This window comes from Streptomyces sp. NPDC031379, assembly GCF_055569615.1.
Map to the genome: position 1 here is coordinate 48,057 of NZ_JBVIIT010000021.1, position 112,496 is coordinate 160,552.

The 112,496-nt window shown below is 71.1% G+C and carries 102 protein-coding genes and 4 tRNA genes (1 of these 106 only partly in view); 52 read left to right on the forward strand and 54 right to left on the reverse strand.

Translation table 11 applies throughout. The annotated features are described in order from the left end of the window. Positions 1-160: 160 nt before the first annotated feature. Both ACZ5CW_RS27920 and ACZ5CW_RS27925 read left to right on the forward strand, forming a co-directional pair. Positions 161-982, forward strand: coding sequence for a YceI family protein (locus ACZ5CW_RS27920; RefSeq protein WP_468606035.1), 822 nt, complete (start codon positions 161-163; stop codon positions 980-982). Positions 983-1,064: 82 nt separating this feature from the next. Continuing rightward, positions 1,065-1,538: a PPOX class F420-dependent oxidoreductase gene (locus ACZ5CW_RS27925; protein WP_468606037.1), complete on the forward strand. Its 474-nt coding sequence runs from the start codon at positions 1,065-1,067 to the stop codon at positions 1,536-1,538. Between the two features lie 31 nt (positions 1,539-1,569). Here ACZ5CW_RS27925 and ACZ5CW_RS27930 read toward each other — a convergent pair whose 3' ends face one another. From ACZ5CW_RS27930 to ACZ5CW_RS27970, 9 genes are all read right to left on the reverse strand, one after another. Then, entirely contained in the window at positions 1,570-2,328 is a 759-nt protein-coding gene (locus ACZ5CW_RS27930) for a TetR/AcrR family transcriptional regulator (RefSeq protein WP_468606039.1), read from the reverse strand. A gap of 117 nt (positions 2,329-2,445) precedes the next feature. Then, the gene (locus ACZ5CW_RS27935) at positions 2,446-3,843 is read right to left on the reverse strand and encodes an MFS transporter (protein ID WP_468606041.1); all 1,398 of its coding nucleotides are present in this window, start codon (positions 3,841-3,843) and stop codon (positions 2,446-2,448) included. Between the two features lie 49 nt (positions 3,844-3,892). Beyond that, entirely contained in the window at positions 3,893-6,079 is a 2,187-nt protein-coding gene (locus ACZ5CW_RS27940; protein WP_468606043.1) for an ArnT family glycosyltransferase, read from the reverse strand. Next, a complete protein-coding gene (locus tag ACZ5CW_RS27945) occupies positions 6,076-7,566 on the reverse strand; it encodes a bifunctional glycosyltransferase family 2/GtrA family protein (protein ID WP_468606045.1) in 1,491 nt (496 codons plus the stop codon). Before ACZ5CW_RS27945 ends, ACZ5CW_RS27940 begins: the two co-directional genes overlap by 4 nt. A 13-nt stretch (positions 7,567-7,579) precedes the next feature. Continuing rightward, positions 7,580-9,241, reverse strand: a complete 1,662-nt coding sequence (locus tag ACZ5CW_RS27950; protein WP_468606047.1) for a sensor histidine kinase — start codon at positions 9,239-9,241, stop codon at positions 7,580-7,582. Further along, on the reverse strand, positions 9,238-9,978 hold the full coding sequence (locus ACZ5CW_RS27955) for a response regulator transcription factor (protein ID WP_351802716.1): 741 nt from the start codon (positions 9,976-9,978) through the stop codon (positions 9,238-9,240). Before ACZ5CW_RS27955 ends, ACZ5CW_RS27950 begins: the two co-directional genes overlap by 4 nt. Positions 9,979-10,079: 101 nt before the next feature. Beyond that, complete coding sequence (locus ACZ5CW_RS27960; RefSeq protein ID WP_468606050.1) at positions 10,080-10,466, reverse strand: antibiotic biosynthesis monooxygenase family protein; 387 nt, start codon at positions 10,464-10,466, stop codon at positions 10,080-10,082. A gap of 89 nt (positions 10,467-10,555) precedes the next feature. Beyond that, on the reverse strand, positions 10,556-11,434 hold the full coding sequence (locus ACZ5CW_RS27965; RefSeq protein ID WP_468606052.1) for a DUF2797 domain-containing protein: 879 nt from the start codon (positions 11,432-11,434) through the stop codon (positions 10,556-10,558). A gap of 129 nt (positions 11,435-11,563) precedes the next feature. After that, complete coding sequence (locus ACZ5CW_RS27970; protein WP_468606054.1) at positions 11,564-11,932, reverse strand: HGxxPAAW family protein; 369 nt, start codon at positions 11,930-11,932, stop codon at positions 11,564-11,566. Positions 11,933-12,016: 84 nt separating this feature from the next. Between ACZ5CW_RS27970 and ACZ5CW_RS27975 the strand changes: the two genes are divergently transcribed. Further along, entirely contained in the window at positions 12,017-12,511 is a 495-nt protein-coding gene (locus tag ACZ5CW_RS27975) for a MarR family transcriptional regulator (protein ID WP_468606057.1), read from the forward strand. 61 nt (positions 12,512-12,572) lie between these two features. Beyond that, positions 12,573-12,791: a hypothetical protein gene (locus ACZ5CW_RS27980; protein ID WP_468606308.1), complete on the forward strand. Its 219-nt coding sequence runs from the start codon at positions 12,573-12,575 to the stop codon at positions 12,789-12,791. A gap of 44 nt (positions 12,792-12,835) precedes the next feature. Here the strand turns inward: ACZ5CW_RS27980 and ACZ5CW_RS27985 are convergent, their stop codons facing one another. From ACZ5CW_RS27985 to ACZ5CW_RS27995, 3 genes are all read right to left on the reverse strand, one after another. Continuing rightward, entirely contained in the window at positions 12,836-13,033 is a 198-nt protein-coding gene (locus ACZ5CW_RS27985) for a hypothetical protein (RefSeq protein ID WP_468606059.1), read from the reverse strand. A gap of 298 nt (positions 13,034-13,331) precedes the next feature. After that, positions 13,332-13,404, reverse strand: a tRNA-Arg gene (locus ACZ5CW_RS27990). A 216-nt stretch (positions 13,405-13,620) separates the two neighbouring features. Further along, a tRNA-Ser gene (locus tag ACZ5CW_RS27995) sits at positions 13,621-13,711 on the reverse strand. Between the two features lie 235 nt (positions 13,712-13,946). Between ACZ5CW_RS27995 and ACZ5CW_RS28000 the strand changes: the two genes are divergently transcribed. Both ACZ5CW_RS28000 and ACZ5CW_RS28005 read left to right on the forward strand, forming a co-directional pair. After that, positions 13,947-14,453 carry an SSI family serine proteinase inhibitor gene (locus ACZ5CW_RS28000; RefSeq protein ID WP_468606061.1) on the forward strand — a complete coding sequence of 169 codons (507 nt, stop codon included), beginning with the start codon at positions 13,947-13,949 and terminating at the stop codon, positions 14,451-14,453. 194 nt (positions 14,454-14,647) lie between these two features. Then, the gene (locus ACZ5CW_RS28005) at positions 14,648-19,360 is read left to right on the forward strand and encodes a PAS domain-containing protein (protein ID WP_468606063.1); all 4,713 of its coding nucleotides are present in this window, start codon (positions 14,648-14,650) and stop codon (positions 19,358-19,360) included. A 115-nt stretch (positions 19,361-19,475) separates the two neighbouring features. On the opposite strand, the gene ACZ5CW_RS28010 is transcribed toward ACZ5CW_RS28005, so the two are convergent. Further along, positions 19,476-20,057 carry a TetR/AcrR family transcriptional regulator gene (locus ACZ5CW_RS28010; protein WP_468606065.1) on the reverse strand — a complete coding sequence of 194 codons (582 nt, stop codon included), beginning with the start codon at positions 20,055-20,057 and terminating at the stop codon, positions 19,476-19,478. 132 nt (positions 20,058-20,189) lie between these two features. Here ACZ5CW_RS28010 and ACZ5CW_RS28015 point away from each other — a divergent pair, with 132 nt between their 5' ends. After that, entirely contained in the window at positions 20,190-21,395 is a 1,206-nt protein-coding gene (locus ACZ5CW_RS28015) for an MFS transporter (protein ID WP_468606067.1), read from the forward strand. 99 nt (positions 21,396-21,494) lie between these two features. On the opposite strand, the gene ACZ5CW_RS28020 is transcribed toward ACZ5CW_RS28015, so the two are convergent. The 6 genes from ACZ5CW_RS28020 to ACZ5CW_RS28045 form a co-directional block, all read right to left on the reverse strand. Then, positions 21,495-23,150, reverse strand: coding sequence for a long-chain fatty acid--CoA ligase (locus tag ACZ5CW_RS28020; RefSeq protein WP_468606069.1), 1,656 nt, complete (start codon positions 23,148-23,150; stop codon positions 21,495-21,497). Positions 23,151-23,251: 101 nt separating this feature from the next. Beyond that, positions 23,252-23,845, reverse strand: a complete 594-nt coding sequence (locus ACZ5CW_RS28025) for a SigE family RNA polymerase sigma factor (RefSeq protein ID WP_468606071.1) — start codon at positions 23,843-23,845, stop codon at positions 23,252-23,254. Between the two features lie 168 nt (positions 23,846-24,013). After that, positions 24,014-25,186: a lipid-transfer protein gene (locus ACZ5CW_RS28030; RefSeq protein ID WP_468606073.1), complete on the reverse strand. Its 1,173-nt coding sequence runs from the start codon at positions 25,184-25,186 to the stop codon at positions 24,014-24,016. Continuing rightward, positions 25,183-25,575, reverse strand: coding sequence for a MaoC family dehydratase (locus ACZ5CW_RS28035; protein ID WP_468606295.1), 393 nt, complete (start codon positions 25,573-25,575; stop codon positions 25,183-25,185). Before ACZ5CW_RS28035 ends, ACZ5CW_RS28030 begins: the two co-directional genes overlap by 4 nt. 60 nt (positions 25,576-25,635) lie before the next feature. Next, positions 25,636-26,580, reverse strand: a complete 945-nt coding sequence (locus ACZ5CW_RS28040) for a bifunctional MaoC family dehydratase N-terminal/OB-fold nucleic acid binding domain-containing protein (RefSeq protein ID WP_468606297.1) — start codon at positions 26,578-26,580, stop codon at positions 25,636-25,638. A gap of 234 nt (positions 26,581-26,814) precedes the next feature. After that, positions 26,815-27,126 (reverse strand): hypothetical protein, encoded by a 312-nt coding sequence (locus ACZ5CW_RS28045; protein ID WP_468606075.1) that lies wholly within the window; start codon positions 27,124-27,126, stop codon positions 26,815-26,817. Between the two features lie 367 nt (positions 27,127-27,493). Here ACZ5CW_RS28045 and ACZ5CW_RS28050 point away from each other — a divergent pair, with 367 nt between their 5' ends. Together ACZ5CW_RS28050 and ACZ5CW_RS28055 are read left to right on the forward strand one after the other, a co-directional pair. Further along, entirely contained in the window at positions 27,494-28,366 is an 873-nt protein-coding gene (locus ACZ5CW_RS28050) for a bifunctional DNA primase/polymerase (protein WP_468606077.1), read from the forward strand. A 562-nt stretch (positions 28,367-28,928) separates the two neighbouring features. Then, positions 28,929-29,459, forward strand: a complete 531-nt coding sequence (locus ACZ5CW_RS28055; protein ID WP_468606079.1) for a hypothetical protein — start codon at positions 28,929-28,931, stop codon at positions 29,457-29,459. Positions 29,460-29,565: 106 nt separating this feature from the next. Here the strand turns inward: ACZ5CW_RS28055 and ACZ5CW_RS28060 are convergent. The 3 genes from ACZ5CW_RS28060 to ACZ5CW_RS28070 all read right to left on the reverse strand — a co-directional run bounded on the left by ACZ5CW_RS28060 (position 29,566) and on the right by ACZ5CW_RS28070 (position 32,146). Beyond that, positions 29,566-29,650, reverse strand: a tRNA-Ser gene (locus ACZ5CW_RS28060). Between the two features lie 235 nt (positions 29,651-29,885). Further along, complete coding sequence (locus ACZ5CW_RS28065; RefSeq protein WP_468606081.1) at positions 29,886-30,515, reverse strand: LysE family transporter; 630 nt, start codon at positions 30,513-30,515, stop codon at positions 29,886-29,888. A gap of 239 nt (positions 30,516-30,754) precedes the next feature. Beyond that, positions 30,755-32,146 carry a S1C family serine protease gene (locus tag ACZ5CW_RS28070; RefSeq protein ID WP_468606083.1) on the reverse strand — a complete coding sequence of 464 codons (1,392 nt, stop codon included), beginning with the start codon at positions 32,144-32,146 and terminating at the stop codon, positions 30,755-30,757. 230 nt (positions 32,147-32,376) lie between these two features. Between ACZ5CW_RS28070 and ACZ5CW_RS28075 the strand changes: the two genes are divergently transcribed. From ACZ5CW_RS28075 to ACZ5CW_RS28085, 3 genes are all read left to right on the forward strand, one after another. Further along, positions 32,377-33,204, forward strand: coding sequence for a glycerophosphodiester phosphodiesterase (locus tag ACZ5CW_RS28075; RefSeq protein ID WP_468606085.1), 828 nt, complete (start codon positions 32,377-32,379; stop codon positions 33,202-33,204). 71 nt (positions 33,205-33,275) lie between these two features. Next, positions 33,276-33,914 (forward strand): ATP-binding protein, encoded by a 639-nt coding sequence (locus tag ACZ5CW_RS28080; RefSeq protein ID WP_468606087.1) that lies wholly within the window; start codon positions 33,276-33,278, stop codon positions 33,912-33,914. 167 nt (positions 33,915-34,081) lie between these two features. Then, complete coding sequence (locus ACZ5CW_RS28085) at positions 34,082-35,071, forward strand: DUF5926 family protein (RefSeq protein WP_468606089.1); 990 nt, start codon at positions 34,082-34,084, stop codon at positions 35,069-35,071. Positions 35,072-35,333: 262 nt separating this feature from the next. On the opposite strand, the gene ACZ5CW_RS28090 is transcribed toward ACZ5CW_RS28085, so the two are convergent. Both ACZ5CW_RS28090 and ACZ5CW_RS28095 read right to left on the reverse strand, forming a co-directional pair. Beyond that, the gene (locus ACZ5CW_RS28090; RefSeq protein ID WP_468606091.1) at positions 35,334-35,930 is read right to left on the reverse strand and encodes a hypothetical protein; all 597 of its coding nucleotides are present in this window, start codon (positions 35,928-35,930) and stop codon (positions 35,334-35,336) included. A 55-nt stretch (positions 35,931-35,985) separates the two neighbouring features. Continuing rightward, positions 35,986-36,651: a bifunctional DNA primase/polymerase gene (locus tag ACZ5CW_RS28095; protein ID WP_468606093.1), complete on the reverse strand. Its 666-nt coding sequence runs from the start codon at positions 36,649-36,651 to the stop codon at positions 35,986-35,988. A gap of 494 nt (positions 36,652-37,145) precedes the next feature. Here ACZ5CW_RS28095 and ACZ5CW_RS28100 point away from each other — a divergent pair, with 494 nt between their 5' ends. The 4 genes from ACZ5CW_RS28100 to ACZ5CW_RS28115 all read left to right on the forward strand — a co-directional run bounded on the left by ACZ5CW_RS28100 (position 37,146) and on the right by ACZ5CW_RS28115 (position 43,084). Continuing rightward, the gene (locus ACZ5CW_RS28100; protein WP_468606299.1) at positions 37,146-38,675 is read left to right on the forward strand and encodes a PP2C family protein-serine/threonine phosphatase; all 1,530 of its coding nucleotides are present in this window, start codon (positions 37,146-37,148) and stop codon (positions 38,673-38,675) included. A 158-nt stretch (positions 38,676-38,833) separates the two neighbouring features. After that, the gene (locus ACZ5CW_RS28105) at positions 38,834-40,318 is read left to right on the forward strand and encodes an aminopeptidase P family protein (protein WP_468606095.1); all 1,485 of its coding nucleotides are present in this window, start codon (positions 38,834-38,836) and stop codon (positions 40,316-40,318) included. A gap of 93 nt (positions 40,319-40,411) precedes the next feature. Then, a complete protein-coding gene (pdxR, locus tag ACZ5CW_RS28110) occupies positions 40,412-41,782 on the forward strand; it encodes a MocR-like pyridoxine biosynthesis transcription factor PdxR (protein WP_468606096.1) in 1,371 nt (456 codons plus the stop codon). Positions 41,783-41,869: 87 nt separating this feature from the next. Continuing rightward, positions 41,870-43,084 carry an MFS transporter gene (locus ACZ5CW_RS28115; RefSeq protein ID WP_468606097.1) on the forward strand — a complete coding sequence of 405 codons (1,215 nt, stop codon included), beginning with the start codon at positions 41,870-41,872 and terminating at the stop codon, positions 43,082-43,084. Positions 43,085-43,153: 69 nt separating this feature from the next. On the opposite strand, the gene ACZ5CW_RS28120 is transcribed toward ACZ5CW_RS28115, so the two are convergent. Together ACZ5CW_RS28120 and ACZ5CW_RS28125 are read right to left on the reverse strand one after the other, a co-directional pair. Continuing rightward, complete coding sequence (locus tag ACZ5CW_RS28120; RefSeq protein ID WP_468606098.1) at positions 43,154-43,717, reverse strand: GNAT family N-acetyltransferase; 564 nt, start codon at positions 43,715-43,717, stop codon at positions 43,154-43,156. Positions 43,718-43,759: 42 nt separating this feature from the next. Next, entirely contained in the window at positions 43,760-44,206 is a 447-nt protein-coding gene (locus ACZ5CW_RS28125) for an ATP-binding protein (protein WP_468606100.1), read from the reverse strand. A 186-nt stretch (positions 44,207-44,392) separates the two neighbouring features. On the opposite strand from ACZ5CW_RS28125, the gene ACZ5CW_RS28130 reads away from it, so the two are divergent. The 10 genes from ACZ5CW_RS28130 (at position 44,393) to ACZ5CW_RS28175 (ending at position 54,727) form a co-directional block, all read left to right on the forward strand. Further along, positions 44,393-45,229 (forward strand): hypothetical protein, encoded by an 837-nt coding sequence (locus tag ACZ5CW_RS28130; RefSeq protein ID WP_468606102.1) that lies wholly within the window; start codon positions 44,393-44,395, stop codon positions 45,227-45,229. Between the two features lie 164 nt (positions 45,230-45,393). Further along, positions 45,394-46,134, forward strand: a complete 741-nt coding sequence (locus ACZ5CW_RS28135) for a YcnI family copper-binding membrane protein (protein ID WP_468606104.1) — start codon at positions 45,394-45,396, stop codon at positions 46,132-46,134. A gap of 90 nt (positions 46,135-46,224) precedes the next feature. After that, entirely contained in the window at positions 46,225-46,878 is a 654-nt protein-coding gene (locus tag ACZ5CW_RS28140) for an SCO family protein (protein ID WP_468606106.1), read from the forward strand. After that, the gene (locus tag ACZ5CW_RS28145) at positions 46,875-47,342 is read left to right on the forward strand and encodes a copper chaperone PCu(A)C (RefSeq protein ID WP_468606108.1); all 468 of its coding nucleotides are present in this window, start codon (positions 46,875-46,877) and stop codon (positions 47,340-47,342) included. Before ACZ5CW_RS28140 ends, ACZ5CW_RS28145 begins: the two co-directional genes overlap by 4 nt. A 13-nt stretch (positions 47,343-47,355) precedes the next feature. Continuing rightward, positions 47,356-49,359: a copper resistance CopC/CopD family protein gene (locus ACZ5CW_RS28150; protein ID WP_468606110.1), complete on the forward strand. Its 2,004-nt coding sequence runs from the start codon at positions 47,356-47,358 to the stop codon at positions 49,357-49,359. 6 nt (positions 49,360-49,365) lie between these two features. Beyond that, complete coding sequence (efeB, locus tag ACZ5CW_RS28155; RefSeq protein ID WP_468606112.1) at positions 49,366-50,649, forward strand: iron uptake transporter deferrochelatase/peroxidase subunit; 1,284 nt, start codon at positions 49,366-49,368, stop codon at positions 50,647-50,649. 79 nt (positions 50,650-50,728) lie between these two features. Further along, positions 50,729-51,661 (forward strand): prephenate dehydratase, encoded by a 933-nt coding sequence (pheA, locus tag ACZ5CW_RS28160; protein ID WP_468606114.1) that lies wholly within the window; start codon positions 50,729-50,731, stop codon positions 51,659-51,661. A 541-nt stretch (positions 51,662-52,202) separates the two neighbouring features. Beyond that, entirely contained in the window at positions 52,203-53,480 is a 1,278-nt protein-coding gene (gene serS / locus ACZ5CW_RS28165) for a serine--tRNA ligase (RefSeq protein WP_468606116.1), read from the forward strand. Next, complete coding sequence (locus tag ACZ5CW_RS28170) at positions 53,477-54,289, forward strand: HAD family hydrolase (RefSeq protein WP_468606118.1); 813 nt, start codon at positions 53,477-53,479, stop codon at positions 54,287-54,289. The genes serS and ACZ5CW_RS28170 overlap by 4 nt, the downstream gene beginning before the upstream one ends. A 24-nt stretch (positions 54,290-54,313) precedes the next feature. Continuing rightward, the gene (locus ACZ5CW_RS28175; protein ID WP_468606120.1) at positions 54,314-54,727 is read left to right on the forward strand and encodes a hypothetical protein; all 414 of its coding nucleotides are present in this window, start codon (positions 54,314-54,316) and stop codon (positions 54,725-54,727) included. Positions 54,728-54,737: 10 nt separating this feature from the next. On the opposite strand, the gene ACZ5CW_RS28180 is transcribed toward ACZ5CW_RS28175, so the two are convergent. From ACZ5CW_RS28180 to ACZ5CW_RS28205, 6 genes are all read right to left on the reverse strand, one after another. Next, a tRNA-OTHER gene (locus ACZ5CW_RS28180) sits at positions 54,738-54,840 on the reverse strand. Positions 54,841-55,099: 259 nt separating this feature from the next. Further along, a complete protein-coding gene (locus tag ACZ5CW_RS28185) occupies positions 55,100-55,342 on the reverse strand; it encodes an SGM_3592 family protein (RefSeq protein WP_468606122.1) in 243 nt (80 codons plus the stop codon). 78 nt (positions 55,343-55,420) lie between these two features. Continuing rightward, positions 55,421-56,140: an ABC transporter permease subunit gene (locus tag ACZ5CW_RS28190; protein ID WP_468606124.1), complete on the reverse strand. Its 720-nt coding sequence runs from the start codon at positions 56,138-56,140 to the stop codon at positions 55,421-55,423. A gap of 10 nt (positions 56,141-56,150) precedes the next feature. Further along, positions 56,151-57,062: an ABC transporter ATP-binding protein gene (locus ACZ5CW_RS28195; RefSeq protein ID WP_468606126.1), complete on the reverse strand. Its 912-nt coding sequence runs from the start codon at positions 57,060-57,062 to the stop codon at positions 56,151-56,153. After that, a complete protein-coding gene (locus ACZ5CW_RS28200) occupies positions 57,059-57,967 on the reverse strand; it encodes an ABC transporter permease (RefSeq protein WP_468606128.1) in 909 nt (302 codons plus the stop codon). The genes ACZ5CW_RS28195 and ACZ5CW_RS28200 overlap by 4 nt, the downstream gene beginning before the upstream one ends. Beyond that, a complete protein-coding gene (locus ACZ5CW_RS28205; protein ID WP_468606301.1) occupies positions 57,957-58,919 on the reverse strand; it encodes an ABC transporter ATP-binding protein in 963 nt (320 codons plus the stop codon). Before ACZ5CW_RS28205 ends, ACZ5CW_RS28200 begins: the two co-directional genes overlap by 11 nt. A 241-nt stretch (positions 58,920-59,160) precedes the next feature. On the opposite strand from ACZ5CW_RS28205, the gene ACZ5CW_RS28210 reads away from it, so the two are divergent. The 6 genes from ACZ5CW_RS28210 (at position 59,161) to ACZ5CW_RS28235 (ending at position 65,517) form a co-directional block, all read left to right on the forward strand. After that, the gene (locus tag ACZ5CW_RS28210) at positions 59,161-60,003 is read left to right on the forward strand and encodes a M24 family metallopeptidase (protein ID WP_468606130.1); all 843 of its coding nucleotides are present in this window, start codon (positions 59,161-59,163) and stop codon (positions 60,001-60,003) included. Beyond that, positions 60,000-61,754, forward strand: coding sequence for an SDR family oxidoreductase (locus ACZ5CW_RS28215; RefSeq protein ID WP_468606132.1), 1,755 nt, complete (start codon positions 60,000-60,002; stop codon positions 61,752-61,754). The genes ACZ5CW_RS28210 and ACZ5CW_RS28215 overlap by 4 nt, the downstream gene beginning before the upstream one ends. A gap of 145 nt (positions 61,755-61,899) precedes the next feature. Continuing rightward, a complete protein-coding gene (locus tag ACZ5CW_RS28220) occupies positions 61,900-62,859 on the forward strand; it encodes a MerR family transcriptional regulator (protein ID WP_468606134.1) in 960 nt (319 codons plus the stop codon). 109 nt (positions 62,860-62,968) lie between these two features. After that, positions 62,969-63,517 carry an RNA 2'-phosphotransferase gene (locus ACZ5CW_RS28225; protein WP_468606136.1) on the forward strand — a complete coding sequence of 183 codons (549 nt, stop codon included), beginning with the start codon at positions 62,969-62,971 and terminating at the stop codon, positions 63,515-63,517. A gap of 113 nt (positions 63,518-63,630) precedes the next feature. Further along, a complete protein-coding gene (locus tag ACZ5CW_RS28230) occupies positions 63,631-64,533 on the forward strand; it encodes an LLM class flavin-dependent oxidoreductase (protein ID WP_468606138.1) in 903 nt (300 codons plus the stop codon). Between the two features lie 96 nt (positions 64,534-64,629). Next, complete coding sequence (locus ACZ5CW_RS28235) at positions 64,630-65,517, forward strand: HAD-IIB family hydrolase (RefSeq protein ID WP_468606140.1); 888 nt, start codon at positions 64,630-64,632, stop codon at positions 65,515-65,517. Positions 65,518-65,605: 88 nt separating this feature from the next. Here ACZ5CW_RS28235 and cydD read toward each other — a convergent pair whose 3' ends face one another. From cydD to ACZ5CW_RS28250, 3 genes are read right to left on the reverse strand one after another with little or no spacing between them, the layout of a single operon-like run. Then, the gene (gene cydD / locus ACZ5CW_RS28240; protein WP_468606142.1) at positions 65,606-69,292 is read right to left on the reverse strand and encodes a thiol reductant ABC exporter subunit CydD; all 3,687 of its coding nucleotides are present in this window, start codon (positions 69,290-69,292) and stop codon (positions 65,606-65,608) included. A gap of 49 nt (positions 69,293-69,341) precedes the next feature. Further along, on the reverse strand, positions 69,342-70,361 hold the full coding sequence (gene cydB / locus ACZ5CW_RS28245; RefSeq protein ID WP_468606144.1) for a cytochrome d ubiquinol oxidase subunit II: 1,020 nt from the start codon (positions 70,359-70,361) through the stop codon (positions 69,342-69,344). A gap of 15 nt (positions 70,362-70,376) precedes the next feature. Next, on the reverse strand, positions 70,377-71,885 hold the full coding sequence (locus ACZ5CW_RS28250; protein WP_468606146.1) for a cytochrome ubiquinol oxidase subunit I: 1,509 nt from the start codon (positions 71,883-71,885) through the stop codon (positions 70,377-70,379). Between the two features lie 209 nt (positions 71,886-72,094). Between ACZ5CW_RS28250 and ACZ5CW_RS28255 the strand changes: the two genes are divergently transcribed. Beyond that, positions 72,095-72,472 carry a cyclophilin-like fold protein gene (locus tag ACZ5CW_RS28255; RefSeq protein WP_468606148.1) on the forward strand — a complete coding sequence of 126 codons (378 nt, stop codon included), beginning with the start codon at positions 72,095-72,097 and terminating at the stop codon, positions 72,470-72,472. Between the two features lie 13 nt (positions 72,473-72,485). On the opposite strand, the gene hisC is transcribed toward ACZ5CW_RS28255, so the two are convergent. After that, entirely contained in the window at positions 72,486-73,565 is a 1,080-nt protein-coding gene (hisC, locus tag ACZ5CW_RS28260) for a histidinol-phosphate transaminase (RefSeq protein WP_468606150.1), read from the reverse strand. Positions 73,566-73,994: 429 nt separating this feature from the next. Here hisC and ACZ5CW_RS28265 point away from each other — a divergent pair, with 429 nt between their 5' ends. The 3 genes from ACZ5CW_RS28265 to ACZ5CW_RS28275 all read left to right on the forward strand — a co-directional run bounded on the left by ACZ5CW_RS28265 (position 73,995) and on the right by ACZ5CW_RS28275 (position 77,573). Further along, on the forward strand, positions 73,995-75,107 hold the full coding sequence (locus tag ACZ5CW_RS28265; RefSeq protein ID WP_468606152.1) for a LacI family DNA-binding transcriptional regulator: 1,113 nt from the start codon (positions 73,995-73,997) through the stop codon (positions 75,105-75,107). Positions 75,108-75,442: 335 nt separating this feature from the next. Then, positions 75,443-76,528: a metallophosphoesterase gene (locus ACZ5CW_RS28270; protein WP_468606154.1), complete on the forward strand. Its 1,086-nt coding sequence runs from the start codon at positions 75,443-75,445 to the stop codon at positions 76,526-76,528. Between the two features lie 181 nt (positions 76,529-76,709). Further along, positions 76,710-77,573, forward strand: coding sequence for a hypothetical protein (locus ACZ5CW_RS28275; RefSeq protein WP_468606156.1), 864 nt, complete (start codon positions 76,710-76,712; stop codon positions 77,571-77,573). A gap of 111 nt (positions 77,574-77,684) precedes the next feature. Here ACZ5CW_RS28275 and thiC read toward each other — a convergent pair whose 3' ends face one another. Further along, positions 77,685-79,469 carry a phosphomethylpyrimidine synthase ThiC gene (gene thiC / locus ACZ5CW_RS28280; protein ID WP_468606158.1) on the reverse strand — a complete coding sequence of 595 codons (1,785 nt, stop codon included), beginning with the start codon at positions 79,467-79,469 and terminating at the stop codon, positions 77,685-77,687. Between the two features lie 250 nt (positions 79,470-79,719). Between thiC and ACZ5CW_RS28285 the strand changes: the two genes are divergently transcribed. Next, positions 79,720-81,129 carry a YibE/F family protein gene (locus ACZ5CW_RS28285; RefSeq protein ID WP_468606303.1) on the forward strand — a complete coding sequence of 470 codons (1,410 nt, stop codon included), beginning with the start codon at positions 79,720-79,722 and terminating at the stop codon, positions 81,127-81,129. 171 nt (positions 81,130-81,300) lie between these two features. Here the strand turns inward: ACZ5CW_RS28285 and ACZ5CW_RS28290 are convergent, their stop codons facing one another. The 4 genes from ACZ5CW_RS28290 to ACZ5CW_RS28305 form a co-directional block, all read right to left on the reverse strand. Beyond that, positions 81,301-81,738, reverse strand: a complete 438-nt coding sequence (locus ACZ5CW_RS28290; protein ID WP_468606160.1) for an SsgA family sporulation/cell division regulator — start codon at positions 81,736-81,738, stop codon at positions 81,301-81,303. Between the two features lie 99 nt (positions 81,739-81,837). Beyond that, the gene (locus ACZ5CW_RS28295; protein ID WP_468606162.1) at positions 81,838-82,563 is read right to left on the reverse strand and encodes an IclR family transcriptional regulator; all 726 of its coding nucleotides are present in this window, start codon (positions 82,561-82,563) and stop codon (positions 81,838-81,840) included. Between the two features lie 408 nt (positions 82,564-82,971). After that, a complete protein-coding gene (locus tag ACZ5CW_RS28300; RefSeq protein ID WP_468606164.1) occupies positions 82,972-83,184 on the reverse strand; it encodes a DUF5326 family protein in 213 nt (70 codons plus the stop codon). A gap of 134 nt (positions 83,185-83,318) precedes the next feature. Continuing rightward, the gene (locus ACZ5CW_RS28305; RefSeq protein WP_031164408.1) at positions 83,319-83,636 is read right to left on the reverse strand and encodes a cupin domain-containing protein; all 318 of its coding nucleotides are present in this window, start codon (positions 83,634-83,636) and stop codon (positions 83,319-83,321) included. 59 nt (positions 83,637-83,695) lie between these two features. Between ACZ5CW_RS28305 and ACZ5CW_RS28310 the strand changes: the two genes are divergently transcribed. From ACZ5CW_RS28310 to ACZ5CW_RS28330, 5 genes are all read left to right on the forward strand, one after another. Further along, complete coding sequence (locus ACZ5CW_RS28310; RefSeq protein WP_468606166.1) at positions 83,696-84,073, forward strand: phage holin family protein; 378 nt, start codon at positions 83,696-83,698, stop codon at positions 84,071-84,073. A 7-nt stretch (positions 84,074-84,080) separates the two neighbouring features. Further along, positions 84,081-84,572, forward strand: coding sequence for a low molecular weight protein-tyrosine-phosphatase (locus ACZ5CW_RS28315; protein WP_468606168.1), 492 nt, complete (start codon positions 84,081-84,083; stop codon positions 84,570-84,572). Continuing rightward, the gene (locus ACZ5CW_RS28320) at positions 84,569-85,717 is read left to right on the forward strand and encodes a cystathionine gamma-lyase (RefSeq protein WP_468606170.1); all 1,149 of its coding nucleotides are present in this window, start codon (positions 84,569-84,571) and stop codon (positions 85,715-85,717) included. The genes ACZ5CW_RS28315 and ACZ5CW_RS28320 overlap by 4 nt, the downstream gene beginning before the upstream one ends. A gap of 242 nt (positions 85,718-85,959) precedes the next feature. Then, positions 85,960-86,865, forward strand: a complete 906-nt coding sequence (locus ACZ5CW_RS28325) for a LysR family transcriptional regulator (RefSeq protein ID WP_468606172.1) — start codon at positions 85,960-85,962, stop codon at positions 86,863-86,865. Between the two features lie 88 nt (positions 86,866-86,953). After that, entirely contained in the window at positions 86,954-87,436 is a 483-nt protein-coding gene (locus tag ACZ5CW_RS28330; protein ID WP_468606174.1) for an NUDIX domain-containing protein, read from the forward strand. A 5-nt stretch (positions 87,437-87,441) separates the two neighbouring features. Here ACZ5CW_RS28330 and ACZ5CW_RS28335 read toward each other — a convergent pair whose 3' ends face one another. Together ACZ5CW_RS28335 and ACZ5CW_RS28340 are read right to left on the reverse strand one after the other, a co-directional pair. After that, the gene (locus ACZ5CW_RS28335; protein WP_468606176.1) at positions 87,442-88,755 is read right to left on the reverse strand and encodes a globin domain-containing protein; all 1,314 of its coding nucleotides are present in this window, start codon (positions 88,753-88,755) and stop codon (positions 87,442-87,444) included. A gap of 321 nt (positions 88,756-89,076) precedes the next feature. Further along, positions 89,077-89,709 carry an HAD family hydrolase gene (locus ACZ5CW_RS28340; RefSeq protein WP_468606178.1) on the reverse strand — a complete coding sequence of 211 codons (633 nt, stop codon included), beginning with the start codon at positions 89,707-89,709 and terminating at the stop codon, positions 89,077-89,079. Between the two features lie 150 nt (positions 89,710-89,859). Here ACZ5CW_RS28340 and ACZ5CW_RS28345 point away from each other — a divergent pair, with 150 nt between their 5' ends. Continuing rightward, positions 89,860-90,726 (forward strand): GNAT family N-acetyltransferase, encoded by an 867-nt coding sequence (locus ACZ5CW_RS28345; protein WP_468606180.1) that lies wholly within the window; start codon positions 89,860-89,862, stop codon positions 90,724-90,726. A 72-nt stretch (positions 90,727-90,798) separates the two neighbouring features. Here the strand turns inward: ACZ5CW_RS28345 and ACZ5CW_RS28350 are convergent, their stop codons facing one another. Both ACZ5CW_RS28350 and ACZ5CW_RS28355 read right to left on the reverse strand, forming a co-directional pair. Then, positions 90,799-91,218, reverse strand: a complete 420-nt coding sequence (locus ACZ5CW_RS28350; protein WP_468606182.1) for a GlcG/HbpS family heme-binding protein — start codon at positions 91,216-91,218, stop codon at positions 90,799-90,801. Between the two features lie 110 nt (positions 91,219-91,328). Continuing rightward, entirely contained in the window at positions 91,329-92,537 is a 1,209-nt protein-coding gene (locus ACZ5CW_RS28355) for an MFS transporter (protein ID WP_468606184.1), read from the reverse strand. Positions 92,538-92,678: 141 nt separating this feature from the next. Here ACZ5CW_RS28355 and ACZ5CW_RS28360 point away from each other — a divergent pair, with 141 nt between their 5' ends. Together ACZ5CW_RS28360 and ACZ5CW_RS28365 are read left to right on the forward strand one after the other, a co-directional pair. Continuing rightward, a complete protein-coding gene (locus ACZ5CW_RS28360; RefSeq protein ID WP_468606186.1) occupies positions 92,679-93,137 on the forward strand; it encodes a MarR family winged helix-turn-helix transcriptional regulator in 459 nt (152 codons plus the stop codon). A 9-nt stretch (positions 93,138-93,146) separates the two neighbouring features. Further along, positions 93,147-93,599, forward strand: coding sequence for a GNAT family N-acetyltransferase (locus tag ACZ5CW_RS28365; protein ID WP_468606188.1), 453 nt, complete (start codon positions 93,147-93,149; stop codon positions 93,597-93,599). 62 nt (positions 93,600-93,661) lie between these two features. On the opposite strand, the gene ACZ5CW_RS28370 is transcribed toward ACZ5CW_RS28365, so the two are convergent. Both ACZ5CW_RS28370 and dnaB read right to left on the reverse strand, forming a co-directional pair. Then, a complete protein-coding gene (locus ACZ5CW_RS28370; RefSeq protein WP_468606190.1) occupies positions 93,662-95,047 on the reverse strand; it encodes a serine hydrolase domain-containing protein in 1,386 nt (461 codons plus the stop codon). A 57-nt stretch (positions 95,048-95,104) separates the two neighbouring features. Then, the gene (gene dnaB / locus ACZ5CW_RS28375) at positions 95,105-96,583 is read right to left on the reverse strand and encodes a replicative DNA helicase (protein WP_468606192.1); all 1,479 of its coding nucleotides are present in this window, start codon (positions 96,581-96,583) and stop codon (positions 95,105-95,107) included. Between the two features lie 481 nt (positions 96,584-97,064). Between dnaB and ACZ5CW_RS28380 the strand changes: the two genes are divergently transcribed. Beyond that, positions 97,065-98,402 carry an MATE family efflux transporter gene (locus ACZ5CW_RS28380; RefSeq protein WP_468606194.1) on the forward strand — a complete coding sequence of 446 codons (1,338 nt, stop codon included), beginning with the start codon at positions 97,065-97,067 and terminating at the stop codon, positions 98,400-98,402. A 126-nt stretch (positions 98,403-98,528) separates the two neighbouring features. On the opposite strand, the gene rplI is transcribed toward ACZ5CW_RS28380, so the two are convergent. The 4 genes from rplI to rpsF all read right to left on the reverse strand — a co-directional run bounded on the left by rplI (position 98,529) and on the right by rpsF (position 100,237). Beyond that, on the reverse strand, positions 98,529-98,975 hold the full coding sequence (gene rplI / locus ACZ5CW_RS28385; RefSeq protein WP_468606196.1) for a 50S ribosomal protein L9: 447 nt from the start codon (positions 98,973-98,975) through the stop codon (positions 98,529-98,531). A gap of 18 nt (positions 98,976-98,993) precedes the next feature. Further along, on the reverse strand, positions 98,994-99,230 hold the full coding sequence (gene rpsR, locus ACZ5CW_RS28390; protein WP_003949403.1) for a 30S ribosomal protein S18: 237 nt from the start codon (positions 99,228-99,230) through the stop codon (positions 98,994-98,996). A gap of 57 nt (positions 99,231-99,287) precedes the next feature. Continuing rightward, positions 99,288-99,866 carry a single-stranded DNA-binding protein gene (locus ACZ5CW_RS28395; RefSeq protein ID WP_468606198.1) on the reverse strand — a complete coding sequence of 193 codons (579 nt, stop codon included), beginning with the start codon at positions 99,864-99,866 and terminating at the stop codon, positions 99,288-99,290. An 80-nt stretch (positions 99,867-99,946) separates the two neighbouring features. Then, positions 99,947-100,237, reverse strand: a complete 291-nt coding sequence (rpsF, locus tag ACZ5CW_RS28400; protein WP_030344396.1) for a 30S ribosomal protein S6 — start codon at positions 100,235-100,237, stop codon at positions 99,947-99,949. A 282-nt stretch (positions 100,238-100,519) separates the two neighbouring features. On the opposite strand from rpsF, the gene ACZ5CW_RS28405 reads away from it, so the two are divergent. The 3 genes from ACZ5CW_RS28405 (at position 100,520) to ACZ5CW_RS28415 (ending at position 103,251) form a co-directional block, all read left to right on the forward strand. Then, complete coding sequence (locus ACZ5CW_RS28405) at positions 100,520-100,837, forward strand: hypothetical protein (RefSeq protein ID WP_468606200.1); 318 nt, start codon at positions 100,520-100,522, stop codon at positions 100,835-100,837. 177 nt (positions 100,838-101,014) lie between these two features. Then, complete coding sequence (gene femX, locus ACZ5CW_RS28410; RefSeq protein WP_468606202.1) at positions 101,015-102,136, forward strand: peptidoglycan bridge formation glycyltransferase FemX; 1,122 nt, start codon at positions 101,015-101,017, stop codon at positions 102,134-102,136. Between the two features lie 83 nt (positions 102,137-102,219). Beyond that, positions 102,220-103,251 carry an alanine racemase gene (locus tag ACZ5CW_RS28415; RefSeq protein ID WP_468606204.1) on the forward strand — a complete coding sequence of 344 codons (1,032 nt, stop codon included), beginning with the start codon at positions 102,220-102,222 and terminating at the stop codon, positions 103,249-103,251. A 126-nt stretch (positions 103,252-103,377) separates the two neighbouring features. Here the strand turns inward: ACZ5CW_RS28415 and ACZ5CW_RS28420 are convergent, their stop codons facing one another. Both ACZ5CW_RS28420 and ACZ5CW_RS28425 read right to left on the reverse strand, forming a co-directional pair. Further along, positions 103,378-104,931 (reverse strand): glycosyltransferase family 87 protein, encoded by a 1,554-nt coding sequence (locus ACZ5CW_RS28420; protein WP_468606206.1) that lies wholly within the window; start codon positions 104,929-104,931, stop codon positions 103,378-103,380. Positions 104,932-105,060: 129 nt separating this feature from the next. Next, on the reverse strand, positions 105,061-107,346 hold the full coding sequence (locus ACZ5CW_RS28425) for a transglycosylase domain-containing protein (RefSeq protein WP_468606208.1): 2,286 nt from the start codon (positions 107,344-107,346) through the stop codon (positions 105,061-105,063). Positions 107,347-108,125: 779 nt separating this feature from the next. Here ACZ5CW_RS28425 and ACZ5CW_RS28430 point away from each other — a divergent pair. The 3 genes from ACZ5CW_RS28430 to ACZ5CW_RS28440 all read left to right on the forward strand — a co-directional run bounded on the left by ACZ5CW_RS28430 (position 108,126) and on the right by ACZ5CW_RS28440 (position 111,299). After that, on the forward strand, positions 108,126-108,809 hold the full coding sequence (locus tag ACZ5CW_RS28430; protein WP_468606210.1) for a PadR family transcriptional regulator: 684 nt from the start codon (positions 108,126-108,128) through the stop codon (positions 108,807-108,809). Positions 108,810-108,852: 43 nt separating this feature from the next. After that, entirely contained in the window at positions 108,853-109,935 is a 1,083-nt protein-coding gene (locus tag ACZ5CW_RS28435; protein WP_468606212.1) for an inositol-3-phosphate synthase, read from the forward strand. 101 nt (positions 109,936-110,036) lie between these two features. Further along, positions 110,037-111,299, forward strand: a complete 1,263-nt coding sequence (locus ACZ5CW_RS28440; RefSeq protein ID WP_468606214.1) for an MFS transporter — start codon at positions 110,037-110,039, stop codon at positions 111,297-111,299. Between the two features lie 103 nt (positions 111,300-111,402). Here ACZ5CW_RS28440 and ACZ5CW_RS28445 read toward each other — a convergent pair whose 3' ends face one another. After that, positions 111,403-112,496 carry the 3' portion of a CCA tRNA nucleotidyltransferase gene (locus tag ACZ5CW_RS28445; protein ID WP_468606216.1) on the reverse strand. Its footprint extends 349 nt past the window's final position, so only the last 1,094 of its 1,443 coding nucleotides appear in the window; its start codon lies off the right edge, out of view — the gene reads right to left on this strand; its stop codon occupies positions 111,403-111,405.

Sequence of the window (112,496 nt, forward strand, 5' to 3'; positions counted from 1 at the left end):
CTCCCCCTCCGCCTTCCCCCCTCCCCCCCCCCCCTTCCCCCCCCCCCCCAACCACCCCCCCCCCCCCCCCCCCCCCCCCCCCCCCCCCCCCCCCCCCCCCCCCCCCCCCCCCCCCCGACTCCATACGACCAATTTGTCATACTTCGCAGGGAGAAACGGGATGGGACTGACCGCGAAGGTCCGCACGCGGGACGGGTGGGCCGTCTCGCACGCGGTCGTCACGGTGACCGACATGACCGGTACGCAGGTGCTGCGGGCCGAGGCGGACGCCGAGGGGGCCGTACGGGACGCCACCGAGCTGGCGCCGGGGGCGTACACCGTGATCGTGACGGCCGTCGGGTACGCGCCCGCCGCGTCCAGCGCGATCGTGACCGCGAGCGGCCGGGCCGAGGTCGGCGCGGTCACACTGGCCCGGCAGGGCGGGACCGAGCTGCCGCCGCCCGGCCCCTGGACCATCGACCCGGCGCACTCCTCCGTCGCCGCGGTCGCCCAGCACCTGGGCATCTCCAGCGTGCACGGCCGGTTCACGGAGTTCGGCGGCACGATCGAGATCGCGCCCGACGACATCACCAAGTCCCGCGTCGAGGCGGTCATCCGGGCCTCCTCCATCGACACGGGCAACGGCATGCGCGACACGCACCTGAAGTCCGCGGACTTCCTCGACGTCGAGCGGCACCCGGAGATCACCTACCGTTCCGCGGGTCTGACGCAGGCCGGTCCGGACCGCTGGACGGTGCACGGCGAGCTGTCGATGCACGGAGTGCTGCGGCCGGTCGACCTGGACCTGGCCTACCTCGGCAGCGGCGCCGACCCCTGGGGCGGCACCCGGGCCGCCTTCCGGGCCACCGCGGAGCTGCACCGCGAGGACTTCGCGATGAACTACAACCAGGTCCTCCAGGCGGGGATCGCCGCCATCGGCACCACCCTGAAGGTCGAACTGGACGTCCAGGCGGTCCAGGGCGACTCCCTGCCCGCCGTCTAGCCGCCGACGGCCCGGACGACGCGCCGAGCCTGAGCCTCGCAGGGGCAGGCTGAGCGCCGGCCCCTGCCCCTAGGCTGCGGCCATGGCACCGAACATCGCGACCAACACCCGTGTATCGCTGGACGAGCTGCTCGACTTCGTACGACCCCGCCACCGCGCCCTGCTGATCACCCGCCGGGCCGACGGCGGCCCGCAGGCCTCGCCACTGACCTGTGGCGTGGACGACTCGGGCCGGATCGTGGTCTCCACGTATCCCGAGCGCGCCAAGACCCGTAACGCCCAGCGGGACCCCAGGGTCACCCTGGTCGTCCTGAGCGACGAGTGGAACGGGCCCTGGGTGCAGATCGACGGCACGGCCGAGGTCATCGACACGCCCGACTCCGTGGAACCGCTGGTGGAGTACTACCGCAACATCGCCGGCGAACACCCCGACTGGGACGAGTACCGGCAGGCGATGGTCAAGCAGGGCAAGTCGATCATCCGGGTGACCCCGGAGCGCTGGGGCCCGGTGGCCACGGGCGGCTTTCCGGCACGGCTCGTGGCCGACGGCCAGTAGCCGGCGGGCGGGGGCCGGCGCGGGCGGCGCGTCAGCCGCGGGCGACCATCGCCTCGATGCCGGCGATCAGCAGGTCCAGGGCGAAGGTGAAGTCGCGGTCCAGCACCTCGGCCACCGTGTCGCCGCCGCGGGCCGCCATGAGGTCCTTGGACTCCTCCATGGCCTCGGCGGCCCCCGGGGTCTCGGCCACCGCGATCATGGCCTGCTCCATGTACTCGTCGGGGCTCAGCCCGGTGTTCTCGATCCGCGCGGAGAAGTGGCCCTCGATCGTGCCGTAGCCGTACACGAACTGGAAGACGGCCGCGATCGCCCCGGTCACCCCCTGCGCGGGCAGACCGGCCCGGCGGACCACCCGCTGGACCACACGGGAGAAGGCGAGCGAGTTCGGGCCGATGTTGAGATAGCGCCCGGCCAGCGGCGACAGCCAGGAGTGGCGCACCAGCAGCGCACGGTACTCGGTGGCCAGCCCCCGCAGCTGCTCCCGCCAGTCCTCGTCCGGGTTCTCCGGATCGGGCAGCCGCAGCTCGCCGAAGGCCGCGTCCAGGGCGAGTTCGAGCAGGTCGTCCTTGGTGTCGACGTACCAGTACAGGGACATCGCGGTGACGTTCAGCTCACCGGCCAGCCGCCGCATGGAGAACTTCGCGAGCCCTTCCGCGTCCAGCAGCCGCACGGACACCTCGGTGATCCGCCCCCGGTCGAGCCCGGAGGGCTGCCCGCTGCGCCCGCCGCGGCGGGCCCTGCCCTCCAGCCAGACACTGCCTCGCGCCGACCGCGCAGCCTGCTTCACCATCGGCGCACCTCTCTGAAGTCTCCGGTCCGGTGTCCCCACTTTAGGGGCGTGGGGCCGCGCCCGATCTGCGGCCCGGACGCGATCGGCCACGGACGCCCCGCGGCCGCCCGCATACGCCTACCCGCCGATCTCCTGGGCGACCACCCGCTCCGCCCGGCGCAGCAGTCCGGCCGCCAGCAACCCGCCGACCAGCACGGCGACGGCCCCCACCAGCTGTCCGGCCCCGAGGCCGGCGGACAACGACTCGCCCGAGGCGACGGAAGAGCTGAGCACAGCCCCCAGCACGGCCACACCGAGGCCGTTGCCGAACTCGGCCAGGGTGCCGTTGATACCCGCACCCACCCCCGCCTTCTCCGGGGGGATCGCGCTCATGATCGCGTGGGCCATGGCGGGGTTGGCGACCGCGCAGCCCGCACCGATCAGCACCAGCCCCAGCAGGGCCCCGCTGTAGCCGCCGTCGAGTTCGGCGATGGCGACCAGCCCCGCCGACATCGCCACCATCCCGAGCGCGATCGACACCGGCGTGCCCAGCCACGCCGACCACTTCGCCGCGATACCGGTGAAGTTGAGCGCCACCACGGTCAGTGCCAGCGGAGCGATCCGCAGCCCGGCCTCCAACGGCCCGTAGCCGAGCACGAACTGGAGGTGCTGGGTCAGCAGGAAGAGCGCGCCGCTCATGCCGAAGGTGATGAGCACGGCCCCGGCGACCGCGCCCGTGAACCGCCGGTCGCGGAAGAAGTGCAGGTCGAGCATCGGCTCGTCGACCCGGCTCTCCCACCAGGCGAAGACGCTCAGCACCACCACCGCGACGGCCGCCGTGCCGAGCACGCGCCCCGAGGTCCAGCCGTGACCGGGGCCGGAGATGATCGCGAAGACGAGCGTGGCCATGCCGATGGTGGACAGCAGCGCGCCGAGCAGGTCCGGGCGGTCGCCCCGCGGGGCCTTGGACTCGGGTACGAGGGTCACCACCGCGACCAGGCACACCGCCGCGATCGGCAGGTTGATCAGGAAGATCGCACCCCACCAGAAGTGGTTGAGCACGAAGCCGCCGATCAGCGGGCCGCCCGCGAAGCCCAGGGCGTTGACCGCGCTCCAGATGCCGATGGCCTTCGGCTGCTCCTCGGGCGCGAAGATCTGCATCGCCACGGCGAGCGTGGTGGTGACCAGCAGGGCACCGCCGATGCCCATGCCGGCCCGGGCGGCGATCAGCTGGCCGGTGGAGCCGGCGAGGCCGGCCACCAGGGAGCCGACGCCGAACAGCGCGAGCCCGGCCATCAGCATCTTCTTGCGGCCGTAGCGGTCGGCGGCGCTCCCCGCGGTGAGCAGCAGGCCGGACTGCACCAGGGAGTAGGCGTTGATCATCCACTGGATGTCGGAGGTGGCCGCGTGCAGCTCGCGCGTCAGCGAGGGGATGGCCACGTTCAGGACGGTGTTGTCGAGCAGCACGGTGAGCTGCGCGAGGCAGATGACACCGAGGATCAACCATCGCTGGGGATGGCCTTGGGAGGTGGACATGCCGTACACCGTATAGCTGTCGCTATACGGTGTACAACTCGGCTCTCCGTCAGCCGCTCGCCTTCTGCGTGAGGTCGTAGAAGGTGGCCGAACCGACCGTCACCTTCTTGAAGTTGCTCTGGACCCACGAACTGATCTGCGAGGACGTGCCGCTGTTGCCGCCGCCCATGCCACCGCCCATGCCGCCGCCCGCGATGAAGTAGTGGATCTCTCCTTCCTCCACGTACTTCTTGAACTGCGTGAGTGTCGGGGAGGGGTCGGTGCCGTTGAAGCCGCCGATGGCCATCACCGGCTCACCCGTGGCGAGCTGGTAGCCGGCCGCGTTCTGGGAACCGATGGACGCGGCGACCCAGGTGTACTCGGACGCGTCCGTCTCCAGCAGCTTCTCGGCCTCGGCGGACACGCTCGCGCCGTTCAGCAGGCCGCCGACGCCACCGGCGCCGCCCATGCCGCCTTCGCCCGTCCGGCCGCCGCCGGGGAAGGCGTTGCCGTTCTGCTGGTTCCCGGTGCTTCCGTTCCCGTTCTGCCGGCCCGGCATGCCGCCGCCGGGACCGCCGCCCGGGAAGCCGTTGCCGTTCGGCCGGCCCTGCTGGCCCTGCTGGCCCGGCATGCCGCCGCCGAAGCCGCCGCGCGTCCCGCCACCGCCGCCGGGAGCGCCGCCCCGGCCGCCCATCATGCTCGCGCCCGCCGGACCGGCCGTGACGATGGAACCGCTGTGGCCCTGCTGAAGCGTGCTGAGGGTGTACGCGGTGGGACCGGCCAGCGCGGCCACCAGGCCCACCGCCGCTGCCCCGAGCGCGAGCCGCCGGGAGATCCGGCCGGCGAAGATCAGGCCGAGCGCGGCGGCCAGACCGCCGATCAGCACCAGCCACTTCAGCCAGGGCAGATAGCCGGAGGTGCGGTTGAGCAGGACGTAGCCCCAGGCCGCCCCCGCGACCACGGACGCGGCGAGGGTGATCGACGCCCACAGCTCCTGCCGCTTCTCCCACAGCAGCCCGGCGCCCATGCCGGTCACGGCCGCGAGGTAGGGGGCGAGGGCCACGGTGTAGTACTGGTGGAAGATGCCCGCCATGTAGCTGAAGACGACCACGGTCATCAGCAGGGAGCCGCCCCAGACCAGGAACGAGGCCCGGGTGACGGACGTCCGCCGGGACCTCCGGGTGGCCACGAGGCCGGCGGCCAGGAGGATCAGCGCGGCGGGCAGCAGCCAGGAGATCTGGCCGCCCACCTCGGAGTTGAACATCCGGTCCCAGCCGGTCTCGCCCCACATGCCGGTACCGCCACCGCCACCGCCGCCGACGCTGCCGGTCTCCTCGCCGTTCAGCCGGCCGAGTCCGTTGTAGCCGAAGGTCAGCTCCAGGAAGCTGTTGTTCTGCGAACCGCCGATGTACGGGCGGGAGGAGGCCGGCCACAGCTCCACGACCGCCACCCACCAGCCGCCGGAGACGACCAGCACGAGTGTCGCCGCGGCCAGCTGCCCGAAGCGCTTCCGCAACGGCACCGGGGCGCAGACCGCGTACACGACCGCGAGCGGCGGAAGGATCAGGAAGGCCTGGAGCGTCTTGGCGAGGAACGCGAAGCCGATCGCCACCCCCGCCCACACCAGCCACTTCGTACGCCCGTCCTCGACGGCCCGGACCACCAGCCAGCAGGCCACGGACATCAGCAGCGCCAGCATGGCGTCCGGGTTGTTGAACCGGAACATCAGCGCCGCGACGGGGGTCAGCGCGAGCACCGCGCCGGCGATCAGGCCCGCCGCGGGGCTGAACCGGCGGCGCACCCCGGCGTACACCACGGCGACGGTCGCCACGCCCATCAGCACCTCGGGGGCCAGGATCGCCCACGAGTGGAGGCCGAAGATCCTGACCGACAGCGCCATCGGCCACAGCGAGGCCGGGGGCTTGTCGACGGTGATGGCGTTGCCCGCGTCCAGCGAGCCGAAGAAGAACGCCTTCCACGAGGTGCTGCCCGCCTGCACGGCCGCCGAGTAGAAGGAGTTGGCGTAACCGGAGGCGCTCAGGTTGTACAGGTAGAGCAGCAGGGTGGCGGCCAGCAGACCGAGGAAGGCCGGGCGCACCCAGCGCGGGTCCTCGGGACGGCCGCGCCACAGTCTGCGTGCCACGGGCTGCCCGGGTTCACCGGCCCCGGGGGCCTCGGCGGCCGGGGGAGCGGTCGGGGGCGGGCCCCAGACGGTCGGGTTGCCCTGGTGCGCCGGCTGGTCGTAATGGGCGGTCATCGGGGGTCCCCCGGGTCGGTGTCGTGAGGGCGCACCGGCTGCAGTCGCATGGTGGCGTCCCTCCAGTTGCCGTCCGCGGCTTCACCGGCGCGGACCTGAGTGGTGGTCTGGTGGGGCTGCGGGTGCTCGTACGCCCGCTGCCGGTACGCCACCGTGCGCTGCGGCAGCGGCGCGTACGGGGCCGTCGTGCCGGGGACCGGCGAGGGCGAGGTGTGGGCCGCGACCACCGTCGAGCCGGTGCCGGACTCGCCCCGGTCCGGGAAGACCCAGGCGCGGAAGAGCAGGAACCGCAGCACGGTCGCCGCGAGGTTGGCGGCGATGAGCACTGCCAGCTCGGTGGAGTGCGCCGGGGTGTCGGTGGCCGCCTCGAGGGCGGCCAGGGAGCCGCTGGTCAGGGCGAGCCCGATCCCGAAGACGACCAGCCCCTGCGCCTGGTGCCGTACGGCCCCGCCCCGGCCGCGCACCCCGAAGGTGAGCCGGCGGTTGGCGGCGGTGTTGGCCACGGCGGAGACCAGCAGCGCGAGCGCGTTGGCGACCTGGGAGCCGGAGAACTGCCGGAAGAGGCTGTAGAGCAGCAGGTAGAACAGGGTCGACAGAACGCCGACGATACAGAACCCGACGAGCTGGCGGGCCAGCCCCTTCGGCACGTCGGACAGTTCACGGTCGCGCGGATCGTCACCGAAGGGCCGGGTCAGCCGGTCCAGCGGCAGCGAACCGGTGGCCAGCGCCTTGCCGACCCGCCACACGCCCTTGAGGTCGTCGGTGGCGGTCCTCACGATGTGCACGGTGGAGTCGGGGTCGTCGACCCAGTCGACCGGCACCTCGTGGATCCTGAGCCCCGCCCGCTCGGCGAGCACGAGCATCTCGGTGTCGAAGAACCAGCCGGTGTCCTCCACCAGCGGCAGCAGCACCTGGGCCACATCCCGCCGGACGGCCTTGAAGCCGCACTGCGCGTCCGAGAAGCGGGCCTGGAGGGAGCTGCGCAGGATCAGGTTGTAGGCCCGGCTGATGAACTCCCGCTTGGGACCGCGGACCACCCGGGAGGTACGGGCGAGCCGGGAGCCGATCGCGAGGTCCGAGTGACCGGAGATCAGCGGCGCCACCAGCGGCAGCAGCGCGTTGAGGTCGGTGGACAGGTCGACGTCCATGTAGGCGAGGATCGGCGCCCCGGACGCGGACCACACGGTCCTCAGGGCGCGACCGCGGCCCTTCTGCTCCAGGCGGAAGTGGGTGACCTCGGCAAGTTCCGCCTCCAGCCGCGCCGCCACCTGCGGAGTGGTGTCCGTGGACGCGTTGTCCGCGATCGTGATGCGGAACGCGTACGGGAAGGTGCGCATGAGGTGCTCGTGCAGCCTGCGCACGCACGGCTGGAGGTCCTTCTCCTCGTTGTAGACGGGGATCACTACGTCCAGGACAGGCGCACCGGCGTCTCCGGCCGGGAGGTGCTCCCGCGCCGGCAGGGTGCCGGGAGAAGAGTCGGTTCGCATGCACCGACTCTCGTCAGGCGCCCTGTCGCACCCATGTGGTGGCACTGTGCTGTGCCTGTGAGTGTGCCTGCCGGCCGGTCTCGGGGGCGGGCCGCGGCACGGCCGGGGCGAGCGCGGGCAGATGCACGGTGAACACCGTCCGCCCCGGGACGCTGTCCACGGTCACGGCACCGCCGTGCGCGGCCGCGACGGCCTGCACGATGGCGAGCCCGAGCCCGGTGGACCCGGTGGCCCGGGAGCGCGCGGAGTCCCCCCGCGCGAACCGCTCGAAGACGTGCGGCAGCAGCTCCGGCGAAATGCCCTGTCCGTTGTCCTCCACGTCGACGCACATCCAGGGCCCGCGCCGCTGCACGCGAGCGGTGACGGTCGTACCGGGCGGGGTGTGGTTGCGGGCGTTGCCGAGCAGATTGACGAGCACCTGCTGCAGGCGGGCGGCGTCCGCGGAGACGAGGGCGGGTTCGTCGGGCAGGTCGAGCCGCCAGTTGTGGTCCATGCCGGCCGCGCGCGCGTCGCTGACCGTGTCCACGACGAGCGGGACGAGGTCGGTCTGCTCGAACTGGAGCGGCCGTCCGGCATCGAGCCGGGCGAGCAGCAGCAGGTCCTCGACCAGCAGGGTCATGCGGCCGGCCTCGGACTCGATCCGTCCGAGGGCGTGCCGGGTGTCGGGCCCGACCTGCTCGCGCCCGCGTCGCGTCAGCTCCGCGTACCCGCGGATGGAGGCGAGGGGTGTGCGCAGTTCATGACTGGCGTCGGCGACGAACTGCCGTACCCGCGTCTCGCTCTGCTGGCGGGCGTGCAGTGCCCCGTGGACGTGGTCCAGCATCCGGTTGAGGGCCGCGCCCACCCGGCCGACCTCGGTGTGCGGGTCGGTCTCGGACTCCGGGACCCGCTCGCTGAGGTTCACCTCGCCGGTGTGCAGCGGGAGTTCGGAGACGCGGGTGGCGGTGGCGGCGACCTTGCGCAGGGGCCGGGTGGCCAGGCCGACGAGCACGTGGCCGGCGATACCGGCGGCCACGAGGCCGGCGGCGGTGACGCTGATCTCGACCAGGATGAGGGTGTCGATGTTGTCGTCGACGTCCTTGGTGGGCAGGGCCACGTAGTAGGCGTCGCTGCCGTCCCGGCTCGCCATGAACTTGACAAGGTAGTTCCCGAGCCCCGGGATCTCCGCGCTGTGCGCGTGGCCGTCCTTCGGCACCTGGGCCAGCGCCTTCCGCTGCGCCGTGGTGAGCGAGTTGGCCCGCATCTTCTTGAAGAGGCCGTAGTCGTCGTTCAGCTGCTCGGAGACGCCGGCGGCGGCGATCGAGCCGTCGCTCACGTACGCGGCGATGGTCCTGGGCTGCGTCGGGCCCTTGGTGAGCAGGTTGTCGACCTTCACGCCCGGCGTCGCGGTGACCGCCGAGGAGGAGCCCCGGGCGCCCGGAGCCGCACCGGGGCTCTCGCCGGCCGGGGGCTGCATGTGACCGACCGCGCGCATGGCGGTCTCCGTCACCTTGTCGTCCAGCTGGTCGTACAGGTGGGTCCGCAGCGCGAGCGTGGTCACGGTGCCGATCACGGCGCAGACCACGGCGATCAGCACCACCGAGGCGACGACGAGCCGGGTCCGCAGGGTGCGCGGCTGCCCCGCCCGTCGCTTCTGCGGACTTCTCTGCGGACGCGGCCGTCGTCGCCCGCTCATGACACGGCGGGCTTGATCAGGTAGCCGGCCCCACGCCGGGTGTGGATCATCGGCTCACGCCCGGCGTCGATCTTCCGCCGCAGGTAGGAGATGTACAGCTCGACCACGTTGGCCTGCCCGCCGAAGTCGTACGACCACACGCGGTCCAGGATCTGTGCCTTGCTGAGCACGCGCCGCGGGTTGCGCATCAGGAATCGCAGCAGTTCGAACTCGGTGGCGGTGAGGTGGATGGAGTCACCGGCCCGCGAGACCTCGTGGCTGTCCTCGTCGAGCGTGAGGTCTCCCACGACGAGCACGGAGTCCGAGCGCCGGTCGGCGGCACCGGACCGGCGGATGAGCCCGCGCAGCCGTGCGACGACCTCCTCCAGGCTGAACGGCTTGGTGACGTAGTCGTCCCCGCCGGCGGTGAGCCCGGCGATACGGTCCTCCACCGCGTCCTTGGCGGTCAGGAACAGGACGGGCACATCCGGCAGTTCGCGGCGCAGCCGCCCGAGGACGGTCAGCCCGTCCATGTCGGGCAGCATCATGTCCAGCACGACGGCGTCGGGCCGGAACTCACGGGCCGTCTGGACGGCCCCCTGCCCGTCCCCCGCGCTCCTGATCTGCCAGCCCTCGTAGCGAAGAGCCATGCTCAGCAGTTCGGTGATCGACAACTCGTCGTCCACCACAAGCACGCGGACGGGGCTCCCGTCCGGCCTCAGCAGTTCGGTGCGCCCCTGGGGCGAGGTCGTGGTCATGGTGGACACCTTGTCGGTGCCCTCTGAGAAGACGCTTTCCAGAATCTGTGATTTCCCTGAGAAACACACAGGCATCTCTCAGGGAATCCCTGGGAAGCACATCAGGAGCGCTGGAAGGCGTGACTGTGCTCGACCCGGGCGATGTGGATCGAGTACCGCTCGTACCAGTGCTCCCGCCCGTGCCGCTTGGCCGCGAGGTGCTCGGGATGCCGCCGCCACCGCTCGATGCCGGCGAGGTCCCGGAAGTAGGCGACGGAGATGGCGAGCCCGCCGGGCGTGTGGGCGAAGTCCTCGCCGAGAAAGCCGGGCACGTCCCGCACGAGACGGGAGAGCCGGGCGGCGGTGCTGTCGTATCCGGCGGGGTCGTCGCCGGTACGGCGGGCGGTGAACACGACGGCGTAGTACGGCGGTTCGGGCGTGGAGGTGGGGGCCGGGTCCGGGGCCGGGGTGGGCATGGGTACGGCCGGGTCTGTTCTCTGATCGTTCATGACGACCACGGTCCGCCGCGGGATCGTCCCGCGTCCATGGACCTTGCCCAAAGGGATCCGTACGGGATCCGATTCTTTGCCTTCCCCCCTCAGAAGAGCCCTTCCTGCTCCCTCCTGAACTGCCTCAGGGGGAAGGTGGATCCGCGGGTGCCGGTGCCCGAAGGCGCGGGCAGCAGCTCCCAGCCGGTCAGCAGCCGGGTGTCGAGGACGACGGCCCCGCGTCCGCCGGCCGCCAGATGCAGATCGGGCCCGGCGGCCGCGACCAGCTCACCGCTCACGGCGCCGCCCGGCACGAGTTCCACGACCTCACCGAGCGCCTCCGAAGTCCCCTCCAGCCCGAAGTCCCGGACATGGTCGATGACTTCGCACGGCTCCGGACGCAGGGACTCCGGCCATCCGGCGAGCGCGACGGCCCGTGCGTGCAGCTCCCGCACCTCGGCGGAGCGCTCCGCCGCCGTCCCCGGCAGCACCGACCGCACCGCCCGCTTCTCGGCGTACGGAATCCGGTCCGGCACCCGCAGCGCGGCCCGCAGCAACTCCTCGGCGCGCCGTGCGGCCATCAGTGGACCGGTGCCGAGCCAGCTGAAGCTGACGGCGCCCTGCTCGAGCAGCCGCGCCGTGCCCCGCTCGACGGCGGTGATGCCGACCTTGACCATGCCGGGCCCGAACCAGGCCAGATAGACGCGGTAGGGCCGGGGGTCGTCGGCGAGGGTGTCGGCGGCCACGGAGTGCGCCCGGTCCAGCCGCGCGCACTCCTCGCACCGGGCCCCCGTGCTCCGCCCCGGCACGGTGGCCCGCACCGGGCAGGCATGCCCCCGCGCCCCCACGCACGTGCGCGCGGCTCCCTCCGGCACCGCGAAGGCGACCCGCTTCCCCCAGGGCAGCGCACTGCGCCGACCGCCGTCCCACACCAGCACGGGACCGTCCGGCGCCCAGCGCAGCCCCGAGCACTTCCACACCTGTGCCATCACCGGCCAGGGTAGGGGCCGGGTCCGACAACGGGTCCGCGGGCGGCGGGAAGCGCTCTCGATCTCGCGGGGACCGGTCGGCCGGTGACCGGGGCCGCGCTCACCGAACCCCGTGCGCCGGAGGCGGGTTCATTCGACAGGGGACAGAGGCACCGGCTCGACGTCGCCGGCCGGCACGGCCGCCACCGGGACGGTGGTCGCCCGCCGTCCCCGCCCGGCCAGCCGGCAGCTCACGCACCCGGCGTGCCCCGCTCGGGCCTGCGCGTCGCGGACCCGCATGCCCCACTGCCCCCGCGGCCGTACCCCCGGCGGCTTGCCCCAGCCGGACAGATGCAGCACCCAGGTGACCAGGACACTCACGGCCACCACGGCCAGCCCGCCCACGACCACCGGCGGCGAGGCCGTGCACACCCCCAGCCCCAGCACACCGCTTCCGGCCGTGGCGATACCGAAGCCGGTCCAGCCGGCGATCGTGTGACCCTCGTCGTACAGACTCATGGAGCCGCCTCCAGGGACAAGATTCCCTCACGTACTAAGAAGTTTACTGACCCGAATATCTCACGAGCTAAGGGATTACGAAAGATGCACGGCACGCCGCCGCGACAGCCCGCCACCCCGGCCCAGGCGCTGCAGGCGATGGACCACCTCATCGCCGCCCACCTGATCGGACAGCAGGAACTGGCCCGGCGGCTGGGACTGAACGTCACCGACCTCACGTGCTTCGCCTTCGTCCTGGAGGCGGGCGACGACCTCCTCACGGCCGGCGACCTCGCGGCCCGCGCCCACGTCACCACGGGCGCGGTGACCGGCATCCTCAACCGCCTGGAGCGCGCCGGTTACGTCACCCGCCGCCCCGACCCCACCGACCGGCGCCGCGTCCGGGTGGCCGCCGTACCGGCCGCCGTCAGCCGCGTGGAGGCGGTGTACGCGGGCCACTACAAGCGCCTGACGGCCCTGTTCTCCGACTACTCCCCGGCGGAGCTGGCGATCATCACCGACTGGTTCACCCGGGCCACGGCCCTGGCCCACGAGTACCTGGAGAAGCTGAACCGGAACGATCCGCAGGAGGAGTGCTGAGAGCAGAACCGCCCGGGCCCGCCGACACCCGCCGCCGGCACGGCGGTTCAGGCGCGGAAGCGTGGAAAACAACGCCGCGGTGAACCGTTGGCCGACGCCGTACCCTCCCCTTGATCACCCAGAGACGTACACCGACGTCAAGACGGTCACGTCGTCCTCGACGGGCTCCCTGAAGACGACCGTGACCGCGTCCGCGGACGGCTACTTCCGCTACGAGTTCGCCGGCACCTCGACCACCCCGGCCGTGACCTCCACCAGCGACTTCGTGGACGTCCGATAGCCACGTGAGCGAAAGGCCCCGGATGGACCTGTGAAGCTCGCCCTTCACCGGGTCAGAGCGATACCGGCCGGGTTGGTGCCGACGGGGATGGTGTCCACCACGGTGCCGGTGGTCGTGTCGATCACCGACACATCGCTCGAGCCGTTGTCGGCGACGTACGCGTCAGGGGACGGGGCGGCCCAGGCAGGGGATGAGGAGACGGCCGGCAGGGCCAGTCCCGCCAGCACGGCCAGCCCCGCCACGCACGCCCGCAGCCACGCCCAGGGCCCGCTCCCTTTCAGCCTCGGACCGCGAAGTGCAGGTGTACCTGCCGGGTCGGTCGGGCGAGACGCTGGATACCTACGCACACGTCATGAGCACGACACTCACCGCCGCCGACCGGATGGACGACGCACTCGGACTGGACGAGTCGGAGAAGGGGGAATCAGGCAGCGAGCAGGAGCCGCACACCGAGGAGTGATCGGCGCCTCGGGCCGCGTTGATGTCAGCCGTTGATGTCAGAAGCCCCTCGGGATGATCCCGAGGGGCTTCTGATCTGTGTGCACTCGGCAGGATTCGAACCTGCAACCTTCTGATCCGTAGTCAGATGCTCTATCCGTTAAGCTACGAGTGCTTGTTTTTTGTTTTCCGTCTCCGTTCCCGGCCCTTTCGGCCCGTTCCCGGCGACAGGAAGAACATTACATGACTGCCGCCGCCATGTGAAATCCGATCCGCGCACCCCTTGTGACCTGCGAAAACGTCGACCGTCGGCGGTGGAGCGCCGCACGGGGGCGGCACGCCGGGAACGCCGAAGCCCCGGTCCTGAGGGACCGGGGCTTCGGGATCGGTGCGGAGGCGGAGGGATTTGAACCCTCGATGGGCTTTAAGGCCCAAACCGCATTAGCAGTGCGGCGCCATAGACCGGACTAGGCGACGCCTCCAGCACATCCGCTCACGCGAGCGCGTGATCGGTGCGTGCAGATGATGACACAGTCGGGTGCGGTGTCACCAATCGCCCCCCACGGTACTAGGCAGTCGGGCCGCAGGGCAAAGGGCTTCCCCCGGCGAGACGCAGTGTCCTTCCGGCGGGGCGGCGCAGCGACGGGGAGCAGGGCCGAGCGGGCGGCGGAACGGGACGCGGCGCAACGTCCGGCGGCCGGCGGCGTTGGACAGGGCATGGTTTCCGATCTGCCGGCCGCCGGGCGGCGCGTCCTCGTGTCGTCCCTCGCCGCCGTCGCCTCCCTCGTCCCGCTCACCGCCGTACCCGCCGTGGCGGCCGGTGCCGTGCCGCCGCCCGTCCGGCCCGAGGACCGGGCCCCGCGGCAGGACGCCGGCCCCGGGGGCGATCACCTCACCGTCGTCGTCCGGAACGCCGGGACCAAGCGGGACACGACCTACGAGGTGTCGTGCCATCCGGGCGCCGGCCGGCACCCGGACGTGGCCGGGGCCTGCCGGATGCTCGACGCGCACACGCAGTGGGGCCGGGACCCCTTCGCCCCGGTGCCCCCCGACAGCATCTGCACCATGGTCTACGGCGGGCCGGCCACCGCCCGTGTGACCGGTACCTGGGCCGGACGCCCGGTCGACGCCGCGTACGACCGCAGCAACGGGTGCGAGATCAGGCGGTGGGACCGCATGGTGCCGCTGCTGCCGAAGCCGGGGGCGGACCCGACGGGGTCGTAAAGGTCCCGCGAAGGTCTCGCGAATCCGAGGCGTCCGGTCACGCGTTCGCCGTCACTTCCCCGTGGGACCTCCCTCTCATCCGGCGTCGCGAGCGCAATCCGTGCGCTTAGACTCCCTCGCGTGACACGTCGCGGGCCGGTTGGCAAGATGGCCCGAGCGGTCGGCAAGGTGCGGTAACAGGGAGGAAGCGTCTCGTGAGCAGCAGGCCATCCCGAGGCGCTGCTCGCCTCGCAGCCATACTCGACGCGCTGCCGGATGCGTTGGTCCTGGTCAACGCCAACGGAACCGTCGTCAACGCCAACACCATCGCCCTGGAGGCCTTCGAGGCACCGGGGACCGCGCTCGTCGGGCGCGGGCTGCTCGATCTGCTGCCGCAGTTCGACTCCAGGCTCATCCCCGGGTCCATGCGGCGCCCCGATCACATGGACCCGCACGGGCGGACCAAGCCGACGCGGATGGTCGCGCGGCGCACCGACGGGACCGAGTTCCCGGTCGAGGTCACGAGCGCGAACCTGGAGAACGGGCAGCAGGCGTACGACGGTTACGGCTACACCGGCGACGAGCTGCTGATGATCGTCGTACGGGACCTGTCCGGAACCGTCGACACCGAGGCGGAGCTGGCCCGGTCGCAGCGGCAGACCGAGATGATCCTGCGGGCCGCGGCGGAAGGGGTCGTGGGGACCGACACGGACGGGCGGATCGTGCTCGTCAACCCGGCCGCCGCCCAGATACTGGGGTACCGGGCGGGTGAGCTGGGCGGCAAGGAGCTGCACGCTCTCGTGCTGCACTCCCGTGCCGACGGCACCCCCTTCCCGTACGAGGAGTCCCCGCTCGCCGACACCCTGCGCTCCGGGCGCAAGCACCGGGTGCGCGGGCAGGTGCTGTGGTCCAAGGGCGACGAGAAGGTCTCGGTCGATCTGACGACCGCGCCGGTGCGGGACGGCGACCTGCTCGTCGGCGCCGTCATGACCTTCACCGACCGCCGGCCCTACGAATCGCTCGCCGAGGAGAAGGCCGCGCTGGAGAAGGCGCATGCCGAGGAGCTGGAGCGGCTCTCCGAGGAGCACGCCTCCGACCTGACCGCGCTGCGCCAGCAGCACGTCACGGAGCTGGAGGAGCTGCGCGAGCAGCACGCGGAGGAGCTGGCGACCGGCGAGGAGCGGTACGCCGCGCTCGGTGAGCGGGAGAAGGACCGGTTCGAGGCCCTCGCCGGACGACACGAGCAGCTGCTCACGCTGCTCGGGCAGTCGCTGCGCGGCCCGCTGGACGAGCTGCGCCGCGAGCTGTCCGCCCTGGCGGCCGATGACGCGGGGCAGCTGTGGCCCGAGGCCAACCAGGTGCTGCACCACCTGTCCGCCGGGTACTCGCGGATCACCGCCCTCATCGACAACGTGCTCGGCTACCAGCGGCTGGACGCGGGCGGTGAGGACATCACCCGTACGAAGGTGATGCTGGACGCCGTCGTCGCCGCCGGTGTGGACGGGGCGGTGGAGCTGATCGGTCCCGGGCGGGTGCAGTTCGCCGTGCACGCGCCGCCCATCGAGGCCGAGGTCGACCCGCAGCGGCTCGCCACCGCGCTCGCGCACCTGGTCGCGGACGTGGCGGGCGTCGACGCGACCGGCAACACGCCCGTCTCCGCGGGCGGTTACCTGGACAACACCGTCGTGGTCGCCGCCGCGCAGCGCGGTGAGGTCGCACGGATCGAGGTGCGCGGGCCGTACGCCGGCGGAGACCCGGTGCACGAGCCGATCGTGCGCGGGATCGTGCGCGCCCACGGCGGGGTGCTCCAGACGCACGAGGTGCCGGGCATGAGCGGCAGCGCGTACGTGCTCGAGGTGCCGCTCGGCGGTGGCGCCGGAGCGGTCGCGGCACGGGTTCCTGACGCCGGTGGAGTGGCGTCGGAGGAGGCCGGTGCGGGCGAGCAGGCCCCAGGCGGTACCGGGGGCGGCCGGCGGCGGGCCCGGCGGGCCTCCACGGACGCCTTCCTGGAGAGCGACGTGCCCGGCGCGGGCGAGGCCGTCGGTGAGACGGAGGCCTCCGCGCCGACCGGTCGGCGTCGCCGGCGTGCCGGTGCGCCCGCCGGGGAGGCCGCCGTGGTGGTTCCGGCCGAGGGCGCGGAGGCCGCGTCCGGCGGGTCCGGGCGGCGCCGTGCCCGGCCCGCCGAGACCGGTGCCGACGCCGCCGGTGACGCCGAGCGCGGGGCCGAGGATGTGGCTGAAGGCGTGGCCGAGGGCGCCGTGGTGACCGCCGCCGAGCATGCGGCGGGTGCCGCCGCGTCGGGTACGGGCCTCGGCGGTGCCGTGCCGCCGCAGGGCGTGCCCGGCTCCACGGGCCGCCGCGCCCGCCGTGACCCCGGTGCCCCGCAGGCAGCCCTGCCGCCCGCCCTGCCCGCGTCCGGCAGCGAGCCGACGCCGGGTGCGGTGGCCGTTGCGGGCGCGGCGTCCCTTCCTGACGCGGAGGGCGCTCCGGGCGCGGGTGTGCCGCCGACCGGGCGGCGCCGGCGTGCGCTGGCCGCCGCGGCGGAGCGTGCCGCGGCCCAGGAGGCGGCCGGTGCCCGTACGGTCTTCGCCCTGCCGCCGGCCGAGGCCGACCGCCGGCCGGAGTCCGCGCACACGAACGCCGGCGCGACCGCGGCGGCGGCGAACGGGATGGCGGCGCCGGGCGTACCGGTCGATCCGGCCGCCGGCGTGCCCGTCGGGCCGCCTGCGGGTGCGCCCGTCGCTCCGGGTGCCGGTGTGCCCCTCGGCCCTGGTACCGGGGACGAAGGGCAGCCGCAGCTTGCCGGGCCGGTTCCGGGCGCCGTTCCCGGTGCCGTCGCCCCTGCCGTTCCTGATTCCGCCGGTGCCGTTCCCGGCCCCGGGGCGGGCGCACTGCCCGGCCAGGTGCAGGTGCCCGCCCAGCTGCCGCTGTCGGGCGCGGGCGGGCCCGGTGACGACGGCCGGCACGACGCCGTACCGCTCGCCCAGGCCGAGGACCACACGCCGCCGCAGCCGCATCCCACCACCGCGCCGACCGGTCGGCGCCGACGGGCCGTGGCCCAGCCGGCCGAGGCCGCCCAGACCGTGGCACCGGGGGCCGCGCCCGGCGAGGCGACGGCTGCCGCGCAGCCCGTACCGGCGCCGGCGGTCCCGGGGCAGACGGCTCCCGCAGCCGCACACCCCGCGCCCGGGCAGCTCCCCCAGGGCGGGGCGATGCCGCCGACTCCCGGCCAGGGGAATCCGGTTCACGGCATTCCGGCGCAGGGCACGGCCGGGCAGGGCATCCCCGTCCAGCCCGGTCCCGCCGCCCCCACGGGCCAGACGCCCGCTCCGGGCCCGGTGCCCCCCCACACGGATCCCGGCGCCCAGCCCGGCGTCGCCGTACCCGGCCGGCAAGTGGCCCTCTCCCACCCCACGGTGCCCGCGCAGGGCACCGCGGGCCCGCCCGCACCGGCGGCTCCCGCCCCGGCACAGGCGCCCGCGGCACAGCCGGCCACCCCGTCCGCCGGTATCCCGGCGGCGGCCCCGGCCGCCCAGCCGTTGCCGGCGGAGTCGGCCACCGGCGCCGTGCCCGCGGCCACCGTCCCCCAGCAGTGGCACGGTGCCGACGACACCTCGGGCGCGGGCACGCCCGTCCCGCGGGCGAACCCGGACGGCACCCCGGCCCCCGGCACCCCGCTGCCCGCGGAGCACACCGGCGCGCGGCCGCAGCGGGTCGCGCAGCCGTTGCCCGCCGAGGCCACGTCAGCCGCGGTCGACCCGAACTCGACGCAGGGGCGGTCGATCAGCGTCCGGACGCTGGGGCAGGGCGTGCCGTTCGCACGGCAGGCCGCGCAGGTCCAGCAGCCGACGGCGACCCCGCCCCCGCACGCGCCGGGCGGTTCCGGCCGCCGGCGCAAGCTGGGCACACCGCCGGACCCGGCCACCCGCGCCGATGCGCAGCCGGAGCAGGCGGCCCGGCCGCATCCGCCGGCCGAAGCGGCGCCCGCGCAGCCCTCGCTCGGCGGGCAGGCGCCCGTGCCGCAGCCGTCGCAGGCCGGGCAGTCCCGGCTCGCCCCGGGCACCGAGGGAGCGGGACGGTCGTACGCCATAGGCGCTCCGGAGCCCGATGCCGCCGAGGGGCCCGAACCGCTGGACGGTCCCGGTGGAGCCGTCGAGGTGGCGGACACCCCGCGGCCGCAGCCGCTGGACGACGAGCTGCCCCCGGAGCCGCTGGACAACCCGCGTCGGCTGCTGGTGTGGCCCGCGCCGGACGTGACGACCCAGCAGGCGCTGAGCGACCGTGGCTACCGGCCCGTGATCGTGCACTCGCGCGAGGAGGTCGACGCCCAGATCGCGGCCTTCCCCGCCGCGCTGTTCGTGGATCCGCTGACCGGGCCCATCACCCGTACGGCCCTGCAGGCGCTGCGCCAGGCCGCCGTGGCCGCCGAGGTGCCGGTGCTGGTCACGGCCGGGCTGGGGCAGGCCACGCGCGAGGCGGCGTACGGCGCCGACCCCGCCGTGCTGCTGAAGGCGCTGGCACCCCGGGACAGCGAGCAGCATCCGCCGCGGGTGCTGCTCATCGAGGAGCACGCGGAGATCGCGCTGGCCCTGACCTCGACGCTCGAGCGGCGCGGGATGCAGGTGGCGCGGGCCGCGAACGACGACGACGCGGTGACGCTGGCGGGGCAGTTCCGGCCGAACCTCGTGGTGATGGACCTGATGCAGGTGCACCGGCGGCAGGCCGGGTTCACCGGGATCATCGACTGGCTGCGGGCGAACGGTCAGCTCAACCGCACCCCGCTCGTCGTGTACACCGCCGCCGTCGACCCGGCCGACCTGCCCCGGCTGGCCTCGGGTGAGACGGTGCTGTTCCTCGCCGAGCGGTCCACCAGCACCGAGGTGCAGACGCGGATCGTGGATCTGCTGGCCCGGATCGGCACGAACTGAGCGGCACGCACTGATCCGGGCGAGCTGACCGGCCGGGGCGAACCGGCCGGGGCGAACCGACCGGAGCGTGGGTCGACCTGACCGGAGCGACGGATCAGGGCGGCGCGTGTCCGCTTCAGCGGGCGACGAGTCTGCGGGCCGCCTCCTTGATGGAGGCCCGCAGGCGGTCGCGGTCGGGGTCCTCCCCGCCCGTGAGGATGCGCCGCATCTGGGGGACGACGGCGGTCCAGTTGGCGATCGCGATCAGCAGGAACAGCAGATCGCCGGGCGGGATCGCGTCGGTGATGACGCCCCGGGCCTGGCCGTCGGCGATGCTGGCGACCTTGCGGGCGTAGTGCTCCTGGCGCTCCGTCTCGTCGGGCAGTTCTGCGGTGCCGTACTCGACGCCCTCCCAGAACAGCAGGCGCAGCAGGTCGGGGTGGGTGGCGTGGTAGTCGAGAAGGCGGTCGATCCAGCCCTCGATGTCGTCGGGGTCGACGGGGACGGCCGCCGCCAGGTCGACCATGCACGTGCCGAGGACCTTCGTGAACAGCTCGGCCTTGTTGCCGAAGTAGGCATAGATCAGCTGCTTGTTGGCCTTGGCCGCGGCGGCGATGCGGTCGATGCGGGCGCCCGCGATGCCGTGCCGGGCGAACTCGGCGACCGCCGCGTCGAAGATACGGCCCTTGGTGGCCTCGGGGTCCCTCACTGCTGCCATGGGGAAAGGGTAGGGCTCCGGACGACAAGCAACCAACTATTTGGTTGACGGGAATGCGAGGACGCGGCAGGCTGTTGGGAGTTCCAACCAACCAGTTAGTTGTGAGTGTCGGTCCAAGGAGCAGCACCGCCCATGCCGTCAGCCATCACCACCCGCCAGGCACCCGGGGTGCGGGTCCCCGCCCGCGAGCAGCCCGCATCCGGCTCCCTCTTCCTCCTCCTCATCGCCGTCTGCACCGCCGTCACGGCCGCCAACATCTACCTCGCGGCCCCGCTGCTCCCCCTCATCGCCCACGATTTCGGCACGGTCCCCTCGGCCGTCACCTGGATCGCCTCGGTCGCCCAGTTCGGCTACGCGGCCGGGCTGCTCTTCTTCGCGCCGCTCGGCGATCGCGTCAACCGCCGCCCGCTCGTCGCCGGCCTCTCCGTGGCCACCACGGCGGCGATGCTCGTCGCGGCGGCCGCCCCCGGCACCGCCGCCCTCGCGGCCGCCGTGTTCGTCGCCGCCGCCGCGACCGTCGTACCGCAGCTGCTCGTCCCGCTGGTCGCCGAGCGCGCACCCGCCGACCGGCGGGCCCGGCACGTGGCGGCCGTCATCGCCGGTCTGTTCACCGGCATCGTGGCCGCCCGTGTCGTCGGCGGTCTGGCCGGACAGGCCTTCGGCTGGCGCTGGGTGTTCGCCGGGTCCGCCGTGCTGACCCTCGCGCTGGGCCTGGCCACCGCCCTGGCCCTGCCGTCGGAGCGGCGCTCGCGGCGGGGCGGCCTGTTCTCGGGCGTCGTCGAGCTGCCGGGGCTGCTGCGCCGCTCGCCCGACCTGTGGCGGGCGTGCGTGCGGCAGGCCGGGATGTTCGGCGCCTGGAGCGCGCTGTGGACCTCCCTGACGCTCCTGCTGACCGGCCCGTCCTACGGCCTGACGACCGCGACCGCCGGACTCTTCGGCCTCTTCGGCCTGACCTCCAGCGCGGTGGCGCCGCTGGCCGGCGGCCTGGTGGACCGCTTCGGCGCGGCGCGGGTCGTGCGCACCGCCTATGCGCTGGCGGTCGTGGCCGTACCGCTGTTCTGGCTCGGCGGGCACATCCTGGCGGCCCTGTTCGCCGCCTCCGTCACGATCCACGCGGCCCTGGTCGCCTCGCACGTGGCCAACCAGACCCTCGCCCTGACCACGACCTCCACCCCGGCCACCGCCAACACCGCCTACGTCGTCTCCGGCTTCGCCGGTGGCGCGCTCGCCTCGGCCGCCGCGGGCCCGGCCTTCGGCCACTGGGGCTGGGCCGGCGTCTGCGCGGTGGCGGGCGCCTGGCTGGTGCTCGGATGGGTGACGACGGCGACCCGAAAGTGACGGCCCGCGGGCGGGGCGGCGGCCGAGCGTGATGGGCGACGGCCGCCACCCGTTCGCCCGCCGCCCCCAACCCGACCCGACCCGGAGCGTAGGCCCCGGTCAGAGCTGGGTGATCGCCAACTGCCCGTCCGCGTACTGCCGGCGCAGCACCTTCTTGTCGAACTTGCCCACGCTCGTCTTCGGCACCGACTCGATCACCGTCCAGCGCTCGGGCAGCTGCCACTTGGCGATGCGGCCCTCCTCGGCGAGGAAGGCGCGCAGGCTCTCGAAGTCGGCGGTGGCGCCCTCCTTGAGGACGACCGTGGCCAGCGGGCGCTCGCCCCACTTCTCGTCGGGTACGGCGACCACGGCGGCCTCGGCCACGTCCGGGTGGGACATCAGCGCGTTCTCCAGCTCGACCGACGAGATCCACTCACCGCCGGACTTGATGACGTCCTTGGCGCGGTCGGTGAGGGTGAGGAAGCCGTCGGCGGAGATGGTGCCGACATCGCCGGTCTTCAGCCAGCCGTCCTCGCTGAACTTGTCGGCGGGGCGCAGCGGTTCGGCGTCGGGGCCGTTGTAGTAGGCGCCCGCGATCCAGTTGCCTCGGACCTCCAGCTCACCGGCCGACTCGCCGTCCCAGGGGAGGCGTTCGCCGCCGGGGCCGGTCAGGCGGGCCTCGACGCCGGCCGGGAAGCGGCCCTGGGTGAGGCGGTAGGCGAACTCCTCGTCGGTGCCGACCGCGTGGGCCGGCGGCCGGGCCACCGTGCCGAGCGGGGAGGTCTCGGTCATGCCCCAGGCGTGGCAGACCCGCATCCCCAGCTTGTCGAAGGCTGCCATCAGGGAGGGCGGACAGGCCGAGCCGCCGATGGTGACCTGGGTGAGGGAGGAGACGTCCCGGGGCCTGTTGGTCAGCTCGCCGAGCAGGCCCTGCCAGATGGTCGGCACGGCGGCCGCGTGGGTGGGCTTCTCCCGTTCGATCATCTCGGCGAGCGGGGCGGGCTGCAGGAAGCGGTCCGGCATCAGCATGTTGACGCCGGTCATGAAGGTGGCGTGCGGCAGGCCCCAGGCGTTGACGTGGAACTGGGGCACCACGACCAGCGAGGTGTCCTGGTCGGTCAGTCCCATCGACTGGGTCATGTTGACCTGCATGGAGTGCAGGTAGATCGAACGGTGGCTGTAGACCACGCCCTTGGGGTCCCCGGTCGTGCCGGAGGTGTAGCACATGGCGGCGGCCTGGCGTTCGTCCAGCTCGGGCCAGTCGTACGTGGTGGGCCGGCCGGCGATCAGCTCCTCGTACTCGTGCAGCCGCGCGGCACCGCCCTCGAGCGGGGAGCGGTCACCGGGGCCGGAGACGACGATGTGCTCCACCGTCGGCAGCTTGGGCAGCAGCGGGGCGAGCAGCGGGATCAGCGATCCGTTGACGATGACGACCTTGTCGGCCGCGTGGTTGACGATCCACACCAGCTGCTCGGCGGGCAGCCGCAGGTTGAGCGTGTGCAGCACCGCGCCCATGGACGGGATCGCGAAGTACGCCTCGACGTGCTCGGCGTTGTTCCACATCAGTGTGGCGACCCGGTCGTCGTCCCGGACGCCGAGTTCGTCGCGCAGGGCGTTCGCCAGCTGTACCGCGCGTCCCCCGGCCTCGGCGAAGCTGCGCCGCTGCGGCTCGGCCTCCCCGGTCCAGGTGGTGATCTGGGACCGTCCGTGTGCCTGCACCCCGTGCTCGAGGATGCGGGTGACAGTCAGCGGTACGTCCTGCATGGTGCTCAGCACGGGGTTCCTCCCGGGGCGACATTGCCTACGCGGCGGTAGAGGCTGCGCTGATTCTGCGCACATACCGCGCGGTATGTCACTAGGGGGAGAGAAATTGTGCTCTAGCGCGCCAGCACCAGCTCGGGATCCTCGCGCAGTTTGCCGAGCGCCCGCGACACCGCCGACTTCACCGTGCCCACGGACACACCGAGCACCTCGGCGGTCTGGGCCTCGCTGAGATCCTCGTAGTACCGCAGGACGACCATCGCCCGCTGCCGCGCCGGCAGCTTCGTCACCGCCCGCCACATGGCGTCGTGCAGCGCCTGCCGCTCGGCCGGGTCGTCGTCGCCGGGCCCGGGCTCCGGCTCGGGCAGCTCCTCGCAGGCGAACTCGTCCACCCGGCGCTTGCGCCACTGCGAGGTCCGCGTGTTGAGCAGCGCCCGGCGCACATAGCCGTCGAGCGCCCGCTGGTCCTCGATCCGCTCCCACGCCACATAGGTCTTGGCGAGCGCGGTCTGCAACAGGTCCTCGGCGTCACTGGGGTTCGCGGTCAGCGAGCGCGCGGTGCGCAGCAGAACCGGCTGGCGGGCTCTCACGTAGGACGCGAACGACGGGTACGTGGAGGTCGCTCCGCTCGGCCGGTGCCGGGCGTGGGGCAGGGTCTGTCCCGCTGGAGCGGCGGCGGCCGAGGCGCTGGTGCAGACGGGTGTGGTCATGGCTCCACGCTAGAAGCGGGCCGCGGTCCGGCGGATCGGCCGCAGGTCCCGAAGCGGAGTCCCCCTCAGGTTGTAGGGGTGGGGCCGTCCCCACCTCCTGAAGGTGGACGGCGGATCCACCCTGTCTGGGGGTCCGACCCTGATGCGTGTGCGGTCCGGACAGCGCACCTAGGGCCTGTCGTCCGCCACCAGGACCAAGCCGGACGTCGGCACCCCGGTGCCGGCCGTCACCAGGGTCCGGGCCGCCCCCGGTATCTGGTTCACCGCCGTGCCGCGCAGCTGGCGCACCGCCTCCGCCACGCCGTTCATCCCGTGCAGATACGCCTCCCCGAGCTGTCCCCCGTGCGTGTTGAGCGGCAGCCGCTCCTCGGCCACGAAGTCCCCCGCCTCGCCCGGTGCGCAGAACCCGAACTCCTCCAGCTGCATCAGCACGAACGGGGTGAAGTGGTCGTACAGGATCCCCACGTCGATGTCGGCGGGCGCGAGGGAGGACGTCCGCCACAGCTGGCGGGCCACCACTCCCATCTCCGGCAGGCCGGTCAGATCGTCCCGGTAGAAGCTGGTCATCTGCTCCTGGGCGCGGCCGGCTCCCTGGGCCGCGGCCGCGATCACGGCGGGGGGACGCGGCAGGTCACGGGCCCGCTCCAGGGAGGTGACGACGATCGCCTGCCCGCCGTCGGTCTCCTGGCAGCAGTCCAGCAGCCGGAGGGGTTCGACGATCCAGCGGGACGCGGCGTGCTCGGCGAGCGTGATCGGGCGTCCGTGGAACCAGGCCGCCGGATTGGTCGCCGCGTACGTGCGGTCCACGACGGCCACGTGCCCGAACGCCTCCGGCGTCAGCCCGTACGTGTGCAGATACCGCTGGGCCGCCATCGCCACCCAGGAGGCCGGTGTGAGCAGACCGAACGGCAGGGCCCAGCCCAGCGCCACGCCCTCCGCCGACGGCTCCCGGTGCTGCACGCCGGCGCCGAACCTGCGTCCCGAGCGCTCGTTGAAGGCCCGGTAGCAGACCACCACCTCCGCGAGGCCCGTCGCCACCGCGAGCGCCGCCTGCTGGACGGTGGCGCAGGCCGCGCCGCCGCCGTAGTGGATCCGGGAGAAGAAGGACAGCTCGCCCATCCCGCAGGCCTGGGCCACCGTGATCTCCGGACTGGTGTCCATCGTGAACGTCACGAGTCCGTCCACATCGGCCGGCGTGAGGCCCGCGTCGTCGAGCGCGGCCCGCACCGCCTCCACCGCCAGCCGCAGCTCGCTGCGCCCGGAGTCCTTGGAGAACTCGGTGGCCCCGATGCCGGCGATCGCCGCCCGGCCGCCGAGGGAGTCCCCGGTCCGCAGGCTCATGGGGTGCCCTCCGGGACCGTGACCGTCACCGTGCCCGTCACATGTCTGCCGATGCCGTTGGTGCCGACGACACGCACGGTGGCGGTGTCGCCGTCGACGGCTTCGACCGTGCCCGTCAGCACCATCGTGTCCCCCGGATGGTTGGGCGCCCCCAGCCTGATGGCGACCTTGCGGAGCACCGCCGTCGGCCCGAAGTGATCCGTGATGTACCGGCCGACCAGGCCGTTCGTCGTCAGGATGTTCATGAAGACGTCCGGCGAGCCCTTCCGCCGGGCCAGCTCCGGGTCATGGTGCACGTCCTGGTAGTCCCGGGACGCGATCGCCCCCGCCACGATCAGCGTGCGCGTGAGGGGGATCTCCAGCGGGGGCAGCTCGGCGCCCGCCCTCAGTTCCGTCGCCATGCCCGGGCCCTCCCTCGTGATCGGCTCCCCCGGTTCCCGGAGCGCATGTCATCCCTCGCCTTCGACGACCCGGAAGACCGGCAGGACCAGCGGGCCGTCCGCGTCCTCGTAGGTCCGGAACTCCACCCGCACCGGCAGCCCGATGCGCACCTTGTCGTACGGCACCCCCACCACGTTGCTCACCATGCGCACCCCCTCGGCGAGTTCGATCAGGCCGACGGCGTAGGGAGGGTCGAAGGCCGGGAAGGGCGGGTGGTGCATCACCACGTACGAGTGGACCGTGCCGGCGCCGCTCGCCTCGAGGGTGTCCCAGTCCAGGCCGCCGCAGGCGTTGCAGCCCGGCAGCCAGGGATGGCGCGGGGTGCCGCAGTCCGTGCAGCGCTGGACGAGGAGTCTGTGTTCGGCCACGCCCTGCCAGAAGCCCGCGTTGTCCCGGTTGACCACGGGGCGGGGGCGCCGCGCCCGGGGTGCGGGGCGCGCGGGGGCGTACTTGAGGATGCGGAAGCGGTGCGTACCCACCAGGGCGCCGCCGACCCGGACGTCCGTGCGGGTCGTGACGAAGTGCCCGGTGCCCAGCTTCGTCGTCTTGCGGTCGGAGACGGACTCGATCACCGAGTCGAACGTGACCTCGTCACCCGGGCGCAGCGGCCGCAGGTACTCCTGCTCGCAGTCGGTGGCCACCACGGACGTGCACCCGGCGGCGTCGAGCAGGCCGAGGAGTTCGTCGTAGGCCCCCGTGCGGCCCTCGTGGCCCGAGAGCCCGCCCATCGTCCAGGCCTGGAGCATGGTGGGCGGGGCGATGGCGTCCGGGCCCGAGTAGGCCGGATGGGTGTCACCCATCGCCTCGCACCAGTGCCGGATCATCGGCGCGTTCACCGGGTCCTTGCCCACGCCGGCGACGGCGGCCGGCAGCCCCTCGTACGCCTTGAGCCGCGCGCCCGGCTCGCCAGGGTCCACCGCCGCGCATGGCCCCGCCGGATCCGCCCCTGCCATGGTCACCTCCGCCCCTCGGCAGCCCGAGCCGCGTCGTCGCGACACCGTTTCTGACTGTCCGTCAGGTCGTGGGAGGGTGTCAAGCCCGGCAGTGGGGTTCCCGCTTCGGCCGCGCCGGAGTCCACGCGCCTCGAAAACGCCTGCGCGGCGGTACCGAAGTACCGCCGCGCGGACGTGTCGCGACCCCGAAGCACACCCCGCGAGGCCCCTCTCAGGAGGGACCCCGCCCGAGGCTCACCACAGGTGGGTGAAGCGGACGGCGACGTTCTCGTTGCCCTGCTGGATGGCCGTGAACGCGGATCCGTTCACCTGCGCGGTGTTGTTCTGGTTCGAGGCGCCCGAGCCGACGGCGCTCTGCTGCGTGGTGGACGAGTTTCCGTCGTTGTCGTGGCCGACACCGCTGCCGATGATGCTCGCCACGCCGGCGTTCGATCCGTTGTCCGCGAAGGCGCCGTTGTCCGCGGCGGCGACACCCGTGAAGAGGGCGGCCGCGAGCGGGAGAGCGGAGACGGCGGCGAGAACGCGGGCGGTACGGATGCTTGCCATGTTGTTCCTCCAGAACCAAGCACTCAGCGGCCCTAGGGCCGGAAGTACGGGAACTACTGCGTACACCGAGGCAGTTGGCCGACCGCCTCGACTGTCGTGGACGACGTCACGCCTCCAAGTTGCCCCCCGCACCCCCGGCGAACCACTCCGGAAGCCGCGATTCGCACGCAAGCGTGATGACAAGTCGATAAACCCCACTCGCCGCCTTTCGCCCATCGACGCCCTGAAACGAACTTCTGGTGATCTGCACCCCTCAAGCCGCACAAAAGGTGAATCGTTCCTGCGCATTTCGGGCCAATCTCCCCCCTTCGGCACGTCGTGGCCGCCACCTCTTTTCTTTTTCGAACATGCGCACGAACATGGAGCCATGGCCACCATCGACCGGCAGGCCACGACGCTGGCCCTTGCACACGCCCTGTCAGCCGCCGAACGCGGCCTGGCCGTCATCCCCCTGTCCCGGACGAAACTCCCGGCCCTGCGCTCACCCCACCGCGCCGACCCCGATCCGCCGGGACCGCGCTGCCACGGCGAGTGCGGCCGCTTCGGCCACGGCGTGTACGACGCCTCGACCGACCCCGTCCGCATCCGCGAACTCTTCGCCGCCGCACCCTGGGCCACCGGCTACGGCATCGCCTGCGGGCTGCCCCCGTACCACCTGATCGGCGTCGACCTGGACACCAAGTCCGGCACGGACTCCTCGGTCGCCCTGCGCGAGCTGGCCCTGCGTCACCTGTTCACGATCCCGGAGACGGTCGTCGTCCTCACCCCGAGCGGCGGCCGGCACCTGTGGCTCACCGGCCCGCCCGACGTCGTCGTACCGAACTCGGCCGGCCGTCTCGCCCCGGGCATCGACATCCGGGGCGCCGGCGGCTACCTCGTGGGCCCCGGCTCCCGCACCGGCCACGGCGTCTACGCCACCGCCCCCGGCACCGCGCACCTGGCTCCCGCCGCCTGCCCGTCGTCCCTGCTCCGCCTGCTCCTGCCCCCGCCCCGCAGCGGCCCCCCGGCCCCGCCCGCGTCCGGCGACCACGGCCGCGGGCTGGTCCACTTCGTCCTCTCCGCCCACGAGGGCCAGCGCAACACCCGCCTGTTCTGGGCGGCCTGCCGCGCCTACGAGAACGGCATCGGTCCCGCTCTGGTGGACCCGCTGACCGAAGCGGCCCTCCACACCGGCCTGACCGAACGCGAGGCCCGCGCGACGATCGCCTCGGCGGCCCGGATGACGGGGCACCGGCCCTGAGGACCGGGCACCGGAAGGCACCCGCCGGGGCAAGGGCCCCGGGCCGGAGCCGGGCCGTTCACGGAACGGGCGGGCGCCGACTCCGCCCAACAGGGCGACATCTGCGGGGTCGTTGCTGCGGGCGCGGAGAATGATCAGCAGCGCCCGCCGGCACTCTCACGGCCGGACACCCGCCCTCAACGGGCTGGAGTTCCCGCATGCGTGTCAGGAACGGGCAGCGTAGGCTGAAAAAGACAGATCCAAGAGGTATCGGGTCGCCAGGTATCGGGTCGCCCCATTGAGTGGACGAAACGTCAGCGGGCTTTCCCGCGGCAGCTGAAGCCGTCTTCGAAGCAGGCCGGCCGTGCCTTCCCTAGCCGCATGTGGATGCCTCGTGGCTCCCACGGAATCTGTTTCCTTCGACCCGACTGGTCATTCTTCCCACCCGGAGATGGTCATAGTGGCATGTTATGAATCGGCCGACTCAGGACCTGCGGCAGAGGACGGTTCGCTCCCCCTGTCGTCGGGCAAGTTCCGCGCTCTGTGGGCCAATCGGCGTCCGAGGAAGCGTGAGACGCCGTTCATGCCCACCCTGCCGGTCGTCCTCTACGGCGAGCTGGTGGAGGACCTTGAACGCATGAACAAGGAGTACCCGGAAGATCTCTACGTCACGCCCGTCGTGTACGACTCCGCACTGGCTCTCGCCGTGTTCACCGAGCCCGAGGAGATGCTGGCCGAGGCCCGCAAGGCGAAAGGCGATGCAGAATTCCACTGGTTGGTGGAGGAGCGTGGAATGGGCTGCCTTCCGGACGGTGTCCCGGCGCCGACGGCGCTGGACAGCTATGACCTTCCCGATCTCAGAGGCGAAAGGCTGCGTCTTCTGCCCGAGCGGTCCATTGCGGACTTGAGCACCAGGTCTCGCCGGGGCTACCTCAACTGGGACAACGCCATCCGCTCCTTCGACGCGTGCGCCTACCCCTTCTCAGCCTCCAGCGAGAAGGACTTTCACGGGACGACACATTTCCAGAACTTCCGCTGCGGGTTCAACCCGGGCGCCTGGGGCCTGCAAGTGTCCTCGCTCATCAACTGGGGAACTCAGCCACCCGACTACTGACTGCCCGCCGCCTTGATCAAAAGAGGTGTGCGGCGAGCCCGACGCGAAAGGGGTGCCCCGAAGACCGAGGCACCCCTTCTGACCAGCACCTACGCCGGCCCGCACGCGGTGGGTGTGGGATTTGAACCCACGGTGACTCGCGCCACGACGGTTTTCAAGACCGTTCCCTTAGGCCGCTCGGGCAACCCACCTCCGACCCGCCCACCAGGGGCGGAGCGGGTACAGCCTACCGGCAGCGGGCGTTTCCTGGTGAGGACATGGTCCACTCGGCGCCCGCCGGCCGCGCTCCGCTCCGGGACCGGCTTCGCTCAGCACCCGTTCCGGACGTGCAGCGCGTCGGCCCACCGAACCAAAGCGGGCCCTCGGGCCGCGAGTTGACCGTGTGGCGGTCTCTTTCCGGAACGCCGGACGGAGCCGGCGGCTGCCTCACCACGCGAAGAGCATGCGGGCGGCGAGGACGGCGATCACCGTGCTGGAGACCATGGCGGTGACGAGCCGCCCGCGGCTGCCGGTCAGCAGCCTGCCGAGCAGTGCGCCCCCGCCGGCGAGCAGCAGTTGCCAGCTGGCGGACGCGGCGAAGGCGGCCAGCACGAACACGGCCTGTGGGAGCGGGTTCGCTTCCGCCGTGGTGTGGCTGCCGAGCACGAGAGCCGCGAAGTAGATCACGGTCACGGGGTTCAGCAGCGTGATGCCCAGCAGTCCGGCGAAGGCCCGCGCCGGGCCGGCGGGGGTCTTCTCGGTCCGGGCCGCCGTCGGCGGTCTGCGGTGGCGGATGATCGCCGTGACCGCGCCGTGGACCGCCAGTGCGACGAGGACCACGGCGGCGGCCCCTCGCATGGGGCGCATGACCGGCTCGACGGCGCCGGCCAGCGCCGAGCCTCCGATCACGGCGATCAGCGCGTACAGGCCGTCCGCGGTCGCGACACCCAGCGCGGCACAGGCGCCGGTCTTCAAGGAGGTGCGAGCGGTGAGCGCCACCAGATACGTCGCGACCGCCCCCACCGGCATGGCGATGCCATAGCCGGCGAGGAGCCCCGCGACCAGGGCCGCGCTCATGCGTGGGCGGGCGTCGGTCTCCGCGGTCGGCCGGTCTGCTGCTGGACGCGCACCGGTCGGACGGCGGCGGTCGGCGGCAGGAAGGCGGGGATCGTGGTCATGGGCAGATCCTGACGGCGGTGCGGCCGGCCGGACAACTCGTTTTCACGAGCGGCGCCTGGGCGGGCGTGGAGTGCCGGGCAGCCGACAGGGGGCCCCTCCACGAGAGACTCCCTGCGCGCGCGTGCCGTCCGCCGGGATCAGCTGTCGCCCTCGCGCGTGCCCAGCGTCAGATCCACCGTGTGCTCCTGGCCGCCGCGCTTGTAGGTGATCGTGACCTTGTCGCCCGGCTCGTGGGTCCAGATCTCGCCGATCAGGGTCGGGCCGCTGTCGATCACGTGGTCGTCGAGCTTGGTGATCACGTCCCCGGGCTTGAGGCCGGCCTTGTCCGCCGGGCCGCCCGACTCCACCGCCGCGGAGCCGCCCGTGCCCTGGTCGGTGATCTTCGCGCCGTCGGTGGACTCCTCCAGGGAGACGGACGCGCCGATCTTGGCGTACACCGGCTTGCCGGTCTTGATCAGCTGCTGGGCGACGTACTTGGCCTGGTTGATCGGGATCGCGAAACCGAGGCCGATGGAGCCGGACTGGCCGGAACCGAAGCTGCCGTTGCTGCTGGACTGGATCGCCGAGTTGATGCCGATGACCGCGCCGGAGGCGTCCAGCAGCGGGCCGCCGGAGTTGCCCGGGTTGATCGACGCGTCGGTCTGCAGGGCGCTCATGTACGACGCCTTGCTGCTGGCACTCCCGTCGCTGGAGGCCACGGGGCGGTCCTTGGCGCTGATGATGCCGGTCGTCACCGTGTTGGAGAGGCCGAAGGGGGCGCCGATGGCGATGGTCTCGTCGCCGACGGCCACCTTGTCGGAGTCGCCGAGGGCGAGGGGGTTGAGGTCCGAGGGGGCGTTCTTGAGCTTGATGACGGCGACGTCGTAGCCCTGCGCGTGGCCGACGACCTCCGCGTCGTACTTCTTGCCGTCGGGGAAGGTGGCCGACAGCTTGCCGCCGTCCACCGCGTCGGCCACCACGTGGTTGTTGGTGACGATGTGGCCCTGCTTGTCGAAGACGAACCCGGTGCCGGTGCCGCCGTCGCCGCTGCTGCTCTCCGCCTCGATGGTGACCGTGCTGGGCAGCGCCCTGGCCGCGACGTTGGCGATCGTGCCGGGCGCGCGCTTGACCTGCGAGGCGCTGTCGGAGGCCGAGACGGTGGTGGAGCCGCTGCTGTCGTTGTCCTTGGCCAGGGTGTAGCCGAGGCCGCCGCCCAGGCCGCCCGCGACCAGCGCGGCCACCAGGACCGCCGCGACCATCCCGCCGCGCCCGCTGCGCGGCTTGGGGGCGGGCTGCTGGTAGGACGCTCCCCAGCCGGCGCCGCCCGCGCCGCCGACACCACCGGCACCGCCGTCGCCGTAGGACGGGGTGGACGGCGGCGGGGGCGGCCAGGAGCCGTCGGGGGCGGCCTGGGGTACCGGCGGAAGCGGAGCCGTCGGCACGTCCCCCTCGGGCGCGGGGCCCTGCGGGGAAGCGGCGGAAGAGGCCACCGGCACGGGAGGTGCGGACGGGGCCGGGGGTACCGCGTTGCCCTCGTTCTCGGTGCTCACAGCTCTTCTCCTCGATCCACGCCTGTTGTCGTCGGTCGCACTTGGTCTGCAATCAGCTTTTCCCACGGGCCGTCAGAGCACCATAAGCGGTGGCTGTGGGTCCGGGAGTCCTCTTTATATAGGATCTTTTAGGCAAAAGTTACATAAACGAGCATGCTGTATGAGCCTGCTCGTCGCACGGCCGTGCCCATGCCGCCACGCGTACCCGGCGGCGGTGGCACCATGACGCGGTGACCCACGCACCACAGCATTCCATCCAGGTCGTCGCCCACCGGGGCGCCTCCGAGGACGCGCCGGAGCACACGCTCGCGGCCTACCGGAAGGCGATCGAGGACGGCGCGGACGCCCTCGAGTGCGACGTACGGCTGACCGCGGACGGCCATCTGGTCTGCGTCCACGACCGGCGGGTGAACCGTACCTCCAACGGCCGCGGCGCCGTCTCCGCACTCGAACTGGCCGATCTCGCCGCGCTCGACTTCGGCTCCTGGAAGACGCGCGAGGCCTGGCGCGGGCGGGACGAGGAGCCCGACTGGGAGAACCGGCCGGAGGACCCGGAGGACACCTCCGTGCTCACCCTGGAGCGGCTGCTCGAGCTGGTCGCGGACGCCGGGCGGCGGGTGGAGCTGGCCATCGAGACCAAGCACCCCACACGCTGGGCGGGCCAGGTCGAGGAGCGGCTGCTGGAGCTGCTGAAGCGGTTCGGCCTGGACGCACCGGCCACCGCCGCCGAGTCCCCGGTCCGGATCATGAGCTTCTCGGCACGTTCGCTGCACCGCGTGCGCGCGTCCGCGCCGACGCTGCCGACGGTCTATCTGATGCAGTTCGTCTCCCCGCGGCTGCGCGACGGGCGGCTGCCCGCGGGCGTGCGGATCGCGGGCCCCTCGATCCGCGTCGTACGCAACCACCCCGCCTACGTGGAGCGGCTGAAACGAGCCGGTCACCAGGTGCACGTGTGGACCGTGAACGAGCCCGAGGACATCGACCTGTGCCTCGACCTCGGTATCGACGCCATCATCACCAACCGCCCGCGCGCGGTGCTGGACCGGCTCGGCCGCTGACCCCGCCGCCTCGGGGCCGCCTCGTCACGGGGAGTGCTCCGGCGCGTTCGCTCCGTGAGGATGTGTTTCGAATGCGTCAGCGGAAGCGGGTTGGCCGGTTTCCGGTTCAGGCCAATGGGGCATCCACACCGTGGCGTGGGGCAAAGGAGGTCTCGGGGGTGGCGTTGGTGGTGGCACAGGAGGTGCCCACGTCGTCGAGCATGGCTGTACCTCATGGCCCTGCGGGCGTGGGGAAGGCACGGCATCGAATGCGTGCGCAACTGCGCAGCGGTGGCGTGGCGGAATCGGTCGTCGACGATGCCGTACTGATCCTTTCCGAACTACTGAGCAATGCCTGCAAACACGGGCGGCCGTTGGGCGACGCGCCGGCGGGCGACGGTGACGTCCGCGCCGCGTGGCGGGTCGACACACGGGGCCGGCTCATCGTCGAGGTGACGGACGGCGGCGGACCCACCCGCCCGGCACCGGCCACCCCGTCGGTGACGGCGCACGGTGGCCGGGGCCTGAACATCATCACGGCCCTCGCCGACGACTGGGGCGTGCGGGACGACGTCCGGGGCGAGGTGACGGTCTGGGTGGTGGTCCACGAGGACGTCCACGATCCCGATGCCGGGTGCCGCCCGGACGGTTTCGCTACGCGCGTCACCACACCCGCGCTTGCGGACATGAGCGGCCTGGACTTCATGGACGCCTTCGAGGACCTGGACTGAACGCGCGGTCCAGCCGGATCCCGCCCGCACCGGGACACGCGGATGGTCCACAGGTTCACACCAGTGGCGTCGAGCGTGCGTGCGTTGTCCACAGGTTCCCGTCCGTCATGGCCTGAACGGCTAGGCTCCCGCCGTACGAGAAGAGCCGTAACCGGGAGACACCCACGATGGCCAAGAAGCGACCCCAGACGAAGGCCAAGCGGCCGCAGCTCAGCGACGGGGCCCGTGCCGCAGGCGCTGATGGACAGGTACCGGTTGTCGGCGCCCGCGAGCCCTGCCCCTGCGGCAGCGGCCGGCGCTACAAGGCGTGCCACGGCCGGGCGGCGGCGCACGCCGCGACCGAGCTGGTGCAGCGCCCGTTCGAGGGACTGCCGGGCGAGTGCGACTGGGTGGCCCTGCGCGAGCTGGTCCCCGCCGCGACGGCCGAGCTGACCCTCAAGGACGGCCTGCCCGAGGGCGTCCCGTCGGTCACCCTCGCCACGGTGCTGCCGATGGCCTGGCCCGCGCTGCGCCGCGACGACGGCTCCGTGCTGATCGGCCTGCAGAACGACACGGCGTCCGGCGACATCAGCCGCGACCTCGCCGACACCCTCCAGCGGGCGCTGGAGGCGGAGCCCGGCACCCCGGTCCAGGGCCGCCGCGCCCCTGCCGGCGGTCCGCGGCTGCAGGATCTGCTCGACGCCGAGGCCCCGTTCGAGCCGGTCGTGCACGACGGCTTCGAGTTCTGGGTGCCGGACGCGGAGAACGCCACCCCGGAGGTGACCGCCTCCCTGGAGCGGGCCAACGCCGCCGCCATCCCCACGGTGAAGCTGGCCGGCGTGGACGCCGCCTACTGGTGCCGGACTCCGGAGAAGAACCACCTGCGCTGGGTGATGCCCCATCCCGAGGAGCAGCTTCTGGACGCTCTCGCGCGACTGCACGCGGCGGGCCGCTCCAGCCTCGGGGAGGGCACCCGGCTCGTGGGTTCCTTCCGTGCTCACGGCCTCACCGTGCCCGTCTGGGACCTGCCGGGCGAGGTCTCGGCGGAGGACGTGGAGAAGCCGGCCGCCGAGTTCGCCGAGCGCCTCGCCGCCGCTCTCGCCGTCCAGGAGCCGCTCACGGCGGACGAGCGCCGGGCGCGCGGCGGGCTGACCAACCGGCAGGTCACGCTCAGCTGACGTCCCGGGCGCGGGGTCTCACGGCTGACCGACCGGTCAGCCGTGACGACGGTCCGCACACCAGGTGACTCCTGTCACAACTCACCCGCGTGACAGGGAAATCGGTGGCCGAATGCCCCGGACCGAATTTGCGAACGGCCGATCTCTTGTTACCGTTCCTGTATCCCGGTTGCTGGTGCATCCCCCGTCGCCAGCAACCGGGTCTTTCCATGTCCGCACCCGGTGTACGCCCGGCCGCCGGGCGTCAACTGCCCTGCCGGACTCAGGAGTTGCTGCCGGAGCGCAGCAGCAGCGTCCCGTCGGCCCCGTGCTCGGCGAACTCGGTGACGGCCGTGTAGGCGTCCGGTCCGCCCCGGCTGTGCTCGCGGGGCGTCTCACAGGTGGCGGGCTCGTCGTCCTTGCCCGTGACGCAGCGCGTCTGCAGGGTCCGGCCGCCCGGCCCCAGCAGGCTCAGCACGGAGTCGAGCGACTCGCCGGTGGCGTTGCGGTAGTAGGTGCGCGCCCAGGTGTCCACGCCCTGGGTGAGCACGCAGGTCTGCGCCTCGATGCCCTCGGGCGAGGTGAGTTCGGGACCGCAGCGGGCGGCGGTGGCGAGACCCAGGCCGAGGAGCAGGGGAGAGCTGCGCGGGGCGACGGAGGGGTCCTTGGGATCGGCGTGGCCCCCGGAGTCCGCACCGGGCGGTGGCGTGCCCATGGAGGCCCGGCCCGGCTCACCCACCTGCCCCGCGGACGCCACGGCCAGCGGCAGCGCGACGGCGGCCGCCACGACGCCCACGAGGGCGAGCAGACGAAGCTTTCGGGGGTCCGGCCCGCCGCGGAGCGGCTGTGGGGCGCGGTGGCCCCCGGAATGACGCGCCATGTGCGGAAGATAACGAGCGCCGGGGCCCATCGGCCCCGTCCGCGCCCGACACCCCCTACAACTCGGGCGCGCTCACACCCGTACGAGTGAGGGCGTCGACCACGGCGTCCACCACGGCCTCCACGTCGGGCACCCAGGGCGCGGCCGAGCCCGGCAGCGGTGCCCGCTCCCAGCGGACGGCGCCCTGGCCGGTCTCGGACGGGGGCAGGGCGAGATAGCCGCCCTCGCCGTGGAAGCGCAGGGAGCCGGGCACGAAGTCCTTGGCGTACAGCAGCTCGCCCAGCTGCTCCATGGTGTACGGCTGCACCAGCAGCGCCCAGCGGGTGGACGAGGCGATCACCGGGCCGAGGCGCATGCCCCGGCGGTCCAGCAGGGCGAGGGCGCGGGACGCGGCGAGCGCCGGCAGGCTGACCGCGCAGGGCGCCTTTCCGCCGGTGGCCATGACGATCGGCGCACTGGGCCGGTTGGTCCACCACCAGCGCACCATGCGCGCGTCGGTGGTGGCCGCGAGCAGGCCGGGTTCGAAGGGGTGGGCACCGGGCACCGTGCACTCCGGGTCGGGGCAGGCGCAGCGGGCCCGCCCGCGCGGGTCCGGGGCCACGCCCGGGAGTACGGGCCACTGCCATTCCGTCGCGAAGCTCAGGGCCGCGCTGATCAGCTCAGGCCGCCCGTCGTTCCGCCTGGACAGGAGCCTGCGTCGCCTTCCGAGGATCTCGCGCATGAGCGCTCGTTCCTTTCCGTTGCACCGCTGGCAACACCGTGGACCACATCACATCATGTGTCGATCACTTCACTGTGCGTACCTGTTGGCGCATCACACCCCTGCTCACGGCAGGGGGAACCCCAAAGGGTCGAGCGTTGGCCGCGTCCGCTTCCATAGTGCGTCCATCAAAAGCACGGCTGCGGCGTGGGGTGGCGAAGTATGGCGTTTTGCCGTCGCGCGTATTTCTCTCCGCCTCCGCCACGGGAGGATGGGGCTCGGCCGTCGGTGGCTATGACGCCCGGGTCCGTCGCCAGGTTCCGGGTGGTCCCCAACCACCCCTGGCCTTCTCCGAGTACGTACCCATCACGACCGCTGTGACGCTCCGTCGAGCAAGGCCAGTCGACCGCAATGAACCGATACCTGAGGCAGTTTTCAGCCAACTTGGCAGTAAGGCAAGGGCTTAGCGGAAATCCTGCGTCCGCCTCATGGACACCAGGAATCCCCGCAGGACAATGCTGGACATCCCCTCACGAGTGCGTGTACATGTGGAGACACCGCTAGCGGCGCAGAATGACATGGGGGTTTGCGATGCTTTTGAGCAATACGCGCCGGTCCGGAAGCCGGACGCCATGAACGCCCCGCACCCTCCGAAAGTGGCCGGAATCGATCCAGCGGTCCCGCCACCCGCACACACTGTCGCGCCCGCCTCCCCCGCCCCGGGCGCCGGCCCCTCCCCGGACACCCCCCTGTCCGTCCGGAACGCCCCCGCCCCGCACGCCCCCGCCCCCGGCACCCTCCTCCAGGACCGGCTGGCCGGCTGGGTCTCCGACCTCACCACGCTCCACGAACTCACCGAGCGGCTCTCCCGCACGCACGCGCTGGACCCCGCCCTGCACGAGCTGCTGCGCGCCGGTGCCGCCCTGGTCGGCGCCCGCCGCGGCCTGGTCGTCCTGGAACCGGGCGACGGGCTCGGCCCCCGCACCACCCTCGGCCTCGGCCTCGGCCGCGCCGACCTCGGCCACCTCGAGACCGTCCCGCGCGGCGCACTGCCGTACGACACCGGCCGGAGCACCGAGATCGTCCACCCCGACCTGCTCGCCGAGGACGGCCTCGACCCCCGCCACCGCGAGGTGGCCGCCCGCCTCGGCTACGCCGCCAGCTACGCCCTGCCCCTCGCCTCCGACTCCGCCGGCCGCCTCGGTGCCGCCGTCTGGTTCTACGACGAGCCGGCCGAGCCGCACGAGCGGCAGCGCCACCTCGCCGGCCTCTACATCCGGCACGCCACCGAGCACCTCGCGCGGCTGCTGGAAGTGGAACGCACGCGCGCGCGTGCGGCGATCATCACCGAGGAGCTGCTTCCCTCCCGGCTGCCCCGGGTGGCCGGGATCCAGCTCGCCGCCCGGCACCGCACCGGCCCGCGCGGTGGCGGCGACTGGTACGACGCGCTGCCGCTGCCGGACGCCGCTCTCGGCCTGTCCGTCGGCTCGGTCACCGGCTCCGGGCCCAGCGCCGTGGCCGCCATGGGCCGGCTGCGCGCGTCCCTGCGGGCGTACGCCGTGATGGAGGGCGAGGACCCGGTCGCCGTCCTGTCCGACCTGGAGCTGCTGCTGCGGCTGACCGAGCCGGCCCGCTCCGCCACCGCCCTGTTCGCCTACTGCGAGCCCGCCCTGCGCAAGGTCACCCTGGCCGGCGCCGGGCACAGCCCGCCGCTGCTGATCGGCGAGCGGCGCACCGAGTTCGCCGAGACCTCCGTCTCCGCTCCGCTCGGCATGCTCGCCTGCTGGGAGGCGCCCAGCGTGGAGATCCAGGCGGAGGCCGGGGAGACGGTCCTGCTCTACACCGACGGCCTGCTGCACCGCACCGGCGACCCCATGGACCGCGCCTTCGCCCGGCTGCACGCGGCCGCCGCGAGCATCCCGCGCGCGCTGCGGCACGACCCCGGTGCCGTCGCCGACCACGTCCTGCGCACCGTCCTGCCGGACGGCCTGGACACGGCCGACAGCGAGGAGGACGTGGTCCTGCTGGCGGCACGCTTCGACTGAGCCCCACGCCCCGACCACCGGTATGACCGGGCATAACAGGTCATCCGACCCTGGGCCGCTCTCGGTACGACCGTACGATGATGGAGGTCCCCGCTCGGCCACAAGCAGGAGCGTCGCGGGCCCCGGGGGAGATCACAAGGCGTATCGAGGAGGATCACGTGTCCGACGAGCTCAACCCGGCTGTGCCCGACTCTGCTACCGCAGAGGGCCCGCAGACCGAGTCCGAGGAGCCCATCGAGCAGCGGAAGAACGGCCTGTACCCGGGCGTCTCCGACGAGCTGGCCGAGAACATGAAGTCCGGCTGGGCCGACACGGAGCTGCGTGACCTGAAGCCGATCGAGCAGGCCGGGCACACCGCGCGCCGCCGTGCCGCGCTCTCCGCCCGCTTCCCGGGCGAGCGGCTGGTGGTCCCGGCGGGCAATCTGAAGACCCGCTCGAACGACACCGAGTACCCCTTCCGCGCCTCCGTCGAGTACGCCTACCTCACCGGCAACCAGACCGAGGACGGCGTCCTCGTGCTGGAGCCCAGGGGCGACGGCCACGAGGCGACGATCTACCTGCTGCCCCGCTCCGACCGCGAGAACGGCGAGTTCTGGCTCTCCGGGCAGGGCGAGCTGTGGGTCGGCCGCCGGTACTCCCTCGCCGAGTCCGAGGCGCTGTACGGCATCCCGGCCGCGGACGTGCGCGAGCTGGCCGAGCGGCTGCGCGAGGCCACCGGTCCGGTGCGGGTCGTGCGCGGCTACGACGCCGGCATCGAGGCGGCCCTGACCGACAAGGTCACCGCCGAGCGCGACGAGGAGCTGCGCGTCTTCCTCTCCGAGGCCCGGCTGGTCAAGGACGAGTTCGAGGTCGGCGAGCTGCAGAAGGCCGTCGACTCCACCGTGCGCGGCTTCGAGGACGTCGTGAAGGTCCTCGACAAGGCCGAGGCGACGAGCGAGCGCTACATCGAGGGCACCTTCTTCCTCCGCGCGCGCGTGGAGGGCAACGACGTCGGCTACGGCTCCATCTGCGCGTCCGGCCCGCACGCCTGCACCCTGCACTGGGTCCGCAACGACGGCCCCGTCCGCTCCGGCGACCTGCTCCTGCTCGACGCGGGTGTGGAGACGCACACGCTGTACACGGCCGACGTCACGCGCACGCTGCCGGTCAACGGCACGTACAGCGAGATCCAGAAGAAGATCTACGACGCCGTGTACGAGTCCCAGGAGGCCGGTATCGCGGCCGTGCAGCCGGGCGGCAAGTACCGCGACTTCCACGACGCCGCCCAGCGCGTGCTCGCCGAGAAGCTCGTCGAGTGGGGCCTGGTCGAGGGGCCGGTCGAGCGCGTCCTGGAGCTGGGTCTGCAGCGCCGCTGGACCCTGCACGGCACCGGCCACATGCTCGGCATGGACGTCCACGACTGCGCGGCCGCGCGGACCGAGACGTACGTCGAGGGCACGCTGGAGCCGGGCATGGTGCTCACCGTCGAGCCGGGCCTGTACTTCCAGGCCGACGACCTGACGGTGCCGGAGGAGTACCGGGGCATCGGCGTCCGCATCGAGGACGACATCCTCGTCACGGAGGACGGCAACCGCAATCTCTCGGCGGGCCTGCCGCGCCGCTCCGACGAGGTCGAGGCGTGGATGGCGTCCCTGAAGGGCTGATAAGACACTGATGGCCGGGCACCCGGGCGGGTGCCCGGCCATCGGCGTGTCCGAACGCGTGCGAAGGCTTCACGTGCCCTGGGGGGAGAGTTCGTGGACGACTTCTGGTCCGGCATGGGTGTGGACCTGCATCTCGAACCCGACGCGGCGGACGGCCGCCGCGTCGGGCTGGAGCGGGCCGTCAGGGACGCCGTGCGCGACGGGCGGCTCGCCCCCGGCACCCGGCTGCCCGCGACCCGGCGCCTCGCGGCCGAACTCGGCATCTCCCGCGGCACCGCGAAGGCGGCCTACGACCAGCTCGTCGCCGAGGGCTATCTGACGGCCCGGCAGGGCTCGGGCACCCGGGTCGCGTCGCTGCCCGCAGTCGGCTCCGAGGCGCCGCGGGCCCACGCGCACGCGGGTGCCCCGCGTGTCGATCTGCGCCCCGGCAGCCCGGACGTCGGCGCGTTCCCGGCGGCGGCCTGGCTGCGCGCGCTGCGCCGCGCCATAGCGACGGCGCCCTCCCTGGCGTACGACTACGGCGACCCGCGCGGGCGGCTCGAACTGCGCGCCGCGCTCTCCGGCTATCTGGGACGGGCGCGCGGGGTGCTCGCGCCTCCGGAGCGGATCGTCATCACCTCCGGGTACGTCCAGGGCCTCGCGCTCCTCACGCGCGTACTGGACGGCGCCACCGTCGCCATGGAGGACCCCGGGCTGCCCTTCCACCGCGAGGTGGTGCGGCGAGGCGGCGGGACCGTGCGGCCCGTGCCCGTCGACGCGCGCGGGGTGCGTCCCGGGGAACTCGGCGAGGCGGCGGCCGTGGTGGTGACCCCGGCCCACCAGTACCCGACCGGGGTGACCCTGCATCCCGAGCGGCGCCGCGGGCTCACCGACTGGGCACGCGCGCGTGACGGGCTGATCATCGAGGACGACTACGACGGCGAGTTCCGCTACGACCGGCAGCCGGTGGGCGCGCTGCAGGGCATGGCACCCGGTCAGGTGGTCTATCTGGGCACCGCGTCCAAGACGCTCGGTCCGGCGCTGCGCCTGGGCTGGATGGTGCTGCCGCCGCACCTGGTCGACGCCGTCGCCGACGCCAAGCTGCACAGCGACCACCACACCGAGACCATCGGCCAGCTGGCGCTCGCGGAACTGATCGAGAGCCATGCCTACGACCGGCACGTGCGCGCGTGCCGGCTGCGGTACCGGCGCCGCCGGGACATGCTCCTGGACCGGTTGGGGACGCGCCTGAGCGTGCGCGGGATCGCGGCGGGGCTGCACGCGCTGATCGACGTGCCCGACGAGGCCGAGGCGCTGGCCCGCGCGGAGGCGGAGGGCCTGGCGCTCGGCGCCCTCGGCGACCACTGGCACACCCCGGGACCCGGCCGGCCGCAGGGCCTGGTCGTCGGCTACGGCACCCCTCGCGAGCGGGCGTACCCGGAGGCGCTGGACGTGCTGGCGAAGGTGCTGGACACGGGGGACTGACGTATCCGGGCCGTTCCGGAATGGGCCAGTGGGACCGGGCTCGATTGGGTCTGCTCAGCGGTCCACCGGGTCCCTACCGTCATCGGTATGACGAACCGACCGCAGCGTCTCCTGGCCCTCGCCCAGCTCGCCAACTCCGTGGGGGACGGCGCCTATTACGTCACCTCGGCGCTGTACTTCACCCAGGTCGTGGGGCTCGCCCCCGTGCGCGTGGGGCTCGGGCTGACCCTCGCCTGGGCGGTCGGGTCGCTGGTCGGGGTGCCGCTCGGGCGGCTGGCGGACCGGCGCGGGCCACGCGGCACGTCGGTGCTGCTGGCGCTGGGAACCTCGGCGGCGGTCGCCTCGTTCCTCCTGGTACGGGGCTTCGTGCCGTTCGTCCTCACCGCCTGCGTCTACGCCTGCGCGCAGTCGGGGCTCGCGGCGGCCCGGCAGGCGCTGCTGGCGGGGCTGGTGCCGGCCGGGGAGCGGACGGGACTGCTGGCGCGGCTGCAGTCGACGCTGAACGGCGGGCTCGCGGTGGGCGCGGCGCTCGGCGGGCTCGCGCTGAACGCCGGCACGGCGGCGGCGTACCGGGGTGTGCTCGTACTGGACGCGGTCTGCTTCCTGGGGTGCGCGCTGCTCCTGCTGCGGCTGCCCGCCGTGGCCGCCGTCGGCGAGACCGTGGACGGCCGGCGGTTCGCGGTGCTGCGCGACCGGCCGTACGCGCTCGTCGCGCTCCTCAACGCCGTTCTGCTGCTGCGACTGCCGCTGCTCAGCCTCGCGCTGCCGCTGTGGATCACCGAGCGGACCGGGGCGCCGGCCTGGCTGGCGTCGGGGCTGTTCGTCCTCAACACGCTGGCGGTGACGCTGTTCCAGGTGCGGGCGGCCAGAGCCGTCACGGGGCTCGGCAGCGCCCTGCGGGTGCTGCGCCGGTCCGGATTCGTGATGCTCGCCTCCTGCGCGGTGTTCGCGCTGTCGGCCGGGCGGCCCGCCTGGCCCGCCGCGGCGATCCTGATCGCCGGTGCCGTGTTGCAGGTGGTGGCGGAGACGCAGCAGTCGGCGGGCTCCTGGCAGCTGTCCTTCGACCTCGCCCCGGCCGACCGGATGGGCGAGTACCAGGGCTTCTTCGGCACCGGCGTGGCGGTCGCCCGCACGCTGGGCCCGCTCGTGGTGACCTCGCTGCTGCTGGGCTGGGGAACGCCCGGCTGGCTGCTGCTGGGCGCGCTCATGCCGGCCGCGGCGTACGCGATGGGGCCGGCCGCGCGCCGGGCGGCCGGCCGCCGTACGCCCCAGGAGGCCGGGAGGCCGGCGCTCGCGAGCTGACCGCCGGCGCGCCGAGGAACAGAGGAACAACAGGGGGCCCTACAGGGGGTCAGGGGCGCCCGCCCGCTCTCACAGCGCGGGATCGCGGTCGTGCAGGATCCGCTGGAAGAGCCGGCAGTCCCGCCAGGCGCCGTTGATGTGCAGGTAGTCGGGGGCCGTCCCGATCGGGGCGAACCCGCACTTCTCCAGCACCCGTTGCGAACCGGTGTTGTCGAGCAGCGTGGACGCCTCGATCCGGTGCAGTCCCACCGTGTCCCGCGCGATCTCGCACACCCGCCGCACGGCGGCGCCGGCCAGCCCGCGGTTCTGCTGGTCGGCGGCCACCCAGTAGCCGACGTAGGCGCTGCAGAACGGGCCCCGGGTGATCCCCGTCAGGGTGATGGCCCCGGCGATCCGGCCGTCCGCCGCCGCCAGGACCAGGGGCAGCGCGGCACCCTCGGCGAACTGGCGCAGCAGCCCGTGCACGCGCTCGGACTGCCCCGCCGCGGTGAAGAAGGACTCCGGTCTGACCGGCTCCCAGGGTTCGAGGTGCTTGCGGTTGGCCACATAGGCGGCGCACAGCGCGTCCACGTCCCCGCGCGCGAGCAGCCGCAGCGTCACACCGGCCGCTATCTCCTCGGTATCGATACGCATGCGCGCACCCTAGGGGGTGCCGGAACCGAGGGGGACCGGGTTTCACACCGCCACGGGCGGTGTGTCCCCCCGCCACTTGAGCATCTTGTCGAAGCTGACCACCGTCCCGCCCCGGCCGGACTTGGCGCCGATGTGCACATGGTCGGCGAGTTCCCGGATGAGACAGAGCCCGCGGCCGTGCTCGGCGTCCGGGCGGGCGGGCCGGATGTCCTGGGTGCGGGTGAATCCGGGCCCCGAATCGGCCACTTCGATCCGGCACTTCTCCCCGTCGAGGTACGCGGTCACCCGGTACGCCTCCGGGGCACCGCCGGCTGCCGGCTCCCCGCCGTGCTCGACGGCGTTGGCACAGGCCTCGCTCAGGGCGACGGACAGGTCGTAGGAGATCTCCGGGTCGACCCCCGCCGTCTCCATCGTGCCGATCAGCAGACGCCGGGCGAGAGGCACGCTCGCGGCCTCGCGGCGCAGATGGAGTGACCACCAGATGCTCATGCTCCAGCCTCCTGGCCGCGGCTCGACATACCGTTACGTATTGCCGCCCATAGGTGGCCGTAAGCACACCGTCGGCGTGACTCCGCCCATACAGTCGATGCGCCTAGGGAGAAATGGGTGTATGAGGGACGCGTCCGGCGACCTGCCGTGTGTCTCCGGTACCGGCAGTGCGATGATGAGGCCGCCATGACTGCCCCCCACCCGCGCACGGCGCGTCCCGGAGCCGGGCTCCGGACCTTGCGGGCCGCGGTGTTCGCCGCGGTCTGCGTCGTGCTGGCCGCGGCCGGGCACACTCTGGTCTCCTGCGCGCGCGTCCCGTTGTGGACGCTCGGCGCGGGCTTCCTCGGCTCGCTGCTGCTCGTGGCACCGCTCGCCGGGCGGACCCGCTCGCTGCCGGGCATCGCCGTACTCCTCGCACTCGGCCAGACCGTCCTGCACACGCTGTTCGGGCTGGGCCAGCACGGGGCCGCGGCCATGGCCACCGCCGGGATGCCGGCGGAGGCGGCGAACGGGTCGCTGAGCAGCACCGTGCTCGTCGAGCGGGCCACCCGGCTCCTGTGCGGATCCACCCCGTCGGCGCTCACCCCCGGGCACGCCTACCGCCTCCTGCTGGACGCGCACCTCATAGACCCCTCGGGGCGGACGGTGGGCGCCATGCCGGACATGCATCACATGGCCGACCCCGCCGGCACCTCGACGGGGCTGCTGCCCTCGCTGCCGATGCTGCTCGGCCACGTCCTCGCGGCCGTCGCCGCGGGCTGGCTGCTGCGCCGGGGCGACCTCGCCGTACTGCGGCTGATCGAACTGTCGGCGCACGGAGTCGCCGAGGGGGCGCTCGTACGGTCCCTGCGCGGGGCGCTCGCGCTGGCGCACGCCCTGTGCGCCGGGCTGCTGCCCGCCGTCGAGCCCGGCCCGCGCGGCCGTCGTACCGCCCGGGACGAGGCACCCGCCCCGCACACCACCGCACTCCAGCACACGGTGATCCGGCGCGGCCCGCCCGCCGCTTGCGCCCTCGCCGCCTGACACGACGCGAGCACCACCGCACCGGAGCCGGAAACGGCGGAACCGGGCGAGAGGGGTCGCCGTCGTGCGGCACGCGCGCGTGCGCGACCCACCGAGTGGCTCGGCCACGCGCGCGCGTATTCCTCTCCATCACCGGATCTCACTCACAGTGGAGTGCTCCTGCCATGCAGGCTTCTCGCATCGCTTCTCGTGTCGCCGCCGCCGCTGCCGTCGCGGGCGCGGCCGTCCTGACGCTGTCGGTCCCCGCCTTCGCACACGTCTCCGTGCAGCCCGAGGGAAGCGCGGCCAAGGGCGGCTACGCGGTCGTCGACTTCAAGGTCCCCAACGAGCGCGACGACGCCTCGACGACCAAGCTCGAGGTCACTCTCCCGACCGAACACCCGATCGCCTCGGTCATGCCCCAGCCGCTCCCCGGCTGGACCGTGAAGGTCACCAAGTCCAAGCTCGACAAGCCGCTGACCATGCACGGCGAGAAGATCGACGAGGCCGTCAGCAAGGTCACCTGGACCGCCGACGGCAAGGGCATCGAGCCCGGCTACTTCCAGAAGTTCCCGCTCTCCCTCGGCGCCCTGCCCGAGAACACCGACCAGCTCGTGTTCAAGGCGATCCAGACGTACGACAACAAGGAGGTCGTGCGCTGGATCGAGGTGCCGCAGGAGGGCCAGGAGGAGCCGGAGAACCCGGCCCCGGTGCTGGAGCTGTCGGCCGCGACCGACGACCACCACGGCGCCGCGGGAGCCAAGGACGCCTCCGACAAGACCGAGAACGCGGCAGCCGCCACGGACTCCGGCTCCGACGGCGGCAGTGACACCACCGCGCGCGTGCTCGGCGTGGCCGGCATCGTCGTCGGTGCCGCGGGCGTGGCCTACGGCGTCCTCGCCGGTCGCCGCCGCACCGCCGCCTGATCCACCGCTCCACCCGCGCACACGGGGTCGTGCGACGCTGTCGTACGACCCCGGTGCGCGCCGGAGTTCTCACATCTGGGACATTTTTCTATGCGCAAGAAGACGTTCGCCGCGGCCGCGCTGCTCGCCGCCGCCACTGTGACCCTCTCCGCCTGCGGCAGCGGGGACGACGGCAAGTCACCGGTCGCCGTGGTCTCGGAGGAGTCCGACTCGGGCAAGGCCGCCACCGTCCTCGACCAGCCCTTCGAGAAGCCGGACCTGGTCCTCACCGACACCCACGGCGAGAAGTACGACCTCCGCAAGGAGACCAAGGGCCACCCGACCCTGCTCTACTTCGGCTACACGCACTGCCCCGACATCTGCCCGACGACGATGAGCAACGTCGCCGTCGCCAAGAAGGCGCTGCCCAAGGCGGAGCAGGACGACCTCAGGGTCGTCTTCGTCACCACCGACCCCGCCCGCGACACCCCCGCCGAGCTGGGCAAGTGGCTCAAGGGCATCGACCCGCAGTTCATCGGCCTGACCGGCGACTTCTCCACCGTCCAGGCCGGTGCCCGCACCGTCGGCATCTCCATCGAGCCGACGAAGAAGGACAAGAACGGCAAGCTCGTCTCGGTGCACGGCACGCAGGTCATCGCGTTCTCCCCGAAGACCGACGGCGGTTACGTCCTCTACGGCGAGGGCGCCACGGTCGACGACTACACCAAGGACCTGCCGAAGCTCGTCGAGGGAGCGAAGCCGTGAGGCGTGCCGTCCTGACCACGGCCGCCCTCACCGGTGCCCTCGCCCTCACGGGCTGCTCGCAGTCCGGCTCCGACTCCGGCTCCGGGAAGCAGGCGGACCTGTCCGTCAGCTCCTCGTACATGCCCCAGCCGGTCTCCGCCGACATGGCCGCCGGTTTCCTGACGATCGCCAACAAGGGCGGGACGAAGGACGAGCTGACCGCGGTCACCAGTGACGTCGCCGGCGCGGTCACCATGCACAGCACCCTCGGCGGCGCCATGGCGGAGAAGACCTCCTTCGCCATACCGGCCCACGGCCGACTCGTGTTCAGAAGCGGTGGCAACCATCTGATGTTCGAGAAGCTGAAGCAGAAGCCGAAGCAGGGCCAGACGGTCACCGTGAAGCTCACCTTCGCCAAGTCCGGGCCGCTCACCGTCGAGATGCCGGTGCGGTCCGCCACGTACAACCCGTCGACCGGCCACTGAGGGAGGGACCCCCTTGACGCGGACCATCACCCCCCGCCTGCGGACCCTGGTGCTGCTGTTCCTCGCCGTCACCGGCGCGCTGCTGGCCGGCACCGGACCGGCCTCCGCGCACGCGGCACTGACCGGCAGCGACCCCGCGCAGGGGACGGTGGTCACCAAGGCGCCCACCCAGGTGTCGCTCACCTTCTCCGAGAAGGTGGCGATGAGCGGCGACTCCCTGCGCGTGCTCGACCCCAAGGGCAAGCCGGTCCAGCAGGGCGAACCCGCCAACGTGAGCGGGACGACGTACGCCGTGCGGCTCAAGAGCGACCTGGGCAAGGGCACCTACACGGTCACCTACCAGGTCGTCTCCGCCGACAGCCACCCCGTCTCCGGCGCCTACACCTTCTCCGTCGGGGCGCCCTCGCAGACCGTCGTCTCCGGTGCCGGGCCGGGCGCGGGCGGCGGAGTCGTGGGCCTGCTCTACGCGTTCGGGCGGTACATGTCCTACGCCGGCTTCATCGTGCTCGCGGGCGGCGCGGCCTTCGTCCTGGCCTGCTGGCAGCGCGGCGCGGGCGTACGGGCCCTGCAGCGGCTGGTCGTCGGCGGCTGGCTGACGCTCACCGCGGGCACCCTGTGGCTGCTGCTCCTGCGCGGTTCCTACACCACCTCGGGCAAGCTCGCCGACGTCTTCGACCTCGATCTGCTCGGCCAGGTGCTGCAGACCAAGACCGGTGCCGCGCTGGTCTCCCGGCTGCTGCTGCTCGCCGCCGCCGCGCTCTTCGTCGCCGTCCTCTTCGGCGCCTACACCCGGCGCGAGGAGGGCGAGGAGAAGCGCGACCTGACCTTCGGGCTCGCCATCGGCGGAGGGGTCGTCGCGGCCGGGCTCGCGTCCAGCTGGGCGATGGCCGAGCACGCCTCGGTCGGACTCCAGGCGGGTATCGCCATGCCGGTCGACATCGTCCACCTGCTCGCGGTCGCCACGTGGCTGGGCGGCCTCACCGCCCTCCTGGTCGCCCTGTACCGGGCGCCCGCCGAGGCCCCGGTCGAGGCGGCCGCCGCGCGCCGCTTCTCCCGGCTGGCCTTCGGCTCGGTCGTCACGCTCGTCGCCACCGGCACCTACCAGTCCTGGCGGCAGCTCGGCTCCTGGTCCGCGTTCACCGAGACCGGGTACGGGCAGCTGCTGCTGATCAAGATCGCCCTGGTGGCCCTGGTGGTCGGCATCGCCTCGGTCTCGCGGCGGTGGACCGGGCGGCTCGCCGGCACGGACCCGACGGCCACGGCCGAACGGGCGCGCATGGAGCCGGTGGCCTCGGCCGCGGCCAGGCAGACGTCCGGCGCGGGCAAGGGGGCGAAGGCGGCCGTCACCGGTGACACCAAGGCCACCCGTACCGGTGACACCGACACCGACTCCGACACCGGCTCCGGTCCCGACTCCGGCTCCGACTCCCGGCGGGCCGCCCAGCTCGCCCGGCAGCGGGCCGCGATCGACACCACCCGGCAGAAGCGGCTCCGGGACGCCGACCCGAACCGCTTCGGACTGCGCCGCTCGGTGTTCGCCGAGGCCGGGGTCGCCATCGTCCTGCTCGCCGTCACCACCGCGCTGACGCAGACCGAGCCCGGCCGCACCGAGCAGGAGGCCAAGGCCGGCACGTCCGCCTCCTCCAGCTCGTCGTCCTCGGCGTCGTCCCCGTCCGGCGCGCTGACCCTGGACATGCCCTTCGACACCGGCGGCACCGACGGCAAGGGCGTCGTCAGCGTCGACCTCGACCCCGCGCGCGTGGGCGGCAACGAGATGCACGTGTACGTCCAGCGGCCCAACGGGCGGGCCTTCGACGTCCCCGAGGTGAAGGTCTCCTTCACCCTCGAGGCGAAGGAGATCGGCCCGCTTCCCGTGAACCCCGACCGCGTCACCACCGGCCACTGGTCGGCGAACGGAGTGCAGATCCCCATGGCCGGCGACTGGAAGATCGCCGTCACCGTGCGCACCTCCGACGTCGACCAGGTGACCGTCTCCAAGAACGCTCAGATCGGCTGAACGACCATGCCTGACCAGTCCATCCCGGAGGCCCGTACGCCCGAGTCCGCGGTGCGGGCGCCCGTCCCCGACAGCGGCCGGGGCGTCTCCCGGCGCGCGCTGCTCGGCACCGCGGGTGCCACCGGGCTCGCGCTCGGCGCGGCCGGCGGAGCGGTGGGCTATGCCGCCGCGCCCGCCCAGGCCGCTCCGCTGACCTCGGTGGGCTCCGGCCGGGCGATGTTTCACGGGAAACACCAGCCCGGCATCACCGAGGGACTGCAGGCGCGCGGCCATCTCGTCGCCTTCGACCTGGCGGCGGGCGCGGGCCGCAAGGAGGCGGCGGCCCTGCTGCGCCGCTGGTCGGCGACGGCCGAGCGGCTGATGGCGGGCGAGGCCGCGCCGCACGACGACACCGGCGTGGCCCGGGACGCGGGTCCCTCCTCCCTGACGGTCACCTTCGGCTTCGGGCACAGCTTCTTCGGCCGGACCGGCCTGGACAAGCAGCGGCCGGCCTCCCTGGACCCGCTGCCGGACTTCTCCTCCGACCACCTCGACAAGGCGCGCAGCGACGGTGATCTGTGGGTGCAGATCGGCGCGGACGACGCTCTGGTCGCCTTCCACGCCCTGCGCGCGATCCAGAAGGACGCCGGGTCGGCCGCCCGGGTGCGCTGGCAGATGAACGGCTTCAACCGCACGCCGGGTGCCACCGCCCACCCCATGACGGCCCGCAACCTCATGGGCCAGCTCGACGGCACCCGCAACCCCAAGCCGGCCGAGGCCGACTTCGGGAAACGGATCTTCGTGCCGGCCTCGGGCGAGCCCGCCTGGATGGCGAACGGCTCCTACGCCGTCGTACGCCGCATCCGGATGCTCCTGGACGACTGGGAGAAGCTGTCGCTCTCCGCGCAGGAGCAGGTCATCGGGCGCCGCAAGGCCGACGGGGCACCGCTGTCCGGGGGTGACGAGACCACCGCGATGGATCTGGACAAGACGGACGCCAAGGGCGCGTACGTCGTCCCGATCAACGCACACGCCCGGATCACCCGGCCCGACCGGAACGGCGGCGCGGCGATGCTGCGGCGCCCCTTCTCCTACCACGACGGCATCGACGCGGACGGCACGCCCGACGCCGGCCTGCTCTTCGTCTGCTGGCAGGCGGACCCGCTGCGCGGCTTCGTACCGGTACAGCGCAAGCTCGACCGGGGCGACGCGCTGTCGCAGTTCATCCGGCACGAGTCGAGCGGGCTGTTCGCCGTGCCCGGCGGGGCGGCGAAGGGTGAATACGTGGGACAGCGGCTGTTGGAGGGCTGATCCGGGTTCAAACCACCCGGTCGGGTGGCAGGCGTGAGACGGAGGCGCCGGGCCGCCGAGCCGCCATTAGGGTGAGGGCATGCCAGCGAGCTATGCGTATCTCGGCCCGGAGGGCACCTTCACCGAAGTCGCCCTGCGGACGCTCCCGGAAACGGCCACCCGGGAGCTGCTCCCGTACGTGTCGGTGCAGTCCGCGCTGGACGCGGTACGGGCCGGCGAGGCGGAGGCGGCCTTCGTGCCGATCGAGAACTCCGTCGAGGGCGGCATCACCACCACCCTCGACGAGCTGGTCGCGGGCGAACCGCTGATGATCTACCGCGAGGTGCTGCTGTCGATCACTTTCGCGCTGCTGGTCCGGCCGGGCACGAAGCTCTCGGACATCAAGACGGTCTCCGCCCACCCGGCGGCCCAGCCGCAGGTGCGCAACTGGCTGCGCAAGCACCTCCCGGACGCCGCCTGGGAGTCCGCCGCCTCCAACGCGGACGCCGCACGCCTGGTCCAGGAGGGCCGGTACGACGCCGCTTTCGCGGGCGAGTTCGCCGCCGCCCGGTACGGCCTCGAGGTCCTGGAGAACGGGATCCACGACGCGGAGAACGCGCAGACCCGGTTCGTCCTGGTCGGCCGGCCGGCCAGGCCCGCCGCTCCGACGGGCGCCGACAAGACCTCGGTGGTGCTGTGGCAGCGCGACGACCACCCCGGTGGCCTGCGCGACCTGCTCGGCGAGTTCGCCTCGCGCGGCATCAACCTCATGCTGCTGCAGTCCCGGCCGACGGGTGCCGGTATCGGCAATTACTGCTTCTGCATCGATGCCGAGGGCCATATCTCGGACCGGCGCATGGCGGAGGCGCTGATGGGGCTGAAGCGGATCTGCCTCCAGGTGCGTTTCCTCGGCTCCTATCCGCGTGCCGAGATCACGCCGGACGAGGTCCGGCGGACGCTGCCGGGGACCTCGGACGAGGAGTTCATGGCGGCCTCGGACTGGGTGGCGCGCTGCCAGGACGGCCGGTTCTAGCCAGTCGTACCTGCGTATCTTCGTTATCCACAGAAGTTATCCACAGGTGCCCTTCTCGACCTGGGGACAAGTCGACAAGGAAGCGCCATTCAGTCGACAAATCGCCCCACAGCCCCCAGAGGGGGTCACGGGCACGCGAGTCACCCTTCGTCCACCCGTTTCCTTTGGTTCATCTTTTGGGGCGACCGTTTTCCACCCGAACGTGGGTGTCGATGGGGTTTGACCGGGGAATTCTTCAGTCCGTTCGGAACTTCCGGAGTGATCAATTCCGAAATCCACAGACCTTCCACACAGCCTGTGGATAACTCTTCAGAGGGTGTGGATTTCTGTGGACAACCGGACCTCCAAGTGCCGTTCCCGGCAAGGAAATCCGGTCAACCGGGCTCCTGGCGCATGCCCCGTCCCAGGGAGTGAGACACTTTTCCCTTGACGCAAGGGAACACACTCGGCAATTAGCGCACAACGGAACGTAAGCCGCGAATCAGAACTCCCCGGAATAGCGATTCGTGAGCCACAACCCCGCACCGGTAGCCTTGGCCCCGTGATTGACCTTCGCCTGCTCCGTGAGGACCCCGACCGTGTGCGCGCGTCCCAGCGTGCCCGTGGAGAGGACGTCGCGCTCGTCGACGCTCTCCTGTCTGCCGACGAGCGGCGCAGGTCCTCCGGCGTCCGTTTCGACGAGCTGCGAGCCGAGCAGAAGCAGCTCGGCAAGCTGATCCCCAGGGCCTCCGCCGACGAGAAGGCCGAGCTGCTGGGGCGTGCCGAGCAGCTGAAGGCCGACGTCAAGGCCGCCGACGCCGAGCGCGACGCGGCCGACGCCGAGACCCAGCAGCTGCTGCTCCGGCTCGGCAACCTCGTCCACCCCGACGTGCCCGTCGGCGGCGAGGAGGACTTCGCCACGCTGGAGACGCACGGCACGATCCGCGACTTCGGCGCCGAGGGCTTCGAACCCAAGGACCACCTGGAGCTGGGCCAGCTGCTCGGCGCGATCGACGTCGAGCGCGGTGCCAAGGTCTCCGGCTCCCGCTTCTACTTCCTCACCGGCGTCGGCGCCCTGCTGGAGCTGGCCCTCGTGAACGCGGCCATCGCCCAGGCGACCGCGGCCGGTTTCACCCCCATGCTCACCCCGGCGCTGGTACGCCCCCAGTCCATGGCGGGCACCGGCTTCCTCGGCCAGGCGGCCCAGGACGTCTACCACCTCGACAAGGACGACCTGTACCTGGTCGGCACCTCCGAGGTCCCGCTGGCGGCCTACCACATGGACGAGATCATCGACGCCGACAGGCTGCCCCTGCGGTACGCGGGCTTCTCGCCCTGCTTCCGCCGCGAGGCCGGCTCGCACGGCAAGGACACCAAGGGCATCTTCCGCGTCCACCAGTTCGACAAGGTCGAGATGTTCTCGTACGTCTCTCCCGAGGACTCGCAGGCCGAGCACCAGCGTCTGCTGGACTGGGAGAAGCAGTGGCTGACCTCGCTGGAGCTGCCGTTCCGCGTGATCGACGTCGCGACCGGTGACCTCGGTGCCTCGGCCGCCCGCAAGTACGACTGCGAGGCGTGGATCCCGACCCAGGGCAAGTACCGCGAGCTGACGTCGACCTCGGACTGCACCGAGTTCCAGTCCCGCCGGCTGTCCATCCGGGTCCGCGAGGGCAAGCAGGTGCGCCCGCTGGCCACGCTCAACGGCACGCTGTGCGCCGTTCCGCGCACGATCGTGGCCATCCTGGAGAACCACCAGCAGGCCGACGGCTCGGTCCGCGTGCCCGAGGTCCTGCGCCCGTACCTCGGCGGCCGGGAGGTCCTGGAGCCGGTGTCCCGGTGAGCTTCCCGTACGGGCTGATCGCCACCGATCTCGACGGCACGCTCCTGCGCTCCGACGAGTCGGTCTCACCGCGTACCCGTGAAGCGCTCGCCGCGGCCACCGCGGCGGGCGCCGCGCACATCGTCGTCACCGGACGCGCGGTGCCCTGGACCCGGCACATCCTGGACGACCTCGGCTACGACGGCCTCGCCGTCTGCGGCCAGGGCGCCCAGGTCTACGACGCCGGGGCGCACCGCCTGCTGACGTCCGTGACCCTGGACCGGCAGCTGGCCGGGGTGGCGCTGGCCAAGATCGAGGCGGAGGTGGGCCCGCTGTACCTGGCGGCCAGCCGCGACGGCCTCGACGGCGCGGTGCTGGTGGGGCCGGGTTACGCGGTCACGGGGGCGCTCCCCGCGACCCCCTTCACGGACGCGTCCGATCTCTGGACCGCGCCGCTGAACAAGATCTACATCCAGCATCCGACGCTGGGCGACGACGAGCTGGCGGAGGCCGCCCGGCAGGCGGCCGGAGGCTTCGTCACGGTGGCCATGGCGGGCGAGGGCATCGTCGAACTGCTGCCCCTCGGCCTGTCCAAGGCCACGGGGCTGTCGTTGGCGGCCCGCCGTCTCGGGCTCCGGGCCGCCGACACGATCGCCTTCGGCGACATGCCCAACGACATCCCGATGTTCGCCTGGGCGTCGCGGGGCGTGGCGATGGCCAACGCCCACGAGGAGCTGAAGGCGGTGTCCGACGAGGTGACGGCCTCCAACGAGGAGGACGGCATCGCGGTGGTGCTGGAACGGTTGTTGGGCCGAGGCCCGGGCGGCTGACGTGCGCTGCTAGATTCGGCCGCCATGCGATCACGCGAGTACGACCTGGACTTCCGCGACCGCTCGACCCGCATACGTACCTGGGGCCTCGGCCTGCTGGCCGTGGCGGGCCTGCTGTGGACCTGGTGCGCCGTTCTGCTGCTCACTCCGTACGAGGTGGACCGGGAGCCCGGGGACCGGTACCCCGCTCAGTGCGAGGCCCGCCTGCTGACGGACCGCGGCACGGCCAACGAGGGCGCCCACAAGGGCGACTACTGCGCGGACGAACGCGACTGGCCCGAGGCGCTCGCCGTGCTCGGTCTTTCGGTCCCGGTGTCGGTCGCGGGCGCCGTCCTGTTCACCACGGGGGCCGTGAGCAGGCGGATGAGCGCACATGCGGAGGCGATGCGCGAGCTGGACAGGATCGCCGACGAACGGGCGTCGTCCCCGTCACCGTGACGACGTGTTGCGGAGGATGCACGGATCGAACGTGCGCGGGGTCGCCCCCGACCGCGACTTGGCTCTGCCGGAACACAGCGCAAGCCGGTGCCTTGCCACTCGGCCAATCCTCCGGGTGGGCGGCCCACGCGAGAGACACATCGCGTGCTCGAAGCGGCCGCCCCGGGCAGCTCCCATGGGCTCTACGAAGGAGCGGTGATCACTCCGGAGCCCGGCTCAGGCTGCCCTGTCGGGAGCTGGGCGTACTGCCGTGCATGGACATCGCCCGGCTCCTCTCCCAGAACGCGGCGCCGGGACACTCCCGGCGGATGGGGCACAACCACTGTCCCTCTCCGCCGAGTCGGGCGCCACCGAATTAGCCGGGGGCCACGACTACCGGCGCCGCCACCTGCGCCTGCGTCCCTTGCTGAAGAACCAGCCCGCCGGTGGCTCGTCGGAGCGCCACGGCCGCGGCTCCGGCTCCTCGGCCCGCCAGCGGGCGGCGAGCATCCGGGCCCGGGCGGACGGCTCGGAGGTCTCGGCGGCCCGCACGAAGTCCTCGTCCAGGACCAGCGCGTCCCAGGCGTCCCCGTCGGCCCGCCCGGGGGCGTCGTACTGCGGTGTCTCCTCAGCCATCTGCGGCCTCCTAGCCGTACGTCCGCCGTGCCCACTCTGCCCGCCCCCGGGTGAAGCCCCCGTCAGGACCGGGACCCGTCACTCCTCGCCGGCGAGCGTCAGCGTCCGCAGCTTCCGGCCGGCGTACCAGGTGGCGAGGACGGTGACCGCGACCAGCAGCACCGTCGCCGTGGTCAGTCCGACGTCCGAGGTCACCAGGTCCCCGCCCGCCATCTCGTGGGCGACCGCGAGCGACCACTGCTGGACGCTCAGGGTGCGTGCGCCGGAGACCAGGGAGCCGAACAAGGCCTCCCAGACGAGGGCGTAGACGAGGCCGAACACCACCGCGTGCCGGGACACCGTGCCGAGCAGCAGGAACATCGAGGCGTAGGCGATCGAGGCGACCAGCGCGGCCACCGTGTAGGCGACGGCGATCTGCTGCCCGTTGCCGTTGAGGATGAAGCCCGCGATCAGCGTCGGCAGGGCCGAGAACACCATCGTCACGGCGATCGCCACGATCAGCTTGGTGAAGATGATCGTCGGCCGCTTCACCGGCTTGGCCAGCAGGTACACCACCGAGCCGTCGTCGATCTCCGGGCCGATCGCGCCCGTGCCCGCGATGACGCCGATGATCGGCACCATCGTGGCGAGCGCGAGCCCGCCCAGCAGGTCGGAGGCCGTCTGGTCGTCGGCGCCGGCGAGGCCGCGGACGACGACGGAGATCGCGATCAGCAGAAGGGGCAGGGCGCCCAGGATGAGGGCCCGGCGGCGGCCGAGCAGGGCCCGGTAGGTGAGCCGGGCGACTGTGGGGTCGTACATCTTCGGCCTCCTACGCCGCGACCAGGTACGAGAAGACGGACTCGAGGGACTCGTCGGACGGCGAGACCGTGAGCAGCCGGATGCCGTGGTCGCGGGCGACCTTCGGCAGCAGGGCCGTGAAGCGTCCGAAGTCGACGGCCTGGATGCGCAGCGCGCCCTCGGCGTGGTCGACCTCGATGCCGGACGTCGACGGGTCGGCGATCAGCGCGGCCGCGAGGGCGCGGTCGTCGCTGGAGCGCACCAGGTAGCGGTGCGGGCGGTCGGTCATCAGGCGGCGGATCTTGCGGAAGTCGCCGCTGGCCGCGTGCCGGCCGGCGACGACGACCTCGATGTGCCAGGCGAGCTGCTCGACCTCTTCGAGGATGTGGGACGAGAAGAGCACGGTGCGGCCCTCGTCTCCCATGCGCCGCAGCAGCTCCATCAGCTGCATGCGCTGGCGCGGGTCCATGCCGTTGAAGGGCTCGTCCAGCAGGAGCAGCGACGGGTCGTGCACCAGGGCGCTCGCCATCTTCACGCGCTGCCGCATGCCCTTGGAGTACGTCTGGATCTTGCGGTCCTGCGCGTACTCCATCTCGACGGTCGCGAGGGCCCGTTGGGCGGCCTTGGCGCCCAGACCGTGCAACTCCGCGTTGGCGACGACGAACTCGCGGCCGGTGAGGAAGTCGTACATCGCCTCCCGCTCGGGGACGACGCCGATGTGCTGGTAGATGGCCTCGTTGCGCCACACCGGCTGCCCGTCGAGGGTGACGGTGCCCGTGGAGGGGGCGAGGAAGCCGCCCATCATGTTGATGAGCGTGGACTTCCCGGCGCCGTTGGGGCCGAGCAGGCCCGTCACGCCGGGGCCGATGGTCATGGTGACGTCGTTGACGGCGACCACGTTGCCGAACCAGCGGGAGACGTGGTCGATGGAGAGTGTGGTCACAGTCCCACCTTTCGGTAGCGGCGCACGAGGAGGCCGTAGCCGGCGGCGATCAGGCCGAGGACGACGAGGACGTAGACCGCGCCCTCCCCGTTCGTGGGGCCGGCCGCGCCGGGGAACGCCGAGGTCGCGCCGAGGAACGCGGACTGGACTCCGTCGATGAGCGTGACCGGCGAGAACAGGCCGATCCAGGGGATGGCGCCGGTGCTGTTCTGCGCCTCGGCGATGGCCTGGAGCGTGGAGACCGCGCCGTAGGAGATCGTCATGACGGCGATGACGGCCGCGATGCCGAAGCCGCGCCGCGGGGTGACCGAGGCGATGACCAGGCCGATACCGGCGAAGAGCAGCGAGAGCAGTGCCACGGAGACGAGTCCCTGTGCGAATCCCTTGGTCTGGTCGGCGAAGTCGAGCTTGGCCAGCAGCGCGCCGACGTAGAGCACGAGCAGCGGGGCCGCGGTGAGGGCGAACAGCGCGGAGGCCAGCGCCGCATACTTCGCGCGCACGTAGTCGGCCGTCTCGATCGGCCGCGAGAAGTACAGCGGCACGGTCTTGAAGCGCAGGTCACGCGAGACGGACTGGGGAGCCTGCGAGGCGACGTACAGGCTGATGACGGCCTGCATGATGATCGCGTAGCGCGTGTAGTCGACGGGCAGGTCCTTCGCCTTCGTGGCGACCGCGACGGCGACCATGATGGCCGCGGGCACGCACATCACCACGAACAGCAGCATCGGCAGCACCTTGGACTTCACCGAGCGGCCGAGGCCGTAGGCGCCGCGCAGGGACTGCGAGTACAGGGACCGGGTGGCGTAGGAGCGGCCCAGGCGGGGGCCGTCGTAGGAGCGGTAGCCGATGTTGTGGATGCGGGTCTGGTCGCCGGAGGGCGTTGCCAGGGGATGCTCAACCGCCATGACCGACGGCCTCCTTGCGCTGCTCGTCGCTTTCGGTGAACACCTCGGAGATGTGGTGCCGGCGCTGTTCCATCCGCACCAGGCCGAGGCCCAGGTCGGCGACGACGTCCCGCACCAGGTCGTACGTCTCCTCGCCCTGCGCGGTGAGCAGCAGGATGTGTCCGGCGCCCGGGAGGCCGCTGCTGTCGTGGGTGTCGACCCCGCGCGCGTGGAGCGCCTCGCGGACCGCGCGGGTGCCGTCGGGGTGGGTGTCGCTGTCGGTGACCTCGATCGCGAGCGTGGTCGTGGTCTGCGTGAAGTCGGTGGTGGAGCTGGAGCGCAGCAGCTTGCCGCCGTCGATGACGACGACGTGGTCGCAGGTGCGTTCCAGCTCGCCGAGCAGATGGGAGGTGACCAGGACCGAGATGCCGAAGTCGGTGTGGACACGGCGGATCAGGCCCAGCATCTCGTCCCGGCCGACCGGGTCGAGGCCGTTGGTCGGCTCGTCCAGGAAGACCAGCTGCGGGTCGTGCACCAGGGCCTGGGCCAGCTTCACCCGCTGCTTCATGCCGGTCGAGTAGCCGCCGATGGGGCGGTAGCGCTCCTCGTACAGGCCGACGTGGCGCAGGGTGTCCGCGGTGCGCTCGCGCGCGGCGGCGGGCGGCAGACCGGACATGCGCGCCATGTGGACGACGAACTCGGTGGCCGAGACGTCCGGCGGCAGGCAGTCGTGCTCCGGCATGTATCCGACGCGCTCACGGATGGCGGCGCCCTCGGTGGCGACGTCGAGGCCGAGCACCTCGGCGCGGCCCTCCGTGGCGGGGGACAGACCCAGCAGGATCTTGATCAGGGTGGACTTGCCGGCGCCGTTGGCTCCGACGAGTCCGGTCACACCGGGCCCGATGTCCACGGACAGCCGGTCGAGCGCGGTCACCCGGGGGAACCGCTTGCTCAGGCTTTCGGTCGCGATCACAGTCACGTCTACGACGGTAGTGATCCGTACCACGCCGGTCGTCAGACCACAGAGCCGTCTTCGCGTCAGACTCGAGGCGTACGGGACCCTGAGGGATCCCCTGCTCGAGCGTTACCGAAAAGCCCGCGCGCAGTGTGTCGTCCACAGCCTTCGGCTCTCCTATTGACGCCGCCTCTAACAACTGTCACATTCGCCAGTGTCAAGTTACGGACGCGTACCGCAGTCGACGGGACGGGGCGGCATGACGACGGCAGTGAGCAGTGAACTCTCCGTGGAGCTGCGGGGGTTCAGGCGGGTGCAGCGCCTCGCCTACGAATGCGCGGAGGCGGTCGCGGCGCGGCTGGAGCCGGGTGTGACCGAGCGCGAGGCGGCGCGGATGCAGCGCGAGTGGCTGCGCGAGCGCGGGGTGCGGGACTGGTTCCACCTGCCCTTCGCCTGGTTCGGGGACCGCACGGCGTTCGTGAACTTCCGCATCCCGCTGCAGTTCTTCCCCACGGACCGCGCGCTGGAGCCCGGGATGCCGTTCATCCTGGACATGGCCCCGGTGTACGAGGGGTACACGGCGGACATCGGCTATTCGGGCTCGCTCGGTGTGAACCCGGTGCAGGACCGGCTGATGGCCGACCTGGAGGCGCACCGGGGGCTGATCCTGCGCGAGGTGCGCGAGCGGCGCCCGCTGCGGGAGATCTACGAGGACGTGGACCGGCTCATGGTCCGCCAGGGCTACGCCAACCGGCACCGGGCCTACCCCTTCGGGGTGATCGCCCACAAGGTGGACCGGGTGAAGCCGCGCCGCTTCTCCCCCCACCTCTTCGGATTCGGCACGCAGTCCCTGAAGGGGCTGGCCGCCGACGCGCTGCACGGCCACCGCGAGGGCTGGTCGCCCCTGTGGTCGCCGTACCGCTTCTCCGACCACCCGCCGCGGCCGGGCCTGTGGGCGGTCGAACCGCACCTCGGTTTCCGGGGTACGGGCGCGAAGTTCGAGGAGATCCTCGTGGTCACCGACTCCCGGGACCCCGAGCAGAGCGCGTTCTGGTTGGACGACGATCTGCCGCACGTGCGGCGCTGGGCGGAGGACAAGTGACCTGGGAAGGCGCGCGGGAGCGCTGGGTGCGGACCGGCGGGGTCGAGCTGTGCGTGGCGGAGCTGGGCGACCCGGAGCAGCCGACGGTGGTGCTGGTGCACGGCTACCCGGACAGCAAGGAAGTCTGGTCGGAGGTCGCCGCCCGCCTGGCGGAGCGCTTCCACGTGGTGCTCTACGACGTCCGGGGTCACGGCCGCTCCACGGCGCCCAAGCCGCTGCGCGGCGGCTTCACGCTGGCCAAGCTCACGGACGACTTCCTGGCGGTCGTGGACGCGGTCAGCCCGGACCGCCCGGTCCACCTGGTCGGGCACGACTGGGGCTCGGTGCAGTCCTGGGAGTTCGTCACAGTCGGCCGCACGGAGGGCCGTATCGCCTCCTTCACCTCGATGTCCGGGCCGTCCCTGGACCACTTCGGGCACTGGATCAACGCGCGCGTGAAGCGTCCGACGCCCCGCCGGGTGGGGCAGCTCCTGGGCCAGGGAGCCAAGTCCTGGTACGTGTACGCGCTGCACACGCCCGTGCTGCCGGAGCTGGCCTGGCGCGGGCCGCTCGGCAAGCGCTGGCCGAAGATCCTGGAGCGGACCGAGAAGGTCCCCGCCGGTGACTACCCGACCCCCTCCCTCCCGTCGGACGCGGCACACGGCGCCTGGCTGTACCGGGACAACGTCCGTGCCCGGCTGCGCAGGCCGCGCCCGGACGCGTACGCGCACGCGCCCGTGCAGCTCATCACGCCCCAGGGGGACGCGTTTCTCTCGGAGCGGCTCTACGACGACCTGGAGCAGTGGGTGCCGCGGCTGACCCGCCGCACGCTTCCGGCGAAGCACTGGATCCCGCGCACCCGCCCCGACCAACTGTCCGCCTGGATCGAGGAATTCGTCATGTCCGTGGAAGGCGGCCGTCCCGCGCCGAAGGCCACCGGCCGCCACGCCGAGCGGTTCGGCGGGCAGTTGGTGCTGGTCACCGGTGCCGGCAGCGGCATCGGCAGGGCGACGGCGTTCGCGTTCGCGGAGGCCGGCGCGCGCGTGGTGGCCGTCGACCGTGACGCCGAGGCCGCGGCCCGCACCGCCGAGCTGTCCCGGCTGGTCGGCGCCCCCGAGGCCTGGGCCGAGACGGCCGACGTCTCCGACGAGCAGGCCATGGAGAAACTCGCGGAGAAGGTCCACCACGAGTACGGCGTGCTGGACGTGCTGGTCAACAACGCGGGCATCGGCCTGTCGGGCTCCTTCTTCGCCACGACGACCGACGACTGGCGCAAGGTCCTGGACGTGAATCTCTGGGGCGTGATCCACGGCTGCCGGCTCTTCGGGGCGCGCATGGCCGAGCGCGGACAGGGCGGTCACATCGTCAACACCGCGTCCGCCGCGGCGTACCAGCCCTCCCGTGCCCTGCCGGCCTACAGCACCTCCAAGGCGGCCGTGCTGATGCTCTCCGAGTGCCTGCGCGCCGAACTCGCCGGCCAGGGCATCGGGGTGAGCGCGATCTGCCCCGGCTTCGTCAACACCAACATCACCGCCACGGCCCGGTTCGCCGGAGTCGACGCGGCCGAGGAACGGCGCCGCCAGAAGAACTCGGCCCGCCTGTACGGCATGCGCAACTACCCTCCGGAGAAGGTGGCCGAGGCGATCCTGGACGCGGTGAGCCGCAACAGGGCGGTGGTCCCGGTCACCCCCGAGGCCCGCGGCGCCCACCTCATGTCCCGTTTCCTGCCGGGGGCGTTGCGGCGGATCGCCCAGGTGGAACCGAGGCTGTGAGAACAGGGTGGGGCCATGCCGCCGCGGAAGGGCGGGCGGCGGGCCCCGCTCGAGCGAAGCCGACCGGGGGGAGGCACCCCGCCGGCGCGGGCGAGCGGCCTCACCAGCCCCACCACCACGCAGGGCACCAGCCAAGGAACCCGACATGAGTGACCCCCTGGCCCGGAACGCCTACCGCATCGAAGACCTGGCCCACCACACCCGCACCACCGTGCGAACCATCCGCGCCTACCAGGACCGCGGCCTCCTCCCCCGCCCCGAACGCCGAGGCCGGGCCAACCTGTACTCACAGGCCCACATCACCCGGCTCCACCAGATCGCCCACCTCCTCGACCGCGGCTACACCCTGGCCTCGATCAAGGAACTCCTGGACGCCTGGGACACCGGCCGCGGCCTGGCCGGCGTCCTCGGCCTGGTCACCGAGGTGGAGGGACCCTGGACGGACGAGCAGCCCGACCGCATCACCCGCGCCGAACTGAACGCCCGCTTCGGCGGCACGCCCGACGAGGACGCGGTGGCCGAGGCAGTCGACCTCGGCGTACTGGAGCGGATCGACGGCGACCCCGACGCCTTCCTCGTCCCCAGCCCCCAAGTACTCGCGGTGGCGGCCGAGTTGCACGCCGCCGGGGTGCCACTGACCGCGATCGCCGGTCACCTGCGGGAGTTGAGGGGTCAGGTGGAGCACATCGCCGCCCGTTTCCTGGAGTTCACCACCGAGCACGTCTTCGCCCGCTACCTGGACGATCCCGGACACCGCACGGACGCGGACGCCGAGGAAGCCGCCTCGCTCGTACGCCGGCTGCGCCCTCTCGCCCAGCAGACCGTGGACGCCGAACTGGCCCGCGCCATGCGCGCGTTCGCCACCCGGCACCTCCGGGCGCACCTGGCTGCCGAGAAACCCGCGCCGGCACGCCTCGACACGCAAAGCGTCTCCCTTCCCACGCACACGATCCACGCCGTGGAAGGGCTTGTCGGCCGCGGGAACACCGCCGAGTTCATCGCACTGGCGGCCGAACGAGAGGTGCTCGCACGGTCCTTGGACGGTCTCGCCTCATTCGACCCCGGTTCCACCGGAGTTCATGAACCACCCGAGCCTGAAGTCTAGTTGTCCACAGCAGCGCCCATTCCCCTGTGGATAACCGCACTTCCTTGTGGATCAAACCTCCCGCCAAAAACAACCTGCGTGATCCACGTCTCTGCCGCACGCTGGACCCATGGACGAAAGACGCACCGTCACGGTGTCGAAGTACCTCTCCCGACACCTGCGCCACCAACCGGAGCGCATCGGGCTCACGCCGGACCCGGGCGGCTGGGTGGAGATCGACACGCTGATCGCCGCGGCCGATGCCCACGGTTTCCGCTTCACCCGCGAGGAACTGGACCACGTGGTGGCCACCAACGACAAACGGCGCTTCGTGATCGAGGGCACCAGAATCCGCGCCAGCCAGGGCCACAGCATCGAAGTCGACCTCGGCCTGCCCCCGGCGACCCCGCCACCGCACCTCTACCACGGGACCGTCGCCCGCAACCTGGACGCGATCCGGGCCGAGGGCCTCAAGCCCATGAACCGGCACGACGTCCACCTCTCGGCCGACCGGGAGACCGCCACCCGGGTCGGCGCCCGCCGCGGCCGGCCCGTGGTGCTCACCGTCGACGCCGACGCCATGCACCGGGACGGCCACGTGTTCCGCGTCAGCGCCAACGGAGTCTGGCTGACGAACGCGGTACCACCCCGCTACCTGCGGTTTCCCGGCCCCCACTGAGCCTGGACGTGCCCCGCGGCACCGGCGCCGACCAGCCCTTCCGCCCCGCTGACGCACAGGCCGCACGGTGACCGTTTCGCCCGCTGCCGGTGGAGCCGCTTACCCTCGGACGCATGAGTCTGCGTCTGAGCACCGTGATCCTGCCGTACCGCCGCTGGAGTGAAGGCGGCCGTTCGGCCTGGGTGCGGGCCGAGCAGCTCGGCTTCCACACCGGGTACAGCTACGACCACCTGTCCTGGCGCAGCTTCCGCGACGGCCCGTGGTTCGGTGCGATCCCGACGCTGACCGCCGCCGCGGCCGTCACCGACCGGCTGCGCCTGGGCACGCTGGTGACCTCGCCGAACTTCCGGCACCCGGTGACGCTCGCCAAGGAGCTGATCTCCCTCGACGACATCTCCGGCGGCCGGCTCACCCTGGGCATCGGCGCCGGCGGCACCGGATTCGACGCCACCGCCCTCGGCCAGGAGCCGTGGAGCCCGCGTGAGCGCGCCGACCGGCTCGCCGAGTTCGTGCCGCTGCTCGACCGGCTGCTCACCGAGGACGCGGTGTCGCACGAGGGCCGGTTCTACTCGGCGCACGAGGCGCGGAACATCCCGGGCTGCGTGCAGCGGCCCCGACTGCCGTTCGCGGTGGCGGCCACCGGCCCGCGCGGCCTCAAGCTGGCCGCGCGGTACGGCCAGGCATGGGTGACCACCGGCGACCCGAAGCTGTACGAGACCGGCACCCCCGAGCAGTCGCTCGAGGCCCTGCGCGGACAGGTCGACAAGCTCTCCGAGGCCTGCGCCGCCGCCGGGCGGGACGGGGCGGATCTGGACAAGATTCTGCTCACCGGCTTCACCCCGGACCGTGCCCGGCCGCTCGAGTCCCTGGACGCCTTCGTGGACTTCGCCGGCCGGCACCGGGAGCTGGGCTTCACCGAGATCGTGATCCACTGGCCCATCCCGGACTCCGACTTCGCCGCGGACCAGAAGGTCTTCGAGCAGATCGCCATGGAGGCCGTCGCCCAACTGGGCTGACCCACAAGGCAGTCGGCCCGCTCTCCCCCGGACCGGCGCACAGGGAGCGTCATCTGTGTCTCATCTGTGCGGAGTCCTGCACGGCCGTGCGGGCATATGCGCGAGAATGACCGGGTGACCTCAGCGACCAGACAGCCCGGGACCCCTGCCGCCGCCACACCCGCGCGGCTGATCGCCACCGACCTCGACGGCACTCTGCTGCGCGACGACAAGTCGGTCTCCCCCAGGACGGTCGCCGCACTGGCCGCCGCGGAGGAGGCGGGCATCGAGGTCTTCTTCGTCACCGGCCGCCCCGCACGCTGGATGGACGTCGTCAGCGATCACGTCCACGGCCACGGCCTGGCGATCTGCGGCAACGGCGCCGCCGTGGTCGATCTGCACGGCGGCCCCGGCGCCCACCGCTTCGTGAAGGTGCGCGAGCTGGCCCGGGAGAACGCCCTGGACGCCGTACGGCTGCTGCGCGAGGCGGCGCCGGGCACGGTGTTCGCGGTCGAGCAGACGTACGGCTTCCACCAGGAGCCGGGCTATCCCAAGCTGCACATGGAGATACCCGACCATCTCCTGCCCGCCGAGACGCTTCTCGCGCCCGACGGCCCGGACGCCGACCAGCCCGTGCTCAAGATCCTCGCCTACCACCCCGACCTCGACCCCGACGCCTTCCTCACCCTCGCCCGCCTGGCGATCGGCGACCACGCCAACGTCACCCGCTCCAGCCCCAGCGCCCTGCTGGAACTCAGCGGGCCCGGCGTCTCCAAGGCCAGCACCCTCGCCCTGTGCTGCGCCGAGCGCGGCATCTCGCACGAGGAGGTCGTGGCCTTCGGGGACATGCCCAACGACGTCGAGATGCTGACCTGGGCCGGCCAGTCGTACGCGATGGGCAACGCCCACCCGGACGTCGTCGCCGCCGCGTCGGGCCGTACGGTCGCGAACAACGACGACGGCGTCGCGGTCGTGATCGAGCAACTCCTCGCGAACCGCGCCTAGGCCACCGATTCCGGTACGGCGCCGGCCACCGCGGCTCTGGCACGGCGCCGACCACGACGTACGCGTGTCCGCACCCCACGCGTAGGTGTCACCCCACCCCCACGAGCGACTCCGCCTCCGCCTCGCGCCGCGCCATCGATCGCAGCGGCCCGTCGACCGCGACCAGCTCGGCGTACGGACCCCGCTGCACCACCCGGCCCGCATCGAGCACGATCACCTCGTCGACCGCGTCCAGACCGGCCAGCCGATGGGTGATGAGGAGCGTCGTACGGCCCTCCGTGGCAGCCAGCAGATCGGCGGTCAGCGCGTCGGCCGTCGCCAGATCCAGGTGCTCGGCGGGCTCGTCGAGCACCAGGACCGGGAAGTCGGCCAGCAGCGCTCGGGCCAACGCCAGCCGCTGCCGCTGACCACCGGACAGCCGGGCACCGTGCTCGCCCACGAAGGTGTCCAGCCCGTCGGGCAGCCCCTCCACCCAGTCCAGCAACCGGGCCCTGGCCAGCGCCCCGCGCAGATCGGCCTCGGTGGCGTCCTTGCGGGCCAGCAGCAGGTTCTCGCGCACCGAGCTGTCGAAGAGGTGCGCGTCCTGCGCACACAGCCCGACAAGCCGCCGTACGTCGTCCCCGGCCACCGCGCACGCGTCCGCACCGGCGAGCGTGTACGAGCCCGCCTGCGGGTCGAGGAAGCGCAGCAGCACCTGGGCCACGGTCGACTTGCCGGCACCGGACGGCCCGACCACGGCGATCCGGCGCCCCTGCTCCAAGGTGAGGTCGAAGCCGGCCAGGGCCGCGTGCCGCTGCCCCTCGTACCGCGCGGTCACCTGCTCGACCACCAGCGGGAACGGCGAGGCGGGCGCCTGCCGGGGCCGCTCGGGCTCACGTACCGGCTCCGGGGCGTCCAGGACCTCGTACACGCGTTCCGCGCTCCGCCGCACCCGCTGCCGGTACCGCACGGCGAGCGGCAGGCCCAGGACGGCCTCGAAGGCCGCCAGCGGGGTGAGGACGACCACCGCCATCGCCACACCGCCGAGCCGGCCGGCCGCCACCGCCTGGGCGCCGAGCAGCGCTCCGGCCGTGACGGTCAGGCCGCAGACCAGCGCCGTGAGGCCGTCACCGAGCGCGGTGACGGCGGCGGCGCGTGAGGCGATACGGGTGAGGGTGCCGTCGGCCCGCCGGGCCGCGGCCGTACGGGCGGGCAGCGCACCGGCGACGGCCAGTTCGGCGGTGCCGGTGAGCAGGTCGGTCACCCGGGTCGCGAGCACCCCCCGGGCAGGCGCCAGGCGCCGCTCGGTCCGCCGGGCCGCGGTGGCGGTCAGCAGCGGGACACCGACGCCGGCCGCCAGCAGGCCGGCCGCCAGGGCGGCACCGGCCTCGGGCAGCAGCCAGGCCGTGAAGCCGACGGAGGCGGCGGAGACGGCCACGGCGACACCGGCGGGCAGCAGCCAGCGCAGCCAGTAGTCCTGCAGCGCGTCCACGTCGGCGACCAGCCGGGTGAGCAGATCCCCGCGGCGGGCGGTACGCAGTCCGGCGGGGGCGAGGCGTTCCAGGCGGCGGTACACCGCGACCCGGGTGTCGGCCAGCATCCGCAGCACCGCGTCGTGCGACACCAGCCGCTCGGCGTACCGGAAGACGGCCCGCCCGATCCCGAAGGCCCGCGTCGCCGTCACCGCCACCATCAGGTACAGCACCGGCGGTTGCTGCGAGGCCCGCGAGATGAGCCAGCCGGAGGTGGCCATCAGCCCGACGGCACTGCCGAGCGCGAGACTGCCGAGCGCCAACGCGACACCGAGCCGCCCACGCCGTCCCCCCGCAACCCCTCGAACCCGCCCCAGCACACTCCCCGGCCGACCACCCCCGAGCCCCCCCGGCCGCCCGCGCCCAACTCCCTCCGGCCCACTCCCCGACCCGCCACTCCCGAGCCCCTCCAGGCCACCTTCCAACCGCCCGACTCGAACCCCCTCGCGCCCACTCCCCGGCAGCCCGGCCCCGAGCCCTTCCGGCCCGCCTTCCAGCCGACCTCGCCCAACTCCCTCCGGGCCGCCTTCCAGCCGACCGAGTCGGGTGGCGGGTGGGCGAGGACGGGGGTCCAGGGGGCGGAGCCCCCTGGCAGGCCGCGCGTCCCCACGGTGCCCCACCCGCTCCGCACCCTCCAGACGCACCACCCGGTCAGCCACCTCCAGCAGGGCAGGCCGGTGCACGACGAGCAGCACCGTACGGCCCACCGCCAGCCGCCGCACCGCCGCCACCACCTCCGCCTCCGTCCCCCCGTCCAACGCGGCCGTCGGCTCATCCAGCAACAGCACCGGCCGGTCCGCGAGAAAGGCCCGCGCCAGGGCGAGCCGCTGCCGCTGCCCGGCCGACAGACCGGCCCCGTCCTCCCCGAGCACCGTGTCGGCGCCGTCCGGCAGCGCGTCCACGAACTCCAGCGCACCCGCATCCCGCAACGCCCCGCGTACAGCGCTCCCGTCCGCGTCCGGCCGGGCCAGCCGCACGTTCTCCGCGATGGTCCCGGCATACAGATGCGGCCGCTGCGGCACCCACGCGATCCGCGACCGCCACTCCTCCAGGTCCAGGCCGGCAAGATCGGCCCCCCCGACCCGCACACGCCCCTCGGTGGGCCGTACGAACCCCAGCAGCACGTTCAGCAGCGTCGACTTGCCCGCACCGCTCGGCCCGACCAGCGCCACGGTCTCACCGGGCTCGACGTTGAAGGACACATCGGCCACCGCGTCCACGGAACGGCCGGGATAGCGCACGCTGACGCCTTCGAAGGCCACCGCACCCGCGGGCACCGTGCCGGTACCGGACACCGGGACCGGCGTCTCCAGCACGGTGAAGATCTCCTCCGCGGCGGCAAGCCCTTCGGCCGCCGCGTGGTACTGCGCGCCCACCTGCCGCAGCGGCAGATAGGCCTCGGGGGCCAGCACCAGGATCACCAAGCCGATGGAGAGGTCCATGTCGCCATGGACGAGCCGCATGCCGATCGTCACGGCGACCAGCGCGACCGACAGCGTGGCGAGCAGTTCCAGCGCGAAGGAGGAGAGAAAGGCGATGCGCAGGGTGCGCAGGGTGGCCTGGCGGTACTCACCGGTGATCCGGCGGATCGACTCGGCCTGCGCCCTGGCCCGGCCGAACACCTTCAGCGTGGGCAGGCCCGCGACGACGTCCAGGAAGTGGCCGGACAGCCGGGACAGCAACCGCCACTGACGGTCCATCCGGGCCTGCGTCGCCCAGCCGATCAGCATCATGAAGAGCGGGATGAGCGGCAGGGTGCCGACGATGATCGCCGCCGACACCCAGTCCTCGGTGACGATTCGCGCCAGCACCGCCACCGGGACGACGACCGCGAGCCCCAACTGGGGGAGATAGCGCGAGAAGTAGTCGTCCAGGGCGTCCACGCCGCGCGTGGCCAGAGTGACCAGCGATCCGGTGCGTTGCCCGCTCAGCCATCCCGGGCCAAGCGCGGCGGCACGGTCGAGGAGCCGTCCCCGCAGCTCCGACTTCACCGCCGCGCTCGCCCGGTGCGCGGCGCGTTCGGTGAGCCACGCGACAACCGCTCGACCCACGGCCACGGCAGCCAGCAGCAGCAGGGGAGTGCCCAGTTCAGCGGCCGACTGCCCCTGCTGGAACGCTCCGACGACAACCTCGGCGATGAGCATCGCCTGGGCGATGACGAGCCCGGCGCCGACGGCACCCAGTCCGACGAGCGCTACGAGGAAGAGGCGGGTGGCACGGGCGTACCGCAGAAGACGTGGATCGATTGGTTTCACGTGAAACATGCCCTTCGGTCCAGAGGGTGTGTTTCACGTGGAACACACCCTCGGCGGACTAGTGCGCGGCGCCGGCAGCAGCGTCAGACGCGATGTGCTGCGTGCCGATCCGCTTGCGGAACACCCAGTAGGTCCAGCCCTGGTAGAGCAGGACGATCGGGGTGGCGACCACCGCCAACCACGTCATGATCTTCAGGGTGTAGGGGCTCGACGAGGCGTTGGTGACCGTCAGGCTCCAGTCCCCGTCGAGCGTGGACGGCATGACGTTCGGGAAGAGCGACAGGAAGAGCATCGCCACGGCCGCCACGATGGTCATGCCGGACAGCGCGAACGACCACCCCTCACGCCCGAGCTGGTTGGCCACGAGAGCGGCCACCAGGGCGGCGACGGCCACGATCAGGGCCACCAGGCTCTTGCCGTCACCGCTGTGGGCCTGCGTCCACAGCAGGAAGGCGAGGGCCACGACGGCCGCGACGAGACCGGCCCACAGGGCCAGCTTCCGTGCCCGGACGCGGATGTCCCCGACGGTCTTGAGCGCGGTGAACACCGCACCGTGGAAGGTGAACAGCGTGAGCGTCGTCAGGCCGCCGAGCAGGGCGTAGGGGTTGAGCAGGTCCCAGACGCCGCCGACGTACTCGAAGTGCTGGTCGATCTTCACCCCCCGCACGATGTTTCCGAAGGCCACGCCCCACAGGAAGGCGGGAAGAAGCGAGGTCCAGAAGATCGCCGTCTCCCAGTTGCGCTGCCAGTTCTCCTCGGGCCGCTTCGCCCGGTACTCGAAGGCGACACCCCGGACGATCAGACAGACCAGGATGAGGAGCAGGGGCAGGTAGAAGCCGGAGAAGAGCGTGGCGTACCACTCGGGGAAGGCGGCGAAGGTCGCGCCGCCCGCCGTGAGCAGCCACACTTCGTTGCCGTCCCAGACGGGCCCGATGGTGTTGATCAGCACCCGTCGCTCGGGCCGGTTGCGGGCCAGCAGCTTGGTGAGGATGCCGACCCCGAAGTCGAAGCCCTCCAGGAAGAAGTAGCCGGTCCACAGGACGGCGATCAGGACGAACCAGACGTCGTGAAGTTCCATGACTGTTCCCTCGGCCTAGTACGAGAAGGCCATCGGCTTGTCGGCGTCACGGGTGTCGCCGCCGATCTTCGTGGGCGGGTTGAGGTCGGCCTCGGTCAGCTCGGGCGGCCCGGCCTTGACGTACTTCACCAGCAGCTTGACCTCGACCACGGCGAGGATCGCGTACAGCGCGGTGAAGACGATCATCGAGGTGAGGACCTCGCCCTGGGAGACACCGGGGGAGACCGCGTCCCGGGTCTGCAGGACTCCGTAGACGACCCATGGCTGGCGGCCCATCTCGGTGAAGATCCAGCCCCAGGAGTTGGCGATCAGCGGGAAGGCCAGCGTCCAGATCGCGATGCGCCAGTACCAGGTGGTGAGCTTCGGGCTGAGCGCCTTGTTCCTGAACAGCACCAGGTGCGGCACCTCGTCGTCACCGACCCTCAGATGCTGCGGCAGCAGGAACTTCTTGCGGGTCAGCCAGAGTCCGGCCATGCCGATCGCGAAGGAGGCCATGCCGAAGCCGATCATCCAGCGGAAGCCCCAGAAGGCGACCGGGATGTTGGGCCGGTAGTCACCGGGCCCGAACTTCTGCTGCTCGGCCTTGTTGACGTCGTTGATGCCGGGCACGTACGAGGTGAAGTTGTCGTCGGCGAGGAAGGACAGCAGGCCCGGAACCTCGATGGCCACGGTGTTGTGGCCCTTCTCCACATCGCCATAGGCGAAGATCGAGAACGGCGCCGGCTTCTGGCCGTCCCACAGCGCCTCGGCGGCCGCCATCTTCATCGGCTGCTGCTTGAACATGACCTTGCCGAGCACGTCACCGCTCACGGCGGTGAGCAGACCGGCGATGACCACGGTGATCAGACCGAGCCGCAGCGAGGTCTTCATCTCGCGGATGTGCTTCCTGCGAGCCAGGTGGTAGGCCGATATACCGACCATGAAGGCGCCGCCGGTCAGGAAGGCCGCGGACAGGGTGTGGAAGGCCTGGCTGAGGGCGGTGTTCTGGGTCAGTACGGCCCAGAAGTCGGTCAGTTCGGCACGCCCCTTCACCTTGTCGATCTTGTAGCCGACGGGGTGCTGCATCCAGGAGTTGGCCGCGAGGATGAAGTAGGCCGACAGGATGGTGCCGATCGACACCATCCATATGCAGGCCAGGTGGATCTTCTTGGGCAGCTTGTCCCAGCCGAAGATCCACAGGCCGATGAACGTGGACTCGAAGAAGAACGCGATCAGGGCCTCGAAGGCGAGCGGGGCACCGAAGATGTCCCCGACGAAGCGCGAGTAGTCGGACCAGTTCATGCCGAACTGGAACTCCTGCACGATGCCGGTGACCACACCCATCGCGATGTTGATCAGGAAGAGCTTGCCCCAGAACTTCGTCGCCCTGAGGTACTTCTCCTTCTCCGTACGCACCCAGGCCGTCTGCAGCCCGGCCGTGAGAGCGGCCAGGGAGATCGTCAGCGGGACGAACAGGAAGTGGTAGACGGTGGTGATGCCGAACTGCCAGCGCGCCAGTGTCTCCGGCGCCAGAGCCAGGTCCACGTCGTCACTCTCCTTACTACGCCGTGGTACAGCGGCGGTTTGCCCCTTTTGTTGCACGCATACGGGAGCAATCGGGACGCGCTTGTGAACGCGTTCACATTCACAAGCCATTATGACGCACTGATTTTCGACAATCCAAGGGGGGTCCCCCCTCTGCCTCCATGTCAGGCTCTTGGCAGCGACTTCAACATCTTGTTGAATTGCCCGCCATGCAGATACGCGTTTCCTGGCCGGCGGGCAACATCACCGCGACCCTCGACGCCGGCACACCGACCACTCAGGCCCTCGCCAAGGCACTGCCGCTCACCTCCACCGCGCACACATGGGGCGAGGAGGTGTATTTCGACACAGGAGTCTGCGTTTCACGTGAAACGGATGCCCGGCAGGTCGTGGAGCCGGGCACGGTGGCCTTCTGGACGGACGGCGACGCGCTGGCACTCCCCTACGGCCCCACACCGATCTCGCAGGGTGAGGAGTGCCGCCTCGCGAGTCCCTGCAACATTCTCGGAAGCCTGGATGGGGACGCCGGCGTTCTGGCGACCGTACGAGACGGCGACCCCATCCGTGTGGAACCGATCGACGACTAGAGCTGCCGCCGGGCTACAACCCCTTGCGGAACGCTTCCGCCACCTTCAGGAAGATGTCGTTCGCCTCGGTCTCCCCGACCGTCACCCGCACACCCTCGCCCGGGAACGGCCGGACCACCACACCGTGCTCCTCACAGGCCTGCGCGAACGCGACCGTACGCTCCCCGAGCCGCAGCCACACGAAGTTGGCCTGCGTCTCCGGCACCGTCCAGCCCTGGCCGCGCAGCGTGTCGACCACGCGCGTGCGCTCGCAGACCAGCGAGCCGACCCGGCCCAACAGCTCGTCCTCGGCGCGGAGCGAGGCGACCGCCGCGTCCTGCGCGAGCTGGCTCACCCCGAACGGCACCGCCGTCTTGCGCAGGGCCGCCGCCACCGGCTCATGGGCGATCGCGAAACCGACGCGCAGCCCGGCGAGCCCGTATGCCTTGGAGAAGGTCCGCAGCACACAGACGTTGGGCCGCTCCCGGTACAGCTCGACGCCGTCGGGCACCTCGAGGTCGCGGATGAACTCCCGGTAGGCCTCGTCCAGCACCACCAGCACATCCTCGGGCACCCGTTCGAGGAACCGCTCCAGCTCGGCCCGCCGCACCACGGTGCCGGTCGGGTTGTTGGGGTTGCAGACGAAGATCAGGCGCGTCCGGTCGGTGATCGCGTCCGCCATCGCGTCCAGGTCGTGCACATCGCCCGGCGTGAGCGGGACCTGCACCGACCGGGCGCCGCTGATCTGCGTGATGATCGGGTACGCCTCGAAGGACCGCCAGGCGTAGATCACCTCGTCACCGGGGCCGCTGGTGGCCTGGATCAGCTGCTGCGCGACGCCCACGGAGCCGGTGCCGGTGGCCAGGTGGGAGAGCGGGACGCCGAAGCGTTCCGACAGCTCTGCCATCAGCTCGCTGCAGGCCATGTCCGGGTAGCGGTTGAAGTTGCAGGCGGTCGCCGTCACGCTCTCCATCACGCCGGGCAGCGGCGGATACGGGTTCTCGTTGGAGGACAGCTTGTAGGCGACCGGCCCGCCGGCCGCGGCGGGCTTGCCCGGCTTGTAGGTGGGGATACCCTCCAGCTCGGTGCGCAGCTTGGGGCTCGTCTCGCTCACCGCAGTCCTCCTCGCGACCACCGGCGGACCGTCGACGCCGCCGGCTTCCAATACTCCTCACCTTATGAGGATTCGGCTCCGCTGCGTACAGGTGCGGGACGACAAGAGAAAAACCTCGCCCCTCCCACCGGCATCAAGGGCATCGCCGTACGAAGGCGTACGTTCCGGGGGGCGCGCCGTACATATATCTACGCGCCGGTGGCTTGCGCCGTGGCGCGCATCCCTCGTGAAGGTGAGTTGAGACCTCTTCGAGACATCGGGCAGTTGGCAGGTCCATACGCGTCGACAAGTCACGTCCTAGCATTGAAGCGTTCAACTACCTTAGTTTCTGAGGCAGTTGGCGCTGAATGACCATGCAGAAACGTGCCTGTCAACGCGTGCATATGCGTCCGCACTACCCCACCGTATGAGCCCTACTATCGGCTCGCCATGACAGCAGCAGGGAAGCACCAGGTGAGCCGCGCGGAAACCTCACGGCGAGGCAGTCGGCCGGGCCGGGCGGGCATCAGAGACGTGGCCGCCGCCGCCGGGGTCTCCATCACGACCGTCTCCGACGCCCTCAACGGCAAGGGCAGGCTCCCGGATGCCACCCGGCGCCACGTCCGCGAGGTCGCCGACCGGCTGGGGTACCGACCCTCGGCCGCCGCCCGCACCCTCCGTACCGGCAAGTCGGGGCTGATCGGCCTGACCGTGACGACGTACGGGGATGAACCTTTCACCTTCACGGAGTTCGCGTACTTCGCCGAGATGGCCCGGGCCGCCACCTCCGCCGCGCTCGCCCGCGGCTACGCCCTCGTCATCCTGCCCGCCACCTCCCGCCACGACGTGTGGTCGAACGTCGCACTGGACGGCACGGTCGTCATCGACCCCTCCGACCAGGACCCGGTCGTCAGCGAGCTGGTCCGGCAGGGTCTGCCGGTCGTCTCGGACGGCCGCCCGGCCGGCGCGCTCCCGGTCACCGCCTGGGTCGACAACGATCACGAGGCCGCCGTACTCGGCATCCTCGACCACCTCGCAGCCGCCGGCGCCCGCCGTATCGGCCTGCTCACCGGCACGACGACGGACACCTACACGCATCTGTCGACCACCGCCTACCTCCACTGGTGCGAGCGGGTCGGGCAGGACCCGGTCTACGAGGCCTACCCGGCGCACGACCCGTGCGCGGGCGCGGTCGCCGCCGACCGGCTGCTCGCCCGCCCCGACCGGCCCGACGCCGTCTACGGCCTGTTCGACCCGAACGGCACCGACCTGCTCGCCGCCGCCCGCCGCTACGGACTCCGCGTCCCGGACGACCTGCTGCTGGTGTGCTGCAGCGAGTCCACGGTGTACGCGAGCACCGAGCCGCCCATCACCACGCTCTCCCTGAAGCCGCGCCGCATCGGCACCGCCGTCGTCCAGCTGCTCATCGACGCCATCGAGGGCGTCGAGTCGGACCAGCCGGTCGAGCAGGTGATACCGACCGAGCTGATCGTGCGCACCTCCTCGCAGCGACGCCACCCGCGCACGACGGTCAGCCCGCCGCGGTCACCCGACGGGAACTGACGCCGGAGGGGAGTGCTCCGTGCGGGGGGACTCCCGTACGGGGTGCTGCCCCACGGGCGTGCCGCGGAGGCGAGCCGGTGTCCGGAAACGGGAACCCGGCCGGACCGAGGGCCGGACCGGGGCCCGGCAAGCGCCTCGCGGTCGGCCGGCAGCCGGCCGAACACCTGCCCAAACGGGGCGAAAGCCGCGGCGAACCGGAGTCTTGTTCCGATTCAGCACCCCTGGGTCATCACACGGCGCGACGCGCATTCCTATGATGGGCCCACGACACCGTGGACCGCTGCGACCAGGCAGTCCGAAGCGGTGCAGATGCGGCGCGATGGTGGAGGGGTCTGATGACTCAGGGGGCCGGTCAGGGACCCGAGGTGGAGCGGACGGCGACACTGCGCGACTTCCGGGTACCCGCGTACGTCCATGAGACCGGACCGTACGTCGGCAGCGTCCACCCGGGCGACACCGTCCCGCCGGTCGACGAGGCGTACCCCGAGGGCTACACGCCCACCCAGCGCGACCTGCCCGTCATCAACCGCGGCGACACCGTCCAGGTGCCCGTCGAGCCGGCTGCGGCCCCCGCCGCCCCGGCACCGCAGGCGGCGAACGGGCCCGGACCGCTGTACGTCGTCGGCGACGTCCACGGATACCTCGACGAACTGGTGACCGCCCTGCAGGAGCAGGAGCTGATCGACGCCTCGGGCCAGTGGTGCGCCGGCACCGCCCGGCTGTGGTTCCTCGGCGACTTCACCGACCGCGGTCCGGACGGTATCGGCGTCATCGACCTGGTGATGCGGCTGTCCGCCGAGGCGGCCGCGGCCGGCGGCTACTGCAAGGCCCTCATGGGCAACCACGAGCTGCTGCTGCTCGGCGCCAAGCGGTTCGGCGACACCCCCGTCAACTCCGGCGCGGGCACCGCCACTTTCCAAGCGGCCTGGCTGCTCAACGGCGGCCAGAAGACCGACATGGACCGCCTCCAGGACCACCACCTGCAGTGGATGGCCCGCCTGGACGCCGTCGAGGAGGTCGACGGCTATCTGCTCGTCCACTCCGACACCACCGCCTACCTCGACTACGGCGACTCGATCGAGGCGGTCAACGACACCGTCCGCGAGACCCTGACCCGCAACGACGCCGACGAGGTCTGGGATCTGTTCCGCAAGTTCACCAAGCGCTTCTCCTTCCGCGACGAGGGCGGTGCCGACGCCGTACGCTCGCTCCTCGATACGTACGGCGGCACCCGGGTCGTTCATGGCCACAGCCCCATCCCCTACCTCCTGGGCGAGGTCGGCTCCGAGGACGGCGAGGAGGACAGCGGCCCGGTCGTCGAGGGTCCGCACGTCTACGCCGACGGGCTCGCCATCGCCATGGACGGAGGAGTGACCATGGCCGGAAAGCTCCTGGTCCAGCAACTGCCGCTGGGCAACTGACCGTTCCAGGGGCAGGCGCGTCCCGCCTGAGTACACGCAGACCGGAACGCAATTTCCGGCAACCCCCTGTCACCGTGTACCGCCACGGCTCTACCATCGGCTTATCCGTAGCAGGCTCCCCTCCGTTTCTGCCCGACGGCTCGCCGGCGTGCGAGCCCCCAGCCCTACGGAGCATCGGGGGATGCACATGAACAGCGTTCCGCAGCACCTGCAGAGCGAGGACCGCCAGGAATTCGCGCGGCTCCTCGATGAGGCGCTGCGCTCTGCACCACACCGACCGGAACTGGCCGCTGTCGGACAGCGGCTCAACCCCGAACAACTGCGCACCATGGCACTCGACGCCACCGCCCTGATCTCCGCGGCCGCGGCGGCCGAGTACCAGCACTACGTGAAGGTCCGCGAGGAACTGCGCCACCCGGCGCTGTCCGCCCCGCCGGCCACCGGCGACTCCGCCGCCGCGGACCCGGCCACGGCCGCGGCCGGTCTCGCCGCCACTCTCGGCGAGGCCGCCGAGACCACCGGCGCGGGTGCCATCGCGGTCATCGCCGTGCTGGCGCCCGTCCTGTCCGGAACCGCGGCGGCCATCTTCCTGCTCGTCGGCTACATCCTGAAGATGCTGAATCCCGGGCAGTCCTTCGCCCGGACCATGCTCACCACCGGCTGGGTGTTCGGCGCCGTGACCGCTGCCGCGATCCTCGTGGCCGGCGTCGGGCTGGTGATCACCGCGCTGCGCAACAGCCAGTCGGCGGAGGCCCAGGCGCGGGACGCGGCGCACGAGGACCTGGCCAGGGCCAGAGAGGCCTGGCGGGACGCCCTCCTGGAGCGAGGCATCCTGCCGTTCCTGCGGGAGGCCCTCGCCGCGCCCGGGCCGCCGGCACTGCAGCGCACGACCCCGCCCACCCCGACCGGCCGCATACCGCGCCTGGGCTACGACCGCCCCGGCTTCAGCAGCCCCGACGACGGTGCCGTCTCCGGCCGCCCGAGCTTCACCAGCCCCGACTACACGAGCCCGGACTTCGGAGGCCCCGAACACCAGCCGGAGTGAGAACGCCTCACAGCCGCCGGACGACCTGCGCTCCGACGTGCTCCACGGACGCCCGGCTGTAGTGACGGCGCCGGAGGGGGACAGATACCTCGGCCTGTCCCCCTCGCCGCGTCAGTCGGCGATCGGCAGATACACCCGGTTGCCCGAGGCCGCGAACTCCTTCGACTTCTGGGCCATGCCTTCCTCGATCTCGGCCTGGCTGCCGCCGTGCTCGCGACGGATGTCCTGCGAGATCTTCATGCTGCAGAACTTCGGTCCGCACATCGAGCAGAAGTGGGCCGTCTTGGCGGGCTCCGCCGGGAGGGTCTCGTCGTGGAACTCCCGTGCCGTGTCCGGGTCCAGAGCGAGGTTGAACTGGTCCTCCCACCGGAACTCGAAGCGGGCGTCGGACAGCGCGTCGTCCCACTCCTGAGCGCCCGGGTGGCCCTTGGCGAGGTCGGCCGCGTGCGCGGCGATCTTGTACGTGATGACGCCCGTCTTGACGTCGTCCCGGTTGGGCAGACCCAGGTGCTCCTTGGGCGTGACGTAGCAGAGCATCGCCGTGCCCCACCAGGCGATCATCGCCGCGCCGATGCCGGAGGTGATGTGGTCGTACGCCGGCGCGATGTCGGTGGTCAGCGGGCCGAGCGTATAGAACGGAGCTTCATCGCAGATCTCCTGCTGAAGGTCGATGTTCTCCTTGATCTTGTGCATCGGGACGTGTCCCGGGCCCTCGATCATCGTCTGTACATGGAAACGCTTGGCGATCCGGTTGAGTTCCCCGAGCGTGCGCAACTCCGCGAACTGGGCCGCGTCGTTGGCGTCCGCGATCGAGCCCGGCCGCAGGCCGTCGCCCAACGAGTACGTGACGTCGTAGGCGGCGAGGATCTCGCACAGCTCCTCGAAGTTCTCGTACAGGAACGATTCCTTGTGGTGCGCCAGGCACCACGCCGCCATGATCGAACCGCCGCGCGAGACGATGCCGGTCTTGCGGTTGGCCGTCAGCGGTACGTAGGCAAGGCGCACGCCGGCGTGCACCGTCATGTAGTCCACGCCCTGCTCGGCCTGCTCGATGACGGTGTCCTTGTAGATCTCCCAGGTCAGGTCCTCGGCCCTGCCGTCGACCTTCTCCAGCGCCTGGTAGAGCGGCACCGTGCCGATGGGCACGGGAGAGTTGCGCAGCACCCACTCGCGGGTGGTGTGGATGTTCCGGCCGGTGGAGAGGTCCATGACCGTGTCGGCGCCCCAGCGGGTCGCCCAGGTCATCTTCTCGACCTCCTCCTCGATGGAGGACGTCACCGCGGAGTTGCCGATGTTGGCGTTCACCTTCACCAGGAACCGCTTGCCGATGATCATCGGCTCGATCTCCGGGTGGTTGACGTTGGCCGGCAGGACCGCCCGGCCCGCCGCGATCTCCTCGCGGACCACTTCGGGCGACACGTTCTCCCGGATGGCCACGTACTCCATCTCGGGCGTGATCTCGCCCCGGCGCGCGTAGGCGAGCTGCGTCACCGCCTCGCCGTTGCGGCCCCGTCGCGGCTGGCGCGGCCGTCCCGGGAAGACCGCGTCCAGGTTCCGCAGCCCCCCGCGCGGTGAGGTGTGCTTGATCCCGTCATCCTCGGGACGGACAGGACGGCCCGCGTACTCCTCGGTGTCGCCGCGGGCGATGATCCAGTTCTCCCGCAGCGGCGACAGGCCCCTGCGGACATCCGTGTCGGCGAGTGGATCGGTGTATGGGCCCGACGTGTCATACAGCGTGACCGACCGCCCATTGGTGAGGTGCACCTGACGGACCGGCACACGAAGGTCGGGGCGCGAGCCCTCGACGTACGCCTTGTGCCAGCCGATGGACTTTCCGGCCTCCTGGGACTTCTCGTCCTGGACGGAGGCAGGCGTGCGTGCGTCCTTGATGGTCATGAGACCTACTCCCTACGCCGGCATTACCCGGTAACAGGTTCGGCGGTCGACGCAGCGGATTCCGTCTGTCGGCGTTCCCTGTGGAACATCGCTCGTTCCACGTGAAACATCGCGTATACGGAGGTCAGCGCCCTCTCAGCCCGGTGCTCCGAGCTCCCGCGTGTGCAAAGGTGCCTCCACGCTAGCGTCATTTGTGGCGCGGTGAACAGTGGGCCCCCGCCCTTCTTGCGATGATCGGGCGGTGACCAGGATGGAGCAGTACCCGTACCAGCCGCCCGAGCCGCGCCGCCAGGACGCCTCCGGACCGGACGGTGGCCAGGGTGCCGAACAGGCCCATGCCGACCACGCGCCCGGCGCGGGGCACGGCCACAGCCACAGCCACGGGCCCGCCGCGCCCGTCTCCCAGCACCTGCGCAAGGTCATCGCGGCGATCCTGATCCCGTTCACCGCGGCGGTCCTGGTCGGTCTGGTGGTGCTCTGGCCCGGGGGAGCCCCCTCGCACAAGCGCACCGGCGTCGGCTTCGACCGGCAGACCCAGCAGGCCACAGTCACCCGGGTCGTCGAGGTGAGCTGCAAGTCGGTGAACGCCTCCGGCGGGGCGCCGACCGGCGACACCTCCACCGCCGAGGGCAACGCGGCGGTGCAGGAGGCGGGCGGCACCTGCAAGAAGGCGACCGTCCGGGTCGACACCGGCAAGGACAAGGGCCGTACGTTCACCGAGATCGTGCAGCCGGACCAGTCACGGCAGTTGCACCAGGACGAGAAGGTCGTGGTCGCCTACGAGCCCTCGGCGCCCAAGGACCTGCAGTACTCGGTGACCGATGTGAACCGCAAGCTCCCCATGGCGCTGCTCGCGGGCATCTTCGCGCTCGCGGTCGTCGTGGTGGGCCGGCTGCGCGGAGTCATGGCACTGGTCGCGCTGGCCGTGAGCTTCCTGGTGCTGACGCTGTTCATCCTGCCCGCGATCCTGCAGGGGTCGAATCCGCTGCTGGTGGCCGTCGTCGGGTCCAGCGCGATCATGCTCATCGCGCTCTACATGTGCCATGGGCTGTCGGCCCGTACATCGGTCGCGGTGCTCGGCACACTGGTCTCCCTCCTGCTGATCGGCGTCCTCGGCTCGGAGTTCATCGACTGGGCCGCGCTCACCGGGAACACCGACGACAACACCGGCCTGATCCACGGCCTGTATCCGTCCATCGACATGAGCGGTCTGCTGCTGGCCGGTGTCATCATCGGTTCGCTCGGTGTCCTGGACGACGTGACGGTGACGCAGACGTCGGCCGTCTGGGAGCTGCACGAGGCCAATCCGTCGATGGGCTGGCGCGGGCTGTACCGGGCGGGCATCCGCATCGGCCGCGACCACATCGCGTCCGTCGTCAACACGCTCGTCCTGGCCTACGCAGGTGCGGCGCTGCCGTTGCTGCTGCTGTTCTCGATCGCACAGAGCAGCGTGGGGGCCGTGGCCAACAGTGAACTGGTCGCCGAGGAGATCGTGCGGACCCTGGTGGGATCGATCGGCCTGGTCGCCTCGGTCCCGGTCACCACCGCGCTCGCCGCGCTGGTGGTGTCCGCCGACCGGCCCGGACCGGGCGCTCCGGCAGCCATCGGGGCACAGCGGCCTCCGGCCCGTGCCGGGCGAGGCCGCCGCCGCAAGCGGTGAGCCCGCCGCGGCCGACCGCGCAAGGACGACCGGGCCGGCACCCGGCTGTACGGTGCCGCCCGTGCCAAGCCGATCGTGTCCGGCGGACCCTGCTCCACAGGTCCGCGCAGAAGCGTTTCTGCACACTTCCACACGGCACCGCGGAGCGCCCGGCGCTCCTGCGGCAACGGCTCAGCCGGCGCTCTGTTCCTCGGCCAGGATGCGGTCCAGGGCTTCATCGAGATGAGCATCGAAATCCGCCAGCGCGCTCTCCTGACCGAGCGGCACGAGCTTGTCCGTCCGGTCGAGGAAGGCCACGAGAGGCGGCGCCGACGAGCGGAACAGGGCCTGGTCGCCGCCGACCTGAAGCCGGATCAGCACCTCGCCCAGCACCTCGGCATCGGCGGGTGCGATGTGCACGTCCCCCTCCCCGCACGGCCGGCCGACCCCGTCGATCAGCAGCTCCCGGCCGAAGGCCCACGTCACCGGGGCGTCGCCGGGCAGATGGAAAGTGAGCCGCACCGCATAGGGATCACAGGTCTCGTAGCGCAACTCCACCGGAATGCGGAAGGAGAGCTCCTCCGACACGAGAAAGCTCATCATGACTTCTGCCTGTACGGACTCGCGCATCGCCTTCTCCGTCATATGACATCTACTGGCCGGGATTGATCCCTCTGACCGTGGTCAAATCTTGCTGAACGTACATGAGAGATCACAAGGAGTAGTTTTTCAGATACTGATAGAGAGGGTGAGGGACCCCAGGTGGCGCCCGATCTCCGACTGCAACCGGTGGGCCGCGGGCAGCAGCCGGTCCGCGTGGCGGGCGGGCAGGGAGAGGGCCATGGTGGCCGCGGTGGTGCCGACCGTGATCGGGACCGCCGCACAGACGGTGCCGAGCGCGTACTCCTGGCGCTCCACCACCGCCTCCATGCGCCGCGTCCGGGCCATCCGCCGCAGCAGGGCGTCGTTGTCACGCACGGTGTACGGCGTGATCGGCTGCACGGGGTACCGGGCGAGATGGTCGCGGCGGGCGTCCTCGTCGAGCTGGGAGAGCAGGCACTGCCCGATCGCGTGGGCGTGGCCGGTCTCGCGGAAGTCGGCCCACTCCTCGACCGCGGGGGTCTCCGGGGAGTCGGAGACGCACATGACCTCGATCTCGCCGTCCTGGTACATGGCGTAGTACACGGGCACACCGATGGAATCGCGCCAGTGCGCGAGCGTGTCCGCCACTGTGCTGCGACGTTTCTGCTGGGCTCCGCTGCTGCTCAGCCGCTCCACCGCGTCGCCGAGGAAGAACAGCCCTTTCTCCCGGCGCAGATAACCCTCGTGCACCAGGGTGCGCAGCAGGTGGTAGGTCGTGGGCAGGGCGAGGCCGGTCTCGCGGGCGAGTTGTTTGGCGGGGGCGCCGTAGACGTGCGCGGCGACGGTCTCCAGCAGCCGCATGGCCCGCTGCACGGATCCGATGAGGGTCGCGGCGGCCGGTGATCCGGGAGTGTGCGCGGAGGCCGGTTGCTCCGTGAGGCCGGCCGGCCGCGGAGGTGAGTGGTCGGCGGCGCGTGGTTGTCCGGGGACGGTCGCGGCGGGCGGCCGTTGGACGGGGGGTGAGTAGGAGCGCGGTGAGGTGGGGGGTGCGTGGGGTTCTGCCGGTGCGGTGTCAACCGTGGCCAAGGGTCACTCCCGAAGCGCGAGGGGGCAGCCCGTGCGTGGTAGAGCACGGAGGGGGGTCTGCGCCACCACGGATCCCGTGGGGAGTTCCGGACTCTAATCGTCAGCCACCGCGCGCAGGCGGTCTCGCGGGGAAACTTCCCTCCCCCGAGGGAACCGGTTCCCCTCAGGGTTCACCGGTCGCCGGTCCTCGTCCGCTCACCAGTCGCCGCGCGACGAGGAGTTCGACATGAACTTGCGCACGAGGTAGATCAGACCGCCGACCAGGGCGACGAAGAGCAGCGCCTTGAACAGCAGGTCGATCACGAATCCGACCACGGTCACTATCAGGCCGCCGAACACGACCAGGGCGATGATCGGCACCGCGACCCACTTCACCCACCACGGCAGCCCCGCGAAGATCTCTCGCATCGCCCTCGTCCTTTGCGTTCTCGTGCGTTGTCGATGTTCCGCACTCGATGCTAGGGCTGCCGAGGGGGCCGATGGGGGCCGCGCACCCCTTGTCGTCCCCTGACCCGTCCCCTAGGGAACCCCGAGGCCGGGGCTCACGCCTCGGGCGGAGAGAACACGACGAGCACCCTGAGGTCCTCGCTGATGTGGTGGAACTTGTGCGCGACCCCGGCGGGCACGTACACGACGCTGCCCCGCGCCACCTCGGTCGTCTCCAGACCGACCGTGATCGACGCCCGTCCGCTGACGACGAAGTACACCTCGTCCTGACTGTGGGGCTTCTGCGGGTCGTGCTCGCCCGCGTTGAGGGCGTACAGGCCGACCGACATGTTCCGCTCCCGCAGGAACTGAAGGTAGGCACCCTCGTTGGCGGCGCGCTCCGCCTCCAGTTCGTCCAGCCGGAATGCCTTCATCGCCGCTGCCGTCCTCGCCTCACTGCCCGCTTCCCTTCCGGTCTGCCACGATCAGACACATGAAGAATTTTGTAGTCAAGACGATCGTCAACGCGGGCGCCCTCGCGGTCGCCGTGTGGCTGCTCGACAAGATCACCCTGACCGGTGACAGCACGGCCAAGAAGGCCGGCACGCTGATCGTCGTCGCGCTGATCTTCGGTCTGGTGAACTGGCTGGTCAAGCCGTTCGTGAAGGTGCTCACCTTCCCGCTGTTCATCCTGACCCTGGGGCTGATCACCCTGGTGGTGAACGCGCTGATGCTGCTGTTGACCTCATGGGTGTGCGGCAAGCTCGACCTGAGCTTCCACGTGGAGGGTTTCTGGACGGCCGTCCTGGGCGGTCTGATCATCTCCGTCGTCTCCTGGGCGCTGCACGTCGTCCTGCCCGACGAGGACTGAGCGCACCATGTCGTACCGCGTCTGTTTCGTGTGCACCGGCAACATCTGCCGCTCCCCGATGGCCGAGTCCGTCTTTCGCGCGCGCGTGACGGAGGCCGGGCTCGAGAACCTGGTCGAGGTCGACAGCGCCGGTACCGGAGGCTGGCACGAGGGCGAGGCCGCCGACCCTCGCACCGTCTCGGTCCTGGAGGAGCACGGCTACGACGCCGAGCACGTCGCCCGCCAGTTCCAGCCGTCGTGGTTCGCCCGGCTCGACCTTGTGATCGCCCTGGACACCGGCCACCTCAAGGCCCTGCGCCGCCTTGCCCCCACCGAGGAGGACGCACACAAGATCCGTCTTCTGCGTTCCTATGACCCCGACACCGGTGACGACCTCGACGTACCGGACCCGTACTACGGGGCCCGGGACGGCTTCGAGGAGGTTCTTGAGATGGTGGAAGCGGCGAGCACCGGTCTGCTCGCCGCCGTACGGGAACGACTGGAAGGACGGGCCGCATGAGCGACGCCACCAAGGACGAGGGGCACATCGGCGACGGCACGCGCACGGTACGGGCCGGACTGCCCGAACCGGTCAAGCACGAGCCGACCCTGCCGGGACCGGTGTTCGCGGCGCACTTCCACCTGCCCGGCGAGGTGGCGGGACCGTACTCCTACGGCCGCGACGACAACCCGACCTGGACGCTGCTGGAGCGCGCCATCGGCGAGCTGGAGGCGCCCGGGCAGGAGGAGGTCGAGACGCTGGTGTTCGCCTCCGGCATGGCGGCCATCTCCGCCGTGCTCTTCTCCCAGCTGCGCGCCGGGGACGCGGTCGTGCTGCCCTCCGACGGCTACCAGGTGCTGCCGCTGGTCCGCGCCCAGCTGGAGGCGTACGGCATCGAGGTACGCACCGCGCCCACCGGCGGAGACGCCCAGCTGGAGGTTCTCGACGGGGCCCGGCTGCTGTGGATCGAGACCCCGTCGAATCCCGGGCTCGACGTGTGCGACATCCGCCGGCTGGTGGACGCGGCACACGCGGGCGGCGCTCTGGTGGCCGTCGACAACACCCTCGCCACCCCGCTCGGGCAGCGCCCGCTGGAGCTGGGCGCCGACTTCTCCGTGGCCAGCGGCACCAAGCAGCTCACCGGGCACGGAGACGTCCTCCTCGGCTACGTCAGCGGCCGCGACGCCGAGGCGATGGCCGCCGTACGCCGCTGGCGGAAGATCGTCGGGGCGATCTCCGGACCCATGGAGGCCTGGCTGGCGCACCGGTCCATCGCCACGCTCCAGCTGCGCGTCGACCGGCAGAACGCCACCGCCCTGCGGGTCGCCGAGGCGCTGCGGCAGCGGCCCGAGGTCTCCGACCTGCGCTACCCCGGCCTGCCCGACGACCCCTCGCACAAGATCGCCTCGCAGCAGATGCGCCGCTACGGCTGCGTGGTCTCCTTCACGCTGCCCACGCGCGCGCGTGCCGAGCGTTTCCTCGAGGCCCTGCACCTGGTGGAGGACGCGACGAGCTTCGGCGGGGTGCGCTCCACGGCCGAACGCCGCCGCCGCTGGGGCGGGGACGCGGTCCCTGACGGCTTCATCCGCATGTCCGTGGGTGCCGAGGACCCCGAGGACCTGATCGCCGACCTGCTGCGTGCCCTGGACGAGTCCGCGCAATGAGCCGGAACGCGCCCGCCGATGGTGCCGGGACGCGTCCGTCCGCCGATGTCGGCGGACGGTCCGAGCCTCCCCCCTCGTGGCTCGGACCGTCCCTCGGTTCTGCGCGCGAAGAACCGCGCGAACAAGGCTAGTTGACTCTGTGTCAGTGTCCAATCACGCTAGCGACAGAGACCTATCGACTTATTTATAGTTGGCCCCCTGCCCGGGGGCCGGAGGACGGCGGGGACAGGGGAGGGTACGCCATGGATCTGGCCTTGCTGCGGACCTTCGTCACCGTGCACCGGGCCGGTTCCTTCACTCGCGCCGCCGCCCTGCTCGGGCTCTCCCAGCCCGCTGTCACCTCGCAGATCCGCACGCTGGAGCGCCAGCTGGGCAGACCGCTCTTCCTCCGGCAGGCCCGCGGGGTGACCCCGACCACCATCGGCGACGAGCTGGCGCACAAGGCCGCTCCGCACCTCGACGCCCTGGTAGAGATAGCCGGGACCGGCCTGGACGACGAGTCGTCGTTACGGACGCTGCATCTCGCCGGCCCACCGGAGTTCACCGCCGAACGCGCCCTGCCCGCCCTCACCGAGCTGACCGGCGACGACGGCCAGGGCTTCGCGCTGCGCGCTTCCTTCGGCACCGCGGAGGAAACACTGGAGGGCTTGGCCGCCGGACACCACGACCTGGCCATCAGCATCGCCCGGCCGCGCGGAGCGCTGCTGACCGCCACTCCGCTCTGCGACGAGGAGCACGTGCTGGTCAGCGCCCCGCGCTGGGCGGAGCGGATCGGCTCCGACGCGCTCCGTCTGAAAGGAGCGCCGGCCCTGCAGGACCTGCCCGTCGTCGAGGTCCACGAGTCGCTGCCCTTCGTCTCGCGCTACTGGGCCTCCGTCTTCGACTCCCGCCCCGCTGCCTCGGGCGCGGTCATCGTCCCCGATCTGCGGGCCGTGCTCGCCTGCGCGGTCGCGGGGGCCGGGCTGGCGGTACTGCCCCGCTATCTGTGCGCCTCCGCCCTCGACCACGGCACGATCGTCAGCCTGCACGACCCGGTCGTGCCACCGCTGCGCACCTACTTCCTGGTGGTTCGCACCGGCACCCTCGCCGTGCCCCATATCGCCCGGGCCCACGAGTGGCTCCAGCGCGCGGCCGCGGCCTGGTGCTGAAGGCTCCTTCCGGTCAGTGCACGCCCTGCGGTCACACGGTGGCGCTTTGCGATGTTTCACGTGGAACCAGCCGGGCCACATTTCTCCCATGACCGTCCGACCCGTGGTCAAGCGCACCGCCCGTGCCGTTCTGCTGGACGGTGACGACCTGATCCTGATCAAACGAACCAAGCCCGGTGTCGATCCCTACTGGGTCACGCCCGGCGGCGGGGTCGAACCCAGCGACCCGACCGTCGTGGAGGCCCTGCACCGAGAGGTGTACGAGGAACTCGGCGCCAAGATCACCGATGTGGTGCCGTGCTTCGTGGACACCGTCGAGCACATCGGTGAGGACGGCGGCGCCACCGGTGTCAAGGTGCAGCACTTCTTCGTCTGCCGACTGGGATCCATGGACCCCTCCCTGCGTCATGGTCCCGAAGTGGACGAGCCGGCCGGTGAGTACGAGATCGTCCATGTCCCGTTCACCCGCGTCGGCATCGCCTCCGTCCATCTCGTGCCGCTGTCGCTGCGCCACTACCTGGACGGCAATATCGAGGGGGTACGCGCCATGCACGCTCCCGACCTCGGGTAGCGCGGTCAGCCTGCGACGACGAGCAGTTCCTCCACCGAGTCGTGCCATATGCGGCTGGGCGGGATGCCGATGTTCCGGAGCACGCCTACCCCGCTGCGGATCATTCCGGGCGGACCGGAGAGATAGGCCTCGTACCCGTTCCAGGGCCCGTACTCACGTACGGCGTCGGGAAGCTGGAGGTGTGCCTGCTGGTCTATGACCGCCCGGACCGACAGCCAGGGGTGGCTCTGCTGGAGCCTGAGCATGGTGTCGATGTCGTACAGGTCATGGTCGGTGCGCGCGCCGTAGAACACCTCGACCGATCGGCGGGCGCCGCGTTCCGCGACGTCCTCGACCAGAGCCTTGATGGGCGCTATGCCGGTGCCGCCGCCCAGACAGAGCAGGCCGCTGTCGGTGGTGTGGTCGACCGTCATCGAGCCGGTCGGAGGGCCGAGGCGTACGACGTCTCCGGGGCGGGCTCGGTGCACCAGCGCGTTGGAGACCCAGCCGGCCGGTACGGCCTTCACATGGAACGTCAGCAGACCGTCCGAGCGGGGCGCGGAGGCGAAGGAGTAGTGCCGCCACACCCGTGGCCACCAGGGCGTCTCGACGCTCGTGTACTGACCTGCGAGGAAGGGGTAGGGCTGGTCGGGGCGGACGGTGAGGACCGCGACATCGGGTGTCCTGAGGTCGTGCGTGACGATCTCGGCATGCCACCAGGCCGGAGAGCGGAGCTCGTCCGCCGCCGCCGCGTCGATCATGACCTGCGACATCGTCGTGTACGCCCGCACCCAGGCCGCCTCGGTCTCCGGGTCCCAGACGGCGGCGTACCTGCTCAACGCACCGATCAGGCATTCGCCCACGGCCGGATAGTGCTCGGCGTGGGTCCCGTACTTGCGGTGGCCGCGACCGAGGTTCTGCAGGTAGTCGACGAGGACGGGGGTGTTGTCCAAGTGCTCGGCCGCGGTGAGCAGGGCCTTCAGCAGGCGGTCCCGCTGGGTGTCCATCGCGGCCGGAAACAGCGACCGCAGCTGGGGGTGGCGGACGAAAAGGAGCGCGTAGAAGTAGGAGGTGACCTTGTCGGCGACGGGGCCGATCTCGGTCATCGTGCGGCGGATGAGGAGTGCGTCCGGAGACTCCTCCTCGGCAACCGGAACTGATCGCCGCACGGGCACACGCGGCGCGACCGGGGCGTCGGGGCGAACCTCGCGCGTCTCCTGTGTGCCGTACGGCGGCGGAGCCGAAGGCGTGCTGTGCCGCGTGAACCAGCCGTCCCCGTCCGGCACGCCGTCCCCGCCCGGCATGCCGTTCTCCCCCGACGTGGTGGTCGGAGCGTCCATGGTGCCCTCGCCTCGAACGTCTTTCGGTCGGTCTGCGCACCTCCTCCTCGGAAGGTGCCTGCTTTCCCCCGGCGGGCGGCCAGCCGTAGCGCTTGCTCCGCAGCTTCCCATCCGATCGGATGCCACGTCCGCGTACTCGAAAACGCCGGTCTTCGATCTCTCCGTCCCGTTAGGCTGCTGCCCGCTCTCGGCCCGCACGGGATGCGTGTACCCCGTTCCGGACGTGAACCGGGGTCGACCCTACCGGCCGTTGCCGCGCGCACAAGTCCCCCCTGCCTTCCTCACGAATCAGGCAGGGGGGCGAACGGTGAGGTCCGTCAATCACCGGGCGGGGGCGACCAATTCATAGGCATCCCACAGATCCCGTCCCGTGTAGGAGTGGGTCGCGAGTCCGGCCAGGTGAGCGTCCGCGTTCACCGCCACGGAAACCGGTACGACAGCAAACAGTTCCTTGTCCGACGACGAGTCGCCGTACGCCACGCAGTCCGCCCGCCGCACACCGAACTCGGCGCAGAGCCGGTCCGCGATGGTCACCTTGGCCGCCGCGCTGAGCGCCCCGGTCGGGTCGACGGGTTCGGTGAACGGCACGGCCGGGAAACGGGATCCGTGGGCCGCGTGCGCGCCCCACTGCAGCAGGCGTTCCACGAAGAAGGAAGGCGAGAGCGACACCACCGCGCAGTACTCGCCCGCACTTCTGATCTCCGCCCACACCTCACGGATCCGGGCCAGCCAAGGAGCCGCCTGGAAAGCGGCGTCCACATGCGCCTCGGTCAGGCCCGCCCACAGGTCGTACACCTGCGCCGCGTACTCCGGCGGCCCGATCCGTCCCTCCGCAATCGCTCGATCCAGTGCCACCGTCTCCGCCTCCAGCCCCAGCTGGCGGGAAATCTCCACCGGTGCGGTGGTGCGGTGCAACAACGTGCCGTCCAGATCGAAGAGATGAAGTCTCGCCATGACGCTGAGGCTAATCGGCTGCCGATGTTTCACGTGAAACACTCGCAGCTGTCGCTGGGGTGTGCGCAGAGCTACGACATGGCCAAAAGCACGTACGTCTCTTCCGAAACGGGTGGACGCCGGGGGTGCCGGTCGGACAGCCTGACCTGCGTGCCGACTCCTTCCCTCGCCGCTCTGCCCATCCGCCGTCTGACGCTACGCGACCTCCGTGCGTGTGCCGACTTGTCCGAGGACCGGGGGTGGCCACGCGAAGAGCACAAGTGGGGTTTCCTCCTCACGGCCGGAAAGGGCTTCGGCATCGACGACCCCCAGGGGGGTCTCGTCGCCGCATGCGTCGTCACCGAGTACGGCTCGTGGGAACGGCTGGAACTCGGCGCCATCGGCATGGTTCTGGTGGCCGAACGCCACGCCCGCCAGGGCGTCGGGCGCCGCCTGATGCAGCACGTCGTGTCGGCCATGGGGACCACCCCGCTGACCCTGCACGCCACTCCCTACGGCCGTCCCCTGTACGAGGAGCTGGGCTTCAAGGTGACGGGCCGGGCGGAGATGCTGATCGGCGACTTCGCTCCCGAAGGTCCGGAGTCCGCGGTGCCGACGCGGGCAGCGACCGCGGAGGACCTCCCCTCGATCCTGCGTCTCGACGAGGACGTGTTCGGCGCCGACCGCACGCCCCTCATCACCCGCCTGCCCGCCTTCGCCGACCAGCTGCGGGTGGCCGAGGAGGACGGCCGGATCACCGGTTACGCGGCGGCGTGGCCCAACATGGACACCCATGTCGTCGGCCCGCTGATCGCCCGGGACACGGAGACCGCCAAGGCCCTCATCGCCTCGCTGGCGGCCGGTACGGACCGCCCGCTGCGCACCGACATCGACGTGCGCCACGAGGAGCTGCTGGTCTGGGCGAAGGCGCGGGGACTGGCCTCCGTGGCTTTCAATGCCGTGATGACCTATGGCATCACCGAACTCCCGGGAGACTGGACGCGCCGGTTCGCGCCGCTGACGGTGGCCGCGGGCTGAACCACCGCACGAGGAACGCCGGCCCCACCACGCGAAGCGGTGGGGCCGGCGTTGTCCGTCCGGGCCGTGTGATCAGGCGAGGGCCTGCACGGCCGCCGTGGCGAAGCCGTGGTCCTGCTCGGGCGCACCGCCCCCGACGCCGATCGCGCCGATCAGCCGGCCGTCCCGGTGGACGGGGACACCGCCCGCGATGAAGAGCAGGGGCCGGTCGAGGGCCGTGGGCAGTGTGTGGAAGAGGCCGCCCGGCTGCACGGCGTCGACCAGGCCGGCGGTGGGTGCGTTCAGCTGAAGCGCCGTGTAGGCCTTGCGCGTGCTGGTCTCGCCGGAGATCAGGACGGCCCGGTCGTCCCGGCGGAAGGCGAGCAGATGGCCGCCGGCGTCCAGAACGGTGACGCTGACGGTGACTCCGGCGTCCTCGGCCGCGCGGCGGGCCGTGGCGACCAGCAGCTCGGCGTCCTCGATGGTGAGCGGGGCGACGACGGTGGTGCTCATGAAACTTTCTCCTTGGTGTTGCCGGCGTTGGGATTGCAGTGGTGGATGCTTGCCGCACCGGAGGCACACCCCGGTGCGGGGGTCTGTGGGGTACCGGTGAGCCGGGCGGCTCAGTGGTGGACGGGAGTGCGCTGCCCGGCGGACGTACCGGAGGCGACCACGGCGCCGTGCGCGCCGTCACGGCGTTCCAGGGCTGCCGAGAGGACGGCGAGGACCAGGGCGGCCGCGGCGAGGACGGCACCGACCCAGTTGGGGGCGGTGTAGCCGAAGCCGGCCGCGATCACCATGCCGCCGAGCCAGGCGGAGAGGGCGTTGCCCAGGTTGAAGGCGCCGATGTTCACGGCCGAGGCGAGCGTCGGGGCGCCGTGCGCCTGGTCGAGGACGCGCTTCTGCAGCGGCGGGACGGTCGCGAAACCCAGGGCGCCGATCAGGGCGATGGTCACGGCGGCCGCGATCTTGTTGTGGGCGGTCAGCGTGAAGAGTGCGAGTACGACGGCCAGGGCGCCCAGGGAGACGTACAGCATCGGCATCAGGGCGCGGTCGGCGAACTTGCCGCCGATGAGGTTGCCGCCGACCATGCCGAGGCCGAAGAGGACCAGCAGCCAGGTGACCGAGCCGTCGGCGAAACCGGCGACGTGGGTCATCATCGGCGCGATGTAGGTGATGGCGGCGAAGACACCGCCGAAGCCGAGGACGGTCATCGCCATGGCGAGCAGGACCTGGGCGTTCTTGAAGGCGGCCAGCTCGTGCCGCAGGTGCACGCCCTGCTGCCGCGGCAGCTCGGGCACCAGCTTGGCGATGCCGGCGAGACCGACGACCCCGAGGGCGGCGACGATCCCGAAGGTGACGCGCCAGCCGACGTGCTGCCCGACGAGGGTGCCCAGCGGGACGCCGACGACATTGGCGACGGTCAGGCCGGTGAACATCATGGCGATGGCGCCGGCCTTCTTGCCGGGTGCCACCAGCTCGGCCGCGACGACCGAGCCGATGCCGAAGAAGGCTCCGTGGGCGAGCGAGGCGATCACTCGTCCGATCAGCATGATCGCGAAGGCGGGGGCCACCGCGGAGAGCAGGTTTCCGACGATGAAGAGCCCCATCAGCAGCATCAGCATCCGCTTGCGCGAGACCTTGGTGCCGAGCACGGTCATCAGCGGTGCACCGATGACCACTCCCAGCGCGTAGCCGGTCACGAGCAGGCCCGCCGTGGGGATGGAGACCCCGAAGTCGCCCGCGACCTCGGGCAGCAAGCCCATGATCACGAACTCGGTGGTTCCGATTCCGAAGGCCCCGATCGCGAGGGCCAGAAGCGCGAGAGGCATGGGGGGTACACCTTCCCAGACGATTGCAGGAGCGCTTTGCGTGCGTCCACAATAGTTGCACACGCGGGCTAAGTGCAACCGCCGACTATTGCGAGAGTGCTCTACTCTTGTGTCAGCCGCTCCGGAACGGAGGAAACGCCAATGACAGCGACGGATCCCGCGCTCACCGCCCTCGCCCAGGGCTGGTGCGCCCTCTCTGCGCTGCACGGAAAGATCGAGGCGCACATCGAGCGCGCCCTGCAGGCGAAGCACGACCTGAGCGTGCGCGAGTACTCCCTGCTCGATGTGCTCAGCCGACAGCACGACGGCGAGGGCGGGCATCTGCAGATGAAGCAGGTCGCCGACGCGGTCGTCCTCAGCCAGAGCGCCACCACACGCCTGGTGACCCGTCTCGAGGACCGTGGCCTGCTGGAGCGCTACCTCTGCCCCACCGACCGGCGCGGTATCTACACCAACGTCACCGAGGCGGGTCTGCGGCTGCTGGAGGAGGCTCGTCCGACCAATGACGCCGCCCTGCGCGAGGCCCTGGACGAGGCCTCCAGGAACCCGGAACTGGCCCCGCTGGTCCGGGTCGTGGAGTCACTGAACGTGCCCGCATAGGGTGCGGGCATGGGAGATCTTGAAATACGGCAGGCGACCGCCGAGGACCTGTCGGCGATCGTCGCGATGCTCGCCGACGATCCGCTGGGCGCCCAGCGCGAATCGCCTCACGACCTTTCCCCGTACCGGACGGCGCTGGAGCGCCTCGATGCCGACGTGAACCAGCATCTCGTCGTCGCCGTGCGCGAAGGCCGGGTGATCGGAACCCTGCAGCTCACGATCATTCCCGGCCTCTCCCATCGAGGGGCGACCCGCGCGCTCATCGAGGCCGTGCGCATCCATGCCGACGAACGGGGCAGCGGGCTCGGCGGCCGGCTCATCGAGTGGGCGATCGACACGTCCCGACAGCTCGACTGCCAGATGGTGCAGCTGACGTCCGACAAGACGCGTACCGATGCGCACCGTTTCTACGAACGGCTGGGCTTCACGGCTTCGCACGAGGGCTTCAAACTCAAGCTGTGACGGCATCGCAGGGGACAAGGCGGTGTGTTTCACGTGAAACACACCGCTCTCGCCTCTCCGGACTACCGGATCCCCCGCCACCCCTCCGGGTCCACTCCGCCAGGCACGGGAGCCTCGGGGCCGTACGGCTGCCGCGTGAACACGAACGACCCGAGGTCGAGATGGCTCACGGACCCGTCCGGGCGACGTACCGGCCGTAGCAACTCCCCGGCGTAGTAACCCTCCAGGCCCGTCCAGGTGCCATCGCCGTTCGAGCGGAAGCGGGCACGGCGTCCGCCGCCGGTCAGCGGCCCCAACGCGATCAGACCATCGGCGCCGACCCGCAGGCCGAAGGCGTGCGTCCCCCAGTACCACTGACCCGCCAGCTCCAGGACCGCCGGCTCGACCTCGCGCAACGGTCGCCAGGGCTCGGGGATCCGGGGCTCCGCCTCGGCGACGATTCGTACGAGGTCGGCACCCACCGCGCCCAGCAGCGGACCGCTGGTGCAGTTGGCGAGCACCACCGCGGCCACATCGTCCTCCACGCTGATGGTGAGGTTCGCCAGGAAGCCCGGCAGTGAACCGGAGTGCCCGACGAGCAGCCTGCCGTCGCGGCGCTGAATCTGCACCCCGAGGCCATAGGTGGTGCCGTCCACCACGTCCGCGGCCTCGGCGGGGGCCGCCGGGGTGCGCATCTCCCGAACCGACTCCGCGCTCAGTACCCGGTCGTCCCCTCGGGCCAGAAACGCAGCGAACCGAGCCAAATCCCCTGTGGTCGACCACAACTGACCGGCTGGTGCCATCCGGCCGAGATCCTCCAGGGGCTCGGGCAGCATGGCGTCGGCCCACGGATGCACGGCCCACCCGCCCGCGTGCGGCGGCTGCGGCTGCGCGCTCGTACGGTGCAGGCCGAGCGGTTCAAGGATCTCGCCGCGCAGCACTTCCTCCCAGGGAGCGCCACGCAGCGCCTCCACCAGCGCGCCGAGCACGGTGTAGCCAGGGTTGGAGTAATGGTGCCGTCGCCCCACGGGATGCAGGAGGGGCCGCTCACCGAGCACGTCGCTCAGCTCGGGCCGCAGAGAGCCAGGGGTCCGCTCCCACCAGGGCGCGGGAGACTCGGCGGCCAACCCGGCGGTGTGGGCGAGCAGTTCGGCGATCGTCGCCTCTCCCGCGCCGGTTCCCGGCAGGTGCTTTTCCAGCGGATCCCCGAGATCGAGCAGTCCCTCGTCACGCAGCCGCATCACCAGTACGGCGGTGAAGGTCTTGGTGATGGACCCGATCCGATACTGCACGCCTTCGTCCGGCGCATGCCCCTGGACCGAGGTACGCGCCCCGTGCCACACGGCCTCTCCGTCCCGTACGACGGCGGCGACGAGCGACGGCGCCCGCCCTTCGGCCTGGGCGACGGCGATCCGGTGCAGCAGGGCACGCCGGGTGCCGGGGAGCAGCGCTTCCTGAGATGTCGTCATGAGCCCAGTCCACCGCCTGCCACGGCGCGCGTCGAATCCATTTCCCGAACGAACGGATCAGGTCTGGGCCATGTCCACGAATCGGGAGTAGTGGCCCTGGAACGCGACCGTGATCGTGGCCGTCGGGCCGTTTCGGTGCTTGGCCACGATCAGGTCGGCCTCACCTGCGCGCGGGGACTCCTTCTCATAGGCGTCCTCACGGTGCAGCAGGATGACCATGTCGGCGTCCTGCTCGATGGAACCGGACTCACGCAGGTCGGAGACCATCGGCTTCTTGTCGGTGCGCTGCTCGGGACCACGGTTGAGCTGGGAGAGGGCGATGACCGGGAGCTCCAGCTCCTTGGCGAGGAGCTTGAGGTTACGGGACATGTCCGAGACCTCCTGCTGACGGCTCTCGGCGCGCTTGGAGCCGCCGGACTGCATCAGCTGGAGGTAGTCGATGACGACAAGCTTCAGGTCGTTGCGCTGCTTCAGCCGCCGGCACTTGGCGCGGATCTCCATCATCGACAGGTTCGGGGAGTCGTCGATGTAGAGCGGGGCGGCCGAGACGTCCGGCATGCGGCGGGCCAGCCGGGTCCAGTCCTCGTCGGTCATCGTGCCGGACCGCATGTGGTGCAGGGCGACCCGGGCCTCGGCGGACAGCAGACGCATCGCGATCTCGTTGCGGCCCATTTCCAGCGAGAAGATGACACTCGGGAGGTTGTTCTTGATCGAGGCGGCCCGCGCGAAGTCCAGGGCGAGGGTCGACTTACCCATGGCGGGTCGCGCCGCGATGACGATCATCTGGCCCGGGTGCAGACCGTTCGTCAGCGAGTCGAAGTCGGTGAAGCCCGTGGGTACGCCCGTCATCTCGCCGCTGCGCGAACCGATCGCCTCGATCTCGTCGAGGGCGCCTTCCATGATGTCGCCGAGCGGGAGATAGTCCTCACTGGTGCGCTGCTCGGTGACGGCGTAGATCTCGGCCTGGGCGCGGTTGACGATCTCGTCGACGTCGTCGTCGGCCGCGTATCCCATCTGGGTGATGCGCGTGCCGGCCTCGACCAGGCGGCGCAGGACCGCCCGCTCATGGACGATCTCGGCGTAGTACTCGGCGTTGGCCGCGGTCGGCACCGTCTGGACGAGCGTGTGCAGGTAGGAAGCGCCGCCGACCTTGTTGATCTCGCCGCGCTTGGTGAGTTCCGCGGCGATGGTGATCGGGTCGGCCGGCTCGCCCTTGGCGTAGACGTCCAGGATCGCCTGGTAGATCGTCTCGTGCGCGGGCTTGTAGAAGTCGTGGCCCTTGAGGATCTCCACGACGTCGGCGATGGCGTCCTTGGACAGCAGCATGCCGCCCAGCACCGACTGCTCGGCGTCCAGATCCTGCGGCGGCACCCGCTCGAAGGACGACCCACCGCCGTCCCAGCCGCCGTTCTCCCGGCCCCGGTCGTGCTGTTCATCACGGCCCCGGCCACCGTCGCTCCGCCGCCGGGAGGCCGGCAGACGATCGCTGGGTCCGCTGTCGGCCCACGGATCGTCCAAGGGCTCGGAAATGCTCACCGAGCCACCTCCTCCCGTCCGCACAGCGGACCTCGCCGTGTCCTCTTTTGTACGGCACGACACTGACAAATGAGAGGCCCAACTCCGGTCCTCACGCGTCAGGTTTGTGACGGTTCCGAGGCCGCGGGAAAGACACGTCCCGGGCCGGGGAAAGGAGTGGGCGCCGGACCACGTTAGGCCTGTCGGCACCGTCAGCCAATCTGGTTATCCACAGGGCATGTGGACGACCGCCCAGATGCTGTGGAGAACTCACCGAAACCTGTGCACGACCCGGTGGACAGCCCTGTGAACAAGCCCTCGCCCGCGGCGAGGGAAAGTCGTTGACCTGCACCTTTACCATCCACTGGCTGTGCAGAAGAAAAACTTCCCCAGTCGGGCCAAGATCGCTTCGAACGGTGCGCGAAAGGACGCGATCCACATCACTAGGTAAGGGCCAATTGCCCTTTGCATCTCTTACCTGTGGACGATTAGATTAGTGCTCATGACACAGGCTCCCGCGATACCGAAGGACACCCGTCGACGGCACGACCGAGAGATCGTCGCGCTGGCCGTCCCGGCCTTCGGCGCCCTCGTCGCCGAGCCGCTCTTCCTCATGGCGGACAGTGCGATCGTCGGCCATCTCGGCACCGCGCAACTCGCCGGCCTCGGCGTCGCCTCGGCGCTCCTCACCACCGCCGTGAGCGTCTTCGTCTTCCTCGCCTACGCCACCACGGCCGCCGTGGCCCGCCGCGTCGGCGCCGGTGATCTCCCGGCGGCCCTCCGGCAGGGCATGGACGGCATCTGGCTGGCCCTGCTGCTCGGCATCGCCGTCATCGCCCTCGTCCTACCGCTGGCCCCCGACATCGTGGACCTCTTCGGCGCCTCCACGACGGCGGCCCCCTATGCCACGACGTATCTGCGCATCTCCTCGCTGGGTATCCCGGCCATGCTCATCGTCCTCGCCTCGACGGGCGTGCTGCGCGGCCTGCAGGACACCAGGACCCCGCTCTACGTCGCCATCGCCGGCTTCGTCGCCAACGGAGCGCTCAACGGCGCACTCGTCTACGGCGCCGGGCTCGGCGTCGCCGGTTCGGCATGGGGCACGGTCATCGCACAGTGCGGCATGGCAGCCGTCTATCTGACCGTAGTCGTCCGCGGGGCCCATCAGCACGGCGCTTCTCTCCGCCCCGACACCGCCGGCATCCGGGCCTCGGCCCAGGCAGGCGTTCCCCTCCTGGTCCGCACACTGTCGCTGCGCGCGATCCTCATGATCGCCACGGCAGTCGCGGCACGTCTCGGTGACGCCGACATCGCCGCCCACCAGATCACTCTGTCCTTGTGGAACCTTCTGGCTTTCGCTCTCGACGCGATCGCGATCGCGGGACAGGCGATCATCGGCCGCTACCTCGGCGCGGCCGACACCCAGGGCGCGCGTGAGGCGTGCCGTCGCATGGTCCAGTGGGGCATCGCAACCGGTGTCGTACTCGGCCTGCTCGTGGTGGCCGGCCGGCAGCTCTTCCTGCCGCTGTTCACCAGCGACTCGGTGGTCAAGGACACGGCCCTGCCCGCCCTGCTGATGGTGGCACTGTCACAGCCCATCTGCGGAATCGTCTTCGTCCTGGACGGCGTCCTGATGGGCGCGGGCGACGGACCCTACCTGGCCTGGGCCATGGTCGTCACCCTGGCGGTATTCGCACCGGTGGCCCTGCTCGTCCCCACATTCGGCGGCGGCCTGACCGCCCTCTGGGCAGCGATGATGCTGATGATGACCATCCGCATGCTGACCCTGTGGCTGCGCGCACGCTCCGGTCGCTGGATCGTCACCGGCGCGACCCGCTGACCGTTTCACGTGAAACATGCCGTGGCGTCTCGGCCATGGTGGCCCGTGCCATAGAGAGAGGGGCCGCACCCTGCACGGGTGCGGCCCCTCTCACCGGCTCAAGCGAGCACAGCGATCACGCAGCGATCAGGCCGCGACGACCTCGATGTTGACCTTGGCGGCAACCTCGGGGTGCAGACGCACGGACGACTCGTGGGCGCCCAGGGTCTTGATCGGAGCGGACAGCTCGATGCGGCGCTTGTCGACCTCGGGGCCACCGGAAGCCTTGATCGCGGAGGCGATGTCGGCCGGGGTGACGGAACCGAAGAGACGGCCGGCGTCGCCGGAGCGGACCGCCAGGCGGACCTTCACGCCCTCGAGCTGGGCCTTGATCTGGTTGGCCTGCTCGATGGTCTGGATCTCGTGGATCTTGCGAGCACGACGGATCTGCTCGACGTCCTTCTCGCCACCCTTGGTCCAGCGGATAGCGAACTTCCGCGGGATCAGGTAGTTGCGAGCGTAACCGTCCTTGACGTCGACGACGTCGCCAGCGGCACCGAGGCCGGAGACCTCGTGGGTGAGGATGATCTTCATGTGTCGGTCACCCTTCCCTTAGCGCGCGGTGGACGTGTAGGGCAGCAGCGCCATCTCACGGCTGTTCTTCACGGCCGTGGCGACGTCACGCTGGTGCTGCGTGCAGTTGCCGGTCACGCGGCGGGCACGGATCTTGCCGCGGTCGGAAATGAACTTCCGCAGCATGTTCGTGTCCTTGTAGTCCACGTACGTGACCTTGTCCTTGCAGAAAGCGCAGACCTTCTTCTTAGGCTTGCGCACAGGCGGCTTCGCCATGGTGTTTCTCCTGTGTGATCAAGAAGTTGGGGTACGACCCACCTTCGGCCCGAAGGCTTAGAAGGGGGGCTCGTCCGAGTAGCCGCCACCGCCGCCGGAGCCGCCGCCCCAGCCGCCGCCACCCTGGTTGCCACCGGCGGGAGCGCCGGTCGCCCACGGGTCGTCGGCCGGAGCGCCACCGCCCTGCTGGGCGCCACCGGAGCCGCCGCCCCAGCCGCCGCCCTGCTGGCCGCCACCGCCGCCGTAACCACCCTGGCCACCGCGAGCGCCACCGGCGGTCTTGGTGACCTTGGCCGTGGCGTTGCGCAGGCTGGGGCCGACTTCCTCGACGTCCAGCTCGTAGACCGTGCGCTTGACGCCCTCACGGTCCTCATAGGACCGCTGCTTCAGCCGGCCCTGCACGATCACGCGCATGCCTCGCTGGAGCGACTCGGCGACATTCTCCGCCGCCTGGCGCCAGACCGAGCAGGTCAGGAAGAGGCTCTCGCCGTCCTTCCACTCGTTCGTCTGGCGGTCGAAGGTACGGGGAGTGGACGCGACACGGAACTTCGCGACCGCCGCACCGGACGGGGTGAAGCGCAGCTCGGGGTCATCGACAAGATTGCCGATGACCGTGATGACGGTCTCGCCTGCCATGGGGGAACCTCTCGGCGGGTTTGCTGCTCTGGCTGCTGGTTGCTGCTACTCGAATCCCGAGATCAGCTGAGCGGGAAAGCTCAGTGGGTCTCGGGGCGGAGGACCTTGGTCCGGAGGATCGACTCGTTCAGGTTCATCTGGCGGTCGAGCTCCTTGACGACCGCAGGCTCGGCCTGCAGGTCGATGACCGAGTAGATGCCCTCGGGCTTCTTCTTGATCTCGTAGGCGAGACGACGACGGCCCCAGGTGTCGACCTTCTCAACCTTGCCGCCACCGTCACGGACGACGGACAGGAAGTTCTCGATCAGCGGGGAGACAGCACGCTCCTCGAGATCGGGGTCGAGGATGACCATCACCTCGTAGTGACGCATGTGGAACCCACCTCCTTTGGACTCAGCGGCCACGGTCGTTCCGTGGCAGGAGGGTTGTGATGCGTACGCAACGGTATCGGCCGCCACTGACAATCGGGGTTCCCCTGGGGATCCCGCAGCGTTGGCCCCAGTGCGACTGGCAGGCCTGGGCAGACACCGGTGCAGCGGTACAGACTACCCGCACACCTGCTTCCGGTTGAAATCCGGCGGCTGGGGCCGTCAGTCTGTACACATCGGGTGTGTATGGCGCTACAGTGCGCCGCGATCCGCAGGAGGTGCCCTATGGCACAGCAGGCATTGCGACCGAACACCGCTGGATCTCTCTTCGCCACCGACGGCAAGCCCCATCCGCTCCAGGACACCCTGATGGCCGTGACACTGGCCGTCGGTGTGCTGGCCTTCATCACGTCCTTCTTCTCCGGCCTCCATCTGCTCGCCTCGTGGGCCGGCCTGGTGGGCCTCGTCATCGGTGCGTACGGGCAGTGGATCTCCGTGACCACGCGTGAGCGCTTCGGCCTGATCCTGGGGCTCGGTGCCTCCGGTGTCGGTTTCATGCTCGGCATGGCGAACGGCGGACTGTTCGGCGGGCTCATCGGCTGACCTCCCGGCCGGCCGTACGGCACCTCCCTCAAGGACTGTGAAGTCGCCCCGGCGGCCCAGGGCCGGGGCGAAGGTGGTGTACGCCCAGTCGGGGCGCTCCCCGGGCGCAGTAGGCTTCGGCGCGAGAGCCGGAGCCCCTGTACCCATGGGGACACACCAGCCCGAGGAGCGCCCCGAATGAGCCTGACCCTGAGGACCATCAGTCGCGAGCAGCATCTGGCCTACATCCAGAGCCTGCCGGCGGCGAGCCACATGCAGGTCCCGGCCTGGGCAGATGTGAAGGCGGAGTGGCGCTCGGAGAGCCTCGGCTGGTTCGACGGCCGTACCGGCGAGATGGTCGGCGCGGGCCTGGTCCTCTACCGGCAGCTGCCCAAGATCAAGCGCTACCTCGCCTATCTTCCCGAGGGCCCGGTCATCAACTGGTACGCGCCGAACCTGGACGACTGGATCCAGCCGATGCTGGCGCATCTGAAGCAGCAGGGCGCGTTCTCCGTGAAGATGGGCCCGCCGGTGATCATCCGGCGCTGGAACGCCGAGACCATCAAGAAGGGCATCCAGGACCAGGACGTCAAGCGCCTGCGTGACCTGGAGGCCGACTTCATCGAGCCGCGCGCCTTCGAGGTGGCCGACAAGCTGCGCCGTATGGGCTGGCAGCAGGGGGAGGACGGCGGCGCCGGCTTCGGCGACGTCCAGCCCCGCTACGTCTACCAGGTGCCGCTCGCCAACCGCTCCCTGGAAGAGGTCCACAAGAACTTCAACCAGCTGTGGCGCCGCAACATCAAGAAGGCCGAGAAGGCCGGCGTCGAGGTCGTCCAGGGCGGTTACCAGGACCTGGCCGAGTGGCAGCGGCTGTACGAGATCACGGCTGTGCGTGACCACTTCCGGCCCCGCCCGCTGTCGTACTTCCAGCGCATGTGGACGGCCCTCAACACCGAGGACCCCAACCGCATGCGGCTGTACTTCGCCCGCCACAACGGCGTGAACCTGTCCGCCGCGACGATGCTGATCGTCGGCGGGCACGTCTGGTACTCCTACGGCGCCTCCGACAACATCGGCCGTGAGGTCAGGCCCTCGAACGCGATGCAGTGGCGGATGCTGCGCGACGCCTACGCTCTCGGCGCCACCGTCTACGACCTGCGCGGCATCTCCGACTCGCTGGACGAGACGGACCACCTGTTCGGCCTGATCCAGTTCAAGGTCGGCACGGGCGGACAGGCCGCCGAGTACCTCGGCGAGTGGGACTTCCCGCTGAACAAGCTGCTCCACAAGGCGCTCGACATCTACATGTCGCGCCGCTGAGCCGCGGGCGTTTGATTCCATAGCCTTCACTGCTTTCACACCTCTGATACACCCCAGCCACGAGAAAGGTTCCGGGTCCGGCCATGGCGCTCACGCTTTACGTCGACACCGCGCGCTGGCGGGCGCACCACAAGCACGTGCAGGAGCAGTTCCCAGGACTTGTCCCGGTCTGCAAGGGCAACGGCTACGGCTTCGGGCACGAGCGGCTGGCGGAGGAGGCCACGCGGCTCGGTGCGGACCTGCTCGCCGTCGGCACGACGTACGAAGCCGCGCGCATCAAGGACTTCTTCGGCGGTGATCTGCTGGTGCTGACGCCGTACCGGCGCGGCGAGGAGCCGGTGCCGCTGCCCGACCGGGTCGTCCGCTCGGTGTCGTCGATCGACGGCGTGTACGGCCTCGTCGGCGCCCGCGTCGTCATCGAGGTGATGTCCTCGATGAAGCGGCACGGCATCAGCGAGCACGACCTGCCGCAGCTGCACCAGGCGATCGAGAACGTCCGACTGGAGGGGTTCGCCATCCATCTGCCGCTGGACCGCACCGACGGCTCGGACGCCGTCGAGGAGGTCATCGGCTGGATGGACCGGCTGCGCGCGGCCCGGCTGCCGCTGCACACGATGTTCGTCAGCCACCTCAAGGCCGATGAACTCGCGCGGCTCCAGCAGCAGTTCCCGCAGACCCGGTTCCGCGCCCGCATCGGCACGCGGTTGTGGCTGGGGGACCACGAGGCGACCGAGTACCGCGGTGCCGTCCTGGACGTCACGCGTGTGACCAAGGGCGACCGGTTCGGCTACCGGCAGCAGAAGGCGGCCTCGGACGGCTATCTGGTGGTCGTGGCAGGCGGTACGTCGCACGGGGTGGGCCTGGAGGCCCCCAAGGCCCTGCACGGCGTCATGCCGCGTGCCAAGGGCGTGGCACGGGCCGGCCTCGCCACGGTCAACCGGAACCTTTCTCCGTTCGTCTGGGGCGGCAAGCAGCGCTGGTTCGCCGAGCCGCCGCACATGCAGGTGTCGATCCTTTTCGTCCCGTCGGACGCCCCGGAGCCGAAGGTCGGTGACGAGCTGGTGGCCCATCTGCGGCACACGACCACGCAGTTCGACCGGCTCGTGGAACGCTAGCCCGGCACCGGGAACGCGGTACGGCGCCCCAGGGAGCGCGTTACCGGGAAAGCACGAAGGCCGTACACGCATCGCCCGTGTACGGCCTTCTTCATGGCCCCGCCCGGACCGCTCCGGGGCGTTCGCTCAGAGCGAACGGTCCTCGTGGGACAGCAGTTCAGGCCTGCCCCAGTCCACCGGAGGCCCCTCGAAGTGGGCGGCATGCCGTGGCGAGTGGGCCGCCGCGCCGAGCACGAAGACGTCTTCGGCGCCGTCGAGGACCCCGCCCGAGGGGTCGTCGTCGCCCGAGCGGCGCACCACGTCGCGCTCCGGCATGAGGATGTCCCGTACGACGACGGCGCACAGGTACAGCGTGCCCGCCAGGTGCAGCACGATCGCCCAGTGGTAGCCCTGCGTCGGCAGTCCCTTGTGGGCGTCTCCGCTGGTCGTGTAGGCGAGGTACAACCAGATGCCCAGGAAGTACGCCACCTCGCACGCCTGCCAGATCAGGAAGTCCCGCCACTTGGGCCGGGCGAGGACCGCCAGCGGCACCAGCCACAGGACGTACTGCGGGGAGTAGACCTTGTTGGTGAGGATGAAGGCCGCCACCATCAGGAAGGCCAGCTGGGCGAAGCGCGGCCGGCGCGGGGCGGTGAACGTCAGCACGCCGATGCCGAGGAAGCACAGGACCACCAGCACCGAGGCCGCGGTGTTCACGAAGTCGGTGGTGGGCGGGTGGCTGGAGTTCTGCGCCCAGATCAGCCAGAAGGAGCCGAAGTCGACGCCCCGCTCCTTGCTGAAGGCGTAGAACTTGGCCCAGCCCTCGCGGATGTGGAAGCCCGTCGCGTCATGCGTGAGCATCACCGGCAGGTTGACCACGAGCCAGGCGACCACCGCACCGCACACGGCCTGGAAGAACTCCCGCCATTTGCCGGCCCGCCAGCACAGCAGGAGCAGGGGGCCGAGCAGGAAGACGGGATAGAGCTTGGCGGCCGTGGCCAGTCCCAGCAGGATGCCGAAGGCAAGCGCCCGGCCACGCGACCACATGAGCATCGCGGCGGCGGTGAGGGCGACGGCGAAGAGATCCCAGTTGATGGTCGCGGTCAGCGCGAAGGCGGGCGCGAGCGCGACCAGGAGGCCGTCCCAGGGGCGCCGGCCGTGGGTACGGGCCGTACAGACGGCGATGACCGCCGCGCACACCATCAGCATTCCGGCGTTGACGAACCAGTACCACTGCTCCTGGTGCTGGATGCTGCCGCTGTGCGGGGTCAGCCAGGAGGCCACCTCCATGAAGACTCCGGTCAGCACCGGGTACTCGAGGTAGTCCATGTCGCCGGGGAGCTTGTCGAAGTACGGCACGAGGTGGTCGGCGAACCCTCGCCCCTGGTAGAGGTGCGGGATGTCCGAGTAGCAGGCGTGCGTGTACTGACTGCTCGCACCGAAGAACCAGGCGTGGTCGTAGCAGGGCGCCTTCTGGACCAGACCGAGGGCGAACATGCCGACGGCCACGAGTACGACGACTCGTACGGGGGTCCACCAGGAGGCCCCGGGCAGGGCACGGCGCCCGAAGGGACCGCCGATCAGCTCACTGCCGGCCGCGGCGACCTCGTCCTCCCTGGTCGGCTGCACCGGTTCTGCCGGGGCGGACCGCACGGGCTCGGGCTCGTGCACGCTCGCGGGCGTCATCTCTGCACTGGGCATGGGCCACATCCTGCCGTACCCGTCCAGGAATACGCCGAGGGCCGCCGCACCTCGTCGGTGCGGCGGCCCATGTTTCACGTGAAACACCCGTGACGGATCATTTGCCCGTCAACCGGTCAGCCCAGGCGATCAACCTGTCGGACCAGCGAAGATGCCTCCGCTGCCGTTGCCGTTGCCCCGGTTGGTACTGGTGCCGGTCGTGTCCGTGGCGGTCGGCGTCGGACTGGTTCCTCCGTCGGTCCCACCCGTGTCCGTGCCGCCGGCGCCGTTGCCGTTGCCGTTGCAGTCTTTGCCCCAACCGAACTGGCAGGTGTCGCTCGGCGTCGGGCTCGGCGTGGTGGGCGTCACACTGGGCGTCGGGGTGGGCGAGTCGCTGGGCGTCTGGCTCGGCGTGATGGTGACGGACGGGGTCGGAGAAGGCGCACCCGCCTCGTTCTGGACACTGCCGATCTCGGTGGCCTTCGGGAAGCCGGGGTCGGACTTCCCCTTGAGCGCGGCCTTCATGTACTCGGTCCACACGAGGGTCGGGATGTCACCACCGTGGATGGAGTCCTTGCCCGCCGTGCCGTTCATGGAGAGCAGCTTGTGGTCCTTGGGGTTCTCACGGAACATCGCCACGGACGTCGACAGCTGCTGGGTGTAGCCGACGAACCAGGCCGACTTGTTCTTGTCGGTGGTACCCGTCTTGCCCGCCGCCGTACGGCCGAGGAGTTTGGCGTTGTAGCCCGTACCGTTCTGGATGACGTTCTGCAGGACATCCGTGACGTTGTTGGCGATGTTCGGGTCCATCGCGTCCTTGGTGGCGCGCTTGGGCTTGGTGAAGCTCGGCGCGTCACCGCCATTGACCTTGACGGCGGTCACGGAGTACGGCTCCGCCTGCTTGCCGGACGCGGCGAACGTGGCGTAGGCGTCCGCCATCCGGATCGCGCTGGGCGTGGACGTACCGATGGCGAAGGACGGGTTGAGGTCCTGCGACATGCTCTGCTGAAGGATGCCGGTCGACCGTGCCACGTCCCGGACGTGCGTCATCCCCACGTCGACACCGAGCTGGACGAACGGCGTGTTGATGGACTGCTCCATCGCCTTGCGCAGGGTGATGTAGCCCCAGGGGCGCGGGCTCTCGTTCTTCTGGAAGAAGGGCGAGTTGTCCTTGTTGAGGTAGAAGGACCCATCCGGCCTGTAGACCTTGAGGTGGTCGTTGCCGTTGTACTTGCTCAGCGGCGAGACACCCTCGCCGTCCGACTTGTACGTCCCGTACTCCATGGCCGCGGCCAGTACGAAGGGCTTCCACGTCGAACCGACGGGGACACCGGAGGTGTCGGCGTTGTTGGTGAAGTGCCCCTTCTCGTAGCCGTCACCGCCGTAGAGAGCGACGATCGCGCCGTCGTTGGGCACCACCGAGGCCGCACCGAACTGGACGAACTTGTCCAGGTCGCGCTTCGGGTCGAGGCGTGACTTCTGGACGTTCTTCACGGCCTTGGCCAGCGCGTTGACCTTGTCCTTCTGGAACGTCGTGTAGATCTGGTAACCGCCCCGGTCGAACTGCGCCTCCGTGATGTCGGAGTGAGCGAGGACGTACTTCTTCGCCGTGTCGGCCAGGTAGCTGATCTGGCCGGTCATGCCCTTGGTCGCCTTGCGGCCGTCCGGCACGGGGTACTTCGCGGTGGCTTCCTGGTACTCGGCGTCGGTGAGGTGCTTGTCCTTGTGCATCTCGCCGAGGATCCAGCGCCAGCGATCCTTGGAGCGCGCGGTGTTGGCCTCCGCCGTCGCCGACTTGTCGAGGTCCACGTTGCCGGCGGGGTCGTAGTACGTGGGTCCCTTGAGCAGGGCCGCGAGGACCGCACACTCGCTCGGCTTGAGGTCGACAGCGTTCTTGCCGTAGTAGGTCTGCGCCGCCGCCTGGATGCCGTACGCGCCCCGGCCGAAGTACGAGGTGTTCAGGTAGCCCTGCAGAATCGTGTTCTTGTCGAGCTTCGTGCCCACCTTTATGGAGATGAACATCTCCTTGAACTTGCGGGTGAGCGTCTGGTCCTGGCTCAGGTACGTGTTCTTCACGTACTGCTGGGTGATCGTCGAGCCACCCTGCGTCTGACCGCCCCGCGCCATGTTGAGCACCGCACGCGCGATGCCCGAGGGATCGACACCGGAGTCCTGGTAGAAGGACTTGTTCTCGGCGGAGATCACCGCGAAGCGCATCGCCTCGGGAATCTGGTCGATGTTGACGTTCTGCCGGTTGACGCCGGTGCCCGTGGCCACCATCTGGGTGTGGTCGGCCCAGTAGTAGACGTTGTTCTGGGACTTGGCCGCGATGTTCTCGTTGGGGACCTGCACCATCGCGAAGCCGATGCCGGCGATCGCCACCAGGCTGCCGATGAAACCGATGCACAGCCCGGAGACGAGCTTCCAGGAGGGCATCCAGCGACGCCACCCGTACTTGCCGACCCGGGGGTAGTCGATGAACCGCTTCTTGACCGGTTCCGCAGCCGCGCGGCCCCGACCGCGCCCCGGACCGGCCGGACCGCCCCGGCCACCGCCCGGTCCCGTGTTGTCGGCCGCTCTGCGTCGGCCGCCCCTCTGCGCCGCCCGGCGGGCCTCGGCACGGCCGCTGTAGGGGCGCTCTTCACCTCCCGAGCCATAGGAGTCCGATCCATAGGAACTGGACCCATTGGAGTCGGCAGGGGACCCGGTGGCGCCTCGCGGTGCCGCACGGCGGCCGGAGGACGGGCCGGACTGGCCGCGTCGGGCCGCGGCACGTCCGCCTTCCTGCGGCTGCGGCGGTTTGCGACGGTGCTCGCTCATCGAACGATTACTCCTCGGGCAGGCGCACCCGTGCGCGCCTGGAACGGCGGCTGTTTTCCGGTCCCCCCGAAGTACGGATGTGGTCGGTCCTGCATTCACCCGTACTGCACCGGGGACGAGGACGCTCCCCAGGCGCCACTTGGTTCCCGGCGGTCTGCATGCCGCACAGACTACGCACCCCCAAAACCTGCCGAGCCCCGAAGTTCACCCCAAAACAGGCAACTTGCCTCCTACGAATCGGTGATGTGATCCCGTTCACCACCTTCCCTCTTGTCGCGTACGGAAGGCCGTTCTATCGTCGTGATGTATCGAGTCGATACATCAGCGCGAGATAAAGACGCTGAGAGGCACTGCGAGACCTGCGGGACCGACCTGCGGGACGAGAGGAGGCGACCATGAGCCGGCGCTCCGGCATCCTTGAGTTCGCCGTGCTCGGCCTGCTCCGCGAGTCCCCGATGCACGGCTACGAGCTGCGCAAACGTCTCAATACGTCACTGGGTGTGTTCCGAGCCTTCAGCTACGGAACCCTCTACCCCTGCCTCAAGACGCTGGTCACCAACGGCTGGTTGATCGAGGAACCGGGCAGCACCCATGAGGACGCCCTCGCCGCTCCCCTCGCCGGACGCCGCGCCAAGATCGTCTACCGGCTGACGGCGGAAGGTAAGGAGCACTTCGAGGAGCTGCTCTCCCAGACCGGCCCCGACGCGTACGAGGACGAGCACTTCGCCGCACGCTTCGCCTTCTTCGGGCAGACGTCGCGCGATGTGCGGATGCGCGTCCTGGAGGGCCGGCGCAGCCGCCTGGAGGAGCGCCTGGAGAAGATGCGCGCCTCCCTGGTGCGCACCCGGGAGCGCCTTGACGACTACACGCTTGAGCTCCAGCGCCACGGGATGGAATCCGTGGAGCGCGAAGTGCGCTGGCTGAACGAGCTGATCGAGAGCGAGCGGGCCGGGCGGGACCTGAGAGGTTCCGCGTCCGGGGGGTCCGCTCAGCAGGACACCACATATGGAGCGACGGGCGGCCTGCCCCGTGCCGGGGAAACCCCCCGGACGGATACGCCCGACGACACCGCCACGTGAGTCCCACTCAGGGACTCACTCGTACACACAGGGAGCAACCGGAATGGGTTCGGTTCGCGTAGCCATCGTCGGCGTGGGCAACTGCGCGGCGTCGCTGGTTCAGGGAGTCGAGTACTACAAGGACGCCGACCCGGCGTCCAAGGTCCCCGGCCTGATGCACGTGCAGTTCGGCGACTACCACGTGCGTGACGTCGAGTTCGTCGCCGCGTTCGACGTCGACGCCAAGAAGGTCGGCCTCGACCTCGCGGACGCGATCGGCGCCTCCGAGAACAACACCATCAAGATCTGCGACGTGCCCTCCACCGGTGTCACCGTCCAGCGCGGCCACACCCTCGACGGCCTCGGCAAGTACTACCGCCAGACCATCGAGGAGTCCGACGCCGAGCCGGTCGACGTCGTCCAGATCCTGAAGGACAAGCAGGTCGACGTCCTGGTCTGCTACCTGCCCGTCGGCTCCGAGGACGCGGCGAAGTTCTACGCCCAGGCCGCCATCGACGCCAAGGTCGCCTTCGTCAACGCCCTCCCGGTCTTCATCGCCGGCACCAAGGAGTGGGCCGACAAGTTCACCGAGGCCGGTGTGCCGATCGTCGGTGACGACATCAAGTCCCAGGTCGGCGCCACCATCACGCACCGCGTCATGGCGAAGCTGTTCGAGGACCGCGGTGTCATCCTCGACCGCACGATGCAGCTGAACGTCGGCGGCAACATGGACTTCAAGAACATGCTCGAGCGCGAGCGCCTGGAGTCCAAGAAGATCTCCAAGACGCAGGCCGTCACCTCCCAGATCCCCGACCGGGACCTCGGCGAGAAGAACGTCCACATCGGCCCGTCCGACTACGTCGCCTGGCTGGACGACCGCAAGTGGGCCTACGTCCGTCTCGAGGGCCGCGCCTTCGGTGACGTCCCGCTGAACCTGGAGTACAAGCTCGAGGTCTGGGACTCCCCGAACTCCGCGGGTGTCATCATCGACGCCCTGCGCGCCGCGAAGATCGCCAAGGACCGCGGCATCGGTGGCCCGATCCTGTCGGCGTCCTCCTACTTCATGAAGTCCCCGCCGGTCCAGTACTTCGACGACGAGGCCCGCGAGAACGTCGAGAAGTTCATCCGCGGCGAGGTCGAGCGCTAAGGCGCGGAGAGCCGTCGCTCGCACGAGAACGCTCCTGCCAGGGCGGTGAGGGTCCCCGGGTTCCGACCCGGGGACCCTCCGCATGTGTGAGGGTGTGATCCATGCCCGTCGTCCGTGACCTGCGCGTCCTGCTGCGCCTGCGGAACTTCCGGCGCCTGCTGTGCGTCCGCCTCCTGTCCCAGGGCGCCGACGGCGTCTACCAGGTCGCGCTCGCCGCGTACGTCGTCTTCTCCCCGGAGAAACAGACCTCGCCCACCGCGATCGCCTCGGCGATGGCGGTCCTGCTGCTTCCCTACTCACTGGTCGGGCCGTTCGCGGGTGTCCTGCTGGACCGCTGGCGTCGCCGGCAGATCTTCGTGTACGGCAACCTTCTGCGCGCCCTGCTGGCCGCGGCCACCGCCGTCCTGATGATCAGCCATGTCCCGGACTGGCTCTTCTACGTCTCCGCGCTGTGCGTCACAGCCGTCAACCGCTTCGTCCTCGCCGGCCTGTCCGCCGCCCTGCCCCATGTGACCGACACCGAACGCCTGGTGCTGGCCAACTCCCTGTCGCCGACGGCGGGAACCCTCGCCGCGACCGCCGGCGGTGGCCTCGCCTTCGCCGTACGGCTCGTGGCATCGGGCTCCGACGCCGCGGTGGTCCTGCTGGGCGCGTTCCTGTACCTGTGTGCGGCCCTCGCATCTCTGAGCATGGCCCCCGGACTCCTCGGCCCCGACCGGAAGCCGACACAGCCCCACCTGGGTATCGCACTCGCCGACACCTCGCGCGAGCTGCTCGCCGCCGTCCGCCACCTGGCCGCCCCGCCCCGCAGGGCAGCGGCCTGGGCGCTGACCGCGATGACGTTGATGCGGTTCTGCTACGGCGCGCTCCTCGTCCTGCTGCTCATGCTGTGCCGCTACGCCCTCTCCGGTAGCGCCGAGGAGGGACTCCGCCTGCTGGGAACGGCACTGGCACTGTCCGGTGCCGGATTCTTCGCGGCGGCCGTGGTGACCCCGTGGGCCGCGGGACGGCTCGGACCCGGCGGCTGGATCCTGGTATGTTCCGGCACCGCCTCGGTGCTGGTACCCGCCCTCGGCCTCCCGTTCGCCGTCGGGCCGCTCCTCATCGCGGCCTTCCTCCTGGGCCTGATCACTCAGGGCGCCAAGATCGCCACGGACACGATCGTGCAGTCCTCTGTCGACGACGGTTTCCGCGGCCGGATCTTCTCCGTGTACGACGTCCTCTTCAACATGGCGTTCGTCGGCGCGGCAGGAGTGGCGGCCCTGATGCTTCCGCCGGACGGCCGCTCGGCCGTACTGGTGGTACTGGTCTCCCTGATCTACGGCGGAGTCGCCGTGGCCCTGGCACGCTTCGAGCGACGGTGAGCCCGCAAGGAAGAGGGGCGATGTTTCACGTGAAACATCGCCCCTCGACGCTGTCGGTGCGGGCAGGTGTTTCACGTGAAACATCGCCCGTCCCCGGTTCGGCTCAGTCCTGGCCGGCCCACCACTCCTTGAGCGCCGCGGCCGCGGCGTCGTGCTCCATGGGTCCGTTCTCCAGGCGCAGCTCCAGCATGTGCTTGTACGCCTTGCCGACGACCGGGCCCGGGCCGACACCCAGGATCTCCATGATCTGGTTGCCGTCGAGATCCGGTCGGATCGAGTCCAGCTCCTCCTGCTCCTGAAGCTGGGCGATGCGCTCCTCCAGGCCGTCGTAGGCCCGGGACAGCGCGGCCGCCTTCCGCTTGTTACGCGTGGTGCAGTCGGAGCGGGTCAGCTTGTGCAGACGGTCCAGCAGCGGGCCCCCGTCACGGACGTAGCGCCGGACCGCCGAGTCCGTCCACTCCCCGGTGCCGTAGCCGTGGAAGCGCAGGTGAAGTTCGACGAGCCGTGAGACGTCCTTCACCAGTTCGTTGGAGTACTTGAGGGCGGTCATGCGCTTCTTGGTCATCTTGGCGCCGACCATCTCGTGGTGGTGGAAGGAGACCCGGCCGTCCTTCTCGAAGCGGCGCGTACGCGGCTTGCCGATGTCGTGCAGCAGGGCGGCCAGGCGGAGCGTGAGGTCCGGACCGTCCTCCTCCAGCGCGATGGCCTGCTCCAGGACGATCAGCGTGTGCTCGTAGACGTCCTTGTGCCGGTGGTGTTCGTCACTCTCCAGCCGCAGCGCCGGCAGCTCGGGCAGCACATGATCGGCGAGCCCGGTCTCGACGAGCAGGGTCAGCCCCTTGCGTGGATACGCGGAGACGATCAGTTTGTTCAGCTCGTCACGGACCCGCTCGGCGGAGACGATCTCGATGCGCCCGGCCATCTCCGTCATCGCGGTGACGACCTCGGGCGCGACCTCGAAGTCCAGCTGGGCGGCGAACCGTGCGGCCCGCATCATCCGCAGAGGGTCGTCCGAGAACGACTCCTCGGGCGTGCCCGGCGTGCGCAGCACCCGCGCCGCGAGATCCTCCAGGCCGCCGTGAGGATCGATGAAGTCCTTCTCCGGCAGCGCCACGGCCATCGCGTTGACCGTGAAGTCCCGGCGGACCAGATCCTCCTCGATGGAGTCACCGTAGGCGACCTCGGGCTTGCGCGAGG

Excerpts from the sequence above, each read along its gene's own strand:
- thiC (WP_468606158.1), bottom strand. The coding sequence starts at position 79,469 with ATGACCATCAAGGACGCACGCACGCCTGCCTCCGTCCAGGACGAGAAG.
- ACZ5CW_RS28135 (WP_468606104.1), top strand. The coding sequence starts at position 45,394 with ATGCAGGCTTCTCGCATCGCTTCTCGTGTCGCCGCCGCCGCTGCCGTC.
- ACZ5CW_RS28050 (WP_468606077.1), top strand. The coding sequence starts at position 27,494 with ATGGCCACCATCGACCGGCAGGCCACGACGCTGGCCCTTGCACACGCC.
- ACZ5CW_RS27965 (WP_468606052.1), bottom strand. The coding sequence starts at position 11,434 with ATGGCACAGGTGTGGAAGTGCTCGGGGCTGCGCTGGGCGCCGGACGGT.
- ACZ5CW_RS27975 (WP_468606057.1), top strand. The coding sequence starts at position 12,017 with ATGCACGGCACGCCGCCGCGACAGCCCGCCACCCCGGCCCAGGCGCTG.
- femX (WP_468606202.1), top strand. The coding sequence starts at position 101,015 with ATGAGCCTGACCCTGAGGACCATCAGTCGCGAGCAGCATCTGGCCTAC.
- ACZ5CW_RS28335 (WP_468606176.1), bottom strand. The coding sequence starts at position 88,755 with ATGGACGCTCCGACCACCACGTCGGGGGAGAACGGCATGCCGGGCGGG.
- ACZ5CW_RS28125 (WP_468606100.1), bottom strand. The coding sequence starts at position 44,206 with ATGAGCATCTGGTGGTCACTCCATCTGCGCCGCGAGGCCGCGAGCGTG.
- ACZ5CW_RS28330 (WP_468606174.1), top strand. The coding sequence starts at position 86,954 with ATGACCGTCCGACCCGTGGTCAAGCGCACCGCCCGTGCCGTTCTGCTG.
- ACZ5CW_RS28090 (WP_468606091.1), bottom strand. The coding sequence starts at position 35,930 with ATGGCGCGTCATTCCGGGGGCCACCGCGCCCCACAGCCGCTCCGCGGC.
- ACZ5CW_RS28325 (WP_468606172.1), top strand. The coding sequence starts at position 85,960 with ATGGATCTGGCCTTGCTGCGGACCTTCGTCACCGTGCACCGGGCCGGT.
- ACZ5CW_RS28370 (WP_468606190.1), bottom strand. The coding sequence starts at position 95,047 with ATGACGACATCTCAGGAAGCGCTGCTCCCCGGCACCCGGCGTGCCCTG.
- ACZ5CW_RS28235 (WP_468606140.1), top strand. The coding sequence starts at position 64,630 with ATGCGCGAGAATGACCGGGTGACCTCAGCGACCAGACAGCCCGGGACC.
- cydD (WP_468606142.1), bottom strand. The coding sequence starts at position 69,292 with ATGTTTCACGTGAAACCAATCGATCCACGTCTTCTGCGGTACGCCCGT.
- ACZ5CW_RS28310 (WP_468606166.1), top strand. The coding sequence starts at position 83,696 with ATGAAGAATTTTGTAGTCAAGACGATCGTCAACGCGGGCGCCCTCGCG.
- ACZ5CW_RS28360 (WP_468606186.1), top strand. The coding sequence starts at position 92,679 with ATGACAGCGACGGATCCCGCGCTCACCGCCCTCGCCCAGGGCTGGTGC.
- ACZ5CW_RS28065 (WP_468606081.1), bottom strand. The coding sequence starts at position 30,515 with ATGAGCGCGGCCCTGGTCGCGGGGCTCCTCGCCGGCTATGGCATCGCC.
- ACZ5CW_RS28320 (WP_468606170.1), top strand. The coding sequence starts at position 84,569 with ATGAGCGACGCCACCAAGGACGAGGGGCACATCGGCGACGGCACGCGC.
- rplI (WP_468606196.1), bottom strand. The coding sequence starts at position 98,975 with ATGAAGATCATCCTCACCCACGAGGTCTCCGGCCTCGGTGCCGCTGGC.
- ACZ5CW_RS28080 (WP_468606087.1), top strand. The coding sequence starts at position 33,276 with ATGCGTCAGCGGAAGCGGGTTGGCCGGTTTCCGGTTCAGGCCAATGGG.
- cydB (WP_468606144.1), bottom strand. The coding sequence starts at position 70,361 with ATGGAACTTCACGACGTCTGGTTCGTCCTGATCGCCGTCCTGTGGACC.
- ACZ5CW_RS28045 (WP_468606075.1), bottom strand. The coding sequence starts at position 27,126 with ATGGCAAGCATCCGTACCGCCCGCGTTCTCGCCGCCGTCTCCGCTCTC.
- ACZ5CW_RS28275 (WP_468606156.1), top strand. The coding sequence starts at position 76,710 with ATGCACATGAACAGCGTTCCGCAGCACCTGCAGAGCGAGGACCGCCAG.
- ACZ5CW_RS27960 (WP_468606050.1), bottom strand. The coding sequence starts at position 10,466 with ATGAACGATCAGAGAACAGACCCGGCCGTACCCATGCCCACCCCGGCC.
- ACZ5CW_RS28030 (WP_468606073.1), bottom strand. The coding sequence starts at position 25,186 with ATGAGCCTGCGGACCGGGGACTCCCTCGGCGGCCGGGCGGCGATCGCC.
- ACZ5CW_RS28225 (WP_468606136.1), top strand. The coding sequence starts at position 62,969 with ATGGACGAAAGACGCACCGTCACGGTGTCGAAGTACCTCTCCCGACAC.
- ACZ5CW_RS28040 (WP_468606297.1), bottom strand. The coding sequence starts at position 26,580 with ATGGCAGGGGCGGATCCGGCGGGGCCATGCGCGGCGGTGGACCCTGGC.
- ACZ5CW_RS27955 (WP_351802716.1), bottom strand. The coding sequence starts at position 9,978 with ATGACCACGACCTCGCCCCAGGGGCGCACCGAACTGCTGAGGCCGGAC.
- ACZ5CW_RS28000 (WP_468606061.1), top strand. The coding sequence starts at position 13,947 with ATGGTTTCCGATCTGCCGGCCGCCGGGCGGCGCGTCCTCGTGTCGTCC.
- ACZ5CW_RS28185 (WP_468606122.1), bottom strand. The coding sequence starts at position 55,342 with ATGGCTGAGGAGACACCGCAGTACGACGCCCCCGGGCGGGCCGACGGG.
- ACZ5CW_RS28420 (WP_468606206.1), bottom strand. The coding sequence starts at position 104,931 with ATGCCCAGTGCAGAGATGACGCCCGCGAGCGTGCACGAGCCCGAGCCC.
- ACZ5CW_RS28285 (WP_468606303.1), top strand. The coding sequence starts at position 79,720 with ATGGAGCAGTACCCGTACCAGCCGCCCGAGCCGCGCCGCCAGGACGCC.
- ACZ5CW_RS28230 (WP_468606138.1), top strand. The coding sequence starts at position 63,631 with ATGAGTCTGCGTCTGAGCACCGTGATCCTGCCGTACCGCCGCTGGAGT.
- ACZ5CW_RS28190 (WP_468606124.1), bottom strand. The coding sequence starts at position 56,140 with ATGTACGACCCCACAGTCGCCCGGCTCACCTACCGGGCCCTGCTCGGC.
- ACZ5CW_RS28100 (WP_468606299.1), top strand. The coding sequence starts at position 37,146 with ATGCTGGACATCCCCTCACGAGTGCGTGTACATGTGGAGACACCGCTA.
- ACZ5CW_RS28270 (WP_468606154.1), top strand. The coding sequence starts at position 75,443 with ATGACTCAGGGGGCCGGTCAGGGACCCGAGGTGGAGCGGACGGCGACA.
- ACZ5CW_RS28265 (WP_468606152.1), top strand. The coding sequence starts at position 73,995 with ATGACAGCAGCAGGGAAGCACCAGGTGAGCCGCGCGGAAACCTCACGG.
- ACZ5CW_RS27925 (WP_468606037.1), top strand. The coding sequence starts at position 1,065 with ATGGCACCGAACATCGCGACCAACACCCGTGTATCGCTGGACGAGCTG.
- ACZ5CW_RS27945 (WP_468606045.1), bottom strand. The coding sequence starts at position 7,566 with ATGCGAACCGACTCTTCTCCCGGCACCCTGCCGGCGCGGGAGCACCTC.
- ACZ5CW_RS28440 (WP_468606214.1), top strand. The coding sequence starts at position 110,037 with ATGCCCGTCGTCCGTGACCTGCGCGTCCTGCTGCGCCTGCGGAACTTC.
- rpsF (WP_030344396.1), bottom strand. The coding sequence starts at position 100,237 with ATGCGTCACTACGAGGTGATGGTCATCCTCGACCCCGATCTCGAGGAG.
- ACZ5CW_RS28130 (WP_468606102.1), top strand. The coding sequence starts at position 44,393 with ATGACTGCCCCCCACCCGCGCACGGCGCGTCCCGGAGCCGGGCTCCGG.
- ACZ5CW_RS28095 (WP_468606093.1), bottom strand. The coding sequence starts at position 36,651 with ATGCGCGAGATCCTCGGAAGGCGACGCAGGCTCCTGTCCAGGCGGAAC.
- rpsR (WP_003949403.1), bottom strand. The coding sequence starts at position 99,230 with ATGGCGAAGCCGCCTGTGCGCAAGCCTAAGAAGAAGGTCTGCGCTTTC.
- ACZ5CW_RS27950 (WP_468606047.1), bottom strand. The coding sequence starts at position 9,241 with ATGAGCGGGCGACGACGGCCGCGTCCGCAGAGAAGTCCGCAGAAGCGA.
- ACZ5CW_RS28395 (WP_468606198.1), bottom strand. The coding sequence starts at position 99,866 with ATGGCAGGCGAGACCGTCATCACGGTCATCGGCAATCTTGTCGATGAC.
- ACZ5CW_RS28405 (WP_468606200.1), top strand. The coding sequence starts at position 100,520 with ATGGCACAGCAGGCATTGCGACCGAACACCGCTGGATCTCTCTTCGCC.
- ACZ5CW_RS28220 (WP_468606134.1), top strand. The coding sequence starts at position 61,900 with ATGAGTGACCCCCTGGCCCGGAACGCCTACCGCATCGAAGACCTGGCC.
- ACZ5CW_RS28200 (WP_468606128.1), bottom strand. The coding sequence starts at position 57,967 with ATGGCGGTTGAGCATCCCCTGGCAACGCCCTCCGGCGACCAGACCCGC.
- ACZ5CW_RS28085 (WP_468606089.1), top strand. The coding sequence starts at position 34,082 with ATGGCCAAGAAGCGACCCCAGACGAAGGCCAAGCGGCCGCAGCTCAGC.
- ACZ5CW_RS28120 (WP_468606098.1), bottom strand. The coding sequence starts at position 43,717 with ATGCGTATCGATACCGAGGAGATAGCGGCCGGTGTGACGCTGCGGCTG.
- ACZ5CW_RS28015 (WP_468606067.1), top strand. The coding sequence starts at position 20,190 with ATGCCGTCAGCCATCACCACCCGCCAGGCACCCGGGGTGCGGGTCCCC.
- ACZ5CW_RS27970 (WP_468606054.1), bottom strand. The coding sequence starts at position 11,932 with ATGAGTCTGTACGACGAGGGTCACACGATCGCCGGCTGGACCGGCTTC.
- pheA (WP_468606114.1), top strand. The coding sequence starts at position 50,729 with ATGCCAGCGAGCTATGCGTATCTCGGCCCGGAGGGCACCTTCACCGAA.
- ACZ5CW_RS28415 (WP_468606204.1), top strand. The coding sequence starts at position 102,220 with ATGGCGCTCACGCTTTACGTCGACACCGCGCGCTGGCGGGCGCACCAC.
- ACZ5CW_RS28010 (WP_468606065.1), bottom strand. The coding sequence starts at position 20,057 with ATGGCAGCAGTGAGGGACCCCGAGGCCACCAAGGGCCGTATCTTCGAC.
- ACZ5CW_RS27930 (WP_468606039.1), bottom strand. The coding sequence starts at position 2,328 with ATGGTGAAGCAGGCTGCGCGGTCGGCGCGAGGCAGTGTCTGGCTGGAG.
- ACZ5CW_RS28380 (WP_468606194.1), top strand. The coding sequence starts at position 97,065 with ATGACACAGGCTCCCGCGATACCGAAGGACACCCGTCGACGGCACGAC.
- ACZ5CW_RS28115 (WP_468606097.1), top strand. The coding sequence starts at position 41,870 with ATGACGAACCGACCGCAGCGTCTCCTGGCCCTCGCCCAGCTCGCCAAC.
- ACZ5CW_RS28305 (WP_031164408.1), bottom strand. The coding sequence starts at position 83,636 with ATGAAGGCATTCCGGCTGGACGAACTGGAGGCGGAGCGCGCCGCCAAC.
- ACZ5CW_RS27920 (WP_468606035.1), top strand. The coding sequence starts at position 161 with ATGGGACTGACCGCGAAGGTCCGCACGCGGGACGGGTGGGCCGTCTCG.
- ACZ5CW_RS28365 (WP_468606188.1), top strand. The coding sequence starts at position 93,147 with ATGGGAGATCTTGAAATACGGCAGGCGACCGCCGAGGACCTGTCGGCG.
- ACZ5CW_RS28175 (WP_468606120.1), top strand. The coding sequence starts at position 54,314 with ATGCGATCACGCGAGTACGACCTGGACTTCCGCGACCGCTCGACCCGC.
- ACZ5CW_RS28315 (WP_468606168.1), top strand. The coding sequence starts at position 84,081 with ATGTCGTACCGCGTCTGTTTCGTGTGCACCGGCAACATCTGCCGCTCC.
- ACZ5CW_RS27940 (WP_468606043.1), bottom strand. The coding sequence starts at position 6,079 with ATGACCGCCCATTACGACCAGCCGGCGCACCAGGGCAACCCGACCGTC.
- ACZ5CW_RS28350 (WP_468606182.1), bottom strand. The coding sequence starts at position 91,218 with ATGAGCACCACCGTCGTCGCCCCGCTCACCATCGAGGACGCCGAGCTG.
- ACZ5CW_RS28340 (WP_468606178.1), bottom strand. The coding sequence starts at position 89,709 with ATGGCGAGACTTCATCTCTTCGATCTGGACGGCACGTTGTTGCACCGC.
- ACZ5CW_RS28025 (WP_468606071.1), bottom strand. The coding sequence starts at position 23,845 with ATGACCACACCCGTCTGCACCAGCGCCTCGGCCGCCGCCGCTCCAGCG.
- ACZ5CW_RS28430 (WP_468606210.1), top strand. The coding sequence starts at position 108,126 with ATGAGCCGGCGCTCCGGCATCCTTGAGTTCGCCGTGCTCGGCCTGCTC.
- ACZ5CW_RS28290 (WP_468606160.1), bottom strand. The coding sequence starts at position 81,738 with ATGCGCGAGTCCGTACAGGCAGAAGTCATGATGAGCTTTCTCGTGTCG.
- ACZ5CW_RS28140 (WP_468606106.1), top strand. The coding sequence starts at position 46,225 with ATGCGCAAGAAGACGTTCGCCGCGGCCGCGCTGCTCGCCGCCGCCACT.
- ACZ5CW_RS28055 (WP_468606079.1), top strand. The coding sequence starts at position 28,929 with ATGCCCACCCTGCCGGTCGTCCTCTACGGCGAGCTGGTGGAGGACCTT.
- ACZ5CW_RS28210 (WP_468606130.1), top strand. The coding sequence starts at position 59,161 with ATGACGACGGCAGTGAGCAGTGAACTCTCCGTGGAGCTGCGGGGGTTC.
- ACZ5CW_RS27935 (WP_468606041.1), bottom strand. The coding sequence starts at position 3,843 with ATGTCCACCTCCCAAGGCCATCCCCAGCGATGGTTGATCCTCGGTGTC.
- ACZ5CW_RS28435 (WP_468606212.1), top strand. The coding sequence starts at position 108,853 with ATGGGTTCGGTTCGCGTAGCCATCGTCGGCGTGGGCAACTGCGCGGCG.
- ACZ5CW_RS28355 (WP_468606184.1), bottom strand. The coding sequence starts at position 92,537 with ATGCCTCTCGCGCTTCTGGCCCTCGCGATCGGGGCCTTCGGAATCGGA.
- ACZ5CW_RS28255 (WP_468606148.1), top strand. The coding sequence starts at position 72,095 with ATGCAGATACGCGTTTCCTGGCCGGCGGGCAACATCACCGCGACCCTC.
- ACZ5CW_RS28300 (WP_468606164.1), bottom strand. The coding sequence starts at position 83,184 with ATGCGAGAGATCTTCGCGGGGCTGCCGTGGTGGGTGAAGTGGGTCGCG.
- ACZ5CW_RS28425 (WP_468606208.1), bottom strand. The coding sequence starts at position 107,346 with ATGCCCTCCTGGAAGCTCGTCTCCGGGCTGTGCATCGGTTTCATCGGC.
- efeB (WP_468606112.1), top strand. The coding sequence starts at position 49,366 with ATGCCTGACCAGTCCATCCCGGAGGCCCGTACGCCCGAGTCCGCGGTG.